The organism is Curtobacterium pusillum (assembly GCF_007673235.1).
Classification (GTDB): Bacteria; Actinomycetota; Actinomycetes; order Actinomycetales; family Microbacteriaceae; genus Curtobacterium; species Curtobacterium pusillum_C.
In genome coordinates, this window is sequence record NZ_VDZH01000001.1 from 122,217 (window position 1) to 237,559 (window position 115,343).

Here is a 115,343-nt window from a genome sequence, read left to right on the forward strand (position 1 = left end):
GCGGCGGGCCGCCCCCCCGGGCCGCCCCCGGTGCGGCCGGGGGGGGCCCGACCCGCCTTGCTCGGGTCGGCCTACGCCGTGACGCGCGCGCGGTGGTACTGCTGCGGCTCGTAGTCCACGGTCACGCCGAGCTCGACGGCGGCGCGGAGCGGGAACGCCGGGTCGCGGAGGAACTCCCGTCCGACCATCACGACGTCCGCCTGCCCGGTGGCGACGATCTGCTCGGCCTGGAACGCCTCCGAGATCATCCCGACCGCGATCGTGCCGATGCCGGCGTCGCGCTTGATCGCCGCGGCGTGCGGGACCTGGTAGCCGGGCCCGACCGGGATCGGGGCGCTGGCCGCGTTGCCGCCTGTCGAGACGTCCGCGAGGTCGGCACCGTGCTCGGCGGCCCAGCGTGCGACCTGCGTGGTCTCCTCGAGCGTCAGCCCGCCCTCGACCCAGTCGGTGGCGGAGAACCTGACGACGACCGGGAAGCCCTCGCCGACCTCGGCGCGGACGGCGTCCAGTACCTCGAGCAGGGCGCGGGCGCGGTTCTCGAGCGAGCCGCCGTACGAGTCGGTCCGGTGGTTGCTCAGCGGCGAGAGGAACTGGTGCAGCAGGTACCCGTGGGCGGCGTGCAGCTCGACGAGGTCGAACCCGGCCTCGACCGAGCGGCGTGCGGCGGCGGCGAAGGCCAGGGCCACGACGCGGATGTCCTCGGTGGCGAGCTCGCGCGGCTCGGCGTACCCGTCGAAGGCGACCGCCGAGGGCGCCACGGTGTTCCAGCCGCCCTGGTCCGCCGGGACGGAGCCGTGCGTCGACTCCCACGGTCGGAACGTCGACGCCTTGCGGCCGGCGTGGGCGAGCTGGACGCCGGCGGCGGCACCCTGCGAGTGGATGAAGTCGACGATCGGACGGAAGGCGTCGCGCTGCTCGTCGTTCCACAGCCCGAGGTCCTGCGGGCTGATCCGACCCTCGGGCACCACGCCGGTGGCCTCGACCACGACCGCGCCGGCACCGCCCTTGGCGAACCCGCCGAGGTGCACGAGGTGCCACGGCGTCGGCACGCCGTCCTGCGCCTCGACCGAGTACTGGCACATCGGGGAGACCCAGATGCGGTTGCGGACGGTCAGGTCGCGGATGGTGATCGGTTCGAACAGGGCGTGCGTCACGCGGACTCCTTCTCGGCGGTCGCGCCGCTGTCGGCGAGTCCCTGGAGGAACGCGCGCAGCCCGGCGGGCGACGTGTAGTGGTGGCCGACCGCCCCGATCGCTTCCGCACCGGCGGCGTTCTCGGCCCTGTTGTCGACGAACACCATCTGCGCCGCGTCGATTCCCAGGCGCGCACACGTGTCGCGGTAGATCGAGGCGTCGGGCTTCAGGACGTGCTCCTCGGCGCTCACCACCACGGTCTCGAACAGCGAGCCCATCGGGGACCGACGGTACGGGTCGCCGAAGTCGAACCCGGCGTTCGACAGCAGGGCGACCCGGGTGCCGGCGTCGTGCAGTTCCTCGACGATGGCGAGGGTCTCCGGCTCGACCTCGAACCAGCCCGTGAAGTCGATCGCCCAGAAGCGGTGGATGTCGGTGGTGCTCCACGTCCGGCCGGTGCGAGCGGCGATCGCCCGCCAGTAGTCGAGGACGGACAGGTCGCCGCGGTCCAGGTCGTGCCGGAGCTCCTGGTAGACGGGGAACAGCTCGTCCGCCGGCACCCCGGTCGCTGCGACGAGGGCGTCCCGCGAGGCGTGCGGTGTCCGGCTGATCACCTCGCCGTAGTCGAAGACCACCACGCGACCAGGCAGGAACAGGCTCATGCGCTCCACCGTAACGTGGCGTTCGTGAACGACTTCGTCCCCTTCGCCCCGACCGACGCCGCCGCCTGGACCACCGCCCCGCACGGCGACTCGACGAAGTACCGACGCGGGGTGCTCGGCGTCGCCACCGGCTCCGACCAGTACCCGGGTGCCGCTGTCATGGGCGTCGACGCCGCGGTGCACACCGGTGTCGGCATGGTCCGGTACGTCGGCCCGTCGCGGGCGTCCGACCACGTGCTCGCACGGCGTCCCGAAGTCGTCGCCGGGATCGGGCGGGTGCAGGCCTGGCTCGTCGGCTCGGGGATCTCGGCGTCGTCGCTCGGCGACCTGGACGACACGACCGCCTCGGGCTTCACGCACGCCTCGGACGACGGTGTCCCGGTCGTCGTGGACGCCGGTGCGATCCCGCTCGTCGAACTCGGACCGCTGGCGGTGCTGACGCCGCACGCGGGGGAGCTCGCCGGCGTCCTGCGCGAGTCGCGGGAGTCGATCGAGAAGGACCCGGCAGCGGCCGCACTCCGAGCCGCGGCGCAGACCGGGAGCGTCGTGCTCCTGAAGGGGTCCGCCACGCACGTGGCGACGCCGGACGGATCGGTGCGGCTGGTGGCCTCGTCGGCGACGCCGTGGCTCGCGGCCGCGGGGGCCGGTGACGTCCTCGGCGGGGTGCTCGGGGCGCTCGTGGCGGCTCGGCAGGGTGCCGCGGAGGCGTCCGGGTCGTCGTTGTCGCTGTCGGACCTGGCGCACCTGGCCGCTTCGGCCGCGGTGGTGCACGGGATCGCGGCGCGGCGGGCGTCCGGCGGCGGGCCGTTCACGATGGCGGCGCTGATCGAGCAGCTGCCGGGCGTGGTGCGGGACCTCGTCGTCGAGGGTGACGCGCGGGGGTAGGCGCGGGTGCGGGCCCGGCGCGGCCGACTCGGGACGACAAGTCCGACGTCGTACGACAGCGCGGAAGTCGTTCGTTGCGGACGCAAGAGTCGTGCGCGCGCGGCTGCGACAAGTCCGACGTCGCACGACAGCGCGCATGTCGCCTCGTAAGACGCGACCGGATGCCGGACTGGAGGCGCGGTGCGGGCTGGCACCGCGCCTCCAGTCCGGTGGACGGGAACGCCCGGCGTCAGCTCCCGGGGGTGGCGTGCACGAGGAACTCGACGGCACCGGCGTCGTCGACCTTCACGAAGCCGAGGCTCGGGGCCTGCACGCCGTAGTCGGAGAACGTGATCGGGATCGAGCCGGAGATGTCGACGCCGTCCCCGTTCAGGCCGACCTCGAGCGTCGCGGTGACCGCCTTCGTCACGCCGTGCAGGGTGAGGTTGCCGGACGCCTCGACCTTCGTCGTGCCGGAGCCGCTCGGCACCGCGTCCGCGACCGGCTCGGTGAGCTCGAACGTCGCGGTGGGGAACGCCGACGTGTCCATCGCCGAGTCGCGGAAGTACGAGTCGCGCTGGTTCGAGTCCGTGGCGAGGTCCGCGACCTGCACGGTGATGGTCGCCTTCGTGATCGAGGTCCCGTCGACGGTCGCGCTGCCGGTGACGCTGTCGGTGCGACCGGTCACGGTGACGTCCGAGCCGTTGAGGACCTCGTGGACGCGGTAGCCGGCCTCGGAGTCCCCGCCGACGGTCCACTCGCCGGACAGGTCCGAGTCGTCGATCGTCGACGGCGCACGACTCGCGGCGACGGACGGCGTTGCCGAGGCCTTCGCGTTCTCGCTGCTCGTGTAGAGGTTCGTGCCGACGATCGCCGCGACGACGCCGATGACGACGACGGCGGCGATGACGGATATCCAGATGACGGCCTTGCGGCGCTTGCGCGGGGTGTCGGTGGTCACGAGCAGAACGGTGACACGTCATGCTCGGGAAGCGCTGTGTCTTCCCAGTGCTTGTCTTCCGAGCGGCTCGCGTGTGTGCTGCCGCTACGCTCGTCCGGTGCAGAGGACGCGGTGGCTCGAGGTGGTCGGCTTCGCCGTGGCGTTCGTGGCCGTGCACGCGGTGCTCTGGTGGCTGACGTCGATCTCGGCGAACCTGCCGCTCGGCGACGTCACCATCACCTACCGGCGGTGGATCGAGACCGGGCACGCGTCCCACTTCTGGGTCGGCATCGACGAGGACTGGGTGTACCCGATCCTCGCGATTGTGCCGATGGCCGCCGCGGCGCTCGGCGGCGTCGCGTCGATCGGCACCGGCTGGCTCGTCCTGATGATCGTGCTGGACGCGGTCGCGTGCGGGTTCCTCTGGCGGTTCCGGGGCCTCGGCGTGCGCGTCGTGTGGTGGTGGCTGGCGTTCCTGCTCGCCCTCGGACCGATCGGGCTCGGGCGCATCGACACCGTCGCCACCGTGCTCGCCCTGATCGGCGTGGCCTTCGTCGCGACGCGGCCTGCGGTCGCCTCGGCGCTGTTCACCGCCGGAGCCTGGACGAAGGTGTGGCCCGCGGCGCTCGTCGGGGTGCTCCTGCTGCTCCGGCGCGGGCACCGACGCGGGGTCCTCGCCGGTGCGCTCGTGCTCACGGCGCTCATCGTCCTCGTCGACGTCCTGTACGGGGGAGCGGCGCACCTGCTGTCGTTCGTCGGGCAGCAGACCGGGCGTGCCCTGCAGATCGAGGCGCCCCTCGCGACGCCGTTCATGTGGGCGGCGGCCTTCGGGGTGCCCGGGGCCGCGGTCTACTACAACCAGGAGATCCTGACGTTCGAGGTCTCCGGCGCCGGGACGCACGCAGCCGCTGCGGTGTCCACGCCCCTGATGGCCGCGGTCGTCGTGGCCGGGGTCGTGCTCGCGCTGTGGGCCGTCCGCCGCGGTGCCCACCGCGCCGAGGCCGCGCCGCTGCTCGCACTGCTGTTCGTCGCAGCGCTCGTCGCCACCAACAAGGTGGGGTCGCCGCAGTACATCGGGTGGTTCGCCGTGCCGATCGTGTGGGGGCTCGTCGCCGGCCGTCCGAGCGCCCGGCGCTTCCTGCCGGTCGCGGTGGCCGCGATCCCGATGGCCCTGCTCACCCAGGTCATCTACCCCGGGTTCTACGACCAGGTGCTCACCGTGCAACCGTGGATCCTCGTCGTGCTGACGCTCCGGAACGCCCTCGAGGTCGGCGTGCTCGTGTGGAGCGTCGTCGCGATCGTCCGGCTGGGACTCGGGGCGGCGCGCCCGGCGGCTGGGCGTGCGGTCGTCACCCCGGGCAGGATGGACGCATGATCGTCGCGTTCTCCGTCGCCCCGTCCGGTGGTCCTGCCGCAACCTCGGACGGCTCCGTCCATGACGCCGTCGCCGCGGCCGTGCGGGTCGTGCGCGAGAGCGGCCTGCCGAACCGCACCTCGTCGATGTTCACCGAGGTCGAGGGGGAGTGGGACGAGGTCATGGACGTCGTCAAGCGCGCCACCGAGGCCGTCGGCGCGTACGGCACCCGGGTGTCGCTCGTGCTGAAGGCCGACATCCGCCCCGGTCACACCGGTGAGATCGACGGCAAGCTCGAGCGGCTCGAGGCGGCGCTCGGCGAATGACCGTCGTGCTTGCGCTGAGGCGACACGCCGGGCGCCTCCCACGGATGTCGGTGGTCGGGTGTGTCCTGTCGGTGTCGGACGCGAGTGGCGTCCACACGACGACGACGAGGAGCGCGTGATGATGCACGACGGCTGGTGCCCCGACTGCGACCTGCGAACGGTCGTCATCGACACGGACGAAGCAGGGAAACACGCTTGGGCGAGCTGCACCGAGTGCGGCGCCGGCTGGGTCCACCGTGACGAGCTCCCCGGGCTCGTCGCCGCCGCTCCTGCGCAGGTCGAGCGTCGCGCCGCCTGACACGGGTCGAATCGATTCGTCCGCCGGACTTCCGTTGGGGGTTTGGAGCGGTCTACACTGCTGAGACCGGACGCTCGCAGCGCCCGGTCGTCCCCGTTCGCCGCTGAACCAGGACCGCCCTCCACCTGGTCGGGTCGCGGCGCAGGCTGCTCCGGCCCCGTCGTCCCGAGACCATCGGATCGGAGGCCCGGTGCGGCGACCACGCGCACCGACGTTCCCAGCCGACTCACGCGAGTCGACGTCCGGAACCCGTCCCGCTCCTCCCGTCCCGAAACAGGCACCATGTCCCAGCTCACGCCTGCGCGCCGCGCACTCGCGCTCATCGCCCTCGCCCTCGGCGGGTTCGCCATCGGTTCGACCGAGTTCGTCGCGATGGGCCTCCTGCCGAACATCGCCCAGGCGCTCCTGCCGCACCAGTACGGCATCGACCCGGACGCCGGGATCGCCCACGCCGGCTGGCTCGTCAGCGCGTACGCCCTCGGCGTCGTCGTGGGTGCGCCCACGATCGCGGCGATGTCGGCGAAGTTCCCGCGCAAGGGCCTGATCCTCGTGCTGCTCGTCGGGTTCGTCCTGGCGACGGTGGCGAGCGCAGTCCTGCCGTCGTTCGGCCTGGTGCTCGTGGCCCGCTTCGTCGCGGGGCTGCCGCACGGCGCGTACTTCGGCATCGCGTCGATCGTGGCTGGCGACATCATGGGCCCGGGCAAGCGCGGCAAGGGCATCGCGATGGTGCTGCTCGGCCTGTCCGTCGCGAACGTCGTGGGCGTGCCGTCGATCACCTGGGTCGGACAGGTCGCCAGCTGGCGGATCGCGTACGGCGTCGTCGCCGTGCTGTTCGCGCTGACCTTCCTCGCGGTGTGGGCCTTCGTACCGCGCAGCGCCCGGGACGAGCACGCGACGATCGGCCGGGAGCTCCGCGCCTTCCGCGTGCCGCAGGTCTGGATGGTCATGGGCCTCGGCGCGGTCGGCTTCGGCGGGTTCTTCGCCGTCTACTCGTACATCTCGCCGCTCGTGCAGAACGTCACCGGGCTGTCGGAGTCGTTCGTGCCGCTCGTCCTCGTGGTCGTCGGCATCGGCATGGTCATCGGCGGGATCCTCGGTGGCCACCTCGCCGACCACAGCGTCAAGCGCACGATCTACGTCGGCATGTTCGCGCTGATCGGGGCCCTCCTCGTCACCGTGCTCACCGCGCAGTGGGTGTGGGGCATCTTCCTCGGAGCGTTCCTGCTCGGGGCGACGTCGTCCGCGATCCCGCCGGCGGTGCAGTCCCGCCTGATGGACGTCGCCGGTGACGCGCGCACCATCGCGGCGGCGCTCAACCACTCAGCGTTCAACATCGGCAACTCGATCGGTGCGGCCCTCGGTGGCGCGGTCATCGCGGCCGGGTTCGGGTTCAAGGCCCCGGGGTGGCTCGGCATCGTGCTGGCGCTGCTCGGAGTCCTGATGACGATGGTCAGCTACGGTGCCGAACGCCGCAGCACCCGCCGTGCGGCCCTGCGTTCGCCGTCGCCGTCCACCGGCCCGATCACCGCGCCGATCCCGCTGGTCTGACGCGCGCGCAGCGCGCGGCGTCGCGTGGGGCGCGACCACCCACCGGCCTGGAGGCACGCGTCCGCCCCGCACCGCGCCTCCAGGCCGTCACGTGGTGCGGCAGACCGCATCCAGTGAGCAGAAATCGTCGGGTCTCTTTTCGGGACCCGACGATTTCTGCTCAGTCGAACGAGCGCACTACAGGCCCAGCGGGCTGCCGTCCTGGACGATGATGCCGTCGGTGATCGCACGCTTCCGGAGCGCCACCTTCGTGCCGACGTCGAAGCCGGCGACGCGGTACTTCTCGCGGATGCGCTTGAGGTAGCTCTTCGCGGTCTCCTCGGAGATGCCGAGCTGGTACGCGACGCTCTTCACGGGCTCGCCGCCGCCGTACAGGGCCATGACGCGACGCTCCTGGGCGCTGAGCTTCGGCACGCCGCCGACGTCACCGCTGTTGATCGCCAGGTCGAGTTCTGCCGACACGTACTGCTCGCCACGCTGGGCGGCACGGATCGCCTCGACGATCATGTCCGCGTCCTCGCTCTTCACGAGGTAGCCGAGGGCGCCGGATGCCAGGGCCTCGCGGACGACGTTCGGCTCGGAGTACGTGCTCATGACGACGGTCTTCACGCCGGCGGTCTTGAGCGTCGAGATCTTCAGCGAGACCGGGATGGAGTCCTTGAGGTCCAGGTCGAGCAGCACCACGTCCACCGGGAACGCCGGGCTGGTGAGCAGCTCGGGCCAGGTCGTGACAGCGGCGACGAGCGTGATGTCGTCGGCGGCGCTGCGGATCCACTCGGTGAGCGCGCCGAGGAGCATCCTGTGGTCGTCGACGAGCGCGAGTCGGATCGGTTCCTCTGGAGTCGCCATGGTGGCGTCCTTTCTCGGGGGCGGTCGTGGCCGATCCTAGGGGGACGGGCCACGTGACACGGGCAGGCTGGTCAGGGTGTCCGGCAGTTCGGGCCCAGCCGGTTCCGTGCGACGACTACATCGACGGATGTCGGTTCACGACGCAGTGCGCGACGACGTGGAGTGCTCCGTCACGGACGGAGTCGGTGTAGGGGCCGATCCGCTGGAGCGCGCTCCAGGCGGTCGGACCGAGTCGGCGGCGGGGGACGCCGCGGGACTCGAAGACGATCGGGACGTCCATGGTCTCGTCGGTGACGGGGTGCCCGTCCGAGCCGACCGGGCCGAGGGTGACCGAGACGACGGGCGACCCGGCCTGGGAGCTGCGGCCCTCGGCGACGCCGACCATCTGCCAGAGCGCCTGCAGCAGACCGTCGCGCTGTGCGGGGGAGAGGTGGCCGGCGAGCGACTGCGGATCGGCGACGCTGACGGACCGGCCGAGGTTGTCCGACTCGGTGATGGCGTGGTACAGCCAGGTCTCGCGACGGCCCTCGATGAGGTGCAGACGGAGCTCGGTCGCGAGCGAGGACGCGACCGAGGCCGAGGCGTCCGACAGTGGCAGGGGGTCGCTGCCGTTGGCGACAGCGTCGAGGAGCTTCTCGGCGGCGAGGTCGAGGCGGGCGAGCTCGTCCGAGGCGAGCATGCCGACGGCGAACTGCGGTGCCTGCACGTTGCTCTGCGTCAGGACGCGGTCGAGTTCCCGCTGCACGAGCTGCCGGAACCGGTGCACGACGAAGATCGCGATCGACGGCGGCACCGTGACCAGTGCGAGCGTGGAGACCAGGGCGGGCATCGTGTCGCTCGTGATCGGGGTCGAGGCGATCGCCATCCCGACGAACGCCAGGCCGAGGACGGCGATGGCGGCAGCGACCTCGCGGGCGGGCCGCAGTGTCGCCACCGGGAGCAGGGCGAACCCGGCCGCGACCGAGGCGGAGGCGGTGTGTGCGAGGTCGTGTTCGGGCCAGATGCCGACGAAGTCGAGTGTGACCACGCAGGCGAGGACGACGCAGATGAGGACGAACGCGAGGCCGGTGAGGCGCTCCCCGTACGTGAGGAGGCTCAGCCCGACCCCCACGGCCGCGACGAGGTACAACGCCCAGGCCGCTGCGGGCAACCACGGGTCGGTGAACTCGGTCCAGCGGATGAGGAAGAAGACGATGCCGGCGACGGCCTCGATCCCGGTGAGCACCGCCGCGCCGAGACCGAGGTACCCGGCGCCGAGCGAGGCACCGGGCTTCGCGGCCTGCCGCAGCGACCGCGCACCGGTGGAGGTGGAGGGGAGGCCGCGCGCCTGCCGACGCTCGCTTCCCCGGTAGCGCTCACGGGCCTCCCGTCGGGTCCGCGGGGCGGGCTGCACGGTCTCGCCGGGGAGGCCGTGGCTGATGGTGTCCTCGGGGATGCGGGTCATCGCGGCGCCTCCAGCACGACGGTCGTGCCGGAGCCCGGCGCGGAGAAGAGCTTCGCGTCGCCGCCGACCTCGCGGAGCCGGTTCACGACGCTCTCCTTGAAACCGAGACGCTCGGCGCTGACGTGGGTGAGGTCGAAGCCGACACCGGAGTCGGTGACCATCGCCCGGACCATCTCGTTGTCGTGCACGATCGTGACGTGCGCCTCGCCGACCCCGGCGTGACGACGGACGTTCTCGAGGCACTCACCCAGGGCGAGCAGGAACGCGTCGAGCACGTGGGACGGCAGCAGCACCTGCCCGGTGCCGTGCCAGCTGACCTCGAGGCCCATGCGGCCGAAGCGCTGCTTGACGGACTCGAGGGTCTGCCCGAGGGGGGACTCCTCTTCGCGGGTGAGCGAGTAGTCGCCGGACTGCTGTGGCTGCGGCGTCGCACCGAGGCGGAGGTGGCGGAGGAGTCGGGCGTCCTCGGCGGCCTGTTCGCGCATCGCCTGCTCGGAGACACCGACCCCGGAGTGCGCCAGGAGCGTCAGGGTCGCGAGCACGGTGTCGTGCAGGAGCCGGGCGCCCTGGCGTCGCTGGGCCTCGGTCTCGCTGGCCTGGCGTTCGGCGCGGTGCGCGGTGCCGATGCTGTAGATGCGGCGTGCCACCCTCGGGATGGCGCGGGAGATCCAGATGGTGACGACCGCGATGAGGACCCAGCCGAGCAGAGCACCGGTGACGGGCGCGGCGAGGATGCTGCCGCTGGCCCAGACGATCCCGACGACGACGGCGGCACCGGCCGCGATGGTGAGGCCGAGTCCGACGGGCTGGCCGCGCTGCGCCATGAGCGGGGCGGAGATGCTGCCGGCCGCGAGGGGCACCACGGCGCTCGCGATGACCGGACGGACCGTGTCGTCGACGCCGAAGAACAGGAGCGCGAGTGCGCCGAGCCCGGACGCGAGGATGAGCGCCGTCCACCACACCGACCCGTTCCACCCGAAGACGAGGAAGCCGCCGACCATGATGGCGATGCAGGCCAGGGCGCCGAGCAGGGGGATGATCGGCACCGCGAGGGCGCTGACGATGCCGATGACCGACACCAGGGCGCAGACGATGCCCACGACACGGGTCGTCGACCGCAGCAAGCGGTCGCGTTCCTGTGCGATGAAGTCCATCGGTGTCCTGGTTGGTGACGTGGTGTGAGGGAAAACCGAGCCTCGGTCAGCCCGGGCACCACGCCATCATTCCACGCGCGACACCCGTTGGGGGGTGTTCGGCGCGCCTGGTCGTGTCGGATGGTGTCGGGATCGTTATTGCACGCGTTATGTGAATGGGTGAGGGTCCTCAGTCCAACAGGCGACGCAGGTGTGCACCGACGGCCTCGTGCTCGATCAGGAACCCGTCGTGCCCGAACTCGCTCTCGATCACCGCGGCACGGTCGCCGTCGAGCGTGTCCGGGACGCCCGCCGCGATCCGGTGCTGGTCCTCGATCGGGAACAGCCGGTCGCTCGAGACACCGACGACGAGCGTCCGCGCCGTGATCTGCGCGAGGGCAGCCGACACCCCGCCGCGGCCGGCCCCGACGTCGTGCGAGTCCATGGCGTGGGAGAGCGTCACGTACGTGGAGGCGTCGAAGCGCCGGGTGAACTTGTTGCCGTGGAAGTCGAGGTAGCTCTCCACCGAGAAGCGCCCGTCGTCGCCGAGCGGGGAGACGTCGCTCTGCCACGACCGGGCGAACCGGCCGTTGAGCTCGTCCGAGGCGCGGTACGTCATCAGGGCCATCCGCCGTGCGAGGGCGAGTCCGCGGTGGGGTCCCTCGCCGGCATCGGCCTCGTAGTAGTCGCCACCGGCGAACGCGGGGTCCATCTGGATCGCCGCGCGCTGGAGCGAGTTCGCCGCGATCTGGTCCGCCGTGGTCTGCGCCGTCGAGGCGAGCACCGCCAACCGCTGCACCCGTGACGGGTGTGCGACGGCGAACTCGAGAGCGTGCATGCCGCCCATCGAGCCGCCGACGACCGCCGCGAACGTGTCGATGCCGAGCCGGTCGGCGAGCTGCGCCTGCACGGCAACCTGGTCGCGCACGGTCACGAACGGGAACCGCGACCCCCACTCGAGACCGTCCGGGGACACCGAGGACGGACCGGTCGTGCCCTGGCAGCCGCCGAGCATGTTCGGTGCGATCACGAACCAGCGGTCGGTGTCGATCGCGCGGCCCGGGCCGACGACGTCGCCCCACCAGCCGGCGGTCCGGTGGCCCGGCCCCGGGAGCCCGGCGACGTGCGAGTCGCCCGTCAGCGCGTGGAAGACCAGGACGGCGTTGTCACGCTCCGGCGACAGGGTGCCCCAGGTCTCGTACGCGACCCGGACCGCGGGGATCCGGCCGCCGCGCACCCACTGCTCGCCGAGGGCCTCGAAGTGCCGCGCACCGGGGTGGTCGCCCGGGCGCCACGCACCCGTCACGGGAGGCTTCCCGAGCGTGCCGAGTTCGGTGCCGGGCACGAGGGTGGACGGCACGGAGTCCTCGGGTGTCGTCTGCCAGTCCATCGGGTCCAGTCTGCCGGGAGGCGCGGCTCGCGGCCGCCGTGTTACGTCACGCCCGGCGCGTCGCGGCTCCACGGCACGTGGTCGGGTCGGGTCGGCGGGCGGGCGGGCGGGTGCGGCGAGCGGGTGCGGCGGTCGACGTGGTGCGACAACGTCGACGTCGTACGACAGCGGTCTTGTCGCAACCGCGCTCGCGCAAGAGTTGCATGCGCGCAGGAACGACGAAACCGCTGTCGTGCGACAGCGGTTTCGTCGTTCGGAGTCGGCAGGCGGCCAACGGCAGGCGGCCGGCGGCCGGCGTGCGCCGACGCCAGCCCGGGACGCTACGCGCGCAGCCCCTCCTGCGAGACCGCACGGGCCGCGGCGAGCCCGGCCTCGAGGTCGGCCTTGAGGTCGTCGATGTTCTCGATGCCGACCGACAGGCGCACCAGACCCGGCGTGACACCGGTCGTGAGCTGCTGCTCGGGCGTGAGCTGCGAGTGCGTGGTCGACGCCGGGTGGATGACCAGGGAGCGCACGTCGCCGATGTTGGCCAGGTGCGAGAAGAGCTGCAGGTTGTCCACGAAGGCCTTGCCCGCCGGCACGCCGCCCTTGAGCTCGAACGACAGCACCGCGCCGACGCCCTTCGGCGCGTACTTGTTCGCCGCGGCGTACCAGGGCGACGTCGGCAGTCCGGCGTAGGCCACCGTGGCGACGTCCGGGTGACGGTCGAGCCACTCGGCGATCTCCTGCGCGTTCGACACGTGCCGCTCGATGCGGAGCGACAGGGTCTCGATGCCCTGCAGCAGGGCGAACGCGGTGTCGGCGGAGTTCGACGCCCCGAGGTCGCGCAGCAGCTGCACGCGCGCCTTCACGACGTAGGCGAGCTCGTTGCCGACCGCCTCGGCGAACACCGCGCCGTGGTACGACGGGTCGGGCGTGTTGAACTCCGGGAACTTGTCCGGGTGCTGCGACCATGCGAACTTGCCGCCGTCGACGATGATCCCGCCGATGACCGTGCCGTGCCCGCCGAGGAACTTCGTCGCCGAGTGCACCACGATGTCGGCACCGTGCTCGAACGGACGGATGAGGTACGGCGTCGCGATCGTGTTGTCGACGATGAGCGGGACCCCGGACTCGTGCGCGACGTCGCTGACGCCGGAGATGTCGAGGACGTTGATCTTCGGGTTGCCGATGGTCTCGGCGAAGAAGAGCTTGGTGTTCGGGCGGACGGCGCGGCGCCACTCCTCGAGGTCGTCCTGGTCCTCGACGAACGTCGTCTCGATCCCGAGCTTCGCCAGCGTGTACTTGAACAGGTTGTACGTGCCGCCGTAGATCGACGACGACGAGACGATGTGGTCGCCCGCACCGGCGATGTTCAACACCGCGTACGTCTCCGCGGCCTGCCCGGACGCGACGAGCAGGGCACCGCTCCCGCCCTCGAGCGCGGCGATGCGCTGCTCGACGACGTCGTTCGTGGGGTTCATGATGCGCGAGTAGATGTTGCCCGGCTTGGCCAGGGCGAACAGGTCGCGGGCCTCGTCCGAGTTCGCGAAGACGTACGACGTCGTCTTGTAGATCGGGGTGGCGCGGGCGCCGGTGGTCGGGTCCGGCTGGGCGCCGGCGTGGACCTGGGTGGTCTCGAACCGCCAGGGGGCGGCGTCGTTCGTGCTCATCTTGGTGCTCCTGTCCGGTGCAGCTGGTCGTCGGGTCGCCTTGCGCTCGGCCTGGAGGCACGGCGCAGCTTTGCGTCGCACGCCACGGTACGCAGGTGGTCGCGCTGGTACCAGCGCACCCGCCTCGGGACGTAACGCACCCGCCGGGCCCGAGCCGCGCCTCCAGTCCGGGAGTGTCCTACGGTCTGGCGGCGGCGGCCACGGGAGATGGTCGCGGCCTGCCGCGATGTCGCGCGCCGCCGACTGAGCGCAGCGAAGACGACGGCTTGCGCGGGGATGTCACCTGAACAACCAGCGCACGTTCGGTTCCAGCAGCCAGCGCATCCCGCGCCGCACGAAGGGCTGCGCGAGGAACAGACTCACCGCGCAGGCGATCCCCACCATGAGCAGCACGTACGGCCACGCCGAGTGCTGCCCGGCCAGGATCCCGGACTCGCGGATCGGGTAGAGCAGGAACGTGTGGAGCAGGTAGACGTACATCGTCGCCGCGCCGAACTGGGTGATCCAGACGTTCCGGCGGGGCACGAGGAGCAGGAAGCACGCCGTCAGCAGCGCCGCGAGCAGCATCAACCCGAAGCGGACGGCACCGGCCCACCAGGCGTCCTCACCGAGACCCGAGTAGGAGTCGTCGTAGAAGAACCAGTGGTGCAGGTCGAACTCCTTGAACTGCGGGATCCAGATGGCGCACGCCACCGCCCACGCCGCGAACACGGCCGCGGCGGCGATGCGGATCCGGACGACCACGCGCCTCGGGGCCTCGTACCAGCGGTCGAACAACCCCCACTGCTTCACCTGCCAGCCGACCAGGAAGAACGGCAGCAGGCTGATCGCCCGCGACAGGGACAGCGTGGAGTCGACGTTGTCGAAGTAGCCCACGCCGATGCTGAACACGACCGCCCAGAACAACGGCCACCGCAGCTGCGCCAGGTACGGCAGGATCAACCGGAAGATGCCGAGGGCCAGCAGGAACCAGAGCGTCCAGGTGGGCTGCGTCGGGTTGAACTTCTTCCCGCCCTCGACGAGTCCCTGCACCACGGTCCAGATCGTCTGCATGATGATGTACGGCACGACGATGTCCGTGATGGTCCGGCGCATCCGCTTCGCCGTCGGGGTGTCCGCGGACGAGAAGTACCCGCTGATGACGCCGAAGGCGGGCATGTGGAACGCGTAGATGAATGTGTACAGCGCCAGGGCGTGCTCGCTCGCCGTCGTCTGCCGCTGGATCGCGTGGCCGATGACCACGAGCGTGACCGCGAGGAACCGCGCCGTGTCCCACATCGGGATACGACGCTTCGCACGACCCGGTTCGAGCTGCGTGGCGGGCGCCGAGGGCGCGGGAGGAGCGGCATCCGTCGTCATCGCCCGTCACGTTACCTGATCGTGACCTTGCCTGATCGGTACGGTTGTCAGGACGTCCCACCCGATCCCTGGAGGAACCACATGGCATCTCGTGCCGAAGCCGCACCTCGTCGCGCGGTCGTCACCGGAGCGAGCTCGGGCATCGGGGCGGCGACCGTCCGGCTGTTCCGCTCGCACGGGTGGGACGTGCTGGCCGTCGCCCGTCGTGCGGCGAAGCTCGAGGCGCTCGCCGCGGAGACCGGCGCCGACGTGCTCGTGGCGGACATCACGGACGCTGCCGACGTGTCGGCCCTCGCCGCCCGCGTCGAGGAGCTCGGGGGAGCGGACGTCCTCGTGAACAACGCCGGCGGTGCGTTCGGGTCGGCGAGCGTCGAGGAGTCGGACGTCGACGACTGGCGGGCCATGTTCGAGGTGAACGTGATCGGGACGAAGCGCGTCGTCGCGGCCCTGCTCCCGCACCTGCGCCGTCGTGCGGCGACCGCCGGCAGCGCGGACATCGTGACGGTGACCAGCACCGCCGGGCACGTGGCGTACGAGAACGGCGGCGGGTACAACGCCGCGAAGTTCGCCGAGCACGCGCTCGTCGGTGCCCTCCGGCTGGAACTGAACGGGGAGCCGATCCGCGTCGTCGAGATCGCGCCGGGCCTGGTGAAGACCGACGAGTTCGCCCTCACGCGCTTCCGCGGCGACGAGGACAAGGCGGCGGCGGTGTACGACAACGTGCCCGAGCCGCTCGTCGCTGAAGACGTCGCGGAGGCGATCGTGCACTCGGTCGAGCTGCCGCCGCACGTCAACCTCGACCTGGTGACGATCCGGCCGGTGGCGCAGTCGGCGCAGCACAAGCTGGCGCGGGGGACCCTGACGCCGCGCGTCTGACGGGTCGGTGCGCGGGTCCGCACGCGCCCGGGCGTGCGTGCGGGTCGCGGGCGTGGGGTCCGTGCCGGTACCGTGGTCGGATGCCGATCAGCAGCGAATCCGGGCCACCCGCCCAGGCTCCCTCGACCGTGACCGTGACGAGCGGGCCCGAGGTGCTCGGCTGGCTGGAGTTCGGGGACGCGGCGCGCCTGCTCGCGAAGGACGTCCTGTCGTCCGGCTTCGAACCCGAGGTCGTCGTCGCCGTGGCCCGCGGTGGCCTCATCATCGCCGGTGCCGTGGCCTACGCGCTCGGCACCAAGGAGTGCGGCTCGATCAACGTCGAGTTCTACACCGACGTCGAGCAGCGCCTCGACGAGCCCGTCATCCTGTCGCCCGCCCTCGACGCCCCGAGCCTCGCCGGCAAGCGCGTCCTGGTCGTCGACGACGTGTCCGACTCCGGCCGCACGCTGCGCCTGGTGGTCGACATCATCCGGAACGCCGGTGCCGACGTCCGCAGCGCCTGCCTGTACTCGAAGCCCGGTACCGTGCTCGAGCCCGACCACGTCTGGCGTCGTGTCGACGGGTGGATCACCTTCCCGTGGAGCGCGCTTGCCCCGGTGACGGCCGAGTCGTGAGCATCCACCTCGTCGGCGGCGGACCCTTCGCCGCCTCGGACGCCGCTGCGCCGTTCCTCGCCGAGGCCACCGCGCGATCCGCGGCGGTCGGCCGGACCGTGCCGCGCATCGGACTGCTGTCGGTCGCCGGGCCGTCGGCCGCCGGCGTCTCACCGTCCACCGCGGACATCGCGGAGGTCCTCGGCGGCGCACGCCAGGCCGAGGTCCTCGTCACCGAGATCGCCCCGGGCGAGGTCTTCAGCACCACCGTGCTGAGCGACGTCGACGCCCTGGTCGTCGGCGGCGGGGTCACCCCGCACTACCTCGACGCCGTCGCCCCGCTCGTCGACCAGATCCGCCTGCTCGTGTCCGACGGCCTGCCGTACCTCGGCTACTCGGCGGGCGCGATGATCGCCTCCGACCGTGCCCTCATCGGCGGCTGGCGCATCGGCGGCGTGGAGATCTGCCCCGAGGACGCGTCCGAGGGCCTCGACGAGGTCGAGCTCCGCGAGGGCCTCGGGCTCGTCGACCTGACCATCGACGTGCACGCGGTCCAGGCCGGCACGCTCGCTCGACTCATCGCGAGCGCCGAGGCCGAGTTCGTCACCGCGGGCATCGCGATCGACGAGGACACCACGCTCGTCGTCGGCGAGGGCGCCCTCGAGGTCCGCGGCACCGGCAGCGTCTGGCGAGTCGTCGCCGGCGAGGAGTCGGTCGCGGTCGCGACGATGGGCGCCTAGCGTCGTGCAGGCCCACCCGCTCGCCGACCTGGTCGACCCCGGTTGGGCCGGCGCGCTCGCCCCGGTCGAGGAGGACGTCCACCGGATGGGCTCCTGGCTCCGGGACGAGGTCGCCGCCGGCCGCCCCTACCTGCCCGCCGGGGACCACGTCCTCCGGGCCTTCGCCGACCCGTTCGACGCGGTGAAGGTGCTCGTCGTCGGGCAGGACCCCTACCCGACGCCCGGGCACCCGATCGGCCTGTCGTTCGCGGTCGACCCGCTTGTGCGACCGGTGCCACGGAGCCTGGCGAACATCTACCGCGAGCTGGAGTCCGACCTCGGCCTGACGCCGCCCGCCCACGGTGACCTCCGGGCGTGGTCCGCGCAGGGCGTGCTGCTCCTCAACCGCGTGCTCACCGTCCGGTCCGGCGAGGCGGGCAGTCACCGCGGCAGGGGCTGGGAAGCCGTCACCGACCAGGCCGTCCGTGCGCTCGCCGCCCGGGGGAAGCCCCTCGTCGCCGTGCTCTGGGGCAACCAGGCGGGCTCGGTCCGGCCGCTCCTCGGCGACACCCCGGTCGTGGCGTCCGCGCACCCCTCGCCGCTCAGTGCGTCGAGGGGGTTCTTCGGCAGCCGGCCGTTCTCGCAGGTGAACGAGCTGCTCGTCGCGCAGGGCGCGTCACCCGTGGACTGGACGCTGCCCGCCGAACCGGTCGTACCGCCTGCGGCATAGGCTCGGACGCGTGCTCGAGGAGGAATACCAGCGACGGCGGGTCCTGCCGCGACACCTGCGTGCCCCGGTGCCGGCGGAAGCGGCGTTCGCCTACACGATCCGTGCCGCGGAACCCACGGACCTTCCCGACATCCGAGAGATCCACACGCACTACGTCCGCAACTCGTCGGTGACCTTCGACCCGTCTGCGTTCACCTTCGCCGCGTGGAAGCGCCGGTACGACGACATCCGCCGCCGGGGTCTGCCGTTCCTGGTGGCCCAGAACCCGTCCGGGCAGGTGCTCGGGTACGCCCTCGTCGACGCCTGGAACCCGCGGGACCGTTCGAACCGCGTCGTCGAGGACTCGATCTACCTCGGTGCCGCGTCCGGCGGGAAGGGCCTCGGGCGCGCGCTCATGGAGGCGCTGCTCGACGAGTGCCGGTCGGCCGGCGTCCGCGAGGTCGTCGCCGTCATCGCCGACCGTCAGGCCGAGGCGTCGATCCGCCTGCACGAGCGACTCGGCTTCGAGGAGGTCGGCCGCATGGGGAAGGTCGGCTACAAGTACGACCGGTGGCTCGGCACGGTGACGATGCGGCTGCGCCTGCGCGGCCCGCGGCTCTTCGCGCGCCGGTAGGGGGCCGTTCCGCGCATAGGAGGCTGCTCCGCTCGTAGGGAGCAGTTCCTTCCTGCCTCTTACGAGCGGTTCGGCATCCCAGGTCGCGCGCGATGGGAAGGAACGCGCGCGGGTACCGGCCTGGAGGCGCGTGGCGGGCCCGCACCGCGCCTCCAGTCCGTCAGTTGGTCGCGTCCAGGGCGCCATTCCGCGCGTAGGCGGCCATTTCGCGCGTAGGGAGCAGTTCCTTCCTGCCTCTTACGCGCGGTTCGGCAACCTAGGTCGCGCGTGATGGGAAGGAACGCGCGCAACGCCCACCGCTTCAGGACGCCGGCGCCTCCGCGATGAACTCGTCCCGCGTCACGCGCACCAGCTCGCCCGCGGCCGCCGACGCAGCGACGCCGTCGCCCGCGACGAGCGCCCGCCCCACCGCCTCGTGCCGGGCCGCCGCGTCCCGCGTCCAGCGCGTGATGGTGTCTCGCGACTCCGACGTCCGGGTCCGCAGCAGTGCCTCGACCGTCCCCGCGAAGTGCGCGAACACGGCGTTGCCGGAGGCGGTGAGCAGCGCGCGGTGGAAGCGCACGTCGGCCTCGAGGTAGGCGCGGCTGTCCTCCCGGCCACACGCGTCGAGCATGTCCGACGCCGCCGCGAGCACCGCGGACGCAGCGGGTGTCCCGGCCGCGAGCGATGCCGCGACGGGTTCGACGCCGAGCCGGAGTTCGAGCAGCTCACGTTGCTGGACGAAGTACGACGGCGAGGCGCCGCGCCACCGGATGACCGTCGGTGCGAGCAGTTCCCACGACCCGATGCCGAGCACCTGCGTGCCGACCCGCTGTCGGGGCTCGACGAGGCCGAGGGACTGCAGGACGCGGAGGGCCTCGCGGACGACGGACCGCGACACGCCGAACTCCTCCGCGACGAGCTCGGGCCGGACGACGGTGCCGGGGGCGAGCACCGCGTCGACGATGCGCTGCCCGAGGGTGTCGAGCACGTGGGCGTGCAGGCCGCGTCCGGTGGGCATCGTTCCTCCATGCAGTACGCGTCACGCAGTCGGCGTGACGCGTTGTCCATCGAATCGGCAGACTGCCCGGGAGGGCGAGTGCCGCGCGGTGGATCGTCGTATAGTCTGATTAATCAGATTATTGACGGTGGACGCGCAGCACGCCAGACCGTTCTCGACACGAAGGCGACGGAGCCGCGCGGCAGCGGCTCCAGGAAGGGGCACCGATGCCTCACGCTCTCCTGGCCGATCCGGCCACGACCGGCGCGGTCACGGCCCACACGGCCACGGCCCACGCGGTCTCCGTCCTCGCAGCAGACGGCGGCGGGACCGAGACCGTCGACCCGTCCGGCCCGGTCGCACAGCTGATCATCGCGGCGGTGATCGGCATCGTCGTGATCATCGCGCTCATCACCTGGCTCAAGGTGCACCCGTTCATCGCGCTGACGATCGGTGCGCTCGGCGTCGGCATCGGCGCGGGACTCGCGCCGGACAAGGCGGTCACGAGCTTCGGCAACGGGTTCGGCGCGACCATGACGAGCGTCGGCATCCTGGTCGGCCTCGGCTCGATGTTCGGCAAGATGCTCGTCGACTCCGGCGCCGCCGACCGCGTGGTCGACACCCTCGTGCGGAAGTCGTCGAAGGCGGCGCTGCCGTGGACGATGGCCCTGATCGGTGCGTTGATCGGCCTGCCGATGTTCTTCGAGGTCGGCCTCGTCCTGCTCATCCCGATCATCGTGCTGGTCGCGAAGCGCAGCTCCGTCCCGATCATGAAGATCGCGGTGCCCGCGCTGGTCGGCCTGTCGACGATGCACGCCTTCGTCCCGCCGCACCCCGGCCCGCTCGTCGCGATCTCCACCGTCGGCGCGAACCTCGGCACGACCCTCGCCTTCGGCATCGTGCTCGCGATCCCCGTCATCGTCCTGGCCGGCCCGGTCTTCGCCCGCTTCGCGGCGCGCTGGGTCGACATCCCCGCCCCCGACATGTTCGGCTCGCGCGGATCGGGTTCCGCCTCCGACGACCCGGCACAGGCCGGACGGGAGGCACGGCGCGGCCCCGCCACGCAGGACACCGCCTCCCTGCCCCACGGCAAGAGCGACTTCACCCGCGTCATCAGCGAACCGCGCAGCCCGTCGTTCACCGTCGCGCTCGTCGGTATCCTGCTGCCGGTCGTCCTCATGCTCGCCCAGGCCATCCGTGAGGCCACAGTTCCGAACGCTTCCGGCTCCTGGGTCAGCCTGCTCGACTTCCTCGGGTCGCCGATGATCGCGATCGGGATCGCCGCCGTCTACGCGATGATCTTCTTCGCCATCGGTGGCGGCATGGACCGATCCGCGGTGTCGAAGTCCCTGGAGAGCGCGCTGCCGCCGGTCGCTGGCGTCCTGCTCATCGTCGGGGCCGGTGGTGGCTTCAAGCAGGTCCTCATCGACACCGGGATCGGTGGGGTGATCGCCGACGCCGTGAAGGACTCGGGGATCTCGGTGCTGCTCGTGGCCTGGGTCGTCTCGGCCCTCGTCCGCGTGGCCACCGGTTCCGCGACGGTCGCGACGGTGACCGCGGCCGGCATCATGGCCCCGATCGCGCACGACCTGTCCTCGCCGATGACCTCGCTGCTCGTGCTCGCGATCGGTGCCGGTTCGGTCTTCCTGTCGCACGTGAACGACGCCGGGTTCTGGCTGGTGAAGGGGTACCTCAACACCACGGTCGGGCAGACGTTCAAGACGTGGACGATGCTCGAGTGCCTCATCTCGGTGTTCGGCCTCGCCGGGGTCATGCTCGCGGGGGTGTTCATCCATTGAGCACCGTCGACGCACGCGTCCTGGTGGTGATGGGCGTCTCCGGGTCGGGGAAGTCCACCGTCGCCGCGATGGTCGCCGAGCAGCTCGGGTGGGACTTCGCCGAGGGTGACGCGATGCACCCGCAGGCGAACGTCGACAAGATGCACGCCGGCACTCCGCTCACCGACGAGGACCGCTGGCCGTGGCTCGACGTCATCGCGACGTGGATCCGCACGCACCTCGACGCCGGGACACCGGGCGTCGTGACCTGCTCGGCCCTGAAGCGCTCCTACCGCGACGTGCTGCGGGCGCCCGGCGTGGTGTTCGTGCACGTCGCCGGGGACGGCTCCCTCATCGAGGACCGGATGTCACAGCGGTCGGGGCACTTCATGCCGACGTCGCTGCTGGCTTCCCAGCTCGCGACGCTCGAGCCGCCGCAGGCCGACGAGGCGCACGTCACGATCGCCGCGGACCGCACTCCCGAGGAGGAGAGCGCCGAGGTCATCGACCGGCTCGGCCTGACCCGCTGACGAGGGCGGCTGCCGCGACGGCGAGCTGGACGTTCGACGTCGCGGCGCTGCCGTCCTCGAGGACCGACGTGTCCTCGAGCCCGGTCCGGATCGCGTGCCCTCGCGCGAGCGCCCGACGGCTGACCTGCCACGACGCCGCACCGATCCCGTGGTGGAGCTGGGGGAGGCGGACGTCGGCGGCGGCGATCAGCGCCTCCATCTCGGCGTCGAGCGCGAGCGCCTCGTCGACGTCCTCGAGCAGCGGCTCGACCACGAGGCGCACGAACCGGTCGTGGCCGCCCTTCCGGACGAACCGCTCGGCGTCGGAGGTGCTCAGCACGCAGGCCTCGATCCCGACGCCGCGGCGGGCGAGCACCTCGCTGACCTCGTCGATGCCGGCTTCGCCCTGGTTCGCGGCGACGAGGTCGGGCAGTTCGGTCCACGAGGAGACCAGCGACAGCCGTTCTCGGGGATCGGGGACGATCGCGGCGAACGTCGTGACGTTCAGCGGGATCCCCGGGCACGCGGCGCGCACCGCCCGGAGCATCCGACCCACGGGCCCGGCCGCGAGCGACTCGGTGCCGTCGTCGTCGAAGGCGTGCAGGTGGAGCAGCGTGGCACCGGCCGCGACGCAGTCGGCGGCGTCCCGCGCGATCTCCTGGGCGGTGCGGGGCATCGCCGGGTGCGTCGTGTCGCCGTTCAGCGCGAGTTGCAGGTCGACCATGCCCACGAGCCTACGGAGTCACCGTTCCGTGACCCACCCGACCTCGACCCGCCACTGCCGGTCGAGGCGGACGGTCTCGAGCATCCGGCGGTCGTGCGTGACGAGCAGGAGCGTGCCCTCGTACGACTCCAGCGCCTGCTCCAGCTGCTCGATCGCCACGAGGTCGAGGTGGTTCGTCGGCTCGTCCAGCACCAGGACGTTCACCCCGCGGGCCTGCAGCAGAGCGAGTCCGGCGCGGGTGCGCTCACCGGGGGAGAGCGCGCTCGCGGGACGTCCGACGTGGTCGGCCTTCAGCCCGAACTTCGCGAGCAGGGTCCGGACGTCGGCGGTCGTGTACTCGGGGACGATCGCCTCGAACGCCGCGGCGAGGGGCTGGTCGCCGGTGAAGGCCGCACGGGCCTGGTCGATCTCGCCGATCGCGACGTTCGAGCCGAGCGAGGCAGTGCCCGTGGTCGGTGCCTGCTTGCCGAGCAGCGCCCGGAGCAGGGTGGACTTGCCGGCGCCGTTCGGACCGGTGATGCCGATCCGGTCGCCGCCGTCGACCTGCAGCGAGACCGGCCCGAGCGTGAAGTCGCCCTGCGTGAAGGTGGCGTCAGCCAGGGTCGCGACGACCGCCGACGACCGGGGCGCGCTGCCGATCGTGAACTCGAGCTGCCACTCCTTGCGGGGCTCCTCGACCTCGTCGAGCCGAGCGATGCGGGACTCCATCTGCCGGACCTTCTGCGCCTGCTTCTCGCTCGACTCGCTCGCGGCCTTGCGGCGGATCTTGTCGTTGTCCGGTGCCTTCTTCATGGCGTTCCGGACGCCCTGACTCGACCACTCCCGCTGCGTCCGCGCGCGCGAGACGAGGTCGGCCTTCGTCGAGGCGTAGTCCTCGTAGGCGTCGCGCTTGTGCTGCTTGGCGATCTCGCGCTCCTCGAGGAAGGAGTCGTACCCGCCGCCGAACAGCCGGTTGGACGACTGCGCGAGGTCGAGCTCCAGCACGGCGGTGACCGAGCGCGCCAGGAACTCGCGGTCGTGGCTGACGAGCACGACCCCGCCGCGGAGCCCCCGGACGAAGCCCTCGAGCCGGTCGAGACCGTCGTGGTCGAGATCGTTCGTCGGCTCGTCGAGCAGGACGATGTCGAACCGGGAGAGCAGGAGGGCAGCGAGGCCGACGCGGGCGGCCTGCCCGCCGGACAGCGCCGTCATCAGGGAGTCCGGGCCGGCCCCGTCTCCGTCCGACCCGACCTCGAGGCCGAGGTCGGCCAGCACCGCGGGGATGCGCTCGTCCAGGTCCGCCGCACCCGCAGCCAACCACCGGTCGAGCGCGGCCGAGTAGGCGTCCGCGACCGCGTCGCCCGCGTCGGGCGCACCGAGTGCCGCCGCTGCTGCGTCCATCGTCGTCGTGGCCTCGGCGCAGCCGGTCCGACGCGCGATGTACCCGGCGACCGTCTCGCCCTCGACGCGCTCGTGCTCCTGCGGGAGTCACCCCACGAAGGCGTCCGTCGGTGCGAGCGACACCGTGCCGGCGAGCGGCTCGTCCACGCCGGCGAGGAGCCGGAGCAGCGTCGACTTGCCGGCCCCGTTGACGCCGACCACGCCGATCACGTCGCCGGGCGCGACGGTGAGGTCGAGGGAGTCGAACAGCGTGCGTGCGGCGTAGCCGCCGGCGAGGCCCTTGGCGACGAGCGTGGCGGTCATGCAGCAATCGTCCCATCCCGGCACGGCGGCTCCGGACACACCGTGGCGGACTGGAGGCGCGGTGCGGGCCCGCCATGCGCCTCCAGGACAGCAGAATGGCCGGATGGAACCCTGCACCTTCTGCCGCATCATCGCCGGGGAGGCTCCCGCGACGTGGGTCGAGCGCGAGGAACACGCCGTCGCGTTCGCGCCGCTCCCCGACTCGGCGCTCGCGCCGGGGCACACGCTCGTCGTGCCGGTGCAGCACACGGACGACCTGCTGACGGCCGGGCCGGTGGGGCTCGCCGCCACGTTCGCGCTGGCGCAGCGGGTCGCCCGCGCGATGCGCGGGGCGCTCGGCGCGACCGGGACGGTGCTGCTGCAGGCGTCGGGGACGGATGCCGGGCAGAGCGTGCGGCACCTGCACGTCCACGTCGTGCCGTGCTGGTCGGACGACGGCACCGTGCACTGGCCGGAACCCCCCTCGGCCCACGTCGTGCAGGGGGATCCGCACGCGGCGCTCGCCGAGATGTTCGAGTGACCCGACGCGGGCCTCAGCCGACGAGGCGGAACCGGAACGCGTCGCCGGGGCGGAGCTGGGCGGCGCGGTCGACCGAGGCCGGCGTGAGCACGGCCACGACCGGGTAGCCGCCCGTCACCGGGTGGTCGGCGAGGAACAGGACGGGGTGCCCGTCCGGCGGCACCTGGAGCGACCCGGTCTCGACGCCCTCGCTCGGCAGCTCCCGGGTGACGGCCCGGACGAGCGGGCGTGCTGCGGTGGTCCGGACCCCGACGCGGTCGCTGTCCTGGGTCACCCGGTGCTCCTGGTCCGTCAGCAGGCCGCGCCACGACGGCAGGAACCAGTCGTCGCGGGGCCCGGCCACGACGTCCAGCACGGCGTCGCCGGACACCGGGGGAGCGACGGCGTCGACGTTCGGCCAGGCATCGGCGGCGTCCCCGATCGGCAGGACGTCGTCGACCCGCAACGGTGCCGGGCCGAGCAGCGCGAGGGAGTCCCACGATCGACTGCCGAGCACGGGCTCGACCGCCAGCCCACCGCGGACGGCGAGGTACGCGCGGAGTCCGCTCGTCGGTACGCCGAGCCGGAGGACGTCGCCCGGTGCGAGGTGCAGGACCTCGTACGCGGCGGCGCCGCGGACGCGGCCGTCGGCGGACGCGACCTCGACCGGGCAGGGTGCGCCGGTGGTGGCGGCGACCACGTGCGCATCGGTGCGGAGCGTGACGGAGCCGAGCAGTGCCTCCAGGACGGCCGCGTCGGGACGGTTGCCGACCATGCGGTTGGCGAGCGCGGCGGAACCTCGGTCGGCGGCGCCGGCCGCACCCAGGCCCGTGTCGCTGAACCCGGGGCGTCCCGTGTCCTGCGTGGACGTGCCGGGGCCGACCTGCAGGACGGTGAGGGTGCTCATGCGCGATCCGCCGCGACGAAGCGGAGGCGGGTGCCCGCCGGGGCGAGTGCGGGCGGGTCGCGGTCGAGCGACCACATCGGGACCGACGTGCGGCCGATGAGCTGCCACCCGCCGGGCGAGGTGCGCGGGTACACGGCGCTGAACTCGCCGGCGAGGGCGACGCTCCCGCTCGGGACGGCGGTGCGGGACGTGTCCCGCCGCGCCAGGTCGAGCGACGGTGCCGTGCCGGTGAGGTAGCTGAAGCCGGGCGCGAAGCCGCAGAACGCGCTCGTCCAGACCTGACCCGTGTGCCACGCGACGAGCTCGTCGGTGGTCATGCCGGTCGTGGCGGCGACGGCGTCGAGGTCCTCGCCGTCGTACGTGACGGGGACGACCACCGGGTCGTCGTCGGCACGGGCGCCCGCGGCGACGGGGACGACGTCGTCGAGGCGTCCTCGCAGGCTCCGGGCGTCGGTGCGCGCAGGGTCGAACCGGACGAGGAGCGTGCGGGCTCCGGAGACCACCTCGGTGACGCCCGGCAACGCCGCACGGGTGAGTCCGCCGTGGAAGGCGACGACGTCGGCGAGCGTGCCGAAGGTGACGAGCAGCGCGCTCGTGCCGGCCGGACGGACGTCGACGATCACGGCGTGAACGGCGTGAACGGCGCGATCGTGACGCCGTGCGTGGTGAGCAGCTCGCGGATCGCCCGTGCCATCGCGACCGCGCCGGGGGAGTCCCCGTGGACGCAGACCGAGTCCGCGTGGACCGGGACGTCCGAACCGTCGACGGCGGTCGCCACGCCCTCGGTCACGATGCGGAGCACCCGTTCGGCGACCTCGTCGGCGTCGTCGAGCACGGCACCCGGCCGGCTGCGCGACACGAGGGATCCGTCGGGTTCGTAGGCGCGGTCGGCGAACGCCTCGCCGACGGCGCGGAGGCCGTGGGTGGTGGCCGCTCGGAGGAGCTCGGAGTCGGGCAGGGCGAGCACGGCCAGCGACGGATCGACGTCGGCGACCGCGCGGACCACCGCCGAAGCCTGCCCCGGGTCCGCGCAGGCCGTGTTGTAGAGGGCGCCGTGCGGCTTCACGTACGTCACGGTGGTGCCGGCAGCGCGCGCGGTGGCGACGAGGGCACCGAGCTGGTGCACGACGTCGGCGTACAGCTCGTCCGGCGTGACCTGCACCGCCCGGCGGCCGAACCCGACGAGGTCGCGGTAGGACACGTGGGCACCGACGGACACCCCGCGTGCGGCGGCGGCACGGACGGTGTCGAGCATGATCACCGGGTCGCCGGCGTGGAACCCGCACGCGATGTTCGCCGACGAGACCACGTCGAGCATCGCCTGGTCGTCGCCCATGCTCGAGGCGCCGAAGCCCTCACCGAGGTCGCTGTTCAGGTCGATCGTCGTCACCCGGCCAACCTAGCGTCCGGCTCCGGCACGCTGCTCCCGTATCCTGCGGCAGTGGAAGCGACACAGCCCTCCGGCACGACGAAGCGCCGCGTGGAACTCCGGATCACCCGACCCGTCCTGACGTGGTTCGCGCGTCCGACGGTCACGATCGACGGCGTCGGACACCCGGCGCAGTGGGGCATCGGGACGTGGGCGGTGCCGGACGACGGCGGGACCGTCATCGGCGTGTACCTGTACAACCGCGTGTGGCGGTTCGGGACGGCGACGCGGACCGTGGGGACGGACGAGACCGAGGACCGGGTCGTGTACCGGGCCGGCTGGCTGCCGTTCGGCCCAGGCCGGCTCAGCCCGCGCTGACGGGCGTCGTCGACGGGCTGGTCAGTCGGCGGCGGGCGTCGTCAGGCCGAGGATGCACCCCTCCACCGCTGCGATCCGCACGGCGTCGGTCGCGTCGAACAGCACGCTCTGGCTCACCGCGCCGACGTGCGCCGCCACGACCGCCCTCGTGTAGAGCGCGTCGTCCACCGTCGGCACGCGCCCGATGCGGCGCAGTGCGGCGATCAGCAACGGCTGCAGGGTGTCGTGGAAGCGGTCCGTGTGCGCGCGGAGCAGGGCGTTCACGTCGGCGTCGTGACGCGCCCGGGTGAGGAGCACGGACCGGATCGCGTACCACTTGTCCTCGGGGGGCAGGCCACGGACGACGCCCTGCACCACGTCGTCGACCGTGCGGTGCTCGCCCTCGAGGGCGTCGCCGAGCTCCCGCTCGAGCACTGCGAACACCGCTTCGGCCTGCTGTTCGTAGACGGCGAAGAACAGCTCGTCGACGGTGCGGAAGTTCGAGTAGAACGCCCCGCGGGTGAACCCGGCACGGCTGACGACCGCCTCGACGCTGATCGAGGTCGAGCCGGTCTCGTCGAACAGCGCCTCGGCCGCGGCGATGAGGGTCGCCCGGGTGCTGCTGCGCCGCCGGACGGCCCGGTCGGGTGTGGGGAGATCGCTCACCGGACCAGGCTAGACGGCGGAGTACCCGGTGGCGGCGGCACGCGCACCGAGGTAGTCGTGCGCGGGCTGTACCGGTGCGAGGGTCAGGTCGGTCACGACGTGCGACGCGCTGACGACCTCGAGCACGGGCAGGTCGGCCATCGGGGCGAGCGCGTGTTCGAACAGCTGGAGCCGTGCGGGACCGGTCCAGGCCTCCTTCACGACGACGTCGGTGATCTCGGTCCGCACCAGGTCGGCGGCCCGGAGCTCGCCGGTGAAGACGTTCGGCACGATCTTCACCATGTAGGTCGGCACGGTGATCTGCGCCCGTGCCTCGTCGAGGTCGAGCGGCTCCCACTTGTACGCCATCGTCGCGGTCGCGACCCGTTCACCGCTGCGGTCGAGCGTGCCGACGAGGGCGCCCTGGTCGACGCGCAGCCGGGGCGTCCCGATGACCTTCGGGTAGGCGCTGAGCTCTCGTCCGGAGACCGTCGCGGCGAAGTTGTCGAGGTACATCGTGTGCAGGTACTCGCCGCGCTCGCCGTCGAGGGTGACCTGGATCGCCTGCCCGGACTCGACGTACGGGCCGTAGCCGTCGACCTCGGCCATGTTCATGACCTCGAACCGGACGAGCGGTGCGTCGATCTGCAGGGGCTCCGGCACGACCGCGCGGAGGGCGTCCGGGTCGGTGCGGTAGACGACGTTGAGGTACTCCCGGTCGGTGAAGCGCGTGGGTCGGAGCGGGTACACGGGCGCGGTCAGCGGGGTCGTGAGGTGGTGGAGGACGTCGGCTTCCTGCATGGTGACCTTCCGGAACAACGATACGATCTGTATCGAGTACAGTCTGTATCGAACCAGTACGCCACGCAAACGAGCGGACGATCACCCCACCGAGGGAAGGACCCCCAATGACCCACCAGCTCCCCGAGAGCGTTCGCGACCGACCGGTCACCGTGGTCGGCGGCGGCACCCTCGGGCGTCGCATCGCCCTCATGTTCGCCAGCGGCGGCGCCGAGGCACGCATCCACGACCTGTCCGCCGACGTCCGCGCTGCAGCCGTCGCGTACGTCGAGGAGACCCTGCCCTCGGTCGTCGCGAGCCGAGAGGGCGCCGAGGCAGGCACGATCCGGGCGTTCGACGACCTCGACGAGGCCGTCGCGGGCGCCTGGCTCGTCATCGAGGCGATCCCGGAGCGCCTCGACCTGAAGACTCCGCTGTTCGGTCGGCTCGACGCGACGGTCGCCCCGGACACGATCCTCGCCACGAACTCGTCGTCCTACGCGAGCCGGCACGTCATCGACGAGGTCACGCACCCCGAGCGCGTGCTCAACATGCACTTCTACATGCCCCCGCAGCAGAACGCGGTCGACCTGATGAGCGACGGACAGACCGACCCGGCAGTGATCGAGTTCCTCCGCGGTGAACTCCCGCACTTCGGCGTGCACCCCTTCGTCGCCCACCGAGAGTCGACCGGTTTCATCTTCAACCGCATCTGGGCCGCCATCAAGCGCGAGTCGCTCGCCGTCGTCGCCGACGGTGTCTCCACGCCCGAGGACGTCGACGCCATGTGGACCGTCAACACCGGAGCGCCCGCCGGGCCGTTCCGCATGATGGACCAGGTCGGTCTCGACGTCGTCCTCGACATCGAGGACCACTACGCCGCCGAGGACCCGCACCTGCCGGAGGGGCCCCGTCGCCTGCTCCACGAGTACGTCGACGCGGGGCACCTCGGTCGGAAGACCGGGCGCGGGTTCTACCGCTACGACGACTGACCGACACGCGATCAGCCGGGGGAGCGGACACTGGGCGCATGACCACGAAGATCACGCTCATCATCGACAACCCGACCGACCCGGCTGCGTTCGAGCAGGCGTACCCGGCACTCGAGCAGGCGGCCGCGGCGCTCCCGGAGCTCCGCCGCCTCGAGGCGGGCAAGGTCTGGCCGAAGGAGGACGGCACGCCCACGCCGGCCCACCGCACCCTCGACCTGTACTTCGACTCCTACGACGACGCGTCGGCCGCGGTCGCGGGCGAGGAAGCCGGTGCGCTCTTCGGGCAGCTCGGTGCCAGGGGTGCGACGTTCACCGGCCTGTTCTCGGACGTCGAGAAGGCGTGACCGCGACCGTCCTCGTCGCCGGCGCGACAGGCGACCTCGGCCGACGGATCGTCCGCGCGCTCGGCAGCCACGACACCCGCGTCCGCGTCCTCACACGCGGCAGCAGTCCCGCGGCCGGACGCCTCGCCGCTGCCGACGACCTCGACGTGGTCACCGCCGACTACGCCGACCACGCCGCACTGACCTCGGCGCTCGCCGGGGTCGACGTCGTGGTCTCGGCGGTGAGCGGCACCCGTGCCGTCATCGTCGATGCCCAGCGTGCACTGCTCCGGGCCGCGGTCGAGGCCGGCGTCGAACGGTTCGTCCCGTCCGACTACGCCGCCGACTACCGGTCGATCACCCCGGGCACCAACCGGAACTTCGAACTCCGCCGGGAGTTCGCCGCCGACCTCGACGCCGCACCGATCCGGGCGACGTCGGTGCTCAACGGTGCGTTCACGGACATGCTCACCGGGCAGGCACCCCTCATCCTGTTCGACCGCCAGCGCGTCCTGTACTGGTCGTCGCCCGATCAGCTCCTCGACTTCACCACGAAGGACGACGTCGCCCGCACCGTCGCGCACGTCGCCCTCGACCCCGCAGCACCACGGGTCGTCGAGGTCGCGGGCGACCGGGTCACCTCACGCACGATCGCCGACACGATGTCGCAGCTGACCGGCACGCCGTTCCGCCTGCAGTGGGCGGGCACCGTCGGCACCCTGTCGGCGATGGCCCGGGTCGGCCGGCGGCTGTCGAAGGCGGGCGACGACGAGCCGTTCCCCGCCTGGCAGGGCATGCAGTACTTCGTCAGCATGTTCAGCGGCGAGGCCGAACTGCGTCACGTCGACAACGGGCGGTACGGTGACGAGCAGTGGACGACCGTGCGCGAGGTCCTCGCCGCACACGTCTCCGCCTGACCAGGAGGAGCACCCCGCCGATGGCCGACACCACCTGCCACATGTCGATCTCGCTCGACGGCTTCGTCGCCGGACCCGACCAGCGCCGCGACCAGCCCCTCGGCCGTCGGGGCGGGGAACTGCACACGTGGCACATGCCCGGCGCCGATGTCGGCGAGGCGGACCGCACGGCGGCCGGCTGGCTGATGCGGCCACGGGGTGCGTACGTGATGGGCCGGAACATGTTCGGCCCGGTCCGGGGCGCGTGGGACGAGGACTGGCAGGGCTGGTGGGGCGCCGAGCCGCCGTACCACGCACCGGTCTTCGTGCTCACCCACCACCCGCACGACCCGATCGCGCTCGAGGGCACGACCTTCCACTTCGTGACGGACGGCTTCGACGCCGCCTACGCCCAGGCCGTCGAGGCAGCGGGCGACGGTGGGGTCGACATCGCCGGTGGGGCGTCGACCGTCCGGCAGGCACTCGCCGCGGGGGTCGTCGACGAGCTCACCCTCGACATCGCCCCGGTGCTGCTCGGGTCCGGGGAGCGGATCTTCGAGGACGGTGCCGAGGCGTTCGGCTTCGAACCCGTCGAGGTGCTGCACTCCCCGCTGACGACGCACGTCCGGTACCGCCGCCGCTGAGCGGTCAGGGGCCGTCCGGCACCTGCACGATGCGGTTCTGGTAGGCCCACACGACGGCCTGCAGGCGGGATCGCACCCCGAGCTTCGGGAGCATCCGCGCGAGGTGCGACTTCACGGTGGACACCTCCACCACGAGCGCCGCGGCGATCTCCTCGTTCGACATCCCCTCGGCGAGGAGCAGCAGGACGTCCCGCTCGCGAGCCGTCAGCACGTCGTCCGCGCGGTCGCCGGACACCGGCTGCAGGCTCCGCCGTGAGACGAACTCGCGCAGGACCCGCCGGGTCAGGGTCTGGTCGATGGTCCCGTTGCCCGCGGCGACCTGCCGGACGGCGCCGACGATGACGTCGGGTTCGGCGTCCTTCAGCAGGAACCCGGACGCTCCGGCCTCGAGCGCGCCGAACACGAGGTCGTCCAGGTCGAACGTCGTCAGCATGAGCACCGGCACCGCGGGGTCGGCCCCGGGAGCGCAGAGTTCGCGGGCGACCTCGATGCCGTTCCGCACCGGCATCCGGATGTCCAGGCACGCGACGTCCGGTCGGGTGCTCCGCGCGAGGGCGAGGGCCTCGCCGCCGTCGGCGGCGACACCGACGACCTCGATGTCGGGCTCTGCGGACAGCAGCGCCGAGACGCCGGCCCGGACCAGCGGCTGGTCGTCCGCCACCAGCACGCGGATCACCCGGCCACCTCCGGATCGTGCGCCGACGCGTCGGCGGTGGGTCGTGCCTCCCGGCCCGTCACCAGCTCGACCACCCACCCACCGGGACCGGTGGGACCGGCCTGGAGGCGCGCCCCGACCAGTTCTGCCCGCTCGCGCATGCCTCGGAGTCCGTTCCCACCCGACGGGCTGCTCCCGACGGACGGTGCGGTGGGCACCCCGTTCTCGACGCGCACGGTGAGGTGCGCGGGGTCGCGGTCGTCGACGGTGACGGTGCACGCCGCACCGGCGGCGTGCAGTGCGACGTTGGCGAGGGCCTCCTGCACGGTCCGGTACGCGACGAGCTGCGTCAGGGGGCCGATCCCGTCGGCGAGCGGGTGCTCGCCGTCGAGGACGACGAGCTCGACGGCGGTCCGGTGCCGCGCCTGCTCGACCAGGTCGACGATCCCGGTGACCGTCTCGACCGCGCGTTCGGCCGGTGCGTCGTCACGGAGGAGCCCGACGAGTCGGCGGAGGTCCTCGAGGACGGCGGTGCTCTGCTCGCGGACCTGCCGGACGCCGTCGTGGGCGCGCTCCGGGTCGGTGTCGATCTGCCGGTCGACGACGGCCGACATGAGGGCGATCCCGGACAGGTGGTGTGCGGCGATGTCGTGGAGCTCCCGTGCCATTGCGGCGCGCTCGCGCGAGACCGCTGCGTCGACACGGGCGTCCTGTTCGCGGGAGACGGCGGCGGCCTCGGCGCTGCGGGCGTCGGCCTCGGCGGTGCGGGCTGCTGCCTCGTCCCGCCGAGCAGCGCGCAACTCGCGTCGGGACCGGACGATGAGCGTGACCACGAGCGGCAGGCCGACCGCGCCCACTGCCTGCAGGACGCCCTGGCCGAGTGATCCGGTGAGGCCACGGGCGACCCCGCCACGGAACGCGCCGCTGGTGTCGCCCCATTCGATCGCGGTCCCTGCCACGACGAGGGCTGCCGTGAGCGCGACGGCCGGCCAGAGCCGGGGGAGTGGAACCCGGAGCACGGCGAGCACGACGGCTACGACGACCGGGAGCGCGGTCAGCCCGAACACGGTGCTCGTCGACACGATCGCCAGGGCGACGGGGAGGGCCGCGACCACGACGAGCGTGACGCGGGGCGACCTTCCGGCGGCGAGGAGCACCGCGGACTGGGCGAGGAGCGCCACAGCGAGGAGTGTCCACGCGAGACCGCCGACCTCGGGGTACCGAAGCGCCACCGAGTCCGGGTCGAGCGCGTCGAGCGGCGGCAGGCCGAGCAGCAGGCCGAGCGCGAGGACCGCGGTGCCGACGGCGACGAGGACGTCCGTCCGTCGTGTGCGCGCGTCAGCGGGTGCCATCGTTCGATCCTACGAGTCGGGGGTACCCCAGGCGCCCGCGGGTCGCGACGAGGAGCACGACGGCAGCTACGGTGGAGACGATCGCGAGGCCGTGCATCATCGTGCCGGCGGTCATCCCCGGGTACATGTCGGCCCACAGCGTCGAGATGGTGTTGTTCACGCCGACGTGCAGGAGCAGCGCGACGGGCAGGCTCTCCCCGGTGCGGTTGAACACCCAGGTCATGACGACGTTGAACGTGATCGTGAACAGGGCGAACACGAGCGGCTCCGTCCAGTGCGCGTCCGGCCAGCCGCCCCAGTCGCTGAGGTACAGCGGCATGTGCCACAGCGCCCACAGCGGCCCGAGCACGGCGGCGGCGCCGAGCGGACCGAAGCGCTCCTGGAGACGCGGGAGGGCGAAGTCGCGCCAGCCCGGCTCCTCGGACAGTCCGGTGGTGAACAGCTGCACGACGAGCCCGGGGACGAGGGCGAGCAGGGCGAGGGCGCTCGGTGCCTGGACCTGGCCGCCGGCGAAGGGGAGCCCGGTGGCCACGATGAGCGCGGGCACGCCGACGAGGGCGAGGGCGTACCAGTACCAGGCCACGCGCCAGCGCCAGAGCCGGCCGACCCAGCGGCGGAGTCCCGGTCGGCCGTCCGCGAGCGCGGTCACGAGGAACGCACCGCCGAGCGGGCCGAGGAGCGCACCGGGCAGGACACCCGTGAACTGCGCCGTGCCGAGGAACTCGGGGAAGTGCAGGTCCCAGACGCCGAGGCCGTGCGGCGACAGGATGTACGGGGTCCACGCGAGCCAGCTGAGGCCGAGTGCGAGGGTGGCGAACGCGACGAGGGGGTGCCGGGCGACGAGTCCGCGCACCCCCGGCCGGTCCGCGGGGACGGTGCCGGTGGTGTGCCGGTCTTCGGTGGTGATCGTCATGACATCGACGCTAGGAACCGGCGGCGCGCTGGACGACCGGCGAACGGACGCACTCGGCGGGGTTCCTCCGAAGGATGCAAGCCGTCGGCCTAGGCTCGGGAACCGTGTTCGAACTCCACCACCTCGCCGCGCAGGAACTCTGGGACTGGATCCGACGGGGCGAGGCCACCGCGCTCGAGGTGACCGAGCACTACCTGGACCGCATCGCCCGACTGGACCCGGGCCTCGGTGCCTTCGTGACCGTCACGGCGGATGCCGCGCGCGACCGGGCCGGCCACCTCGGCGACCGCGTGCCGACGTCGCGACCGCTGTGGGGCCTCCCGTCCGCCGACAAGGACCTGTACGACCGCGCCGGGGTGCCGACGCGCAGCGGGACCGCGTCCCTGCCGGTGCGCCCTGCCGGGGCCGACCACCCGCTCGTCGCCGCGCTCGACGCCGCCGGCACGGTGAGCCTCGGCAAGACGACGAGTCCCGAGTTCGGGATGTCCTCGTCGTCGGAGACCCGGTTCGGCGTCACCCGGAACCCGTACGACACGTCGCGGGCTCCCGGTGGATCGTCGAGCGGGGCCGCCGTCGCGGTCGCCGCCGGACTCCTGCCGGCCGCGGTGGGGTCGGACGGTGGCGGATCGGTGCGGATCCCGGCGGCGGCGAACGGGCTGGTCGGCCTCAAGCCGAGCCGCGGTCGGGTGCCGTCGATGTCCGGCCGCTCCGGTGTCGGCGGTCTGTCGGTCGCGGGGCCGCTCACCCGGAACGTCGCAGACGCCGGGATGCTGCTCGACGCACTCGTGGCCCCGACCGGGCTGCCGTCGCCGCAGCCGTACGCGCTTGTCACGCCCGACGTCGGCGACGGGCCGTTCACCGCGGCGGCCGTCCGCGGCGAGGGCCGCTTCGTCGTCGGGGTACTCGACGGGTCTCCGTGGGACGACACCGTCGACGTGGTGGTCGACCCTGCCGCTCGGGCCGCGGTCGAGACCGCGGTGCGGGTGCTCGGCGAGGTCGGACACGGCGTCGAGGACGTCGCCATGCCGCGCGCGCCGTACGCGGACGCGTTCCGGGTGGCGTGGGAGTCGAGCGCGGCCCGGCTGCCGATGGTGCCCGGGATCGACCTGTCCGCGCTCACCCCGCTGGTGTCGTGGCTGGTGGCCCGCGGGCAGGCGTTGACCGGCACGCAGGTCCTCGACGCGATGACCGCCCTCGACACGTTCTCCGCCGCACTGATCGGCACTTTCGACCGGTTCGACGCCGTCCTCACGCCGACGCTTGCCCTGACCCCGCGGCCCCTCGGGTGGTACGGCGACGACCCCGAGGAGGACTTCCGTCGGCAGTGCGCCTACTCGCCGTGGACCTCGATGGCGAACGTCGCGGGGCTGCCGGCGATCACGCTCCCCGTCGGGGTCACGGAGGACGGGCACCCGGACGGCGCCGGTCTGCCGATGGGTGTGCAGCTGATCGGACGGCCGGGCGGGGAGCGTGTGCTGCTGGCGATCGGCGCGCAGCTCGAGCGGCGGCTGCGTTGGCAGCGGAGGCACCCGCCGATGTGGTGAGGGCGGTGCGTGCGGGGTGCGCGGGGCCGGCGTGGTGCGCTGCGATGCGACATCGTCGACGTCGTACGACATCGGAAGTGTCGCAACCGCGCGGCCGCAATCGTTGCAGACGCGGGGGAGCGACAACGCCGACGTCGTACGACATCGGATCTGTCGTTCCGAGTCCGCCCGCGCCGCCGTCCCGCGCCCGCCCCTCAGCCCTGCTTCTCCATCGCCTCGGTGTACTCCTTCCGCATCGTGTTCCCGGCGGCCGCGGTCCAGGTCGTCACGCCGGCCTTCACCGCCGCGAGGTTCGTGCGCCCCAAGACGTAGTCGTTGCAGACGCTGTTGAACGCCTGGCTGGCCGACTGCGTGGACGACGCCGCGGGGGAGTAGTACCCGTCGACGGGGTTCGTGAGCAGCATGTCCTGCGTCGCGACCTGCCACTTGTGCGACTGCCGCAGCTGCTCGTCGATGCGCACCGCGGTGTTGAGGACCTGCGGCCCGGCTCCCAGACGGTAGAGCGCGCTGGCGTTGATCATCTGCTCGCCGGCGCTGGTGAGCGCGGCGTTCGGTCCGCTGCCGGTGTAGTGCACGTTCTTCTTGCCGTGGGTGAGGGTGAACGCCTCCTTCGACCCGAACGGTGCGGAGAGGTAGTCGATCAACCGGAGCTGGGCCGTGATGCGCTCGGGGGTGGTCTTCTTCAGCGCTGCGAAGGAGAAGCTCGAGGTGCCCTGGTAGTTCGCCCCCTTCCCGCCGTCGGCCCCGAACGGCACGATGCCGCCCGTGACGATCCCCTTCGGCATGGTGACGTCGAGCAGCGCCGAGATGCCGTCGAGGTGCATGAGCACGGAGCCGTTGTTGATGTAGGTCTTCGCCTTGGCGCTCTCGAGGCTCGGGGTGTCCGGGTGGAAGACGCCGGCGTTCCAGAGCTTCTTGATGTAGCTCAGGGTCTCGAGCCACGCCTCGGTCTCGTTCTTGTGGACGAGCTTGCCGCCGTCGGACTTCGTCCACTGGTTCGGGACGCCGAAGGTCGCGCCGATGAAGTCGTAGGACCAGTCGACGCCGGACGAGCCACCGCCGCCGGCGATCGCGTAGCGGCCGGCCTTGGCGTCGGTGACGGCCTTGCACAGCTCGAAGAACTCGTCCTTGTCCTTCGGTGCGGGTTCGGCACCGGTGTACTCCTCGATGAGGTCGGGGCGGCAGATCATCACCGATCCGAACGGCGGCCGGTGTTCGGGGACGCCGTAGATCTTGCCGTTGATGCGGGCGCTCCGCCACGACGGGGTGGGGATGTTCGCGAGGTTCGGGTACTCCTTGACGGCGTCTCCGGACAGGTACTCGGACAGGTCGGAGAACTTCGCGTCGAGGAGCTGTGGGAACCGCGGCGGCATCGCGAACGTGAGGAACTCGACGATGTCCGGGATGTCGTTGCCCGCGGTCATCGTCGCGAACTTCGTGTCGAACGAGTCGCCGGGGACGAAGGTGAGGTCGTACTTCGTGTCCGTGACGTCGCCGATGTAGTCGAGGAACGAGTTGTTCGCGGGCGGCGGCGCGGCGTAGGTGACGACGAAACCGGTGGTGGTGCCGCCGACCTTCAGGTCGCGCGTCACGGAGCGGAAGAGCTCGCTGTCCTCGGGGTACGAGTAGTAGACCGGCTGGACCTTGTCGTTGCCCGGCAGGTCGGGCTTCGGCCCCTTCGTGATCGGGACGTAGGTGGGGAGTGCGGCCACCGTGTCGGAGATGGTCGCGGCGCTCCCGCCGCCGGAGCACCCGGCGAGCGATCCGCCGGCGCCGAGCGCGACGAGGCCGAACGCGGCGCCGGAGAACAGGGTGCGGCGGCTGATGCCGGTTGTGGTTTCGGACATGGCTTCTCCCTTGAAGCGAGGGTCGGGTGGTGATGGACGTCGGACTGGAGGCGCGGTGCGGGGCCGCCCCGCGCCTCCAGTCCGTGGACCGTTGCGTCAGCCCTTGACGGCGCCGGTGAGGACGCCCTTGGTGAGGTGTCGTTGCACCATCGGGTAGGCCGCGAGGATGGGGATGATCGCGATCATCACGACGGCCATCTGGATCGACTCGGCCGGCGGCTGCATGGTGGCGTCGGAACCGGCGCCGGACACCAGGTTCGATCCCTGCAGCACGTAGGTGCGCAGGACGAGCTGCAGCGTCCACTTCGTCGAGTCCGACAGGTAGAGCAGCGCGTTGAAGAACGCGTTCCAGTATCCGACCGCGTAGAACAGTCCGACGACGGCGATCACGGCACGGGACAGCGGCAGCACGATCTGCCACAGCACCCGCAGTTCGCCCGCCCCGTCGATCTTCGCGCTGTCGATGAGCTCCTGGGGGATGCTCATCATGAAGCCCCGGACGACGACCATGTTGAAGACGCTGAACGCGCCGGGCAGGATCAACGCCCAGTAGTTGTCGAGGAGTCCCAGCTGCTTGACCATCAGGTACAGCGGGATCATCCCGGGGGCGAACAGGAACGTGATGAGCACGAACGTGAGCAACGGCCGCTGGAAGAGCGAACCCGTCCTGCTGAGCGCCCACGCCGCGAGCACCGTCGACGCCAGGCTGATCGCGGTGCCCACGACGGTGACGAGCAGGGTGACGACCACGGCGCGGGTGACGACGCCGCCGGACAGGATCTGCACGTAGGCGGTCAGGTCGAACGACCGCGGCCAGACCACGTACCCGCCCGCGGCGGTGATGTCGTCCTGGCTCGAGATGCTCGTCGAGAACACGATCAGGAACGGGAACAGGACGACGGCCAGGATCAGCACGATGCCGACCGCCTTGAGCCCAAGCACGACAGGCTTCGGTTTGCCGGCCCATGCCGGACGGACGATGGTGCTCATGATCGCGAATACACTCCCTGCTCGCCGAGCATGTGGGCGGCCTTGTTCGCCGCCATGATGAGGACGAAGCCGACGAGGCCCTTCACCAGGCCGACGGCGATGCCCGTGGACCAGTTCCCGTCGATGACGCCGTGGTAGTAGACGTACGTGTCGAGGACCTCGGCAGCGTTCGCCCCGACGGCGTTGCGTTGCAGGATGATCTGCTCGAAGCCGACGGACAGGGCCTCGCCGAGACGGAGGATCAGCAGCAGGACGATGATCGGACGGATGCCCGGCAGCGTCACGTGCCAGAACCGACTCCACGCCCCCGAGCCGTCGATCGCCGCCGCCTCGTACAGGTTGTCGTCGATCGCGGCGAGGGCGGCCAGGAAGATGATCGTGCCCCAGCCCGCGTCCTTCCAGATCACCTGGCTCGTGAGCAGCAGCTTGAACGTCGACGGGTCGCTCATCACCGTCATGGTCCCCATGTCCAACTGCCGGAGCACGTGGTTGACCACGCCGCCGGACCCGAGGGACTGCTGGAAGAACCCGACGACGATCACCCACGACAGGAAGTGCGGCAGGTACAGCACCGACTGCACGGTCGCCCGGAGCCACGGCCACACCAGCGAGTGGATGAGGAGCGCGAGGGCGATCGGCACCGGGAAGAACAGCACCAGCTGGATGAACGTGATCTCCAGCGTGTTCACCGTCGCGCGCCAGAAGTCGGCGTCGGCGAACATCACCTGGAAGTTCTGGAAGCCGACCCACGGGCTCTGCGAGATCGGGATGTACGGCTGGTAGTCCATGAACGCGATCACGTTGCCGATCAACGGCACGTACACGAACAGCAGCAGCAGGATCACCGCGGGCGCCACCATGAGGAGCAGCGGGTAGTCGCGTCGCAACCTCGCGAGGAACGGGACCTTCCGCGCCACCGGGGCTGCTCCGGACGGGTCCGTCCTCGCCCTGGCGGCCGGGTCGACCAGCGTCGCGCTCATGTGGCTCCTTTGCTCACGTAGCTCGGGTCGCGCAGCCTCGACGGGCTGCGGTTTCGTCATCCTGTGACGTCCGTATGATGACGGTCAAGCGGGCGTATTCACCCGCACACGAAACGAACATGGGAGCAACGGTGCACCCCACGAAACGCCAGGAGCGGATCCTCGCCGAGCTCCGCGTGCACGGCAGCCTGTCCGCGTCCGACTTCGCCGAGCGCGAGGGCATCTCCGCGATGACGGTTCGACGAGACCTGTCCGAACTCGCCGAACGCGGACTGGTCCGACGCGTGCACGGCGGCGCCGTGTCCGTCGAGACCCTGCCCACCGCCGGCGCGCCCCATCGACCACAGCCCCGGCCGGACGCCACGGTGCGACACGGCACCGACCCCGCAGCCCTGTTCACCCTCGGCCTCGTGGTCCCGGATCCCGGGTACTACTTCCCGAAGATCGTCGCGGGTGTCGCCGAACGGACCGAGGCCCTCGGCGGACGGGTGGTCCTCGGCGTCTCCCGGTACGACCCGGCACGCGAGCGGCAGCAGGTCGAACGGCTCATCGCCGCCGGCGTCGACGGCCTGCTCGTCACGACGACCGTCGCGGACGCGTTCGACACCCTCGAGCTCCTCGACCACGCACCCATGCCGGTCGTCGTCGTCGAACGATCCGTCTCCGAGGCCCCCGTCGGCGCCGACCTCGAATCCGTCCGCAGCGACCACGCATCCGGCGCGGCGCTCGCCATCCGCCACCTGGCGTCCCTCGGGCACCGTCGGATCGGCATGGCCGTGTTCGACACGCCGACCACCCCGCAGCTCCGCACCGGGTACGAACGCACCGTCCGCCAGCTCGGCCTCGACGAGGACGCCCCCGTCGAGGTCATCGACGAGACCGCCGGCGTCGGCGTGGCCACCGCCGCGTTCGTCCGCCGCTGCCTGGACACCGGCACCACCGCGGTGTTCGTCCACTCCGACCACTACGCCGTCGAGTTCGTCGAGACCGTCACCGAGATGGGGCTGTCGATCCCCGACGACCTGTCCGTCGTGGCGTACGACGACGAGGTCGCCGCGCTCGCCGACGTGCCCCTCACCGCCGTGGCCCCGCCGAAGCACGACGTCGGCCGGTTCGCCGCGACCATGTGCTTCGAGCGGATCTCGGCCGCCGCCCAGACCGGGTTCGCCCGGCGGCACATGACGCTCGCCCCGACGCTGAGCGTGCGTGAGTCGACGGCTTCGCCGGCAGTGTTCGATTCGTGATCGTTTGACGACCCCGTCTTGACTCCGCACATCCGCGGGCGCTGGCATGGGGAGCGCTGCACTCCGGAGAGGAGCCGTCCGACGATGACGTCACGCCCCGTCACACCGCCCGCCACGACCATCCCGCCGCCGAACGGGCACACCCCGGTGCCCGTGGCCTTCGTGCTGCCCGACGCGACCTTCACGCGGGTGTTCGACACCGGGGACATCGCTGCCCTGCACTCCTCCGCGGCCGTGCGGCTCGTCGCCGATCGGCCGCTCGACCCCGACGACCCGCGCGACGCCGGGCTGTTCGCCGAGGTCGAGGTGATCATCACGGGCTGGGGCAGTCCCGTCCTCGACGGTGCGCTGCTCGACCGCATGCCGAGGCTCCGTGCGATCGCGCACTCCGCGGGTTCCGTGAAGCCGGTGGTGGACGACGACGTCTGGGACCGGGCGCTGGCCGTCACCTCCTCGGCCGCCGCCAACGCCGTCCCCGTCGCCGAGTTCGCCGTCGCCATGATCGTCCTCGCCGCCAAACGGGCCTTCGCCACCGCGGCGGCGATCGCCGCGGACCCCGACGGCGGCCCCGTCGACATCGAGGGGTCCTGGCCGGTCATCGGTATGCACGGCATCACGGTCGGGGTCGTCGGAGCGTCCCGCGTGGGCCGCGCGGTCATCGAACGCCTCCGCGACTACGACGTCCGCGTGCTCGTCAGCGATCCGTTCCTCGACGACGAGGACGCCCGCGCGCTCGGCGTCACGGCGGTCGACCTCGAGACCCTCGCCGGCCGGAGCGACGTGATCACGCTGCACGCGCCGCTCCTGCCGTCGACCCGCGGCCTGATCGACCGGTCCGTTATCGCCCGGATGCGGCCGGGGACGACGCTCGTCAACACGGCGCGGGGCGGCATCGTCGACCAGGACGCCCTCGCGGACCGGCTCGACCACGGCGACCTCGCTGCCGTCCTCGACGTCACCGAGCCCGAGCACCTGCCCGCCGGGGCCCGGCTCCGATCCACGCCGAACACCTTCATCACCCCGCACATCGCCGGCTCGCTCGGCAACGAGCTCCGGCGCCTCGCCGGCAACGCCGTCCGCGAGACGATCGCCTTCGCCACCACCGGTGCGTTCACCGACCCCATCGTCCCCGACGGCTTCGCCGTCCAAGCCTGAGGAAGCCGTTCCCGTCATGACCGTCACCGTCGACGTCCCGACCACCCTCGCTGCGACGTTCGGACCCGCCGCGAGGCGGGCGCTCCGTCCGCGCACGTGGCGAGCCGCGCCTCCCGTCACCGACCGCGCCGCCTGGGCGGGCACCACCGACGCCGACCGGGAGGCACTGCTCACGATCGGGGCGGAGCGTCGCGACGCGGCGCGGGTCGAGTACCCGACCCTCGCCCGCTGGGCGACCTACAGCCGCGACGGCGACCGCCGTCCGTACGAGCGGTCGCTCCGGAACCTCATGGAGTGCGCGGCCACCGCGACCCTCGCTCTCGGCGTCACCGGCGACCAGACCTGGGTCCCGACGCTCGGCGACGCCGTCTGGCAGCTGTGCGAACTCAGTGCCTGGTGCCTGCCGTCGCACTACGCCCTCCCGGAGGACGGCTCAAGACCGTTCCTGCCCATCCCCGGGCGGGACGTCCTCGACCTCAACGACGCGTCACTCGGCGGGATGCTCGCGGCCATCGACACCGTCGCGGGGGAGCGCCTCGAGCAGGACTTCCCCGGCATCCGCGCCCGCGTCCACCACGAGATCCGACGCCGTGTGCTCGACCCCTGGGAGCAGGAGGAGTACTTCTGGCACGGGGTCGACGCGCCGCCGAACAACTGGGCGCCCTGGATCGTGTCGAACGTCCTGGTGTGCGCCGCCGTGGTGGAACCCGACGTCGACCGGCTCGCCGCCACCGTGGAACGCGCCCTCGTGATCCTGGACCGCTTCCGCAGCGGCTACGACCCCGACGGCAGCTGCGACGAGGGCGCGACCTACTGGTGGTGGGCCGGAGCCACGCTGTTCGAGGGACTCGACCTGCTCAGCACCCTCACCGGCGGCGCCTGCGACGGGTTCACCGTGCCGCCGGTCGCGGCGATGGCGCGCTTCCCGATGAGCATGCAGATCGACGCCCGACGCCAGGTGAACTATTCCGACGGGTCGCCGGTCCTGCCCGAGAACGCCAACTGGCACCTGCTCGCGCGCTTCGGCGAGACCGTCGGCGACGACCAGGTCGTCGAGCACGCCCGCTGGATGGGCCGGCAGCACGCGTTGCGGTTCGACGGCCAGCTCGCGCCGCTGTTCCTCCGGACCCTCGCGGAGCTCCGCGCTCCGGGGTGGCAGGACAGTGGTCCCGCAGCCCCCGGCATGCCGCGCTCGCTGTACCTGCCCGGCACCGAGGTCGCCGTCGCCCGCTCCGAGGCGCTCTTCCTGTCCGCGAAGGGTGGACACAACGACGTCAGCCACAACCACAACGACGTCGGGAGCGTCATCGTCTCCCTCGACGGCGAACCCGTGGTCGTGGACGCCGGCGTCGGCGTGTACCACCGCGAGACCTTCATGCCCGAGCACCGCTACGGCATCTGGACGATGCGGTCGAGCTGGCACAGCGTGCCCTGGCCGAACGGCGTGGAACAGCACGAGGGTGCCGAGTACCGAGCCGCCGACACCACGTTCTCCGACGACGGGGACCGTGCGAGCCTGGCGGCGGACCTCACCCGTGCCTACCCGGAGGCCGCCGGACTCGTGCGCGCCGAGCGCACCGCAGTGCTCCACCGCAGCACTGAGAGCGTGGAACTCCACGACGACTGGGCCTTCGTCGAGCCGGGCACGATGACACTCGTCCTCATGACCCTGCACGACCCCCGGCTCGTCGACGGCGGGCTCGCGGTCGGTCCCGCCCGCATCTCCTACGACGCCGAGCGCTTCGAGGCGGTGGTCGAACGCCGTGACCTCGACGACGAGAAGCTCCGCGCCGCGTGGGGTCCGGCACTCCACCGCATCCGGCTCGTCGAGCGGACCGCCGCCCGGTCCGGATCACACACCGTCCGCATCACCCGGGGGACCGCGTGAGCGCACTCCTGCTCGGCGGCACCGGACGCTGGACCGATCCCTGGCACCCGTTCGCCGACACGAACCGCGCGATCGTCGACACCGCGGCCGATGCGGGAGTCCGGCTGACACCCGTGCCCGATGTCGACGATGCACTCGCCGGGTTCGCCGCCGGGACGCTCCCGGACCTCGTCGTGTGGAACGTGGGGCTGCCGCGGGACGGTCTTCCCGTGCCGCTGGCTCGAGCGGACCCGGGGTTCCGGCGACTCCTGCAGAGTGCGGTGCCGATGCTCGCGCTGCACGTGTCGTCGACGTCCTTCGCTGACGACCCGGACTGGGATCGTGCCCTCGGCGGTGTCTGGGTCCGGGGAACGACGATGCACCCGCCGTCCGGGACGTGCACGGTCCGCGTGGTGGACGCCGGGCACCCGGTCACGGCCGGCCTGGAGGACTTCACCCTCGACGACGAGCGGTACTCCTACCAGCGGGTGTCACCAGCGGTCCGGGTGCTCGTCGACCACGACCACGACGGCCGAGCGCACCCGCTCGTCTGGGTCCACCAGCGCCCGGGTGGCGGCACCACGGTGTACAGCGGCCTCGGCCACGCGGCCGCGTCGTTCGAGTCGGCGCCGCACCGTCGGCTCCTGGGGCAGGCGCTCCGGTTCTTGGCGGGGCCTGCCGCCTGACGCGCCGCGCGCAGCGCGCGCCCGCGGCTGTCGCGCGTGCTGGTTGCGTGTGCTGCGCCGCGCGTGCTGCACCGCACGTCTCCCTCGCGAGCGGGTGAAATGTGCGCCGTTCGGCATGCGATCGGGACGTGTTTCGCCCGCTCGCGCGTCGCTCTGCTCGCCACCCGTGCCCCGGCTCGGCGAGCGGGTGAAATGTGCGCCGTTCGGCATGCGATCGGGACGTGTTCCGCCCGGTCGCGCGGTCGCTCTGCTCGCCACCTGCGCCCCGGCTCGGCGAGCGGGTGAAATGTGCGCCGTTCGGCATGCGATCGCGACATATTTCGCCCGCTCGCGAGAGCGGGCGGCGCGGCGGGGCGGGTTCCGTGCACGGAGGGCGACCGCCTGGAGGCATGGGACCGGTCGCGGGGACCGGCGCCGCGCCTCCAGGCGGTCGGGTCAGGCGACCGTGACGTCGCCGACGACGAGCCAGCCGCTCTGCTTCGTGCCCTGCGCGGCGAGCTGGATCGCGGGGACGTTGCCAGCGGTCGTGTCCACGATCGCGATGCCCCAGCGGTACGACCCCTTCGCCACGCTGGACAGCGACGGCCGGAACACGTACGAGGTCGGCGTGCCCCGGAGCCACTTCGACGGGTCGGACGCCGTGTCGACGACGGTCTTCGCGACCGTCCCGTCCGCCCGGAGCAGCGCGAGGGCCGCCTTGTACTTGCCCTGCCAGACGGGGATGTTGTCGGGCAGGTAGCCCCAGCCGATGTTCGTCCACTCGTGCGTGACGTCGACGGTCGCTCCGGCGGTCACCGTGCCCGGCGCGACGACCCTCGACGGGTAGATGCGGTAGCCGCCCTCGGCGTCGAACCGCTGCGTGAGTGGGTACGTCTCGGCGGCGAACCACGAGAGCGTCTCGCCGTTGCGGAGGTCCATCATGTTCACGTGGGCTTCGACCGAGTCGTCGAACTCGCCCTGCCGGACGTCGGCCACCGTCTCGTAGCCGCGAGGGTCCTGCGTGACGTCGTGCTGGGCGGTGACCCATCCGCCCTCCATGATGATCGGCCGCTTGTACCGCCACTTCGCGGCCATCGACTTCTCCCAGTCGGAGTAGTACGTGGTCATCCCGAAGGCGTCGTGTCGAAGGACGTAGCCCTTCTCGTACGCGCCGTCGAGCATCCGCTCGCTGTCCGGGTCCGGGCTGCCCCAGTCCTTCCCGGCACCGATCATCCGGTGGTAGTTCAACGCGAGGGGGACCTTCGTGAAGTGCTCCTGGTACAGGTCGATGATCCAGTCGAACACCGGCTCGCGATTCGCGGCGTCCCGGTAGATCATCGAGTGGCCCTCGCCCCACTTGCCGAGGCCGTACCCGTCGATGAAGTCGGTGGTGGCGGCGTCGTCGTACTCCGCGGCGAAGGCGGCGACGAACGCGGCGTACTTCGCCTGGAACACCGGGTCGTCCGGGTACGGGGACCATACGGTCTTGCTGCCGGTCTGCGTCTCGTACCCGGCGGCACCGGCTGCCCGCACCCAGTCGGGTGTGAAGTTCGACGCCTTGTCGCGGCTGTCGACCACGACGCGGAAGGCCAGGCGGAGTCCGCGGCGGCGGGCCTCGGCGAGGATGCCCGCGAAGGCCGCGTTCGTGTCCCAGCCGTAGACGCCTTCGGACGGCTCGAGGATCGTCCACGACACCCGCATGTACATCACCGAGGCGTAGTCCGACACGGTGATGGTCGTGCCGTCGGGCAGCGGGACGTCGTCGTACTGCGTCCAGTAGTCCGCGGGTGGGGCCGACGACCCGTAGAGCGCCCAGCCGTTGAGCGGGTTCTTCAGGAGCGTGGTCGTGTCGGGCTGGAACTCCTTGCTGACGGTGGCGGCGAGGTGGGGGTCGCCGTGGCCTCGGCCCGGACCCGGGATCGGGTGGCCGGTGCCGTGCGCGGAGGCCGGTGACGTGCCCAGCAACCCGCTCGCTGCCGACGCGGTGGCGACGAGTCCGAGTCCGAGTGCCGTCCGCCTGGTGATGTCGTTCGACGTGCTCATGCGTTCTCCCCTTCGAGAAGCGATCGATGCACGTCGATGCTCCCGAGGGTCCCGCACAGTGGGCAAGGGTTCCCGCCCAGTCGAACAGGACTCGCACACGGGGTGGCGGGGCGGTGGGGGCGTGCGACAAGTCCGATGTCGTACGACATCGGACTCGTCGTTCCTGCGCGTGTGCAACAGTTGCGGACGCGGGACTGCGACAACGCCGACGTCGCACGACATCGGAGTTGTCGTTCCGAGTCGGAAACGCGGCCCGCGCCCGCCCGGTCGCCGCGCCCGCCCCGACCCGCCGCCGGCCCGCGCCCGCCCGGCCGCCGCGCCCCTACGGCAGCGTCGGCGCCGCCTCCACCAACGCCCGCGTCACCGGGTGCTGCGGCGCGTCGAGCAACGACACCGGCCCGTGCTCCACGATCCGGCCCGCGGACATCACCGCGACGGTGTCGCACAACCGCTGCACGACGCCGATGTCGTGCGACACGAGCACGAGCGTCAGCCCGAGGTCGTCGGCGAGCGACCGGAACAGCTCGATCACGCGGGCACGGACCACCACGTCGAGGGCACTCATCGGCTCGTCCCCGAACAGGATCCGCGGTGAGTGCACGACGGCGCGGGCGATCGCGATGCGCTGCCGCTGCCCGCCGGAGAACTCGTGCGGGTACCGGTCGACGACGTCGGCGGGCAGGTCGACCCGCTCCAGCACCGAACGCACGAGCGCGGCGTGCGAACCGTCGATCCGCAGTGCCCGGAGCGGCTCCGCGACGATCGCCCCGACGCGCATCCGCGGGTCGAGCGAGGCGTACGGGTCCTGGAACACGACCCCGGTCTCGCGACGGAACCAGCGCATCGCTGCCGCGGAGCCGGACGCCACCACCGGACGACCGGAGGCGGTCACGGTGCCGGCGGAAGGTGCCTCCAGGCCGGCGAGCAGCCGCACCAGGGTCGACTTGCCGGAACCGGACTCGCCGACGATCCCGAGGCGTGCGCCGGGGGCGACCGTCAGGTCGACGCCGTCCACGGCGGTGCGGACCGGACCCGGTTCGAACGGGCCCCGGCGGGGGAGTCGGTACGTGCGGTGCAGGCCGACCCCGTCGAGGACCCCGGTCACGACGCACCCCCGGTCCGGCGTGCGGTCGCACGGGCGGCGTCGACGAGGGCGACCGTCGCGGGGTGCTGCGGTGCGGCGAGGAGCTGCGCCACCGAGCCCTCCTCGACGATCCGGCCCGCCTCGAGGACGACCGCCGTGTCGGCGATCCGGGCGAGCACGGCGAGGTCGTGGGTCACGAAGACCATGCCGGCGGTCAGTCCCTCGAACAGTTCCAGGATGCGGGCCTCCGTCGTGACGTCGAGCGCCGTCGTCGGTTCGTCGGCGACGAGGTACGACGGCTCGCCGGCCATCGCCATCGCGATGCAGATCCGCTGCCGCTGCCCGCCGGACAGCTGGTGCGGGTACTGCCGCAGCAGCGACTCGGGGTCGGGCAGCCCGACGGACACCGCGAGCTCCAGTGCTGCTGCCGCCGCTGCGCGTCGGTCGAGCCCACGGTGCAGGCGCAGCGGTTCGGCGATCTGCGCACCGACCCGGCGAAGCGGGTCGAGGGCGGTGCCGGGCTCCTGGAAGACCATGGCGATGCCCGATCCGCGGTGCCGGGCGCGCTCTCGGTCGGGCAGGCCGACGAGTTCCGTGCCGTCGAGCAGGATGCTGCCGGACACGTCCGCGCCGGTCGGCTCCAACCCCATCAGGGCGAGCGAGGTCATGGACTTCCCGGATCCGCTCGCGCCGATCACGCCGACGCGACGGCCTGGAGGCACGGTGAACGTCACGTCGTCGAGGATCGTCCGGCGGTCGATGCGGACCGTCAGGCCACGCACTTCGAGTCCGGAGGCTGCGGTCCGGTCCGTGGACGCGCTGCGGTCCGTGGAGGCGCTGCGGTCCGTGGACGCGCCGCGGTCCGTGGGGGCGGTCATGCGGTCACTCCCGTGGTGGTCGCGGTGGGGTCGTCGGCGGCACCCCGTTGGTCGTTCGCGGTCCGGTCGTTCGCACGGTCGTTCGTCGTCAGGCGGGGATCGGTCGCGTCTCGCACGGCATCGCCGAGCAACGACAGCGCCGCCACCACGAGGGCGATCGCCGCACCCGGCCAGGTCGCGCTCCACGGGTGCACGCCGATGTAGGTCTGCAGGTCGGACAGCATGCTGCCCCAGGACGCCGTGTTCGACCCGGCGCCGTAGCCCAGGTACGACAGACCGGCCTCGGCGAGGACCGCGGTCGCCATCGCGAGCGAGAGCTGCACGGTGAACAGGGGCGCCGCGTTCGGCACCAGGTGCCGGAACAGCACGCCGAACCCGCCGACGCCGGACGCCCGCGCTGCCGTGACGTAGTCGCTGCGGGCGATGCGGCGGATCTCCCCGCGGGCGACCCGGGCGATCGTCACGCCGAAGGAGAGGCCGACGCTGACGATCACGACGCCGAGCGATCCGCCGGCGATCGCGGTGAGGAGCATCGCGGTCAGGAGGGTCGGGAACGCCACCAGGATGTCGAGCAGGACGGCCGTGCCCTCGCGGACCCAGCGTGCGGTGAGCGATCCGATCGCGGTGAGGACGATGCCGACCACGCTCGCGATGACCCCGGAGCCGACCGCCACGAGCACCGTCGTCCGGGTGCCGGCGAGCAGGTAGCTGGCGATGTCCCGGCCGGAGGCGTCGGTACCGAACCAGTGTGCAGGGCTCGGCGGTTCCCACTGGTGGAACGGGTCGGTCCGGAACGGGTCCTGCGGCGTCCAGAACAGCGACACCACGGCGAGCACGACGAGCAGGCCGAGGACGACCACGGCGAACACCCCGGTCGGTCGGGCGAGGAGACGGCGGATCACTCGGACACCTCCCGCTGCCGGGGGTCGAGGGTGCGGTGCACGACGTCGACCGCGAAGCCGACGAGCAGCACGAGTCCGGTGAGCACGAGGAGTTCGGACTGCACCTTCGTGATGTCGCGGCGCCCGACGTCGGTGACGAGCATGCGCCCGACACCGGGGAGCGAGAACAGCTGCTCGACGACGACCGCCCCGACGAGGAGTCCGGCGATCTGCACCCCGAGGACGGCCAGCACGGTGAGCGCCACCGAGGGGAGCCCGTGCCGCAGGAGCGCCTGCGTCCGGGTGAGGCCGATCGCTGCCGCCGTCCGGACGTGGTCGGCGTCGAGCACCCCGAGGGTGGCGGAGCGGGTGAACCGGAGGATCACGGCACCCTCGACGGCGCCGATCGTCAGCGCCGGCAGCACGAGCGACGAGAACGCCCGACCGGGTTCGTCCCATCCGTCGAGCGGGAACCCCTGCGTCGGCAGCCAGTGCAGCGTCACCGCGAACAGCGCCACGAGGAGCATGCCGGCCCAGACGATCGGGACCGCGGCGACGGCCTGTGCCACGAACGCGATGACCGCACCGCCGGCGCGACGGCGGAGCACCGCGGCGAGCACGCCGAGCGGCACCCCGATGACGAGCGCGGCGACGAGGGACATGCCCGCGAGCGGCAGCGTGACGCTCAGCTTCTGCGCGATCTCGGGCGCGACCCGGCCGTCCGTCACGAGCGACCGGCCGAGGTCGCCGCGGAACACCCCGCCGATCCAGTCGAGGTACTGCACCACCACGGGACGGTCGAGACCGAGCTGCCGCCGGAGTTCCTCGACCTGCGCCGGGGACGCCTGCGTGCCGGCGACGATCTGCGCCACGTCGCCGGGCAGCACCCGCAGCGTGGCGAAGATGATGATGCTCGCCACGAGCAGGCCGACGACGAGCAGCAGCAGCCGCCCGACCAGGAACCGGGTCACGAGTCCGATGCTACGGGTGGCCGGCCGAGGGCACGCGTCACTTGACCGCGAGCTTCGACAGGTCGAGCCGCGAGTTCGTGCCGTCGTACGGGAAGCCGGTGACGCCCTTCCGCACCGCGGTGATCGACGTGGCCGTGTAGAGCCACTCGCCGGCCGCGTCCTCGCTGACGAGCTTGGCGGCCTTCTGCAGGTCGGCGACCTTGTCGGACTCGTTCGTCGCGGCGACCGAGTCGGCGTACAGCGACTGGACCTCGGCGTTGTCGTAGCCGAAGTAGTAGTCCGGGTTCGCCCAGTTGCCGAAGTCGCGCGACTCGACGTGGTTCACCATCGAGAGGTCGAAGTCCTTCTTCTCGAACACCTGCGACAGCCACGTGGCGAAGTCGACCCGCTTGACCGTCAGGGTGATGCCGACGTCGGCGAGCTGCGACTTGAGCACGTCGCCGATCGTGGCCGAGTAGACGTTCGCGTACGTCAGCGTCAGCTTGAGGTTCGTCGCCCCGGCCTCGGACAGCAGCTTCTTCGCGTTCGCGGGGTCGTACGCGTCGATGTCGGTCAGGTCCTGGTAGCCCGGGTCCAGCTCGGGGATGGGGCCGCCCTGCTCGACGCCGGTGCCGCCGATCGCCTTGATGATCGCCTTCGAGTCGATCGCCTGCCGGATCGCCTGGCGCACCTTCTTGTCGGTGAACGGTGCCTTCGCGTCGTTGAACGCGAGCGTGTACTTGTCGGTCGTCTTGCCGGTGTGCAGCGTGATGTCCGAGCTGTTCTCCAGCTGGCTCTTGAGCGTGCCGTCGACGGCGGTCTGCACGTCGAGGTCGCCGTTCGCCATGGCGTTCACCGCGGTGGACGGCTGGGTGATGTACCGGAAGACGACCTTCGCGACCTTCGCCTTCGTACCCCAGTAGTCGGCGTTGCGCTGGAAGGTGAGCGAGTCGCCCTGCTTCCAGCTGGACACCTCGTACGGCCCGGTGCCGTTGGCGGAATCGGACAGGTCGTTCTTCGCCGACTTCTCGAGCACGAGTCCGGCGCGCCCGGTGAGGTTCCAGAGCAGGTCGGAGTCGGGCTTCGCGAGCTTGAGCTCCACCACACCGGAGGACGGCGAGGTGATCGACAACACGTTCGCGAGCTGTGCGGAGTCGACGTACGACTCGTTCGACTTGACCTGCTGCAGCGACCAGACGACGTCGGCCGCGGTGACGTCCTTGCCGTCCTGGAACGTCGTCCCGTCGCGGAGCGTGAAGGTGTAGGTCAGCCCGTCGGAAGAGACCTCGTGCTTCGACGCGAGCACGTCGCGGACGTCACCGTCCGCGGTACGGCCGACGAGTCCCTGGTAGACGTTGTCGATGAGGACCTGGTCGAGCGCGGCACCGGCCTGCGTGCGGATGTCGAGGCTGGTGGGCTCGAGTACGAGACCGACGCGCACGGTGGCGTCGGCGCCGCCGTCCTCGTTCGACGATCCGGAGCAGCCGGTGAGCACGAGGGCCGAGGCGACGGCGACCGCGGTGGCGGCCAGGGCTGCACGGCCGAAGCGAGTTCGGCCGGGACGGGCACGGTCGAAACGGGCGGAGAGCGGACTCATGGGTGGTGGGTTCCTTCCGGCGCGGTGGCGACGGTCGTCGCGCGCGCTTGGACGAGGTTAGCGGCGGCCGGTGTCGTCCGGCGACGGTTCTTCGATCCGGTGCAACAAACCGTTACGTTCCGCCCATGCCCGAATTGCCGTGGCCAGTTCGAGGGGCGCCTGGTTCTGCACCGCGTGCCGGGCCTCCACGGTCACGATCGAGGCGTCCGGCAGGCGTTCGGCGAACTGCGCGTGGAGCTTCGGGGAGACGTAGCCGCGGTCGCCGCGGACGAGCAGGATCGGCACGTCGAGGGCTTCGAGGTCGGGCCACGCGTCGGCGAACCGCCCCACGGAGGACGTCCGTCCGGCGGGCAGGTGCGGGAAGTGGTGCCGGCGGACCAGCCGACCGTCCGCGCCGAGCCGCGTGGTGTGCCGGGCCTCGCGGAGGAGCACGGCGCGGTCGTCGCCCACCCGGGCCTCGACTGCCCGGTCGACGACCTGGTCGAGAGAGGCGAACGGCTCCTCGGCCTCGAGCGCGCGGGCGATCCGGTCGACCGCGCGCTGGGCGAAGTCCGGCGACATGTCGACGAGCACGAGGCCGGTGACGCACTCGGGCGCGAGGGCGGCGAGGCGGGCGGCGAGGATCGCGCCGAGCGAGTGCCCGACCACGATGCCCGGCGGGACCTCCAGGGCGTCGAGCGCAGCCAGCACGTCGGGGGCGGTCGCGTCCGCTGCGTAGTCGGCGTCGTCGCGCCAGGCGGATCGGCCGTGCCCCGGCAGGTCGATGGCGACCGCCGGCTCGCCGACGGCGAGCGCGGTCTGGTCGAAGCTGTGCGCGTCGATGCCGAGCCCGTGCAGGTAGGTGATCCGTGCCTCCAGTCCGTCCGCCGTGTCCCACCGGATCGCGGCGATCTCCTGTCCGGCCGTGGTGCGGACCACCTGCCTGGAGGCGCGGAGCGGCTCCGCCACGCCGCTCGCGCTGGCGAGGTCGGTCAGGTCTGCGAATTCGTCGTCGGGATCGGTGGGCACGGGCTCGATCCTCGCACCGTCCGGGGGTCTGGTCGCGTTAGGTAAGGCATGCCATACTCGGGGTGTGGCAGCCCGGTACCGTGTCTTCTCCGTCCGCGTGGCCGCCGTCACGTCGCTCACCCCGAGTTTCGTCCGGGTGACCCTGACGGGCGACGCCCTCGCCGAGTTCTCCTCCGTCGGCCTCGACCAACGGATCAAGATCGTGCTGCCCATCCCCGGCCACGGGTTCACCGACCTGCCCGACGGCGAGGACTGGTACGGCGCCTGGCGTGCCTTGCCCGATGCCGTCCGGAACCCGCTGCGTACCTACACGGTCCGTTCGTTCCGGCCCGACGCCCGCGAGCTCGACATCGACTTCGTCGCGCACGGCGACACCGGGCCGGCGTCGCGCTGGGTCTCCTCCTGTCGCGTCGGCGAGGAACTCCGCATCGTCGGACCCGCCGTGCCCGACTCGCCCGCGGAGCTCCCGACCGGCGCCGCCGAGTTCGACCCCGGCACCGCGAACCGGATCCTGCTCGCCGGCGACGAGACGGCCGCTCCCGCCATCTGCGCCATCCTCGAAGCGCTCGACGTCGCCACCGTCGGGCACGTCTTCATCGAGGTCCCGACCGACGCCGACCGGCTGCCCGTGTCCGCGCCCGCCGGGGTCGAGGTCCGCTGGATCGCCCGGAACGGTGCCACGCACGGCGTCCGGATGACCGACCAGGTGCACGCCTGGGCTTCCACCGTCGCCTCCGGACCGGCCTGCGGGGACACCGTCGAGCTCGCGGACGTCGACGTCGACGAGCAGGTGCTGTGGGACATCCCCGCTGCCGCCGACTCTCGCCCCGTCTACGCCTGGATCGCGGGCGAGGCCGGCTGCGTGAAGGAGCTCCGCCGCCACCTCGTGCGCGGTGTCGGACTCGACCGGAAGCAGGTCGCGTTCATGGGGTACTGGCGGCACGGCAGGGCCGAGAACTGAACGCCGCGGCCGGGCTCCCGACCACTGCGCTCGGTGCCCGTGGGCTGACGCTCGCGTACGACGACCGCGTCGTGGTGTCCGCGCTCGACGTCGACGTCCCGGACGGTGAACTCACGGTCATCGTCGGGCCGAACGCCTGCGGGAAGTCCACGCTGCTGAAGTCCTTCGCGCGGACCCTCAAGCCGACTGCGGGCACGGTGTACCTCGACGGGTCGCCGATCTCCTCCCTCCGCCCGAAGGCCGTGGCGCGCCGGGTCGGCATGCTCCCGCAGACGCCCATCGCGCCCGACGGCATCACCGTCCGCGACCTGGTGTCCCGCGGACGCTTCCCGCACCAGGACCTGCTGCACCCGTCCTCCGGGTCGGACCGGATCGCGGTGCAGGCGGCGCTCGAGCAGACGGAGACCGTTTCGCTCGCTGATCGAAGCGTGGACGAGCTCTCGGGTGGGCAGCGGCAGCGGGTGTGGATCGCGATGGTGCTCGCGCAGGAGACCGACATCGTCCTGCTCGACGAGCCCACCACCTTCCTCGACATCGCGCACCAGTACGACGTGCTCGAGCTCGCGTCGGCCCTGCACGCCGCCGGTCGGACGGTCGTCGCAGTGCTGCACGACCTCAACCAGGCCGCGCGGTACGCCACCCACGTGATCGCGATGCGCGACGGGTCGATCGTGGCGTCCGGGCCGCCGGCCTCGGTCGTGACGGCCGACCTGGTCGAGGACGTGTTCGGCCTGCCGTGCGTGGTCGTCCCCGACCCGGAGACGGGCACGCCCCTCGTGGTCCCGCGGCGCCGCGCCGCCTGACGCGCTGGCGGTCGCGCCGCGCGCGCCGAGGTCGCACGAAGTGCCGCTCCCGTGCGCCGCGCGCGGCACATCGTGCGACCTCGGCAACCCGCGCGCGGCGCGTTGTGCGACCTCGACACCGGACGCGACGCGTCTGCCGTGAACGCACGCCGCCCCGGACGGGAGGCACGGTGCGAGCCGGCACCGCGCCTCCCGTCCGGTGACCGGTCGCCGCGACCGCCGCGACCGCCGCGAGGTCGCGAAATTTGCCGCTCGCGCGCACCGCAAGCGGCACTTCGTGCGACCTCGACGACGTGCGCGCGGCGCGTTGCGCGACCTCGGGTCAGCGGTAGTTGCCGTCCTCGAGGCCGGCCTCGATCTCGAAGCGGTTCCGCAGCGGGTCCCGGCCGGCCAGCGCGTAGACGATCGGCATGAGCATGCCGTACCGACGCCACTGGTCGACGTGCACGCGCTCGTGCCGGAGCACCCGATCGCCGTCGTTGTCCCGCGTCAGGTACACCGAGCCGACGCACGTTCCACCACGTCGGAACACCCAGCGCGGCAGGCCGGAGCACACGACCAGCCCGTCGACGACCCGCACCTTCCCGGTGGAGAGCGGGACGCCGACGGCGAGGCCCACCGCCGTCGCGAACAACCACCCCGCCCGGGACACGGGGGAGTCGAGCAGGGGATTCCGCACCGCTACTCCGGGCGGCCGTAGGTCTCGAGCAGTCGGAGCCAGATCTCGTTCATCGTCGGGTAGGCGGGGACGGCGTGCCACAGGCGGTCGACCTGGACCTCGCCGACGATCGCGATCGTCGCGGCGTGCAGCATCTCGGCGACGTCCTGTCCGACGAAGGTGACCCCGACGACGACCCCGCGGTCCTCGTCGACGACCATCTTGGCGCGTCCGGTGTACCCGTCGGCCTGCAGCGAGGCGCCGGCGACGTTGCCGAGCTCGTACTCGACGGCACGGACGTTCAGGCCCTGCTCGCGGGCCTTCGCCTCGGTGAGGCCGACGCTCGCGACCTCCGGGTCGGTGAAGGTGACCTGGGGGACCGCGGCGTGGTCGGCCGTGGCGACGTGCGCTCCCCACGGCTCGGTGTGCAGCGGCGTGCCCTGGTGGCGGGCGGCGATCGCCTCGCCGGCAGCGCGCGCCTGGTACTTGCCCTGGTGGGTGAGGAGGACGCGGTGGTTCACGTCGCCGACGGCGTACAGCCAGTCGGTGCCCTGCACGAGCATCGTGTCGTCGACCTGCAGCCAGTCGCCGGCGGTCAGCCCGACGGACTCGAGACCGAGGTCCTTCGTCGTCGCGGCACGACCGGTGGCGGCGAGGACCTCGCTCGTCACCAGGGTGCTGCCGTCGTCGAACGTGGTGGTGACGAGGCCGTGCTCGTCGCGGTCGACGCGGGTGGGGTTCACGCCGGTGCGGACGTCGACGCCGAGCTCACGGAGCGAGTCTGCGATGAGTTCCCCGGCGAACGGCTCCATGCCGCCGAGCAGCCCGTGCCGTGCGACGAGGGTGACCTTCGCCCCGAGGGACGCCCACGCGGTCGCGAGCTCCGAGCCGGAGACACCGCCGCCGATGACGAGGAGGCTCTCCGGGACCTGCTGGGCACTCGTCGCCTCACGCGTGCCCCACGGCTTCGCGTCGGCCAGGCCGGGGACGTCGGGGAGGGTGTGCAGCGACCCGGTGACGACGGCGATCGCGGCGGCGGCCGTGTAGCTCGTCCCGTCGACCTCGAGCGTCTTCTCGCCGGTGATGCGGGCGTGTCCGCGGATGAGGTCGATGTCGGCGGAGTCGAGCCAGGAGACCTGCCCGTCGTCCTTCCAGTCCGAGGTGAACGAGTTCCGTCGGGCGAGGACGTGCGCGGCGTCGAGGTCACCGGTGACCGCCTGCTTCGCGCCGTCGAGTCGCTTCGCCGCAGCGAGGGCGTGACCACTGCGCAGGAGGGCCTTCGACGGCATGCACGCCCAGTAGGAGCACTCGCCGCCGACGAGCTCGGCTTCCACGATCGCCACCGTCAGGCCGCGCTTCTTGGCGTAGTCCGCCACGTTCTCGCCGACTGCGCCGGCGCCGATCACGATGAGGTCGTAGTCCGTCATGGGGCCGAGCGTACGCGGATCGGCATGGGTCTCGCCGAGCGCGGTGCGTCGGGCGGACGTGCCACCGTGTCAGCGTGCCGGACGCGCGATCAGGCGGTTCGGGACGCGCTCGTCAGGGCGCCGACCGCGCGCAGGATCACGCCCAGGTCGTCGACGGCACGGTCCGGGTCGACCGGTGCGAACCCGGTGAGGGCGGCACCGGCGAGCCGACGCCCACGGGTCGCTGCCTGGATGCGCTCGACGAGCCCGGCACCGTCGAGGCCGAACGGCACCGGTTCGAGCAGTCCGTCGACCTCGGACGGGTCGAGCACGTCGAGGTCGACGTGCACGAAGACGGCGTCCGCGCCGGTGGCGTCGACGGCGGCGGCGATCGCGTGCGGGGTCGCTGCGTCGACGTCGAGGTGCACGATGCCCGCCCGGTCGAGGGCGTTCGTCTCGGCGTCCTCGATCCCGCGCACACCGGCGACGACGACGTGCGACGCAGGCACCACGGGGAGGGCGGGGAAGAGGTCGTCCGGCCGGTCGACGAGCAGTCGGAGCACGGCGGTCTCGGCCGCGACGGGCTGGGCACGGTTCAGGGCACGGAAGCCGCTCGATCCGGCGATGCGCACGAACGCGGTGTCCGGTCCGAGCCCGACGGTGACACCGAGGATGCTCGCGCCGTCACCGCCGACGACGAGGACGGGTTCGCTGGCGACGCCGGTCTCCTCGGCGACCCGGTCGGCCACGGCGAGCACCGAGGTGTACCGGGCGACCGCGGTCTCGAGCCGGTCACCCGCACCCGCCGGGACGTCGATCACGGTGGTGGACGCTCGGGGGAGGTCGGCACCGATCGCCGTCGCTCCGTCTCCGAGGCGCATCGCACGGGACGACGCCGAACCCTGCCACTGACCGACCACGAGGAACTGCATCGTCTCAGTCTGTCAGGTGGGGTCCGACGTCGCCCGTGGACGGGATCAGAAGCTCGACGAGCCGCCGGACTTCAGCGCGGCGAGACGCGCCTCGACCTCGGCGTCCTTGCCGACGTCCTCGAGGCTCTCGAACTGCGAGTCGAGGCTCGACGACTGGAGCTCCTGCTGGCCGAGGACCTTCGCTTCCTCGCGGCGGACCTTCTCCTCGAAGCGACCGAGGTCGCTCGTCGGGTCGAGCACGTCGATGTTGCCGAGCGCGTCGTTGACCTTGGACTGCGCCTCGGCGGTCTTCGAGCGGGCGACGAGGTTGTCGCGCTTCGAGCGGAGCTCCTCGAGCTTCTGCTCCATGCCCGCGAGACCCGCCTTGAGCTTCTCCACGGCCTCGTTCTGCGAGGCGAGGTTCGGCTCGGCGTCCTTGACCTCCTGCTCGGCGGCGATCTGCTTGCCGATGGCGATCTTGGCGAGGTTGTCGAACTTGTCGGCCTCGGCGGTCTTGCCCTCGACGCGGTACTTGTCCGCGGCGACGGAGGCGTTCGCTGCCTTCTGGCCCCACTCGGTGGCGGCCTTCTTGTCCTCCTCGTGGTCCTGCTCGAGCAGGCGCACGTTGCCGATCGTCTGCGCGATCGCGGTCTTGGCGTCCGCGATGTTGTTCGTGTAGTCGCGCACGAGCTGGTCCAGCATCTTCTGCGGGTCCTCGGCGTTGTCGATGAGCTGGTTGATGTTCGCTCGGACGAGGGTCGAGATGCGTCCGAAGATCGTCTGCTTTGCCATTGCTGTTCCCTTTCGTGGAAGGTCTGGTGTGGTGCTGTCGATCTGGTCTGCGGTGCTGCGGGGGGCTAGAAGCGGCCGCCGCCGGAGAACCCGCCTCCGCCGCCTCCGCCGCCACCCCCGCCGAAGCCGCCGCCGCCGAAGCCGCCTCCGCCGCCCCCGAAGGAGCCGCCCCCGAAGCTGCCGCCGCGGCCGCCGAGCAGACCGCCGAGGACGATGCCGGTGACGAGCCCGCCGAGCTGCGCGCCGTTGCCGCCCCCGCCCCCGAAGCCGCCACCGCCGCCCCAGCCGCCCATGTCGTCGTTCGCAGCGTCCATCGCCGCGGCCGCGTACTGCTCGGCGGCCCGGGCGGCCTGCAGCGCCTGACCGGGGTCGGTGGTGGCGAGGTTCACGGCGTCGTCGAGGGCGCGTTCGGCCTCGGACAGCCGGGTCCGTGCGGTGGGTCCGACGCCGCCGCGGTGCAGCGAGATGAACTCTCGGGCCTGGCTGATCCGGTTGCGCGCGTCGCGGAGGGCGTCGTCGAGGGCCCGGGCCGCCCGCTGCTGCTGTTCCTGGGCACCCCGTGCCGTGGCGATCGCCTGGTCGATCTCGGTGTTCGCCTTCGTCAGTGCGTCCACCGCGGCGATCGGGTCCTTCGGGTCGAGGCCCTGGCGCAGGACGGTCTCGGCGCGGGTGACCGCGGCGGCGAGTTCCGGGCCACCGGCCTGCAGGGTGCGAGCGGCTGCGACGTCGCCCTCGATGTCGATCCGCATGGCCTCGGCCCGCGCGGTCGCCTCGGCGAAGGTGGACTCGGCCGCGACGGCGCTCGACGTGAGCTGCTGCACCTGGGCGAGGGCGTGCTGGGCGTCCCGCACGGCGACGACCGCCTCGCCCTTGTCGCCCGACGCGATGGCAGCGGTGGCGGCCTGCGAGCGTTCGGTGGCGTACGCCAGGACCTGCTGCGCCTGGTCGACGCTGTCGGACACCGTGGCGAGGGTCCGGCCGTCGTAGGCGCCCCGCACCCGCTCCAGTGCTGCCCCGGCCGCGCTGACGGACGCCGGCGCTGCGGCGACGGCCTCGGCGAGGGCCACGGCCGCCTCGTCGACGCCGTTCTCGAGTGAGCGGAGTTTGTCGAACGAGTCCGTCTGTTCCTCGATCGACGCGTGTGCCTGCTCACAGATCGCGATGATCTGGTTCGCCCAATCGGCGCGCTGCTGCGGGGTGTCCGGGATCTCGTCGTCGAGCTGCTGCTGGAACGTGAAGGCCTTGCGGACGTTCTGCTGCGCGGCTGCGACGGCCTCGGCGAAGGGCTTCGCTGCGTCGGCGCCGAACTGCGCCGTCGCGAACCCGACCTCTTGTTCGGCGGTGCGCAGCTCGTCGTCGATCGTGACGAGTGCGCCGCCGGCGGTCCGTTCGAGGTCGGCGAGCGAGGCCTCCTGCGCCTTGGTCGCGGCGGCGGTGCGGCGCTTGTTCCGGGCACGGATGACCAGCACGATGACGACGAGCGCGACGACGACCACCAGGAGCAGGATCCACAGCCAGGTGAGGTTCGGCGGGGCCTGCGAGTCGGTCAGGCCGTTCGCGAACGCGAGGGCGGCTCCGGCCCAGTCACCGTTCTTGAGTGCGGGGACCGCGTCGTCGTTGTACGCGGACTCGGCGTCGCTCGCCGAGATCGAGGTCTCGTTCGTCTGCTGGACGTCGGCGATCCGGTCGTCGACCGCGATGGACAGCACGATGCTGTCGGTGTCGATCTGGTTCCGCTGCATCGTGGCGTCGCCCCACGCGGCGTGTTCCGACGGGTTCGTGAAGGTCGGCACGAACACGACGTACAGCTGTGTCTGCGTCTCGTCGTAGAGCTTCTTGATCGCGCTCTCGATGTCGGACTGCTGCGAGGAGCTCAGCACGTTCGCCTCGTCGAGGACGTACGCACCGCCGAGGTCGACCGGCGCCGTCGCCCGCGCCGTCGTCGCCGGCGCCAGCACGAGGAAGACGGCGAGCAGTGCCGCGGCGAGGCGTCCGATCAGTCGCGATGTCCCCCTGTCCGTGCTCGTCCTGCCCGTGGCCGATCCGCCCTGGACCGCTCGCATCCGTCCTCCGTCCGTCGCCGTGGTCGCCGTCCCGAGACCCCCGGAACTGCGCCCCGGAGCGCTGTTGCCCGGAGTCTATCCACGCCGCGCAACGCTCGGACAGACTCCGGGCGAACCCTCGTGGAACCAGGGATCTGTGGACGGCTTGTCCCCCGGACCGGGGTATGCTCCAGGTGCGTTCGACGACGAACGAGACAGGGGAACTGCAATGGAGCGAACAACGAGTACCGAGGTCGTCCCGCTCGAGGACGGCTACCACCGTGTGTCGACGCCCGCGAGTGGCGTGATCGGCTTCGTCCGCGAGCACAACGGCCGCTACGAGGTCCTTCGTGGCCGCGTCCGACAGGCCACCCGTTCCGAGGGCCTCTACAGCACCATGAACGTCGCGCTCATCGCGCTGACGCACGCCTGATCCGCTCGTAGGCTCACCTGTGTGAGTCTCCCGCGCCTCCCGTCCGTCGTCGTGACGCTGGCAGCGCCGGGCGCGACCGCAGCGGACGACCGGGAGGCCCTGCTCGCCGCCGTCGCGACGGCCGCGGGCGTCGGCGTCTCGGCCGTGCGCGCGGGGCGCGTGTGTGCGCACTGTGGCGCGACCGACCACGGTCGTCCCTGGGCCGCGGTCGACGGCTCCGCCGTCGGCGTGAGCCTGTCGCGCACCACGGACCTCGTCGCGTTGGCCGTGGGACCCACTGCGCTCGGCGTGGACGTCGAGCGCGTCTCCCGGGTCGCCGCCGCCCCGCTCGACGCGTTCACCGACCGTGAAGCAGCCCGGGCGAGCGGCGACGCCGCCGAACTCGCGGTGCTCTGGGCGGTGAAGGAGGCCGTGCTGAAACTCGACGGCCGCGGGCTGCGCTTCGACCCGCGGTCGGTGGAGGTCGACCTGGACCGCATGGTCGCCGTCCTCGACGGTGTCGAGCACCCGGTGACGGTGCTGTTCCCGGCGCCGGACACGGTCCTCGCCGTCGCGGCCGACGGCGTACCGGTCACCGTGGCAGGGTCAGCACCTCGACGCCGTCCCCGGTGATCGCGACGGTGTGCTCCGTGTGCGCGGTGCGTGCCCCGGTGGCGCTCCGGAGCGTCCAGCCGTCCGGGTCGGTGACGAGCACGTCGGTGTCCGCCATCACCCAGGGCTCGAGCGCCAGGAGGAGACCGGGCCGCAGGGTGTAGCCGCGTCCGGGTCGGCCGGTGTTCGAGACGTGCGGGTCCTGGTGCATGGTCGACCCGATGCCGTGGCCGCCGAACTCGACGTTGACCGGGTAGCCGGCGCCCGCGAGCACCGTTCCGATCGCGTGCGAGAGGTCCCCGGTGCGCGTGCCTGGCCCGGCGATCGCGATGGCGGCGGCGAGGGCGCGTTCGGTGGCGTCGATGAGGGCGAGGTCCGCGGGGTCGGGCGTGCCGACCACGAAGCTGATCGCCGCATCGGCCGCGATGCCGTCGAGGGAGACGGCGAGGTCGAGGGTGAGGAGGTCGCCGTCCGCCAGCACGCGGTCGTGGGGGAGGCCGTGCAGCACGGCGTCGTTCACCGCGGTGCAGATGTGGTGGCCGAAGGGGCCGCGGCCGAACGAGGGCGCGTAGTCCACGTAGCAGGAGTCGGCGCCGGCGTCCTCGATCATCGCCTTCGCCCAGCGGTCGATCTCGAGCAGGTTCGTGCCGACGCGGACGCGGTCGCGCAGGGTGTGCAGGATCGTGCCGACGAGGGCACCGCTCGCGTGGGCCTTCTCGACCTCGGTAGGGGTGAGGATCTCGATCATGGGATGATCATACCGGTACAGGAAGACCGGTATTAGTATGGCCGCATGGTCCGTCTCCCGCTCAGCCCCGACGAGGTCGCCCGTGGGCGTCGCCTCGGAGCGCTCCTCCGCCGTGCACGGGGTCCGCGTTCCATGCTCGACACCGCGCTCGCGGCCGGGATCTCGCCCGAGACGCTCCGGAAGATCGAGACCGGACGCATCGCGACGCCGGCGTTCTCCACGATCGCGTCGGTCGCCGGGGTCGTCGGGCTGTCGCTCGACGCCGTGTGGGCCGAGGTCAGCTGTGAGCCTGACCTGGCCGGTACCGCGGCCGCGGGTTAGGCGACTTCGGGGACGCCCGGTTCGTCGATCCACGGCGCCGTGACCGCGCGCACCGCGTCGACGGTGGTGCCAGCGGAATCAGCGAACGCGCTGAGCACGTCGTCCGGCTGCACCGTGTCGTGCCGGTGCCGCTCGGTGATCGTCCGGAGCCCCGTGAAGAACGCGTCGTCACCGATCGACCGGCGGACGGCGTGCAGGGCGAGTGCGCCGCGCTTGTAGACGCGGTCGTCGAACATGTCCTTCGCGCCCGGGTCGCCCACCACGAGGTCCTGCGGCTGCTCGAGGAGCCCGTCGCGGTACCGCTGTGCGAGGTCGTCCGCGGAGGCACCGCCGCGGTGCTCGGACCACAGCCACTCCGCGTAGCAGGCGAACCCCTCGTGCAGCCAGATGTCCCGCCACCGGGCGACGGTCACCGAGTTGCCGAACCACTGGTGGGCCAGCTCGTGGGCGATGAGTCGGTCGGTGCCGTGCTCGCCGTCGACGTGGTTCCGGCCGAAGACCGCGAGGCCGTGCGCCTCGAGCGGGATCTCCAGGTCGTCGTCGGTCACCACGACGCCGTACGCCGGGAACGGGTACGGCCCGAACCGGTCGGCGTACAGGGCGAGCATGTCCGGCACCTTCCCGAAGTCCGTCTTCGCGGCGCCTGCGAGGTCGGCGGGGTGGTGCAGGGTGACGGGAACGTCCGAGCCGCGGAGCTTCGTGGTGCGGTACCGACCGATCTGCACGGTCGCGAGGTAGGTGGCCATCGGGTCGGTCGTGGCGTAGGTCCAGGTGGTGCCGGCACGGGCGCGCTCCTTGCCGAGCAGGTCGCCGTTCGCGAGGACGTCGTAGGCGGCCTCGGCGGTGATCTCGAACCGGTAGGTGGCCTTGTCGTCCGGCCGGTCGTTGCACGGGAACCACGAGGGTGCGCCGGTCGGCTGCGCAGCGACGATGACACCGTCGGTCAGTTCCTCCCAGCCGATCTGGCCCCACGGGCTCCGCAGCGGGTGCGGGGTGCCGCGGTACTTCACGTGGACGGTGAACTCGGTACCGGCGGCGATCGGCTCGGCGGGGGTCACGGTCAGCTTGTGGGTCGCGGTCGAGGTCTTCTTCGCTCGGCGGCCGTCGACGTCCACGCGGTCCACCGTGAGTCCGTGCAGGTCGAGCACGATCCGGTCGAGGGCCGTGTCGGCCTGCGCCATGACGGTGGCGGTGCCGTCGAGCCGGTTCGTGGCGACTCGGTACTCGAGGCGGAGGTCGTAGTGTCGGGCGCTCCACCGCCGATCACCGCTGTGCGGGGTGTACGGGTCGGCGTCTTGGTTCGTCGAGGCGGGCTTCACGGTGCCGGCAAGTCTGCCACGCTGACGCCTGCCGCGGACGGCGCGGCGGGCACCGGCGGCGCAGATGTCCACGGAGCGATCGGGTTGCCCGCCCAGTGCGTCCCACCGGGCACCTGCTCGCCGCGCATCACGAGCGACGCCGGCCCGACCGTGGCACCCGTACCGATGCCCGCCGCGGGCAGGACCACGCTGTGCGGGCCGAGCGTGGCACCGGCATCGAGGCGGACCTCGTCGAGCTGCATCACCCGGTCGTGGAACAGGTGCGTCTGGACGACCGTCCCTCGTGCCACCGAGGCGCCGTCGCCGATCGTGACGAGGTCGGCCTCCGGGAGCCAGTACGTCTCGAGCCAGGTGCCGCGACCGATCGTCGCCCCGAGGCTCCGCAGCCACGCGGCCAGTGCCGGGGTGCCCGTGGCCTGCTCGGCGAACCACGGCCGGGCGACCGTCTCGACGAACGTGTCCTGCACCTCGTTCCGCCACACGAACGACGACCACAGGGGGTGCTCCCGCGCGGCGATCCGGCCGACGAACACCCACTTCGCGATCGTCGACACCACGGCGGCCACGGCCCCGGCGACGATGAGGACGGGCCCGGCGAGCAGCACCGTCCACCCGATGCCCACCGCGGACCACAGCGCGAGCAGGGACCCGACGACGCCGAGCGCCAGCCCCGCCGACACCATCGGGGCGACGAGCCGCAGCAGCTCCCAGCAGCCCCGGGCGACCTTGAGGGACCGCGGCGGCCGGAACGTGCGCTCCTCGTCGAACTCCGCCGTGGCGCGACGGAGCCGCACCGGGGGAGACCCGAGCCACGACGAGCCGCGCTTCGCCTTCTTCGGCACGGCGGACAGCACCGCCACCAAGGCCTCCCGCGGCACCGAACGGCCCGCACCCGTCATGCCGCTGTTGCCGAGGAACGCCCGCCGCCCGACCTTCGACCGACCGATCCGCACCCGGCCGCCGCCGAGCTCGTACGTCGCCACCATGGTGTCGTCGGCCAGGAACGCCCCCGACGCGATCTGCGTCAGCGCCGGGATGAGCAGGACCGTGGAGATCTCGGTGTTCCGCCCCACCCGTGCCCCGAGCAGCCGCAACCACACCGGGGTCACGAGCGACGCGTACAGCGGGAACAGGAGCGTGCGCGCGGCGTCCAGGACCCGCTCGGTGCACCACACCTGCCAGCCGATCCGGGAACGCACCGGGTGCCGGCCCTCGTGCAGGCCGATGCCGAGCAGCCGGACCGTGCCGACGACCAACGCCGCGTACACCGCACCGGCGACGACCGTCGCGAGCGGCACCCACACCAGCGCGCGCAGCACCGCGTCACCGAGGGAAGACGCCGACCCCACGAGGAACCACGCCACCGCCACCCCGGAAGCGACACCCAGCACCGGCAACCCGGCCACGGCCACGGACCCGGCCCCGTACGCCAGCAGCCACCGACGTCGCGACGGCGGCCGTGCCTCCCGGTCGTGTCGAGCCGACCCGACGCGTTCCGCCGGCGAACCCGCCCAGCGCTCCCCGTCCGGGACCCGGCCGGCGACGGCCGAACCCGCCTCGACCTCGGCACCCGCACCGACGTGCGCCCCCGGCAGCAGCGTCGTGCGGCTGTGCACCACCGCGTCCGCGTCCACCCGGACCCGTCCGATCCGGAACACGTCCCCGTCCACCCAGTGGCCCGCCAGGTCGACCTCGGGCTCGATCGACGCACGCTTGCCGATCGTCAGCATCCCGGTCACCGGCGGCAGCGTGTGCAGGTCGACGCCCTTGCCGATCCGCGCCCCGAGGGCCCGCGCGTAGTAGCTGATCCACGGCGCCCCCGACGTCGACGGGCCGTCCACCGCCTCGGCGATCCGCTCCGCCAACCAGACCCGCACGTGCACCGACCCACCACGGGGGTGATCGCCCGGACGGACACCGACGAGGATCAGCCGCGCCAGCACGACCGTCACCGCCATCTTCCCCACCGGGGTCACGAAGAGCAGCAGTGCGACCACCAGCACCGGCCACGGCAGCACCGGGACGAACGGCAGCGTCGTGGCGTGCAGCACCGCAGCCACGAGCGCGGTCCACGTGAGCACCCGGAGCCCGCGCAGCACCTGCACCGGCACGCCGAGCAGCGTCATCACCAGACCCGTCGCCGGGGGCACCGGACGGACGTCGCGAGGGACCGACACCACCGGGCCGGAGTCGTCCAGTGCATCCGCCAGCGCCCCGATCCGCGGGTGGTCGTACACGTCCGCCACCGTCGTCGTCGGGAACCGCTCCCGGATCGCCGACACCAGCTGCGCCGCCGTCAGGGACCCGCCACCGTGCGCGAAGAAGTCGTCGTCGACACTCGCCACCGGGACCCCGAGGATCGCCGACCACCGCTCGGCGATCCACGCCACCGTGTCCGGCAGCATCGCCGCGTCGGAGGACCCCGGCAGCGGCCACGGCAACGCCGCCCGGTCCACCTTCCCCGAGGTCCGCGTCGGCAGCGACTCCACCACCGCCACCAGGGGCACCAGCGCCGCCGGGAGCTCCTCGCGCAGCCGGGCGTTCGCCGCCGCCACGTCCACCGACCCACCCGCCACCGGAGCCACGTACCCCACCAGCACCTGGTTGCCCGCCGGCGTCCGCTGCACCACCGCGGCCCCACCCGCGACGTCGTCGAGCGCCTGCAGTGCCGCGTCGATCTCCCCGAGTTCGATCCGCCGGCCACCGAGCTTCACCTGGTCGTCCGCGCGCCCCTGGAAGACGAGCCCCTCAGGGTCGTACCGCACCAGGTCGCCGCTCCGGTACGCCCGCTCCCACCCGAGCTCCGGGAACGGCGCGTACTTCTCCGCGTCCTTCGCCGGGTCCAGGTACCGCCCGAGCCCGACACCACCGATCACCAGCTCACCGACCCCACCGGGCTCGACCCGCTGCCCCGCGGCGTCCACGACCGCCAGGTCCCACCCGTCCAACGGCAGTCCGATCCGGATCGGCGTGCTCCCGTCCAGCAGGGCCCCGCACGCCACCACCGTCGCCTCCGTCGGCCCGTACGTGTTCCAGACCTCGCGGTCCCGGCTCGCGATGCGCGCCGCGAGCTCCGGCGGGCACGCCTCGCCCCCGAAGATCACCAGCCGCACCTGCTCCAGGGCGTCGTCCGGCCACAGCGCCGCCAGGGTCGGCACGGTCGACACCACCGTGATCCCGTGGGCGATGAGCCACGGCCCCAGGTCCACACCCGTCCGCACGAGCGACCGCGGTGCCGGGACCAGGCACGCACCGTGTCCCCACGCCAACCACATCTCCTCGCACGACGCGTCGAACGCCACGCTCAGCCCGGCCAGCACCCGGTCACCGGGACCGATCGGCGCCGGCTGCAGGAACATCCGCGCTTCGGCGTCCACGAACGCCGCCGCGGAACGGTGCGTCACCGCGACGCCCTTCGGCACACCGGTCGACCCCGACGTGAAGATGATCCAGGCGTCGTCGTCCGTCGTCGGGGCCTCGGCGCTCGCCGCGGGGTCGACGACGGGGGAGGGCTCGGCGTCCGGTGCTCCGTCGCGACGGAGCACGCCGCTCGCGCCGATGACCCCGACCACCCGGGCCTCGCCGAACACGAGCGTCGCCCGTTCCTCCGGGTCGTCGGCGTCCACCGGGACGTACGCGGCACCGGCGGCGAGCACGGCCAGGATCGACACGTAGAGGTCACGGCCACCGGACGGGATCCGCACGCCGACCCGGTCGCCGCGCCGGACACCGCGACGCGCCAGGTCGTCGGCCCGCTCGTGCACGAGCCGCACCAGCGTGGCGTAGTCGATCGTCCCGGCGGGGTCCTCGAGCGCGAGGGCGTCGGGGTGCTCCTCGGCCGTGGCCGTGAGGACGTCGAGCAGCGTCCGCGGTGCCGGTGCGTGCTCGCCGCGGGCGAGTTCGAGCTGCGGGTTCCCGGTGGCGCTGGTCATCGAGTCCTCTTCCCGGTCGCGTGCAGGACGACCGGCCGGTGATCCTAGGGGGTCGACGTGACGCGCTGGGGAACAGCCGGGGTCGGCCCGAGTGCGACACGGGCGGCGTCGAGCGCGGCCGCCACACCGATGGAGTCGTCGAGCGAGTGCACCGGCGACTCGGTCCGTCCCTCTTCGACGTACCGGGCGAGCGCGGCGGCCTGCCAGACGAGCCCCTGCCGACCGCGGAGGCCGCTCGGGTCCTCCCAGTGCTCCGCGTCGGCTCCGTGGTGCAGCGCGAACGATGCCGGGAACACGAAGTGGTCGGTCCACCGGACCGTCGCGCGGCTGCCCGCGATGACCGCCAGGCCCGGTGTCCACGCCGTCATCGACGTGGTCACCACCGACTGCGCGCCACCGTCCGCCGTCGACACGGTGACCGACTGGAGGTCCACCCCGCGATCCGACAGCGCCCCCGTCGTGCTGCTGGTCACCGGGGCGCCGGTGGCGAAGCGTGCGAACCAGTGCCCGTACACACCGGCGTCGAGGAGCGCACCCCCGCCTGCGGCGGGGTCGAACATCCGGTCCGACGGGTCGGGGTCGTGCGGCCAGCCGACGTCGACGGTCGCCAGTCGGACGTCACCGAGGGCACCGTCCGCGAGGAGCCGCGCCACGACGGTGGTGCCGGGCAGGTAGCGCGTCCACATCGCCTCCATCGCGAACACCCCGGCGTCGCGGGCCGCTGCCGCGAGGGTGCGCGTGTCGGCCTCGGACGTGGTCATCGGCTTCTCGACGAGGACGTGCTTGCCGGCGGCGATCGCGAGCAGCGCGTGCTCGAGGTGCTGCGGGTGCGGGGACGCGACGTAGACGACGTCCACCGCCGGGTCGGCCACCAGTGCTTCGTACGAGCCGTGCGCGCCGGCGATCCCGTGCCGTGCGGCGAAGGCGGCGGCGCGCTCGGGGGAGCGGGAGCCGACGGCCACGACCCGCTGGTCCGAGTTGGCGTGCAGCGTGCTCGTGAAGTCGCCCGCGATCACCCCGGACCCGATCACACCCCACCCCAGCACGGACCCGCCGCGGAGCGCAGCAACCTCAGGTTCCGGAAACGCCATCGTCATGGTTCGACGGTACCGGAGGGCACCCGGCCCAACCGGCCCCGGAGGGAAGGTCGGCGAAGCCGACATCGCGCGCAGCCGACTGAGCGAAGCGAAGACGTCTGCTTGCGCGGGAATGTGACAGCCTGCGTGGGAATGTAACTGTGCCCCCAGGAGGATTCGAACCTCCGCCCCTGCCTCCGGAGGGCAGTGCTCTATCCCCTGAGCTATGGGGGCCCTGGGTGGGAACAACCGTAGCAGGTCGGCGCCGGTGTCCGAGACCACGCGTGTCGGACGGGAGGCGCGTGGCGGGCCCGCACCGTGCCTCCAGTCGGGTGGTGGTCGGCTCAGCCGGCCGGCGTCGCCGAGCCGTTCGGCTGCACGACCTCCCGCACCGCGTCGATGACGGGCTGCGCGCCGCCGGGCTCGGTGAAGAGCGTGGACGTCGCGGTGATCCAGTACGGGTCCGCGAAGGCGTCGGCGCGGCCGACGCCGTCGGTCAGCGAGAAGTACCCCTCGACGCGGTAGGTCGGCACGGAACCGCCCCGCTCGTAGAGGGCGTCCTTGAGGTTCGTGAGCGACTTCTCAGGCAGGTCCGCGACGGCCAGGGTGATCGTCGTCGAGGCGTCGTCGGCCGCCGTCCAGTGGCACACGCGGCCGCGCTGCTGGGCGATCCGGGCGGCCGGCGACCCCTTCTCGGGCTCGTAGTCGCTGTCGATGGTGAAGGTCGTCCCGTAGACGTCGAGCGATCCCGACGGCAGGAGCTCCCCGCAGGTCTGGGCGACGCGCTTGCCGACCGGTGCCGCGGTCGCAGTGGGGCTGGCGTCGTCAGAACCGCCGCCCCCGGAGCACGCCACGAGGGCGAGGGACGCGGAGAGGGCGAGCGCGGCGACGCTGATCGCCCGGGCGCGGCTGCGGGAGGTCATCCCGACATGATGGTGCACGGGCTCGGGCATCGGCCCGGAGCCGCCTGCGTGTCCCGGTAGACTCGATCCTCGTGACTCCTGCCGAACTCTCCGCTGCGTACCTGTCGATCCTGACCGGGATCGTCGAGCGACGCGGCGCGTCCGACACCGTGACGATCGGGGAGTCCCATGTGGCCCTCGAGCGTCCGAAGAACCGTGCACACGGCGACTGGGCCTCGAACGCGGCGATGCAGCTCGCGAAGCGCCTCGGCACGAACCCGCGCGAGCTCGCGACGGAGATCGCCGGCGAGCTCACCGAGCTGGACGGCGTGGCCTCGGTCGACGTCGCCGGACCCGGGTTCATCAACATCACGCTCGAGGCCGCGGCCGCCGGTGAGATCGCCCGCACGATCGTCGAGGGCGGCGAGTCCTTCGGTCACGGCGACCTCTACGACGGGGTCCGGATCAACCTGGAGTTCGTGTCGGCGAACCCGACCGGCCCGATCCACATGGGTGGTGTGCGTTGGGCAGCGGTCGGCGACTCGCTGGCGCGGGTGTTCCAGGCGCAGGGCGGCCTCGTCACGCGGGAGTACTACTTCAACGACCACGGCGCGCAGATCGACCGGTTCGCCCGGTCCCTCGTCGCCTCGGCGCTGGGGGAGCCCACGCCGGAGGACGGCTACGGCGGCGCCTACATCTCCGACATCGCGGCGCGGGTCATCGCCACGCTGGACCCGTCGATCGACGTGAAGGACCTCCCGCGCGACGAGGCGCAGGAGGTCTTCCGGCGCGAGGGCGTGGACTTCATGTTCGCGGACATCAAGGCCTCGCTGCACGACTTCGGCGTCGACTTCGACGTGTACTTCCACGAGAACGCGCTGCACGAGTCGAAGGCCGTCGAGCGCGCCATCGAGCGGCTCCGCTCGGCGGGCGTGATGTACGAGGCCGATGGTGCCGAGTGGCTCCGGACGACCGACTTCGGCGACGACCGCGACCGCGTCGTCATCAAGTCCGACGGCGAGCCGGCGTACATCGCGGGCGACCTGGCGTACTACCTCGACAAGCGCGAGCGCGGCTTCGAGCGGAACCTGATCATGCTCGGCGCGGACCACCACGGCTACGTCGGCCGGATGATGGCGATGTGCGCCGCGTTCGGGGACGAGCCGGGCAAGAACCTCGAGATCCTCATCGGGCAGATGGTCAACCTGCTCAAGGACGGCGAGCCGATGCGCATGTCGAAGCGCGCGGGCACGATCGTCACGATGGAGGACCTCGTCGACGCCGTGGGTGTGGACGCCGGCCGGTACTCGCTCGTCCGGTTCGCCAGCGACACCGCGATCGACATCGACCTCGACCTGCTCGTCAAGCGCACCAACGACAACCCGGTCTTCTACGTGCAGTACGCCCACGCCCGCACGCAGTCGGTGGCCCGCAACGCCGCGACCGCCGGGGTGGATCGTTCGGCCTTCGACGCCTCGCTCCTGACGCACGACACCGAGGGCGCCCTCCTCGGCGCGCTGGCGGAGTACCCGCGCGTGGTGCGTCAGGCCGCCGAACTCCGGGAGCCGCACCGCATCGCGCGGTACATCGAGCAGCTCGCCGGCCTGTACCACCGCTGGTACGACGCCTGCCGGGTGACGCCCCTCGGCGACGAGGCCGTGACGGACCTGCACCGCACGCGCCTCTGGCTGAACGACGCCACGGGCCAGGTCGTCCGCAACGGTCTGGGCCTGCTCGGCGTGAGCGCGCCGACCCGCATGTAGCGACCGCTGCGCGCCGCGCTGCCGATCGCGCCCCCGCACGAACATCGCGCCCCGTCACAACGGGGCGCGATGTTCGTGACGGGGCGCGAAGCCGCGCACCCGGGCCACCCGCGCACCCGCACGACCCGCGCACCCGCACGACCCGCACGACCGCAGCCGACGCGCCGGACCGGCGCCGTGCCTCCAGGCCCGCCCACGGGACCACCTGGCAGGGTGGGACGCATGTCCGCCGCCACCGAGACCCCCCGGAAGCGCCGTCGCTGGCCCGTCGTCCTGATCGTCGTCGTGGTCGTCCTCGCGGCGCTCGTCGTGATCGCCGAGTTCGTCCTCCGCGGGGTCGTCGACCGCATCATCGCCCAGCAGGTCGAGCAGTCGCTGCCCTCCGGCGCGACCGGTGAGGTCGAGGCGCACGCGAACGGCATCGTCATCCCGCAGCTCATCGGCGGGAAGCTCGACGACGTCGAGATCTCCTCGCAGAAGCTCACCATCGACGGGATCCCGCTCGCCGCCGACGTCACCGCGCACGACGTGCCCATCGACGGCAAGGGCGACGTGCGCGACGTCGACGGGCACGTGACGCTCGCCGCCGGGTCGGTGAAGGAGCTGTCGAAGTACAGCCCGCTGTTCGACCGGTTGAGCCTGGTCGACGGCGGCGTCGAGCTGTCCGGCAAGACCGCGGTGCTCGGCTACGACATCACCTACGCGGCGAAGGGCGACGTCGTCGCGCAGGACGACGGCACGGGCATCACCATCACGCCGAAGACAGTGCGGATCACGAACTCGGCCCTCGGGCTGAAGGTCGACTCGATCCCTGGTGTCACGAACGTGCCCGTCCAGGTCTGCACCGCGCAGTTCCTGCCGTCGCAGCTGCGCGTCCGGTCGCTCGACATCACCGCGTCGGACGCGTCGGTCCGCGTCACGGCCGATTCGCTGCCGCTCAACGAGGCAGGGCTGCAGACGGTCGGGAAGTGCTCGTAGTCGCCTGGCCGCGTAACGCGGCCTGGAGGCACGGCTCGGCTCGGTAGGATCGGGTCCCGTGAGCGAGAACCCCCTTGCCCCGCAGCGACTGCGGTTCCCGACGGACCCCTCCGCGCTCGAGGCGCGCATCTGGCCCGCGTCCGCGACGCGGACCGACGACGGCGACCTCGTCGTCGGCGGTGTGACGGCGTCCGACCTCGTCGCGCAGTACGGCACCCCGCTCTACGTGGTGGACGAACGCGACGTGCAGTCCCGTGCCGTGCGCGTGCGGAACGCGTTCACCGAGGCGTTCGAGCGCATCGGCACCCGGGCGCACGTCTACTACGCCGGCAAGGCCTTCCTGACGACGCAGGTCGTGGCGTGGATGGCCGAGGCGGACCTCCGCGTCGACGTCTGCACCGGCGGCGAACTCGCGGTGGCGCTGGCCGGCGGCATCGACCCGGCGCTGTTGGGCTTCCACGGCAACGACAAGTCCGACGCCGAGATCACACGCGCGGTCGAGGTCGGCGTGGGCACCATCGTCCTCGACAGCCACGAGGAAGTGCAGCGCGTCGCCCGTGCCGCGGCGGACGCCGGGATCGTGCAGCGCGTCCGCATCCGGATCAACAGCGGTGTGCACGCCTCGACGCACGAGTACCTCGCCACCGCGCGGGAGGACCAGAAGTTCGGCATCCCGCTGACCGAGGCGGTGGCGGCGGCCGAGGCCGTCCGTGCGGAGTCCTCGCTCGCGTTCGTCGGCCTGCACTCGCACATCGGCTCGCAGATCTTCGACGAGTCCGGCTTCCGCGAGGCCGCGCGACGCCTGATGGACGTCCACGCGACGCTCGTGGCGACCGGCCCGGTGCCGGAGCTCAACCTCGGTGGCGGCTGGGGCATCGACTACACCGAGGCCGACTCGGCGTTCGAGCCCGAGGACGTCGCCGAGGCGCTCGCCACCATCGTCGCCGAGGCCTGCAGCGAGCGGGACATCCCGGTGCCGGAGATCGCGGTCGAGCCCGGGCGGTACATCGTCGGGCCGGCCGGCATCACGTTGTACCGGGTCGGGACCATCAAGCCCGTGACGCTCACGGACGAGTCGTCCGACGCATCCGGCGCGCGAGGGGTCTCCGCCACGCGCACCTACGTCTCGGTCGACGGCGGCATGAGCGACAACGCCCGGCCCGCGCTGTACGGCGCCGACTACACGGCTCGGCTCGCCCGCACCTCGGACGCCCCGGCGGTCCTCACCCGCGTCGTCGGCAAGCACTGCGAGAGCGGCGACGTCGTCGTGAACGACGAGTACCTGCCCGGGGACGTGCACCGCGGCGACCTGCTCGCCGTCGCGGCCACCGGTGCCTACTGCTGGAGCCTGGCGAGCAACTACAACCACGTCGGCCGCCCGCCGGTCGTGGCGGTCGCCGACGGCACTACCCGTATCCTCGTGCGTGGCGAGTCGATCGACGACCTCCTCGCCCGCGACACCGGGGTCGCGCCGGGGGCCTGACGTCCCCGACCCGACCCGACTCCCCACGAACAGGACCCGCACCAGATGATCGAATACCGCAACGTCCGCGTCGCGCTGCTCGGAGCCGGCTCGGTCGGCTCCCAGGTCGCCCGGCTGCTCCTCGAACACGGCGACGAGCTGGCCTCGCGTGCCGGCGCCGGCCTCGAACTCGTGGGGATCGCCGTCCGCGACGTCGACGCCCCGCGCGACGTCGACCTGCCGAAGGAGCTCTTCACGACGGACGCGGAGTCGCTGATCCTCGGTGCGGACATCGTCATCGAGCTGATCGGCGGCATCGAGCCCGCGCGCACGCTCGTCCTCCAGGCACTGCAGTCCGGCGCCGACGTCGTGACGGGCAACAAGGCGCTCCTGGCGACCCACGGCCCGGAGCTCTTCGCAGCGGCCGAGCAGGTCGGCGCACAGCTCTACTACGAGGCCGCCGTCGCCGGTGCGATCCCGATCATCCGCCCGTTGCACGACTCGCTCGCCGGTGACCGCATCGTGCGCATCATGGGCATCGTCAACGGCACCACGAACTTCATCCTCGACCTGATGGACCGGGAGGGCGCGACGTTCGAGGACGCCCTCGCCACGGCCACCGAGCTGGGCTACGCCGAGGCCGACCCGACCGCGGACGTCGAGGGCTACGACGCCGCGCAGAAGGCCGCGATCCTGGCGTCGCTCGCGTTCCACACCTCCGTCCCGCTCGCCGCCGTGCACCGCGAGGGCATCACCTCGGTCACGATCGAGCAGGTCCGCGCCGCGCGCAAGGCCGGGTACGTCGTGAAGATCCTCGCGACCGCCGAGCGCCTGACCGACGCGGACGGCACCGAGGGCGTCAGCGCCCGTGTCTACCCGGCGCTCGTGCCCGAGTCGCACCCGCTCGCGAGCGTGCACGGCGCGAAGAACGCCGTGTTCGTCGAGGCCGAGGCCGCCGGTGACCTGATGTTCTACGGCGCCGGTGCCGGTGGTGTCGAGACCGCGTCGGCCGTCCTCGGTGACCTGGTGTCCGCCGCGCGCCGGCACGTCATCGGCGGCCCCGGTGTCGCCGAGTCGACGCAGGCCGACCTGCCCGTCTTCCCGATCGGCACCGTCCGCACCCGCTACCAGATCACGTTGCACGTCACGGACGCCCCCGGCGTGCTGTCGACCGTCGCCGGCGTCCTGGCGAAGCACGGCGTCAGCGTCGAGACCGTCGAGCAGACCGTGGCTTCGGGCTCCGACGCGACGGCGACCCTCGTGATCGGGACGCACCTGGCGCGCGAGTCCGACCTGGCCTCGACCGTGGTGGCACTCCGCAACGAGGACGTCGTCGTCGAGGTCACGAGCGTCCTGCGGGTCGTCGGCGCCTGACGCCGACGTCTGACGACACACCAGCTTTCGAACGAAGAAGAAGGGGAGCCTCATGGCCCACCAGTGGCAGGGAGTCCTGCGCGAGTACGCCGACCGTCTCGACGTCACCGAAGCGACGCCCGTCGTCACGCTCGGTGAGGGTGGGACGCCCCTCATCCCGGCGCGCCGCCTGTCCGAGCGCACGGGCGCCGAGGTCTACGTCAAGTTCGAGGGCATGAACCCGACCGGTTCCTTCAAGGACCGCGGTGTGACGATGGCGATCTCGAAGGCCGTCGAGCACGGTGCGAAGGCCGTCATCTGCGCCTCGACCGGCAACACCAGCGCGTCCGCCGCCGCGTACGCCACGCACGCCGGCATCACGGCCGCGGTCCTCGTGCCCGAGGGCAAGATCGCCATGGGCAAGCTCAGCCAGGCCGTCGCGCACGACGCCCAGCTGCTGCAGGTCCAGGGCAACTTCGACGACTGCCTCGACATCGCCCGCGACCTGGCGGCGAACTACCCGGTGCACCTCGTGAACTCCGTCAACAACGACCGCATCGAGGGACAGAAGACCGCCGCGTTCGAGGTCGTCGACGTGCTCGGTGACGCGCCGGACTTCCACTTCCTGCCCGTCGGCAACGCGGGCAACTACACCGCGTACTCGCGCGGCTACCGCGAGGACGTCGCCGCGGGCCGCTCCACGAAGCTCCCGCGCATGTTCGGCTTCCAGGCCGCCGGCTCTGCCCCGATCGTCCGTGGTGAGGTCGTCCGCAACCCGGACACCATCGCGTCGGCGATCCGCATCGGCAACCCCGCGTCGTGGGAGTTCGCGCTCGAGGCCCGTGACGAGACCGACGGCTACTTCGGCGCCATCACCGACGAGGCCATCCTCGCTGCGCATCGCATCCTCTCCGCCGAGGTCGGCGTGTTCGTCGAGCCGGCCTCCGCGATCGGTGTCGCCGGCCTGCTCGAGCGTGCCGACGCCGGCATCGTGCCGAAGGGTGCGAAGGTCGTCATCACGGTGACCGGCCACGGCCTCAAGGACCCGCAGTGGGCCCTCCGCACGCAGGACGGCGGCGAGGTCGCCCCGACGAGCGTCCCCGTCGACACGAAGTCGGTCGCCGACGTGCTCGGACTGGTCGGCTCCGAGTGAGCCTCGACCGCTCGTCCGGACCGGGGGAGGGCATGACCGCCCAGATCGCTGTACCGGCCGGACGGGCGGTCCGTGTCCGCGTCCCGGCCACCTCGGCGAACCTCGGCCCCGGCTTCGACTCGCTCGGCCTGGCGCTCTCGCTCTACGACGAGGTCGTCGTCCGCGTCCGTCCGGAAGCCGGCGCGACCGTCACGGTCGACGGCGTGGGGGCCGGCGAGGTCGCCACGGACGACGACAACCTGGTCGTCCGTGCGGTCCGCCGTGGGCTGGAGCACGCCGGCGTCCCGCAGCCCGGGCTCGAGCTGCACGCCGTCAACGCCATCCCGCACGGCCGCGGCATGGGCTCGTCGGCCGCCGCGATCGTCGCCGGACTCATGGCCGCCCGCGGGCTGCTCGAGGGCGTCGTCGACCTCGACGCCTCGACCCTGCTGACCCTGGCGACCGAGATGGAGGGGCACCCGGACAACGTGGCGCCCGCCCTCTTCGGCGGCCTCACGATCGCGTGGATGACGGCAGAGGGCCCCGCGTACAAGCGGCTCCTGGTACACCGCGGTGTGTCGCCGGTCGTCTTCGTGCCGACGTCCACGCTCTCGACGAAGCTCGCGCGCTCCCTGCAGCCCGCGAGCGTGCCGCACGAGGACGCGGCGTTCAACGTGTCCCGTTCGGCGCTCCTCGTCGCGGCGCTCATCCAGAGTCCCGAGCTGCTGCTGGCGGCGACCGAGGACCGGCTGCACCAGTCGTACCGTGCGAGCGCGATGCCGGAGACCGACGCCCTGATCAGCCTGCTGCGGCAGCACGGTCTCGCGGCCGTGGTCTCGGGAGCCGGCCCGAGCCTCCTGGTCCTCGGCAGCGACCCGGGTCAGCGCCTCACCGCGGCCGAGCTGGTGACGCGACACGGTGAATCCGACTGGCGGGCGCTCATGCTGGCCGTTGATCTGGGTGGTGCTACAGTGGTGCCGCACTCGGCGCTCCAAGCCGAACCCGCGTAGGCAGCAGGAACGTTCCTCGCCATGCAGGGTCCGGTGCGCGGGGGCAATCTCTTTCTGATCACCGAATCCCGGTCCGTCGTCTGAACGGCGGTCGATGCATACCCGTGCATCCGGGACGGTGGAAACTCTCCGCGGTCTGCGGTTCGAAAGGAAACACCGACCTTGACGAACGTCAACGACTCCACCCAGGTGGAGATCCCCAGCGATCTGCGCGCCCTCCGGCTCCCGGAACTCCAGCGCATCGCCTCCTCGCTCGGCATCACCGGGCTCTCCAAGCTCCGCAAGGGCGACCTCATCGCCTCGATCGAGGACAAGCGTCCCGTGACGGACGAGGCCCCCGCGGCCGAAGCGCCCGCAGCCCCCGCGGCGCAGGCGTCGGCACCGGTCGAGCAGCCGACGCTGCCCGAGCCGACCGAAGCCCCCGCCGCCGAAGCGCCCGTGGCGACCGAGACCCCCGCCGACGCCCCGGCCGAGCAGCAGCCCACCTCGCGTGCCCGTCGCTCCCGTCGTGCCTCGTCCGGCGGCACCGTGAGCGCGGAGCCGACCTCGGCCGCCGAGCACACCAACCACGGCCAGACCGGCACCGAGGACCTCCTCGCCGGCCTCGACCAGGTCCGTGCCGAGAAGGACGCCCAGGAAGCAGCCCAGGCCGGCGGTCAGCGCCGCGGCCGTGGGGCTCGTGGCCAGCAGAACGGCCAGCAGAACCAGCAGGCCGAGCAGCAGAACGCGCCGCAGGCCGAGCAGCCGAACGACCAGCAGGACCAGGCCCCGCAGTCCCAGCCCCAGCAGGAGCAGTCCGGCGACGCGCAGGACGGCGCCGACAACGGCGACCAGAACGACCAGCAGGGCGAGGGCGGTTCGCGTCGCGGCCGCCGCAGCCGTGGTCGCGGTCGTGGCCGTGGGCAGAACGCCGAGAACGGCGAGCAGGGCGGCGACCAGAACGGCCGCGACAACGCTCAGAAGAACGACAACGGCCAGAAGAACGACAACGGCCAGAAGAACGGCCAGAACGGCCAGCAGGGCGAGCAGAAGAACGCCCAGCAGGACGACAAGAACGAGCAGAAGCAGAACGGCCAGCAGAACGGCCAGCAGCAGAAGCAGGGCCAGCAGCAGAAGCAGCAGCAGGCCCAGCAGAACGCCGACGACACCGAGGGCGGCCGCAGCCGTCGCCAGCGTGACCGCAAGCGCGGCCGGGGCGGTCAGAACGACGAGTTCGAGCCGGAGATCACCGAGGACGACGTCCTCATCCCGATCGCGGGCATCCTCGACGTCCTCGACAACTACGCCTTCGTGCGGACCTCGGGCTACCTCCCGGGCCCGAACGACGTCTACGTCTCGCTCGGCCAGGTGAAGAAGTACCACCTGCGCAAGGGTGACGCGGTCGTCGGCGCGATCAAGCAGCCGCGGGACAACGAGCAGCAGAGCCGTCAGAAGTACAACGCCCTCGTGAAGGTCGACTCGGTGAACGGGCAGACCGCTGAGGAGGCCGCCGCGCGCGTCGACTTCCAGGACCTCACCCCGCTGTACCCGAACGAGCGCCTCCGCCTCGAGACCGAGCCGGGCAAGCTCAGCACGCGGATCATCGACCTCGTGTCGCCGATCGGCAAGGGCCAGCGCGGCCTCATCGTGTCCCCGCCGAAGGCCGGCAAGACGGTCGTGCTCCAGGCCATCGCGAACGCGATCGCCAAGAACAACCCCGAGGCGCACCTCATGGTCGTCCTGGTGGACGAGCGGCCCGAAGAGGTCACCGACATGCAGCGCACGGTGAAGGGCGAGGTCATCGCCTCGACCTTCGACCGTCCGGCCGAGGACCACACCACGGTCGCGGAGCTCGCCATCGAGCGTGCGAAGCGTCTCGTCGAGCTCGGCCACGACGTGGTCCTGCTCCTCGACTCGATCACCCGCCTGGGCCGCGCCTACAACCTGGCGACGCCGGCCTCCGGCCGCGTGCTCTCCGGCGGCGTCGACTCGTCGGCCCTGTACCCGCCGAAGCGCTTCTTCGGCGCCGCACGCAACATCGAAGACGGCGGCTCACTGACCATCCTCGCCACGGCGCTCGTCGAGACCGGGTCGAAGATGGACGAGGTGATCTTCGAGGAGTTCAAGGGCACCGGGAACATGGAGCTCCGCCTCAACCGCCACCTCGCCGACAAGCGGATCTTCCCCGCCGTCGACGTCAACGCCTCCGGGACCCGTCGCGAGGAGCAGCTGCTCTCCGCGGACGAGGTCAAGATCACGTGGCGCCTGCGTCGTGCCCTCGCCGGGCTCGACCCGCAGCAGGCCCTCGAGATCGTGCTGCGGAACCTCAAGGAGACGCAGTCGAACGTCGAGTTCCTGGTCCAGGTGCAGAAGTCGGTCCCCACGACCGGCGGGCACCACAACGGTCACCAGGAGTAACGCGTGTTCGAGTCGGTAGCAGGGCTGCTGGCGGAACACGAGGACCTGACGCAGCAGCTGTCGGACCCCGCGCTCCATGCCGATGCGGCCCGGGCGAAGAAGGTGAACCGGCGGTACGCCGAGCTCAACCAGATCAAGTCCGCGTACGAGGCCTGGAAGGCGGCGGGGGACGACCTCGCCGCCGCCCAGGAGCTCGCGCGCGAGGACGAGGCGTTCGCGGACGAGGTCCCGACGCTCGAGGAGCAGCTGTCGGAGCGCCAGGAGCGTCTCCGACGGCTGCTCATCCCGCGCGACCCCGACGACGGGCGCGACGTGATCATGGAGATCAAGGGCGGCGAGGGCGGCGAGGAATCGGCGCTGTTCGCAGCCGACCTCCTGCGGATGTACTCGCACTACGCCGAGTCCAATGGCTGGAAGATCGAGATGCTCGAGCGCACCGAGTCCGACCTCGGTGGCTACAAGGACGTCCAGGTCGCGATCAAGTCGAACGCGACCGACCCGTCCCAGGGCGTCTGGGCGCACCTCAAGTACGAGGGCGGCGTGCACCGCGTGCAGCGTGTGCCGGCGACCGAGTCCCAGGGGCGCATCCACACCTCGACGACGGGCGTGCTCGTCTTCCCCGAGGTCGACGAGCCCGAAGAGGTCCAGATCAACCAGAACGACCTCAAGATCGACGTCTACCGGTCCTCCGGCCCCGGCGGTCAGTCCGTCAACACGACGGACTCCGCGGTCCGCATCACGCACCTGCCCACGGGCATCACGGTCGCGATGCAGAACGAGAAGTCGCAGCTGCAGAACCGTGAGGCCGGCATGCGCGTCCTGCGTGCCCGCATCCTCGCGCGGCAGCAGGAGGAACTCGACGCCATCGCCTCGGACGCGCGCAAGTCGCAGATCCGTGGCATGGACCGTTCGGAGCGCATCCGCACGTACAACTTCCCGGAGAACCGCATCGCGGACCACCGCACCGGGTACAAGGCGTACGACCTGGACCGCGTGATGAACGGTGCGCTCGAGCCCGTCATCCAGTCCGCCATCAGCGCGGACGAAGAGGCACGCCTGGCCGCCATCGGCGACCAGGACGCCTAGACCCGCCTGGAGGCACGGATCACCTCCGACAGTCAGCCCACGTACGCAGCGGATCGCCTCCTGGACGAGGCGACCGCTGCGCTCGTCGCGCACGGGGTCCCGACCCCGCGCGTGGACGCCGAACTCCTTCTCGCCTGGGCGACCGACACGTCGCGCGGCGCCGTCCAAGCCCGCGCGCTCACCGGGGGTGCGATCGCCCGCGAGCACGTCGAGCGCTTCCGGCACGCCGTCGCCCGTCGCACCACCCGCGAGCCGCTGCAGCACATCACGGGCGAGGCGTACTTCCGCGCGCTCACCCTGGCGGTCGGCCCGGGCGTCTTCGTCCCGCGGCCCGAGACCGAGGGTGTCGTCCAGTTCGGCATCGACGCACTCCGGGCGGTCGCCGTCCCGGAGCCGGTCGCGGTCGACCTCGGTTCCGGCAGCGGTGCCATCGCGATCGCCATGGACACCGAGGTGCCGAACGCCGTCGTGTACGCGGTCGAGGCGTCGCCCGAGGCGCTCCCGTGGACCCGACGCAACGTCGAGTCCCACGGCGGCACGGTGCGGCTCGTCGAGGGCGACCTCGCCGACGCGCTGCCCGAACTCGACGGGACCGTGTCGGTCGTCGTGTCGAACCCGCCGTACGTCCCGGACGACGCGGTGCCGATCGACCCCGAGGTCCGCGACCACGACCCGGCGATGGCGCTCTACGGCGGGCCGGACGGCCTCGACGCCGTGCGTGCGCTGGCCGAGACCGCGTGGCGTCTGCTCGTTCCCGGGGGAGTCCTCGTGATCGAGCACGCCGAGCCGCAGGGCGCCGGCGTCCGCGAGGTCCTGGCGCGCCGGGGGTTCCGTTCCCCGGAGACGCACCAGGACCTGACGGGACGCGACCGCACGACCACCGCGACCCGCTAGCCCGAGCCGCTCCGCGCCTCCAGTCCGGTGTGGGGTGTGGTGCTGTGGGCCGTTTCGCGCGTGGTGGGCGCTTTCGCGCTTGGTGGGCGCTTTCGCGCGTGGTTGGCCGTTTGTTCCTGCCTGGTACGCGCGATTCCGCTTCCTACTGCACGCGCGATGGGAAGGATCGCGTGGCGGTCCTGGCCTGGAGGCGCGGATCACCCGAGCCGTGAAGCCCACCCCCGTCAGGTGGGCCGTTCCGCGCGTGGTCAGCGTCTTCGCGCGTACCTGGTCGTTTGTTCCTGCCTGGTACGCGCGATTCCGCTTCCTACTGCACGCGCGATGGGAAGGATCGCGTGGCGGTCCTGGCCTGGAGGCGCGGATCACCCGAGCCGTGAAGCCCACCCCCGTCAGGTGGGCCGTTCCGCGCGTGGTCAGCGCTTTCGCGCATACCTGGTCGTTTCTTCCTACCTGGTACGCGCGATTCCGCTTCCTACCGCACGCGCGATGGGAAGGATCGCGTGGCGGTCCCGGTGCTACGCGACGGGGGCTGCGGCGTGCTGTTCCGCGACGAAGGCGAGGACCGCGTCGCGCAGGTCGGTGTGCTCCTCGACCAGGACGGCGTGGATGCCGACGCCCCGGGCGCCCTCGACGTTGATCGGCATGTCGTCCGCGAAGAACGTGCGCTCGGCAGGCACGCCGTGGTGTTCGAGCGCTCGGAGGAACACCTCGGGCTCGGGCTTCCGCGCCCGGAAGTTGCTCGTGGTGTCGAGGTGCTCGCCGAACAGCGGCGGCAGGGACGGCGCCCAGCGGTCGATCCACCGGCCGGCCAATGGCCCGTTGTTCGTGAGGAGACCGACCCGCCCGTACTCGCTCGCCACGCGGACCGCCTCGATGCGCTCGGGCAGCTCGGTCATCGCGGCACCGCGGATCCGTGCCCAGTCGGCCTCGGGCACGTCGCAGCCCATCGCCTCCTCGAACGCGGCGAGGTACGCGTCGCCGTCGGCGTACCCGCCGGCCTCGGCGCGCTGCTCGTTGCCGCAGTCCCACCACCGGCGGCGGAGCTCCTGGAAGTCGTGCCCGGTGAACTCGGCGAGGGCGGCCATCCGCACCTGCCAGTCGTACCGCACGAGGACCTCGTCCATGTCGAAGAGGAACAGGAGTCGGGGCGCAGGCGTCTCGTTCACGATGCCACCCATTGTGTCGCACTATCATCGTCGAGTCATGGCATCCCGATACGACTGCACCGACTCCGACGGGCTCCTGACCGGGATGCGGCTCGCACGTGCCGCCCTCGGGCGCGGAGAACTCGTCGTCGTCCCCACCGACACCGTCTACGGCGTGGCCGCGGACGCCTTCAGCGCGGCCGCCGTCCAGCGCCTGCTCGACGCGAAGGGCCGCACCCGTCAGTCGCCGCCGCCGGTGCTGATCCCGGGTCCGCCGACCCTGGAGGCACTGGCGAGCGACATCCCGCAGCAGGTGCGCGACCTCGTGGCCGAGTTCTGGCCCGGCGGTCTCACCGTGATCCTGCGCGCCCAGCCGTCGCTCGACTGGGACCTCGGCGAGACGCGCGGCACCGTCGCCCTCCGCATGCCGGACTCCCGGATCGCGCTCGAACTCCTGCAAGAAGTGGGGCCGCTCGCGGTGTCCTCGGCGAACTCCACGGGTGACCCGGCAGCGATGGACGCCGACCAGGCCGAGGCCATGCTCGGTGACAGCGTCGCCGTGTACCTCGACGGCGGCCCGATCGAGGCGCACGACGGGTTCGAGGCCTCCACGGGCTCGACGATCGTCGACGCCACGGGCCTCTCCGACGGCGGGAAGCTCCTGATCGTCCGTCACGGCGTGATCTCGGACGACGAGATCACCAGGGTCGTCGGAGCCGACCTCGTCGGATGAAGTACTACCTGCTCGCCGGTGCCATCGCGGCCGTGGTGAGCTTCTGCGTCAGCTGGCTCGTGTGGAAGCTGGGGCTGAAGTACAAGTGGTACCCGAAGGTCCGTGAGCGAGACGTGCACCGCACGCCGACGCCGCGACTCGGCGGGATCGCGATGTACATCGGCGTCATCGTGTCCCTGCTCGCGGCGTGGTTCCTCTTCCCGTCGATCGCCGGGACGGACTACTTCCGTCTCGTGTTCTCCGAACCGGGACGCGTGCTCGCGGTGCTCGGGGGAGCGACGATCATCGTGGTCCTCGGTGTCGCGGACGACATCTGGGACCTCGACTGGATGACGAAGCTCGCCGGGCAGATCATCGCCGCGGGCATCCTGGCGTGGCAGGGCGTGGCGATCGTGTCCCTGCCGATCGGCAACACGCTCGGTGTCGGCTCGTCCTACATGAGCCTGATCTTCACCGTGCTGGCGGTGGTGCTCGTGATGAACGCCGTGAACTTCATCGACGGCCTCGACGGGTTGGTGGCCGGCGTCGCGATCATCGCCGGCGGCGTGTTCTTCCTGTACACGTTCTTCATCAACCGCGTGGTCGTGCAGACCGAGTTCTTCTTCAACCTGCCGTCACTGCTGACCGCGGTGCTCGTCGGCGCCTGCTTCGGGTTCCTCATCCTGAACTGGCACCCGGCGAAGCTGTTCATGGGGGACGCCGGCGCCCTGCTCGTGGGCTTCCTGATGGCGACGAGCGCGGTGTCCGTCACGGGCAACATCGACCCCGCCGCGGTGCAGACGCGCCAGGCGCTCCTGCCCGCGTTCATCCCGATCCTGCTGCCGTTCGCGATCCTCATCGTGCCGATCCTCGACTTCGGCCTCGCCGTCACGCGACGCTTGAGCGCCGGCAAGTCGCCGTTCTCGGCCGACCGGAAGCACCTGCACCACCGGCTGCTCGACATGGGGCACTCGCACTTCCACGCCGTGCTGATCTTCTACGCGTGGACGGCCACGGTCGCCGTCGGCTGTCTGCTGTTCCTCTTCGTGGACTGGTACTGGGTCGTCGTGTTCGTCGCCGTCGGCTTCACGGTGTGCGCCGTCGCCACCTTCGCCCCGCTCGGCCGAAAGCGCGCCGAGTTCGCCGCCCAGGCCGCCACCCGCTCCACCGCCGTGGTGGACGCCAGCCTCGACCCGCTCGACCGGGCCGCCAACGACCGCTCGATCCCAGGAGACATCACGTGACCGCACCGAACGCGCTCGACCACGTCCGGCCGGTGTTCCGCCGCATCATCACCTGGGGAGCGATCCTCGCAGTGGGACTCGCCGTGGTCGGGGGAGTCGTCGGACTGCTCGTCGCCGGCGTCCCCGGGCTCGTGGGCGGCCTGCTCGGTGCCGTCCTGAGCGTGGTGTTCCTCGGGCTGACCGCGGTGAGCGTGCTCGTGGCCCTTCGGGTGTCGAAGGGCCAGATGATCTCCGGTGCGTTCTTCGGCATCGTGATGGGCACCTGGCTGCTGAAGTTCATCGTCTTCATCGTCGTGCTGGTGCTGCTGCGGGACCGTGACTGGGTGGACTTCCCGGTCCTCGCGATCGCGATCATCGTCGGTGTCGTCGGCTCGCTCGTGATCGACGTAGTCGCCGTCGCGAAGGCGCGCATCCCGATCGGGGTGTCCCTCCCCGGAGACTCCGCGTCTCCTGAGAAGGACGCGCCCCGCAACTGAGAGCCCGGGAAGCCTCTCGCACCTGATAGGCTTCTCGGAGTCCGCGTCCGGAGCAATGCTCGGAGCGGACGAGCCTCCACAACGTCCACCATCGCGTGCCATGCGTGCGCGCGCCGACACAGGAGACAGCGCTGCTATCCCACGCTCTTCCCCTGTCCCTCACCGCTGCGGGTAACACCGTCGCGGCGGGGAGCAGCAAGGCCGCCGAGTTCCATGGTCCGTCGATCAACGAGTTCTTCCCGGATGCGATCTTCTTCGCGGGGACGCCCTTCGAGATCGACCGACTCGTCATCATCCGGTTCGTCGCCGTCGCGGTCCTGCTGCTGATCGGCATCATCGGGACCCGTTCGCTCAAGCTCGTGCCCGGCCGCGGCCAGGCGCTCATCGAGTACGCGTTCGACGTCGTCCGCCGGAACACCTTCGACAACCTGGGTGAGAAGGACGGCAAGCGGTTCCTGCCGATCCTCGCGACGATCTTCTTCTCCGTGCTGTTCCTGAACCTCACGGGTCTGATCCCCGGGTTCAACCTGCAGGGCACGAGCCGCATCGCGTACCCGATGATCCTCGCGGTCGTCGCGTACATCGCGTTCATCTACGCGGGCCTCCGCAAGCACCCCGGGACGTTCCTGCGCAACGCGCTGTTCCCGCCCGGGGTCCCGTGGCCGCTCTACATCATCGTGACGCCGATCGAGCTCGTCTCGACCTTCGTGCTCCGCCCGGTGACGCTGACGCTGCGACTCCTGATGAACATGGTCGTCGGCCACCTGCTGCTCGTCCTGTTCTTCGCTGCGACGCAGTTCTTCTTCTTCGACAGCGAAGGCCTGTTCAAGCTCTTCGGCGTCGGGACGCTCGCGTTCGGCATCGCGTTCAGCTTCTTCGAGATCCTGGTCGCGCTGCTGCAGGCCTACGTCTTCATGCTGCTGACCGCGGTGTACATCCAGCTCGCGCTGGCTGACGAGCACTGACCAACGACCTGTACTGACCCCCAATACGGCACGGCATCCGCCGGGCCGCATCTTGAAAGGAAAACACGTGGACGCAACGACCGTTCTCGCGGAAATCTCCGGCAACATCGCGACGGTGGGCTACGGCCTCGCGGCGATCGGCCCGGCCATCGGCGTGGGCATCGTCGTCGGCAAGACGATCGAGTCCGTCGCTCGCCAGCCGGAGCTCCAGGGCCGTCTGACGACCCTCATGTACATCGGTATCGCCTTCACCGAGGCGCTCGCCTTCATCGGCATCGCCACGTACTTCATCTTCACCAACTAAGGCCTCTCGATGCAGAACGCACTCATCATCGCGGCCGAGGAGACGCACAGTCCCCTCGTCCCGCCGCTGTACGACATCGTCTGGTCGCTGGTCGCGTTCATCGTCATCCTGCTGGTCTTCTGGCGAGTCATCATCCCGCGGATCACGAAGATGCTCGACGAGCGCACCGAGGCCATCGAGGGTGGCATCAAGAAGGCGGAGGCTGCTCAGGAGCAGGCTGCTGCCGCGCTCGACGAGTACAACAAGCAGCTCGCCGAGGCCCGTGCCGAGGCGTCGCGGATCCGTGAGCAGGCCCGTGCCGACGCGAACGCGATCGGCAACGAGCTGCGCGAGCAGGCGCAGGCCGATGCAGCACGCATCGCCGCGAACGCCCAGGCGCAGATCGAGGCCGAGCGTCAGAGCGCTCTCCAGTCCCTCCGGTCCGAGGTGGGCACCCTTGCCCTCGACCTCGCGTCCGGCGTGATCGGCGAGTCCCTGAAGGACGACGCCAAGTCGAACGCGGTCGTCGACCGCTTCCTCGCTGACCTCGAGGCCTCGCAGGCCGAGAAGACCGGGGAGCACTGAGCATGCGCAGCGCCACCAGAGAAGCACTGGCGTCCACGAGGGCGGTGCTCGCCGACCTCGGCGGTGCAGCCGACCTCGCCGTCGGTGCCGAGATCCTCGCCGCAGGGCGTGCGATCGCCGGTGCGCCGCAGCTGCTCGGTCTGCTGTCCGACCCGACGGCCGACCCGGCCGGCAAGAAGGTCGTCATCGACCGCGTCTTCGCCGGCCAGTCGGCCGCGACGCGTGCGGTCCTGACCGCGGTGGCCGGCTCGCGCTGGTCCTCGCACCAGGACCTCCTCGTCGGCATCGAGGACGCGGGCATCCGCGCCGTCGCCGCCACGGCACCGTCGGGGACCTCGATCGAGGCCGAACTGTTCTCCTTCGAGACCGCCGTCCGTTCGGACGCCGACCTCGAACTGGCGCTGGGCACCAAGCTCGGCAGCCCGTCGGAGAAGAGCGGACTGGTCGAGCGACTGCTCGGTGGCAAGGTCTCGGCGCAGACGATCGCGATCCTGTCGCACCTCGTGCAGCAGCCCCGCGGCCGTCGCATCGGTGAACTGGTCCGCGACGCCTCGCGCATCGTGGCCGACCAGGCGGGCAAGCTCGTCGCGACGGTCATCACCGCTGCTCTGCTCTCGGACGGTCAGGCGGCTCGCGTCGCCCGCGGCCTGTCCGAGAAGTACGGCAAGGACATCAGCATCAACCACGTGGTCGACCCCTCGGTCGTCGGCGGGGTCCGGGTGCAGCTCGGCGGCGACGTCATCGACGGCACCGTGTCCACGCGGCTCTCGGAGCTCCGGCTCCAGCTCGCCGGCTAGGCGTACCGTCGAAGCCGCTCCTCCCAAGTCCACAACGGGAACTGCTCAAGTCAGCAGCGTCACCCTCTCGGAGCCGAAGGGCCCCGGAAACCAACAAGGAAAATCCCATGGCAGACATCACCATCAGCCCCGATGAGATCCGTGATGCCCTGAAGGACTTCGTCTCGAACTACGAGCCGACGAAGGCCTCCACGGCCGAGGTCGGGCACGTCATCGACGCCGGCGACGGCATCGCGCACGTCGAGGGCCTCCCCGGCGTCATGGCGAACGAGCTCATCCGCTTCGAGGACGGCACGCTCGGCCTCGCGCAGAACCTCGACGAAGACGAGATCGGCGCCATCGTGCTCGGCGAGTTCGCCGGCGTCGAAGAGGGCCAGGAAGTCACCCGCACGGGCGAGGTACTCTCCGCCCCCGTGGGCGACGGCTTCCTCGGTCGCGTCGTCGACCCGCTCGGCGCACCGATCGACGGTCTCGGCGAGATCCCGGCCGAGGGTCGTCGTGCCCTCGAGCTCCAGGCTCCCGGCGTCATGTCCCGCAAGTCGGTGCACGAGCCGCTCCAGACCGGCATCAAGGCCATCGACGCGATGATCCCCGTCGGCCGCGGTCAGCGTCAGCTGATCATCGGCGACCGCCAGACCGGCAAGACGGCCATCGCGATCGACACGATCATCAACCAGAAGGCCAACTGGGAGTCGGGCGACGAGAACAAGCAGGTCCGCTGCATCTACGTCGCCATCGGCCAGAAGGGCTCCACGATCGCCTCCGTCAAGGGTGCGCTCGAGGACGCCGGCGCGATGGAGTACACGACCATCGTCGCCGCTCCGGCCTCCGACCCGGCCGGCTTCAAGTACCTCGCCCCGTACACCGGTTCGGCCATCGGCCAGCACTGGATGTACCAGGGCAAGCACGTCCTCATCATCTTCGATGACCTGTCGAAGCAGGCCGAGGCCTACCGTGCGGTGTCGCTCCTCCTGCGTCGTCCGCCGGGCCGCGAGGCCTACCCGGGTGACGTCTTCTACCTGCACTCCCGTCTGCTGGAGCGTTGCGCGAAGCTGTCCGACGAACTCGGCGCCGGTTCGATGACGGGTCTCCCGATCATCGAGACCAAGGCGAACGACGTCTCGGCGTACATCCCGACCAACGTCATCTCCATCACCGACGGTCAGATCTTCCTGCAGTCGGACCTGTTCAACGCGAACCAGCGTCCGGCCGTCGACGTGGGCATCTCGGTGTCCCGAGTCGGTGGTGACGCGCAGGTCAAGTCGATCAAGAAGGTCTCCGGCACGCTGAAGCTCGAGCTCGCGCAGTACCGCTCGCTCGAGGCGTTCGCGATGTTCGCGTCCGACCTCGACCAGGCGTCGCGTCGTCAGCTCGAGCGCGGTGCGCGTCTGACCGAGCTCCTCAAGCAGCCGCAGTACTCGCCGTACCCGGTCGAGGAGCAGGTCGTCTCGATCTGGGCCGGCACGAACGGCAAGCTCGACGAGGTCCCCGTGGCCGACGTCCTGCGCTTCGAGTCGGAGCTGCTCGAGCACCTCCGCCGCAACTCGGAGGTCCTGACCACGCTGCGTGAGACGAACCAGCTGAGCGACGAGACCGTCGCCGAGCTCGGTTCGCAGATCGACGCGTTCAAGAAGGGCTTCCAGACGAGCGACGGCAAGACGCTCGGGTCCGAGCAGTTCGAGGCCGCTTCGGCCGAGGACGTCGACCAGGAGCAGATCGTCAAGGGTCGTCGCTAGATGGCAGCGCAGGTCCGGGTCTACCGACAGCGAATCAAGTCCGCGAAGACCACGAAGAAGGTCACGCGCGCCATGGAGTTGATCTCGGCGTCGCGGATCCAGAAGGCGCAGGCCCGCATGGCCGCGTCGGGTCCGTACTCGCGGGCCGTGACACGTGCGGTGTCGGCCGTGGCGACGTTCTCGAACGTCGACCACGTCCTCACCACCGAGCCGGAGTCGTCGACGCGGGCAGCTGTCGTGCTGTTCACGTCGGACCGCGGTCTCAACGGCGCGTTCAGCACCAACGTCCTCAAGCAGGGCGAGGAGCTCGCCTCCCTGCTCCGCAGCGAGGGCAAGGACGTCGTGTTCTACCTGGTCGGGCGCAAGTCCGTCGGGTACTTCGCGTTCCGTGAGCGTGCGTCGGAGCAGCAGTGGGTCGGCAACACCGACCAGCCGGAGTTCTCGACGGCGAAGGAGATCGGCGACGCCGTCGTGGCGAAGTTCCTCCAGGACACGGCGGAGGGCGGCGTGGACGAGATCCACATCGTCTTCAACCGCTTCCTGAGCCTCGCCACGCAGGAGCCGCAGGTCGTCCGGCTGCTCCCGCTCGAGGTCGTCGAGGGTGTCGAGGCACCGTCGAACGACGAGCCGCTGCCGCTGTACGAGTTCGAGCCGGATGCGGACGCGGTGCTCGACGCACTGCTCCCGGTCTACATCGAGAGCCGCATCTTCAACGCCATGCTGCAGTCGGCTGCCTCCGAGCACGCCGCCCGTCAGAAGGCGATGAAGGCGGCGAGCGACAACGCCGACTCGCTGATCCGCGACTTCACGCGTCTCGCGAACAACGCCCGACAGGCCGAGATCACCCAGCAGATCTCCGAGATCGTCGGCGGCGCCGACGCCCTCTCGTCGAAGAAGAAGTAGTCCGCGTCGTTCGCGGACAGTTACCCACCCTCAGGAAGGCACCAGCCATGACCGACACCGCAACCACCGCGGTCGAGACGTCGTCGGCGCCCGGTGTCGGCCGGATCGCCCGTGTCACGGGCCCCGTCGTCGACATCGAGTTCCCGCACGACGCCATCCCCGAGATGTACAACCTCCTGTTCACGACCATCACCATCGGTGACTCGTCGCAGGAGATCGGCCTCGAGGTCGCGCAGCACCTCGGCGACGACCTCGTCCGCGCCATCTCCCTGAAGCCGACCGACGGTCTGGTCCGTGGCCAGGAGGTCCGTGACTCGGGCGCTCCGATCTCGGTCCCCGTCGGCGACGTCACCAAGGGCAAGGTCTTCGACGTGCTGGGCAACGTGCTCAACACCGACGAGAAGCTCGAGATCACCGAGCGCTGGCCGATCCACCGTAAGGCCCCGGCCTTCGACCAGCTCGAGTCGAAGACCTCCATGTTCGAGACCGGCATCAAGTCGATCGACCTCCTCACGCCGTACGTGCAGGGTGGCAAGATCGGCCTCTTCGGTGGTGCGGGCGTCGGCAAGACGGTCCTCATCCAGGAGATGATCCAGCGCGTCGCGCAGGACCACGGTGGTGTGTCGGTGTTCGCCGGTGTCGGCGAGCGCACCCGTGAGGGCAACGACCTCATCGGCGAGATGGAAGAGGCGGGCGTCTTCGACAAGACCGCCCTCGTGTTCGGCCAGATGGACGAGCCGCCGGGAACGCGTCTGCGCGTGGCCCTGTCGGCGCTGACGATGGCGGAGTACTTCCGCGATGTCCAGAAGCAGGACGTGCTCCTCTTCATCGACAACATCTTCCGCTTCACGCAGGCAGGTTCCGAGGTCTCCACGCTGCTCGGTCGCATGCCGTCCGCGGTGGGCTACCAGCCCAACCTCGCCGACGAGATGGGTGTGCTCCAGGAGCGCATCACCTCGACGCGTGGTCACTCGATCACCTCGCTGCAGGCGATCTACGTGCCGGCCGACGACTACACCGACCCGGCTCCGGCGACCACGTTCGCGCACCTCGACGCCACGACCGAGCTCTCCCGTGAGATCGCGTCGCAGGGTCTCTACCCGGCCATCGACCCGCTGACCTCCACGTCGCGGATCATGGACCCCCGGTACCTGGGCGCCGACCACTACGAGACGGCGACGCGCGTCAAGCAGATCCTCCAGAAGAACAAGGAACTGCAGGAGATCATCGCCATCCTCGGTGTCGACGAGCTCTCCGAAGAGGACAAGATCACGGTCGAGCGCGCTCGTCGTATCCAGCAGTTCCTCTCGCAGAACACCTACATGGCCAAGAAGTTCACGGGTGTCGAGGGTTCGACGGTCCCGCTCAAGGACACGATCGAGTCCTTCCGCGCGATCGCCGACGGCGAGTTCGACCACGTGGCCGTGCAGGCCTTCTTCAACGTCGGTGGCATCAACGACGTCGAAGAGAAGTGGGCGCAGATCCAGAAGGAGAACCGCTGACATGGCGGCACTCACCGTGAGCGTCGTCTCGGCCGACCGCGAGGTCTGGTCGGGAGACGCCACCATGGTCGTCGCTCGCACGACGGAGGGCCAGATCGGTATCCTCGCGGGACACGAGCCGCTGCTCGCGACCCTCGCACAGGGTCAGGTCCGCATCACCCGAGCCGACGGCTCGACGGTGGCGGCGGACGCCGAGGACGGCTTCCTGTCGGTCGAGCACGACACGGTCACGATCGTGGCGCGGCAGGCCGCGCTGGCGTCCTGACCGGACTGACCGTCCTCCTCCCGCCTTCGGAGACGAAGCGGGAGGGTGGGGACACGGACCGCACGCTCGACCTGCGTGCGCTGTCGTTCCCGGAACTGGCTGCAGAACGGGCCGCGGTGATCACCGCGGCCCGTTCCGTCAGTTCTGAGGAGTCCTCTGCCCGGACGGCGTTGAAGCTCGGCCCGAAGTCGATCGAGGAGCGGTTCCGCAACCTCGCACTCGACACCTCGGGCACGATGCCGGCGATCGACCGGTACACCGGGGTGCTCTACGACCCGCTCGGAGCGCTCGACGCGGACGCCGCGACCCGTGCGTGGTGGTTCGACCACGTCGTGGTGCAGTCCGCGATGTTCGGCCCCCTCGGCGGCGGCGACCCGATCCCGGCCTATCGGCTCTCGCACGACTCGCGGCTCGGCAGCATCCGTCTGGCCTCGCACTGGCCGGGGGTCTCGGCGCGCGTGCTCGCTGAGCGCACCGAAGGTGGCCTCGTGCTGGATCTCCGGTCCGAGGGGTACCAGCAGCTCGGTCCGGTGTCCCATGCCGTCGCGCCGCGCGTGGTGAGCGTGGACGGCATCGGGCGCCGGAAGGCCCTGAACCACTGGAACAAGACCGCGAAGGGCCGCCTGGTGGCGTTGCTCGGCCGTTCCGGTGCAGCGGTTTCGTCGATGGCGGAGCTCGTCGAGTGGGCGTCGGAGCACGGCGTGGTCTTCGAACAGCATGCAGGAGGGTGGGACCTCGTGGCCGAGAGCCTCGAACCCGCCTCGGTCTGACGCCCGCCGACTCGTTCCTCCACAGATCGGGTGGGGCGGGTCGCCTTCCACAGGCGGCCGCCGCGGGCCTGCATGGAGGCGCGGTGTGCGTTTCGATGTCGACATGATCCCCCTGACGACACGAACCCTCGACGAAGCCGCAGTGCGCTACCCGCGTGAGATCGCAGCAGCGGTCACACTCCCGGCAGCGTGCGCGGCGCTCGTCGCGCCCGGCGCGGGGCCGCTGCCGCGCACCGCCGCGATCGCGGTGGTGACCGCCTGCGGGGCGCTCGCGCCCCGCTTCGCGCTGATCGACTTCCTCGCGGCGCGGGATGAACCCGAGCCGCGTGGCATCGTCGCGTTCGACCCCTTCCACGACGAGACCCCGCCGGCGCTGCGTGGCTGGGGGCCGGAGCCGGACCGGGCCCGGGTGCGGATCGCAGGAGACCGGTGCGCGGAAGCCTGGCAGCGGTGGCGGACCGAGGACCCGTCGGCGGACACCGCGACGGGCGCAGCCGGTGCCCTCGCGATCGCCTCGTGGTGCTCGTGGGCACTCGGGTCGACCGCTCGTGCGCAGACCCGCGCGCAGCACGCGCTCGACACCTGTTCGAGCGACCCGCTCGCGGCGGTCGTCCTGCGCTCGGTCCGAGCCGGGAGCGGGCCGGTGTGGGAGCGCCGATGACGACCGGGGGACAGGATCGTCTACGGTGGTGTGCGACCACGCTTGGAGGGCTCGGTTGCGCGACGACGACATCGACGACACCGTCATCCGGCGACCGCGGGTGCAGCCCTCCGGTGACCGGGTGGGCGACGCCCTCGACGACACGGTCATCCGTGCCGCCCCGACGGTCCCCGGCCGGCTGGACATCGGTGCGGACGACGACACCGTGATCCGCCCGGTCGCCGCGCCGCGCCCGACCGACGACGCGCTCGACGACACGGTCGTGCGCGCGCCGACGCGACCGGACGACGGCGCGACCGCGTCCGTCGGAGCCGAGCCGCGCCTCCAGGCCGACCCAGCCGCACCGCAGACCAGGGTGCCCTCGATCCGGATCGGTGACCGCGTCCTCCGCCTCGACCGCCCCGTGATCGTCGGGCGGCGACCCACGCTGCCGCGGATCCTGCGCGGCGCGACACCGGAACTCGTGACGGTGCCGTCGGCGGCCGGTCAGGTGTCCTCCTCGCACGTGCTCGTGCACGCCGAAGGGGAGGCGACGGTCGTCGACGACCTCCGGTCGACCAACGGGACGGTGGTGCGACCAGCCGGCGCAGCGCCGTTCCGGATGCCGTCCGGTGCCTCGAACGTCGTCCTGACGGGTACGGTTGTCGAAATCGGTGACGGCAACGTCATCGAGGTCCTCTCGCCGTACCACCGGGTCGCACCGACGGCGGGGGACCTCCCGCCACTTCCCACGTGGCCGTCCGATCCACCAGCCGGCACGCCCCGAACCCCCAGAGAGCGATCCTGAAACGTGACCGAACTCGGCCGAGCAGCGACTGCGCACGCCATCGACGTCCCCGGTGCCGACGGTGCCACCCTGACGCTGTCGTGGGGAGCGGCGACCGACGTCGGCCGCCGTCGTGACCACAACGAGGACAGCTACATCGTGGGGGCGCCGTTCTTCGTCGTCGCCGACGGGATGGGCGGACACCTCGCGGGCGACCGTGCCAGCGATGCCGTCGTCCGTCGCCTCGAGCAGGCGACCGAGAGCGACTTCTCGTCGCGGCAGGCCATCCAGCGGGCGCTCCTGCTCGCGACGGCCGACATCGAGCGCGCCGCCGGCGGCAACGCGATCGGCGCGGGGACCACCGTCACGGGGATCGCCCTCGTCGCGTCCCACGGTCAGCCGGCCGCCCTCGTCTTCAACGTCGGCGACTCGCGGACGTACCGGATCGAGGACGGCGTGCTCCGTCGTGTGACGGTCGACCACTCGGTCGTGCAGGAGATGGTGGACGCCGGGCTGCTGCGGGCGGAGGACGCCGAACGCCATCCGGACAGCAACGTCATCACGCGTGCCGTGGGCTTCGGCGAGCCGCCGGAGCCGGACTGGTGGACGCTGCCGCTGCGTGCCGGCGACCGCTACATCGTCTGCTCGGACGGTCTGACCAAGGAACTCGGTGACGGCGGGATCGGTCGCATCGCCGCGCGCGAGCCGAGTGCCCAGGGCCTGGCCGAACGCCTGGTGGGCGACGCGGTGGTCGCCGGCGGCCGGGACAACGTGACGGTCGTCGTCCTGCAGGTCGACGACGCACCGGACGACGGCGACGTGGAAGACACGCTGCCGCGCCACTGAGGGTGCCCCCCCCGAACTGGGGGAGTGCCGACCCGCTGCCCGATGCGGTGTGCGGAATGTCGGTCACCCACGGTTCGTACAATGGCAGGGCCGTGACGAGAGAGCTGGCCGCTCGGCCGGGGAGGAGGGCACGATGGCGAGACGCCTGCCGTCCACGCCACCCGTGATCCCCGGGTTCAGCCCAGTGCACGTCCTCGGGTCGGGCGGGTTCGCCGACGTGTTCCTGTACGAACAGGACATGCCGCGACGCCAGGTCGCCGTGAAGGTGCTCCTCGACGAGGTCGTCGACGACCGCGTCCGCCAGATGTTCCAGGCCGAGGCGAACCTGATGGCCCGCCTCAGCACGCACCCGTCGATCCTCACGGTGTTCCAGGCGAGCGTGGCGTCCGACGGGCGTCCGTACCTGGTCATGGAACTGTGCTCGTCGTCGCTCAGCGAGCGGTACCGCCGCGAGCCGATCCCGGTGTCCGAGGTGCTGTCGATCGGCATCCGCATCGGGTCCGCACTCGAGACGGCGCACCGCGAGGGCGTGCTCCACCGCGACATCAAGCCGTCGAACATCCTGCTGACGGCGTACGGCAACCCCGTCCTGTCCGACTTCGGCATCGCCGCGACGATCGGCGGCACGGACCCCGACGAGCCCGTCGGCATGTCCATCCCGTGGTCGGCGCCCGAGGTGCTCATCGACGAGTCCCGCGGCACCATCCAGTCCGAGGTGTACTCGCTGGCGGCAACGGTGTTCTCGCTGCTCGCCGGCCGCAGCCCCTTCGAGGTGCGCGGTGGCAAGAACGGCGCCGCCGACCTGATGAGCCGCATCGACAAGGGTGGCGTGAAGGCGACGGGGCGTACCGACGTCCCGCCGTCGCTCGAGCGCCTGCTCGCCGCGGCCATGTCGCGCAAGGTCGCCGGTCGACCGTCGACCGTGATGGAACTCGTCCGCGGGTTCCAGCAGGTCGAAGCCGAGCTCGGCATCCCCCAGACCGCGGCCGACGTCGCGGTCGAGGCGTGGGCCGTCGCGACCCCGACGCCGGACGGCGACCGCACGATGATCCGGGAGCTCCAGCCACCGACGCGTGTGGGGGCTCGGCGCCGGACCCGCAAGGCGGTCCAGGGCGGATCGTCGGCTGCTGCGTCGCAGAGCGTCGGCACCGTGCACCGCACCGGGTCCGTCACCCGCGCCCGACGTCGGTCCCGTTCCACCCTGGTGTGGGCGACGTCCCTCGCGGTGGTCGTCGTCGCGGCGCTGGCCATCGCCACCGTGGTGGTCGTCGGACGCCTGGGCAGCGGAGCCATCCCCGTCGTGTCGGACGTCCAGGCCGCATCGACCGCGTCCTCCGTCACGTTCACCTGGGACGACCCGGGACTCCGCAACGGCGACACCTACGTCATCTCGTCGAACGGCGCAGCCAGCCAGCAGACCGGCGCCCGTTTCGTCGTCTCCGGGAAGAAGGGCGACGAGGAGTGCATCGCCGTCGCGGTCAACCGGGACGGCAAGACCGGCGTGGCCAGCGCCCAGAAGTGCGCCACGATCGGGAGCGCCGGGTGATCCGCGCGCTCCTCGCCAAGCACCGTTCGGCCGCGGTGACCGTCGCTGCGTCCATCGTCGTCTGCGCGGTCGTCGCGACCGCCGCCGTCGCCTCCACCGGGTACCACACCCAGCGCGTCGACCTCGGCGACGGCACCGTCTGGGTGCCGTCGGCCGAGTACGGCGCGGTCGGTCGCGCCAACACCGGCGTCCTGCAGCTCAACACCGCCGTCGAGACCGCGAGCGACAGCCTCTCCGTCCTGCAGCGTGGCTCCACCGTGTACAGCGTCGACGCCACGAAGGGGACCGTGGCGAAGGTCGACGTCGCCGACGCCACCGTCGCCGACCCGGTGACCCTGCCCGCCGGTTCGCCGCAGGTGTTCTTCGCGGGCTCCACAGCGGTCATCGGCAACGGCGACACCGGGGAGCTGTGGGCGACGCCGGCGAAGGACCTCGGCGAGTTCGACGCGTCGACGAAGGCAGACCTCACACTCGGCGCCGACGCGGTCTTCGACGCCTCCGACAAGCACGTCGCGGTCTACTCCCCGAAGACCGGCACTGCGTCGCTCGTCGACGTCGGCACGACCCTGACGGTGGCCGAGCGCTGGACCGTCAAGATGGACCGCGCCGACGACTTCCAGGTCGCGTCGTTCGGGGACCACGTCGCGGTGCTCGACCGGACTTCGGGCGAAGTGTCCGTCGACGGTGACACGGTGGACCTCGGCGACCGCGTCGGGACGTCCCCCTCGCTCCAGCGGTCCACGGACGACGGCTCCGAGGTCGTCGTCGCGGGGACAGCGGGGCTCGTCCGCGTCTCCGCGTCGGGCAACGTCGACGCGACCGCCCTCCGGGTGTCCGGTCGGGCGGCCCGGCCGACCGTCGTCGGGTCCTGCACCTACGCCGCGTGGGCCGGTGGGCAGGCGATCGACACCTGCCGTGGCAGCGCGCTCCAGCGGTTGGCCAGCACGGCGGGCACGAGCGACCTCCAGATCCTGCACAACGGCGAGACGGTCGTCGCGAACGACCCGCAGAGCGGTCGCTCCTGGGCGATCGACCGCAGCGGTCAGCTGATCGACAACTGGTCCGACCTCATCAAGAAGGACGACGACCAGCAGCAGGAGCAGGTGTCCGACGACGACCCGGAGGTCGAGAAGGACCAGAAGCCGCCGGTCGCGGTCGACGACGACCTGGGCGCTCGTCCGGGACGCACCACGAGCCTCCCGGTCCTGCTCAACGACTACGACCCGAACGGCGACCCGATCGTCATCAGCGAGGTCGGCACGGTCGACGACGCCGTCGGCGACGTCGCGATCGTCGGCGACGGCCAGCGCTTGCAGATCACGCTGGCGGCACGCGCCAGCGGCACGGTGTCGTTCCCGTACACGATCACGGACGGCAACGGCGGATCGGACACGGCGACCGTGAAGGTCACCGTCCGTCCCGACTCGGCGAACGACCCGCCGCGGCAGGCGCGGGACACGTCGGCGGACGTGGTACAGAACGGCCACGTCGTCACGAACGTGCTCGGCGACTGGGTGGACCCCGACGGGGACCCCGTGTACCTGAAGTCGGCGACGGCGGCCGACGGCGACCGGGTGTCGACCACGCCGGACGGTCTCCTCGACTACCGCAACGCCAGCGGTCGGACGGGCGACCGCGCCGTGCAGCTCGTCGTCAGCGATGGCCGTGACGACGGCCGTGGGTCGGTCACGGTCCACGTCGCGAAGCAGGGGAGCGTGCCCCTGTACGCCGATCCCTTCCCGGTGCAGGGGTACGCCGGCAAGGCCTTCAGCGTCGACCCGCTCGACCACGTGCGCGGCGGCAACGGCACCGTCACGTTGACGAGCGTCTCCTCGGCCTCGGGGCTGACCGTCACACCGAGCTACGACGCCGGCACCTTCCGCGTGCTCGGGACCAGCGCCGGCGACCACCAGCTCGAGTACACCGTCACGGACGGCACGAAGACGACCAGCGGCGTCGTGCGGATCACGATCCTCGCGCCACCGGACGCGTCGACCGCGCCGATCACCACACCGAAGACCGTGTTCGTCAACACCCTGTCCACGAAGGACACGGACGTCACCGCGACGGACATCGACCCCGCTGGCGGCGTGCTCCTGGTGACCGCGCTGACCGGGCCGGAGCGAGGGTCCGGCGTGCAGGCGAGCATCCTCGACCAGCACACCGTCCGCGTCACGCTCACCGCGCCGCTCGACGGACCCGTGTCGTTCGGGTACACCGAGACCAACGGGCTCGCCTCGGCGACCGGGACGATCACCGTCGTCGAGATCCCGAAGCCGGACCGCATCCAGCCGCCGGTCGCCCAGCCCGACACCGCGACCGTGCGGGTCGGCGACGTCGCCAACATCGACGTGCTCGCGAACGACACCCAGCCCGAGGGCGAACCGCTCACACTGCAGCCCGAGCTCGTGCAGAACGTCCCGGGCGACGGCGGGCTGCTCTTCGCCTCGGGCGACCACCTCCGCTACCTCGCGCCGAACACGCCGGGCAGCTACACGGCCGTGTACCGCGTCGCCGGACCGGACGGGCAGTACGCCGACGCCACCGTCTCCATCTCGGTGCGGGAGCAGGACGCAGCGACGAACAACCCGCCCGTCCCGCAGACCGTCACCGCGCGTGTCGTCGCCGGGCAGTCGGTCCGGGTGTCGATCCCCCTGAACGGCATCGACCCCGACGGCGACTCGGTGCAGCTCGTCGGCGTCGCGTCCAACCCGGACAAGGGCTCGGTGAGCGACGTGGCGTCCGACTCCCTGACCTACGAGGCCGGCGACTACTCGGCCGGGACCGACGAGTTCACCTACACGGTCGTCGATGCCCTCGGCGCCCGCGCCACCGGCACCGTGCGCGTCGGGATCGCCCCGCGTGCCGAACAGGCGTCGAACCCCGTCGCCGAGGCCGACCACGTCACCATCCGACCCGGCGGCTCCGTCACCGTCCGCGTCCTGCAGAACGACTCCGACCCCGAGGGCGGTCAGCTGACCGTCACCGCGGCGGAGCCCACGGCGAAGGACGTCACGGCGAAGGTCCTGCAGAAGCAGCAGATCCGAGTCACCCCGCCCAAGACCGCCAAGAACGGTGACTACGCCGTCTTGTACACGGTCGCGAACGAGAACGGCGGAGCCAGCACCGCGTTCCTCACCGTCACGGTCGACCCGGACGCACAACCACTGCGGCCCGAGGTCGACGACACGACGCTCGACCTGCAGGACATCCTGCACCGGCAGAGCGTCACCGTCGACGTGCTCGACAACGTGTTCTTCGCCGAGGGCACCACGGCCGACCTGAAGGTCGGTGTCGTGGACGGCTACGGCGACACCGCGCGCACCACCGACGACCAGCGGATCGTCGTCCGCCTGACCGACGACTCGCAGGTGATCCCGTTCTCGGTCGCTCGGATCGACCACCCGGACATCGTGTCCTACGGTTTCATCCACGTGCCCGGCTTCGACGACGCGCTGCCCCAGGTCAACCGGACGGCCGGCGCGATCACCGTCAAGAGCGAGGCCACCGTCCGGATCCCGCTGTCGAAGTACGTGGTGACGGCGAACGGCCAGACGGCGAAGATCACGGACGACGGCACCGTGAAGGCGACGCACGCCAACGGGCAGGACCTCGTCGTCGATTCGTCGAACCTGCAGTTCACCTCGTCGAAGCTCTACTACGGCAACGCCTCGATCTCGTTCGAGGTCACCGACGGATCGAACGCGAACGGCGGGAAGGGTCGCGTCGCGACGCTCGTGCTGCCGATCAAGGTGACGCCCCGGTCGAACCAGCCGCCCGCGTTCACCGGCTCCGCGGTGGACATGCAGCCGGGGGAGTCGCGCACGATCGACCTCACCAAGCTCACCGACTACCCGTACCCGAAGGACCTGCCGGAGCTCCGCTACTCGGTCGTCAGCAAGCCCTCGGACGGCACGACCGCCACGATCTCCGGGCAGAAGCTGACCGTCAAGGTCGCCGACACCGCGAAGAAGAACACCACGGCCGCCATCGGCATCGGCGTCGCCGACGACGCGAACCAGGGCCGGAGCGGCGTCGTGAACGTCGACGTGGTCGCATCCACCCGACCGCTCGTCCAACCCGGTGCCGACAAGTCGGTCACGAAGCGCGGCGAGACGACGACCATCGACGTGCTCGCCAACGACCAGCCGACGAACCCGTTCCCCGAGCAGCGACTGCGCGTCGTGAACATCCGTGGGCTCTCCGGCGGGCTGCCCGGCGGCGTGACGGTCACCCCGAGCGCGGACAAGTCCCGTCTGCAGGTGAGCGTGTCCGCGAACGCCAAGCCCGTCGACACGCACCTGCAGTACCAGGTCGCCGACGCCACCGACGATCCGGACCGGTACGTGTGGGGCGACGTGACGATCTCGGTGCAGGACGTCCCGGACGCACCCGGTGCCCCGACCCGCACCGGGTCGTACGAGGGCGGTCAGGCCACGCTGACCTGGTCGACCCCGCAGGCGAACAACTCGCCCATCACGGGGTACCGACTGCAGGGCACGAACGGCGTCGCGAAGGACTGCGGCACCGCGACGGTCTGCACCATCACGGGCCTCGACCCGAAGTCGTCGTACCAGTTCTCGGTGGTCGCGAAGAACGCGATCGGTGACTCCGCGGCCTCGCCGAACTCGGCACCGATCAGTGCCGACTTCGTGCCGGCTCCGCCGACCGGGATCACCGTCTCGCCGAGCAAGAGCACCCCGAACCAGCTCGACGTGAACTGGAACCGGGTCGACGCGCCGAACAACGGCACGGCGGTCGACAACTACGTCGTGTCGATCGAGGGTCCTGGGCTATCTACCTCGAAGAACACCGGGACGGCCACGAGCACGTCGTTCACCGGCGCCCAGAGCGCGGCGCAGTACACGGTGACCGTGTCGGCCCGCAACGGTGCGGACCGCAACGGCACGGTGGTTCAGTGGAACTCCGGAGCAGCCACCGGATCTGCGGTCGGGGTTCCTGGCAAGCCAGCGAACGTCTCCGCTGTGTCCGGTGCCCAAGCGGACGAGAACGGCAAGTCGATCGTCTCGATCACCTGGAACGCGGCCGAGAGCGCAGGCGGCCCATCCTCCAGCTACAACGTGTTCCGGTCGTCGAACGTCGACTGCTCGGCGAACCCGGGCGGCTCGATCGGAAGTTCCAGCCCCGCGACTGACCGTGGAGTCGACGGGGGCGGAGCGACGTACGCGGTCACGTTCTCGAACGGCTACTTCTGCAATGTCGCCTACGCGACGGCTGTCACCTACGAGCGGCCGAGCAGCACTCCGAACGCAGCGGTCGGGCTCGTCCCGGCAGGCGGGGACGGTTCGCTGTTCAACCTCAGCGTGAGAGCTCCGGATCAGCGGGTGGACCACTACAGGCTCGAAACCGGCGGCGGGGTGAAGGACCTGGCTCCGGGCGAATCGTGGTCCGGTGTGCCCGGCTCCGGTGCACGGAACGTCGTGAGTTCCTTGACGTTGCGGGCCTGCGGAGGCCCGGGGTCTTCGTTCTGCACCACCGACGCGAGCTCCTTCGTCTTCACGGGCGCAGCCGTCGACACCAGCGGGTCGATCTCGAAGGCGCAGCAGGGATCAGCGATCGAAGTCTCGGGCCCCAGCGGTCAGGACATCGCGGTGCAGAGCTACACCGCAACGTGGTTCGACGCCGACGGCAATGCATCCGTCGTCACGAGTACCTGGTCACCTGGCGGCACCGGACCAACACCGCCGGACTCTCTCCTCTTCTCGGCCAAGTCGGTCAGGGTGTCGGTGCGGGTCACGGTCAACGGCACGGCGCTGAGCGCGACCGGTGATCTGGCGGGCTCGGTGTCCATCGCGGATGCCCCGCCTTCTGGTAACTGAGCACCGACACCACCGCCCCGTACTCTTCCCCTACCGCCATCCCCGAGAACGAGGAACGACACCGCATGAGCATGACCCCGGAGCAGGCCACCTGGTTCGCCGACGTCGCAGGCCGCATCGTGACCAACGTCGAGCAGGTGCTCCTCGGGAAGACGTTCGTGATCCGCCTGGCGGTCACGGCGATGCTCAGCGAGGGCCACCTCCTCCTCGAGGACGTCCCCGGCACGGGCAAGACGAGCCTGGCCCGGGCGATGGCGCAGAGCGTGCAGGGTTCGACGAACCGCATCCAGTTCACGCCGGACCTGCTGCCGGGCGACATCACCGGCATCAGCGTCTACGACCAGAAGACGCAGGAGTTCGACTTCCACCGCGGTCCGGTCTTCTCGAACATCGTGCTGGCCGACGAGATCAACCGCGCGAGCCCGAAGACCCAGTCCGCGCTGCTCGAGGCGATGGAGGAGTCCGCGGTCACGGTCGACGGCGTGAACCACAAGCTCGCCGCCCCGTTCATGGTCATCGCGACGCAGAACCCCGTCGAGCAGGCGGGAACGTACCGCCTGCCGGAAGCGCAGCTCGACCGCTTCCTGATGAAGGCGTCGATCGGCTACCCGGACCACGCCGCGACGGTGAAGATCCTCGAGACGTCCTCCGCGCCGTCGAGTTCGGTGCCCCTCGCGAGCGTCGTGCCGGCCGCGACGATCACCGAGATGGCGACGCTCGCCCGGTCCGTGCACGTGGATCCGGTGATCGCCGACTACGTCGCGCGCCTGGTCGACGCCACGCGTTCGGCGAGCGAGGTCCGCCTCGGCGTCAGCGTGCGTGGTGCGATGGGTCTGATGCGCGCGTCGCGGGTGTTCGCTGCGCTCAACGCGCGGCACTACGTCACGCCCGACGACGTGAAGGCGCTGGCCGTGCCGGTCCTGGCGCACCGTCTGGTCCTCGACGCCGAGGCCGAGTTCGACGGCGTCAGCGCCACGAGCGTCATCGCGCAGCTGCTCGTCGAGACGCCGCCTCCGGCGGACCGGGCCGCGTCGTGACCGACCGCCGGCCCGTCTCCACGCGGTCGCGCCGCCCGTCCTCGACGCGGTCGCGTCGCGGGACGACGGCGTACGAGCGCACGGGGACGGTCGCCGGCCTCACGAACGTCCGCACACGGCTGGTCGGGGACCGTGAGGGCGTGGCAGCGGATGCTGTCGTCGGTCTCGCCAGGGCCTGGTCGACGGCCTGGAGGCTCGTCAAGCGTGGGTGGGCAGAGGTCTCGGCCGTGGTCACCGGCTTGGGATGGACGGTGGCGGCACTCACGCTGGTCGCGTTCGTGCTCGGGTACCGGTTCGGACTGCGCGAGGTCGTCGTGGTCGGCTTCGCGGGTGCGGTCCTGGTGGTCGTCGCCGCGGTCGCGCTGATCGGTCGGTCACGTCTGGTGATCCGGATGCGGTTGCCGCAGCACCGGGTGGCGGTGGGGGACCCGGCTGGTGTCGTGGTCACGGCCGAGAACCCGGTCCGGCTGCCGTCGGTCCCGATCACCGTGGAGGTGCCGGTGGGCGCGGGTCTGGTCGACGTGGCGATCCCGTCGATCGGCTCCCGTGGGACCTTCGAGCAGGAGGTCCCGGTGCCGACGGTCCGGCGCGGTGTGCTCGACGTGGGTCCGGTGACCGGTGTCCGTGCGGACCCCGTCGGCCTGGTGCGCCGCGAGATCGTGTGGACCGCACGGGAGCAGGTCATCGTGCACCCGCGGACCATCGCGATCCCGTCCACGAGCACCGGACTCGTGCGGGACCTGGAGGGCCAGGCCACGACGGACCTCTCGCCCTCGGACATCGCCTTCCACGCGATCCGCGAGTACATGCCCGGCGACGACCCGCGCACGATCCACTGGAAGTCGACGGCGAAGTCGGGCGCGCTGATGGTCCGCCAGTTCGAGGACACCCGGCGGTCGCACCTCGTGGTCGCGTTGGGTCTCTCGCGCGCCGAGTTCGCCGACGACGAGGAGTTCGAGCTCGCGGTCAGCGCAGCGGCGTCCCTCGGCACCCGGGCGATCCGGGACGGCCGGGAGGTCTCCGTCGTCGTCTCCGAGCGCACGCCCGAGTTCGCGAAGCGCGCGGTGTACGCCGTCCGTTCGTTGCCCACCGTCACCCCGACGCGACTGCTGGACGACTTCGCGTCGGTCGGCCTCGCGGACGCCTGCCTGCCGGTCGCCGAGGTGTCGCGCATCGTCGGCAACGACACCGCGGGCATCTCGGTCGCGTTCCTCGTGGTCGGGTCGACCGTCGAGCTGCCCGCACTGCGGCTGGCGGCGACACGGTTCCCCGTCGGGGTCGAGGTCGTCGCAGTGATCTGCGAACCCGAGGCGCAGCCCCGGTTCCTCCGCGTCGCCGGACTCACCGTCATGACGATCGGCTACCTGGACGACCTGCGCCACGCGCTGCACCGATCGGCGGCGGCCGCATGAGCGTCGCAGCGTCCCCCGACACCCGGGCACGGAAGACGGTCCGCCGCGACGCCCGCCGGCTCGCACCGTCACGGCTGGTGGGCGGGACCCTCGCGACCTGGTTGCTGCTCGCCGTGGCGAGCGTCGCCTGGTGGCCGGTCTACCGCGACGACTCGATGATCGTCGCCGCCGTGACCGCGGTGGTCTTCGGCACCCTCGTCGCCCTCGTCGGTACCGTCTTCCGGCTCCCGACCGCGGTCGTCGCCGTGGCGACCGTCGCGGTGTTCGCCCTGACCGGAGTCCCCGCTGCCGTCCCCGGCCAGGCCAACGGGGTCCTGCCGACCGGGCAGGGCCTGGTCGACCTGTTCGCGGGCGTCGCCCTCGGCTGGAAGCGGTTGGTGACCATCAGCCTGCCGGTCGGGTCCTACGAGGCGCTGCTCGTGCCGTTCTTCGTGACGTTGCTCGTCGCGACGGTGACGGCCGTGAGCGTGGCGACCCGTGCCTCCAGGCAGGAACTGGCCAGCATCCCGGCGCTGGTGCTCTTCGCGGCCGGTGTCGTGGTCGGGCCGAGCCGGCTGGACACGTCGATCGTGACCGCAGTCGTGCTCACCGGGATCGCGCTCGTGTGGGCGCTGACCGTGCGGCACGTGCGGCGGGCGGTCGCCGTGGCGACCACCATCGGTGCCCGGGTGCCCCTCGTGCGCTCGGTCCTGCGACCCGCCCTCGTCGGGACCGGGACCATCGTCGCCGCGGCCGTCGTCGCGACCGGGCTCGGGCTCGTCGCACCGCCATCGGCCGGGAGGACCGTCGCCCGGACCGACGTGGTGAAGCCGTTCGACCCGCGGGACTACGTCAGTCCGCTGAGCGGGTTCCGCGCGTACGAGGAGCAGACGGAGGCCGAGACGGCGCAGTTGCGGGTGACCGGGCTGCCGGCGAACGGGTTCGTGCGGATCGCGACCCTCGACACGTACGACGGGGTGGTGTACCGGGTCGGTGGTGCCGACGGTTCGACCGCGTCCGGGACGTTCGAGCGGGTACCGACGTCGGTCGACGTCCGCGGGGTGCAGGGCCGCACCGTCCGCGTCGGCGTGACCGTCGACGGGTACAGCGGCGTGTGGCTCCCCACCGTCGGGGACCTCGAACGGGTGGAGTTCACCGGGTCGGGCGCAGAGAAGGAGCGCGGCGCGTTCTTCTACAACGGTTCCACCGGGACCGGCGCGGTCGTGGGAGGGGTCGGCGACGGGACGCGGTACGACCTGACGGCGGTGGTGCCCGACCAGCCGACCGACGACCAGCTCGCCTCCGCACGACCGGGCACTGCGTCCGTCCCGACACCGCGCTCGGTGCCCGACGCGGTCCGCGACACCGTGGACGCGTCCACGGCCGACGCGGAGACCGACGGCGCGAAGCTCGTCGCGATGGTGCAGGACCTCAAGCGGAACGGGTACGTCAGCCACGGTGTCGGCGACGACCGCGCGAGTCGCTCCGGCCACGGAGCGGACCGGATCCAGGAACTCCTCACGTCGCCGTTGATGATCGGCGACCAGGAGCAGTACGCGGCGGCCGCTGCCCTGATGGCGAACCAGATCGGGTTCCCGGCACGGGTGGTGATGGGGTTCTCTGCCGGCGGTGACGCGGGCGGGAACGCTGCCACGGGGACGACCTCGGGCGGGACGACGACCTTCCGCGGCTCGGACGTCACCGCACGGGTGGAGGTCGACACGGCGCAGTGGGGGTGGGTCATGATCGACCCGAACCCGACCGTGCGCGACATCCCGGACGAGCAGCAGCAGACACCGCAGCCGGTCACCCGGCCGGAGACCGTCGTCCCGCCGCCCCCGGCCGAACAGCAGGACCAGTCGCAGCAGGCGCCGCCGCAGAGTGACCGCAACACGCCGCCCGTCCAGCCGCTCTGGCTGCAGATCCTGCTCGCCGCCCTGCCGTGGGTGCTCGCCACGCTCGGCTTCGTCGCGCTGGTGCTGCTGCCCTTCGGTGTCATCGTGCTCCTCAAGCGGATCCGCCGTCGGCGACGACGCCGGGCTCCGACGCCACGAGCACGGATCGTCGGCGCATGGGACGAGTACCGCGACGCACTCGTGGACCGCGGGCACGACGTCGAGCGTTCCGCGACCCGGCGCGAGGCGGTCGTCGGCGCACCGGGCGACGGCGGTACGGGTCTGGCCGCGCTCGCTGACCGGTCCGTGTTCGGCCCGAACGACGCCGACGTCACCGCGGCCGACCGGATGTGGTCCGCCGCGGACGACGCGATCGCGAGCCTGCGGGCCGGCCGGACGCGCAAGGAGCGCATCCGCGCGGCGGTGTCGCTCAGGTCCCTGCGGATCGCCGACGCCTCGAGATCGGCCGGGGCCTCCGTGGCATCGGTCGTCGGCCGACGCGGTTCGCGCTCCGCTGACGGCCAGGGTCCGGGGGAGCCGCGTGACTACGATGGCCTGCAGGCCGGCGAGCGTCGTGGACGGCCGAGTGAGGACAGAGGCAACCCGTGATCAGATGCGAACACTGCGGATCGATGCTCCCGGACGGAGCGATCTTCTGCGGTGAGTGCGGGCGTGCGGTGACCGCTGCGGCGAGCCGGCGACCTGCCGCTCAGCCGCCGGTCGAACAGGCTCCGCCGCCGCCACTGCAGCAGCCCGACGTGCACGGACGCCGCCAGGACCCGGCCACCGACGCCTGGTTGCCCGAAGCGACCCTCGACCCCGCCACCCGCGCGTGGCTCACCGGCGCGGACCGCGCCGACGAACAGCCGCCGGCCGCCGTGTCCGTCCAACGTCCCGACGACTACGCCCCGCGTACGGCGCCGACGCACGTGCACGGCGCGGGCTCCGGTCTCACGGACTGGTCCGGTCAGCAGCAGCGCGGGGCCGACGTCCCGCCGGCGCCGTCCCAGCCCGAGGCGCCGCGGCCACCGGCGGCCCCGGTGCAGCCGTTCGCGCCGGAACCGGTCGAGCCGCCGCTCGACCCGAACGCCTTCCCGTCCGAGCCGGAGGACCCCGAGGTCACCCGCCTCGCCGAATGGCCCGAGTCGGACACCCCTGTGTGGAGCCGTCCCGAGGAGCAGGCACCGCCCGCCGCCCCCGCCGGGCCGTCCTGGTGGGTCGGGCGGTCGGGAGCCCAGGCTGCCGAGTCCGCCGAGGACACCAGCGTCGAGTCCGTCGAGGCGCCCGCGGTGCCGTCGCCGCCCCAGGCGAACGACACCGCCGTCGTCGAGCCCCTCGTCGACCGTCGTCCACTCCGCCCGACACCCCTCGTGACGCCGGTGAACCAGGCGACCACCTGCCACGTGTGCGGGCACCGACTGGAACCGGACGACATCTTCTGCGCCGAGTGCGGGGCAGTGCGTCCGGCCGTGACGGCTGCCTTCACCGGCCCGATCGTCCCGCTGCCGATGGACCGGCCGGACTGGGCGGCGGACGACTCTGCCGATACCGATACCGATGCCGATGCCGCAGTCGGGGTGGCCGGCGCCGACGCCGCGGGCGAGGCGGCCAGCGCCGCCGACGGTCCGGTCCAGGGGTCCCCGTCGTCGGACGACGTCGTCGAGTCGGCGACCGAGACGGCGACCGACCCGTCCACCGAGGCACCCTCCGACACCGAGGGGGAGCTGCCGGAGACGACCCCGCGTGCCCCCCTCCGACAGCGCGGCGTCCACGCGGCCCCGCTCGCCGACCAGGCACCGGACGACGTCACGGACGACATCCCGCACGCTCCGACGGCACCCGGGTCCGCGACCCACTCGTCATCGGCGCCGTCCGCCCCGGACACCGCCGCGATGGGTGTCCCGGTCGCAGCCCCGCTGCCGCCGGTACCCGGGATGACCGGCCCCGTGCTGCCGCTGCCGACGTCCGACGACGGTCCGACGAGCGCCGACGGCGACCTCGAGGACGACGTCGACGAGACCCGCATCGTCACGAAGACCCCGACCCGCGCGCCGTTCGTCCTGCACTTCAGCACGGGCGAGCGCTTCGGCGTGCACGGCACCGGCCTGGTCGGACGGCTCCCGCGTCCGCAGCCGGGCGAGCGGTTCGACGACCTGCTGACCGTGCACGACCCGGGCAAGTCCGTCTCGAAGACCCACCTCGAACTCGGTCGTGACGGCGACGACCTGTGGGTGTCCGACCGGTTCTCCGGCAACGGCACCGTCGTCCGGCACATCGACGGCTCGATCCGTCGCTGCGAGCCGGGTCGTCGCTACCGGGTGGAGCGTGGCGCGCGCGTGGACATCGGGGAACAGTTCTTCCTGGTGCAGTGACGCAGGGGGCTCTTCCTCAACATGGGAGGCCCTGTGCTGTTCTGTGCACAGCTCACGTCGGATGATCCCGACGCTCGGGTGTTCGTGGTGCGCTGAGGGGATGACAGCCTTCGCCGCTCGTTGCCTCCTGGTGGGGGCGGCGGTCGTCGTGGGAGTCGTCGGCGTCGTGGCACCCGTTGCCGGGCCGTCACGGGTGGCGCTCTTCGTCGCAGCAGCGTGCTGCGCGGTGATCGACGTCCTGCTCGTCCGCGCCACCCGAGCCGCGGCGGCCGGAGCGGAGTGGCCGACCGACGTGCCCGTCGCGACCGACGGCCCAGTGGCGATGGTGTCGGGGCCGTCCGACGACGCCCGGCTGCCCGCGCCGCCGACGATCGTGCTCGGATCGACCGATGACGGGCGATCGATCGGCGTCGAGGGTCCGGGGCACGCCCACATCGCGGTCGTCGGCACCGGCGTGCTCGCGGTGGCGGTGTTCCGTGCGGTCGCCGCGCAAGTCCGCACGGCCACGGTGGCCTCAGGGGCGTCGGCCCGGGTCGCGAGCGCGCCAGACCTCCGGACCGTCGTCGCCGGCCCGGGCGAGCCGTGTCCGCCGATGCCCGCCGGCACCGCGGCTCTCGTCAGCGACGCCGAGGGCCGCCGCACCACGACGGTGGTGCTCGTCGCCGGACTCGGGCAGGTGCCGAGGGTTTGGGACGTCGCGGTCGAGGTCACCCGGTACGGCTGCTCCGTGCGTCGGCACGACGAGCCGATCGGCGTCCCGGTGTCACCGGTGCTTCCGGAACTCGACCCGTGACCTGCGGACCGGAACGGTCAGCGGAGCCCGTCGCCCGCGCGCAGGACGCCCACGGGTACGCCGCCACCGAGGACCTTCTCGCCGGTCGCGGCCATCACGTCCGCCACGCCGGCAGCGTCCACGAAGCCGTTGCGCTCGAGCAGGGTGAGCGCCGCGAGGGTACCCGCGCGCTGCGCACCGTCGAGGGTCTTCACCGCGACGGCCGCACCGCCGGGCAAGCCCATGACCATGACACCCTCGGCGCCGAGCTTCGCGAGCACCCGCAGCCGCTCGATCGTGACGGTGTTCGCCCGGCCGATGCCGTCGATCGCCCACGGGTGGTCGAGCACTGCGTCGGTGAGCGCCGCGGTGTCGGACTCTGCGCGCGCGACGACCCCCGCGAACCCGCGGGCGAGTCCGGCCAGGGTGAGCGGGAACACGGGGGCTCCGCACCCGTCCGTGCCCACCACGTCGACGGTCTCGTGCGTGAACTCCTCGACGGTGGCACGCACGCGCTGCTGCAGCGGGTGGGCGATGTCGAGGTAGGTTTCCTCGTCCCACCCGTTGACGCGGCAGGCCGCGAGCATGCCGGCGTGCTTGCCGGAACAGTTCATCGCCAGACGCCGGGGTTCGGTCATGGTGCGCGCGGTCGACCGGTCGAACGGCAGGTCCGGCGGGCAGCCGAGGTCGGCCTCGACGTGGTCGAACGACTCGAGCATGTGGAGCGCGATCGCCTGGTGCGCGGCGGTACCGGCGTGGCTCGCCGTGGTGAGGACGAGTTCCTCGTCGGAGAAGACCGCACCGGCGCGCCGGATCGCGAGCGCCTGGAACGGCTTCATCGTCGAGCGGGGGTAGATGCTCGCCTGCACGTCGCCGACGGAGTCGATGACGGTGCCGTCGGCGGACACCACCACGCCGGCGCCGACGTGGCGGCTCTCGTCGAACCCGTTGCGGTCGAGGACCGCGAGTTCGACCGACCCGTCGGCGGTGAGAGGATGGCGATCAGTGCGGACGTCGGGGCTCACCGTCATGCCGCAATCGTACCGAGCCGGCGTCCCGCAGTCGTACCGAGCGGCGACCACCGGCCCGTGAACCCGCAGTCGTACCGAGCCGAAGGGGCACACCGTGACCGACCACTCCTACGAGGTCTCCGTCCGCTGGACCGGCGACCGCGGCACCGGCACGAGCGGCTACCGCGAGTACGGCCGCGATCACGACGTCCTGGCCACCGGCAAGCCCGACATCGCGGGCTCTGCCGACCCGACGTTCCGCGGTGACCGCGACCGGTGGAACCCCGAGGAACTCGTCGTCGCCGCCCTCGCGCAGTGCCACATGCTCAGCTACCTGCACGTCGCCGTGACGCAGGGCTTCACCGTCGTCGACTACGAGGACCGCGCGACCGCGAGCCTGAACCTCAACCGGGACGGCTCCGGCGAGCTGACCGAGGCCACTCTGCACCCGGTCGTGACCATCCTCGAGGCGGACCGCGTCGCCGACGCCGAGGCAGCCCACGCCACGGCGTCGGAGCTCTGCTTCATCGCTCGGTCGGTCGCGTTTCCTGTGCACCACGCGCCGCACACCAAGGTGCGTGCGGCAGACTAGGTCCTCGTGAAGCGTCTGCGTCTGCTCCCGATCGCCCTCGTCCCCGCCGTCGTGCTGGGACTCGCCGCGTGCTCCGGATCCGGTTCGTCCGGGTCGTCGGCCACGCCGAGTGCGTCGTCGAGCGCCACCGCTGCGGCGATCACGGCGTGCCCCGATCCCGGTTCGGCATCGAAGGGGATCGACGTCAGCGGCGCGTTCGGGGGCACGACCGCGCCCACCGTGCAGTTCGACAAGGGCCTGTCGGCGAAGAAGCCGCAGGCCAGCACCGTCGTGCAGGGCAAGGGCAAGGCACTCAAGGACGGCGACTACGCGCAGGTGTCGTACAGCGTGTACCAGGCTTCCGACGCCAAGAAGCTCGGCACGGTCGGCTTCGACCAGGGCAACCCGCAGGTGCTGTCGGTCGGCGGCACCGGGTTCGGCGCGCTGCTGGCGTGCGCGAACGTCGGCGACCGCATCGCCGCGGTCGGCCAGTCCTCGGCGCTCGGCTTCAACACCGGCGGCGAGATCGTGGTCGTCGCCGACGTGGTCGCGCAGACCCCGACGAAGTCGAACGGCACCCCGCAGACGCAGGACCCGAAGCTCCCCACCGTCAAGGACAAGGCCGACGGCGAACCGGAGATCACGATCCCGAAGGGCGTCGCGGCGCCGACGAAGACCACGCCGGAGGTCATCAAGCAAGGCACCGGCGCCACGATCGCCGACGGCGACACCGCGCTCGTCCAGTACAAGGGCGTCGTGTACGACACCGGCAAGGAGTTCGACTCCTCGTGGTCGAAGGGTGCCCCGACGACGTTCACGATCTCCGAGGGCTCGCTCATCAAGGGCTTCGTGACGGGCCTGGTCGGCCAGAAGATCGGGTCGCAGGTCCTCATCGTCGTCACCCCCGAGGACGGCTACGGTGCGAACCCGGCCGAGGGCTCGGGCATCCCGAAGAACGCCACGCTCGTCTTCGTCGTCGACATCCTCGCCAAGGGCTGACCCGTGACGACGACCGGCGCCACGGACCGTTCCGCGGCGACCGCGAAGCGCCGCATCGTCATCCTCGGCAGCACCGGCTCGATCGGCACGCAGGCCCTCGACGTCGTCGCTCGCAACCCGGACCGCTTCGAGGTCGTCGGCCTCACCGCCGGCAGCAACCGTGCCCTCGTCGCCGAGCAGGCCGAGCGCTTCGGCGTCCGTGACACCGCGTTCGGCGCCGAGGAGTCGGAACACCTCGTGCGCAGCGTCGAGGCCGACGTCGTCCTCAACGGCATCACCGGCTCGGTCGGCCTCGGTCCGACCCTGGCCGCGCTCGAGTCCGGCGCGACGCTCGCCCTGGCGAACAAGGAGAGCCTGATCGTCGGCGGTCCGCTCGTGCAGGCCGCGGCGGCCCCCGGGCAGATCGTCCCCGTCGACAGCGAGCACTCCGCGATCGCCCAGGCGCTCCGTTCCGGCGCGCCGGACGAGGTCCGCCGGCTGGTCCTCACCGCGAGCGGCGGTCCGTTCCGCGGCCGGTCGCGCGCCGAGCTCCGCGACGTGACTCCCGCGCAGGCGCTCGCGCACCCGACGTGGGACATGGGCCTGGTCGTGACGACGAACTCCGCGACGCTCGTGAACAAGGGGCTCGAGGTCATCGAGGCCCACCTGCTCTTCGGCGTCCCGTACGACCGCATCGACGTCACGGTGCACGCGCAGTCGATCGTGCACTCGATGGTCGAGTTCGTGGACGGTTCGACCATCGCTCAGGCATCGCCGCCGGACATGCGGTTGCCGATCGCGCTCGGCCTCGCGTGGCCGGACCGCGTCCCGCACGTCGGCGTGCCACTCGACTGGACGACGGCCAGCACCTGGACGTTCGAGCCGCTCGACACCGACGCGTTCGGTGCCGTCGCGCTCGCGAAGCGCGTCGGCGAGCTCGGCGGCACGTTCCCCGCGGTGTTCAACGCCGCGAACGAGCAGGCGGTCGCCGCGTTCCACGCGGGTGCGATCGGTTTCCTCGACATCGTCGACACGGTCGAGCGGGTGGTCGGGGAGCACACGCCGGGGGAGTCCTCCCTGCAGGGCGTGCTGGCAGCGGAGCGCTGGGCGCGCACCGCGGCGGACCGCGCGCTGTCCCGCTGACGGACTGGAGGCACGACTCACCTCCCAGGGTGCGCTCGGCTCCGTCATGGCGAGCGTCCCGTACCCTTTCCCGGTGACCGTCGAATCCGTCCTGCTCTTCGTCCTCGGCGTGGTCGTCTTCATCATCGGCCTGTTGGTCTCGATCGGACTCCACGAGCTGGGACACCTGTCCTTCGCGAAGCTGTTCAACGTCAAGGTGACGCAGTACTCGCTGGGCTTCGGCAAGGCGATCTGGTCGTTCCGGCGGGGCGAGACGGAGTACGGCATCCGCCCGATCCTGCTCGGCGGCTACATCTCGATGGTCGGCATGCTGAAGCCGCGGGCCTCGGGGCGGGCGAACGCGATCACGAACACCGGCATGTACGGCGCCTTCGTGCAGGACGCGCGGCAGGCGAGCGCCGAGCAGATCGCGGACTCGGGCGGCGACGACTCCCGGGCGTTCTACCGGCTGATCTGGTGGAAGCGCATCATCGTGATGGTCGCCGGTCCCGCGATGAACCTCGTGATCGGCATCTTCCTGTTCGGGGTGCTGCTCGTCGGGTTCGGCGCGCCCACGACGACGTTCACTTCGAGCGTCGACTGCGTCCTGCCGACGAGCCAGGCCACCACGTGCGCCTCGGGCGATGCGGTGTCCCCGGCGAAGCAGGCCGGCATCCGGTCCGGCGACGTCGTGCTGTCGGTCGACGGCAAGCAGGATCCGACCATCACCGAGGTCTCCGAGGTGTTCCAGGAGTCCGCGGGCAAGGACGTCACCGTGGTCGTGGAGCGCGACGGTGCCGAGAAGACGCTGCACATCACGCCGACGACCGCGACGCGTGACGTCTACACGGCCGACGGCACGGTCGCGAAGAACGACGACGGCAGCACGAAGACGCAGCAGGTGGGCGTGGTCGGGGTGAGCATCGGGCAGTCGCTCGTGCGGCAGTCGCCCGCCACGGTGC

General features: G+C 71.6%; 104 protein-coding genes, 1 tRNA gene and 2 pseudogenes (1 of these 107 only partly in view). 64 read left to right on the forward strand and 43 right to left on the reverse strand.

Features of this window, described 5'->3' with window-relative positions; genetic code table 11:
- Positions 1 to 71: 71 nt before the first annotated feature.
- Positions 72 to 1,154 carry an NADH:flavin oxidoreductase/NADH oxidase gene (locus tag FS532_RS00560; protein WP_144749419.1) on the reverse strand — a complete coding sequence of 361 codons (1,083 nt, stop codon included), beginning with the start codon at positions 1,152 to 1,154 and terminating at the stop codon, positions 72 to 74.
- Positions 1,151 to 1,795 (reverse strand): HAD family hydrolase, encoded by a 645-nt coding sequence (locus FS532_RS00565; RefSeq protein ID WP_144749421.1) that lies wholly within the window; start codon positions 1,793 to 1,795, stop codon positions 1,151 to 1,153. Before FS532_RS00565 ends, FS532_RS00560 begins: the two co-directional genes overlap by 4 nt.
- A gap of 24 nt (positions 1,796 to 1,819) precedes the next feature.
- On the opposite strand from FS532_RS00565, the gene FS532_RS00570 reads away from it, so the two are divergent.
- The gene (locus FS532_RS00570; RefSeq protein WP_144749423.1) at positions 1,820 to 2,680 is read left to right on the forward strand and encodes an ADP-dependent NAD(P)H-hydrate dehydratase; all 861 of its coding nucleotides are present in this window, start codon (positions 1,820 to 1,822) and stop codon (positions 2,678 to 2,680) included.
- Positions 2,681 to 2,909: 229 nt separating this feature from the next.
- Here the strand turns inward: FS532_RS00570 and FS532_RS00575 are convergent, their stop codons facing one another.
- Entirely contained in the window at positions 2,910 to 3,620 is a 711-nt protein-coding gene (locus tag FS532_RS00575) for a YceI family protein (RefSeq protein WP_186321851.1), read from the reverse strand.
- A 97-nt stretch (positions 3,621 to 3,717) separates the two neighbouring features.
- Between FS532_RS00575 and FS532_RS00580 the strand changes: the two genes are divergently transcribed.
- The 4 genes from FS532_RS00580 to FS532_RS00595 all read left to right on the forward strand — a co-directional run bounded on the left by FS532_RS00580 (position 3,718) and on the right by FS532_RS00595 (position 7,125).
- Positions 3,718 to 4,974: a glycosyltransferase 87 family protein gene (locus FS532_RS00580; RefSeq protein WP_186321852.1), complete on the forward strand. Its 1,257-nt coding sequence runs from the start codon at positions 3,718 to 3,720 to the stop codon at positions 4,972 to 4,974.
- Entirely contained in the window at positions 4,971 to 5,279 is a 309-nt protein-coding gene (locus FS532_RS00585) for a thiamine-binding protein (protein ID WP_128780034.1), read from the forward strand. The genes FS532_RS00580 and FS532_RS00585 overlap by 4 nt, the downstream gene beginning before the upstream one ends.
- Before the next feature lie 118 nt (positions 5,280 to 5,397).
- A complete protein-coding gene (locus tag FS532_RS00590) occupies positions 5,398 to 5,577 on the forward strand; it encodes a hypothetical protein (RefSeq protein ID WP_144749427.1) in 180 nt (59 codons plus the stop codon).
- A 282-nt stretch (positions 5,578 to 5,859) separates the two neighbouring features.
- A complete protein-coding gene (locus tag FS532_RS00595; protein WP_144749429.1) occupies positions 5,860 to 7,125 on the forward strand; it encodes an MFS transporter in 1,266 nt (421 codons plus the stop codon).
- A 177-nt stretch (positions 7,126 to 7,302) separates the two neighbouring features.
- Here the strand turns inward: FS532_RS00595 and FS532_RS00600 are convergent, their stop codons facing one another.
- The 6 genes from FS532_RS00600 to FS532_RS00625 all read right to left on the reverse strand — a co-directional run bounded on the left by FS532_RS00600 (position 7,303) and on the right by FS532_RS00625 (position 14,952).
- On the reverse strand, positions 7,303 to 7,974 hold the full coding sequence (locus tag FS532_RS00600; protein ID WP_079236281.1) for a response regulator: 672 nt from the start codon (positions 7,972 to 7,974) through the stop codon (positions 7,303 to 7,305).
- Between the two features lie 115 nt (positions 7,975 to 8,089).
- On the reverse strand, positions 8,090 to 9,418 hold the full coding sequence (locus tag FS532_RS00605; RefSeq protein ID WP_144749431.1) for a cytochrome d ubiquinol oxidase subunit II: 1,329 nt from the start codon (positions 9,416 to 9,418) through the stop codon (positions 8,090 to 8,092).
- Entirely contained in the window at positions 9,415 to 10,572 is a 1,158-nt protein-coding gene (locus FS532_RS00610; RefSeq protein WP_144749433.1) for an ATP-binding protein, read from the reverse strand. The genes FS532_RS00605 and FS532_RS00610 overlap by 4 nt, the downstream gene beginning before the upstream one ends.
- Positions 10,573 to 10,741: 169 nt before the next feature.
- Positions 10,742 to 11,941 carry a homoserine O-acetyltransferase MetX gene (gene metX, locus FS532_RS00615; protein WP_144749435.1) on the reverse strand — a complete coding sequence of 400 codons (1,200 nt, stop codon included), beginning with the start codon at positions 11,939 to 11,941 and terminating at the stop codon, positions 10,742 to 10,744.
- A gap of 320 nt (positions 11,942 to 12,261) precedes the next feature.
- A complete protein-coding gene (locus tag FS532_RS00620) occupies positions 12,262 to 13,593 on the reverse strand; it encodes a bifunctional o-acetylhomoserine/o-acetylserine sulfhydrylase (RefSeq protein ID WP_144749437.1) in 1,332 nt (443 codons plus the stop codon).
- Between the two features lie 279 nt (positions 13,594 to 13,872).
- Complete coding sequence (locus FS532_RS00625) at positions 13,873 to 14,952, reverse strand: acyltransferase family protein (protein WP_144749439.1); 1,080 nt, start codon at positions 14,950 to 14,952, stop codon at positions 13,873 to 13,875.
- A gap of 81 nt (positions 14,953 to 15,033) precedes the next feature.
- On the opposite strand from FS532_RS00625, the gene FS532_RS00630 reads away from it, so the two are divergent.
- The 5 genes from FS532_RS00630 (at position 15,034) to FS532_RS00650 (ending at position 18,483) form a co-directional block, all read left to right on the forward strand.
- On the forward strand, positions 15,034 to 15,828 hold the full coding sequence (locus tag FS532_RS00630; RefSeq protein ID WP_144749441.1) for an SDR family oxidoreductase: 795 nt from the start codon (positions 15,034 to 15,036) through the stop codon (positions 15,826 to 15,828).
- Positions 15,829 to 15,908: 80 nt separating this feature from the next.
- On the forward strand, positions 15,909 to 16,442 hold the full coding sequence (locus FS532_RS00635; protein WP_260852455.1) for a phosphoribosyltransferase: 534 nt from the start codon (positions 15,909 to 15,911) through the stop codon (positions 16,440 to 16,442).
- Positions 16,439 to 17,161: a Type 1 glutamine amidotransferase-like domain-containing protein gene (locus tag FS532_RS00640; RefSeq protein ID WP_186321853.1), complete on the forward strand. Its 723-nt coding sequence runs from the start codon at positions 16,439 to 16,441 to the stop codon at positions 17,159 to 17,161. Before FS532_RS00635 ends, FS532_RS00640 begins: the two co-directional genes overlap by 4 nt.
- Before the next feature lie 4 nt (positions 17,162 to 17,165).
- Positions 17,166 to 17,870: a uracil-DNA glycosylase gene (locus FS532_RS00645; protein ID WP_144749445.1), complete on the forward strand. Its 705-nt coding sequence runs from the start codon at positions 17,166 to 17,168 to the stop codon at positions 17,868 to 17,870.
- Positions 17,871 to 17,880: 10 nt separating this feature from the next.
- A complete protein-coding gene (locus tag FS532_RS00650) occupies positions 17,881 to 18,483 on the forward strand; it encodes a GNAT family N-acetyltransferase (protein ID WP_144749447.1) in 603 nt (200 codons plus the stop codon).
- 301 nt (positions 18,484 to 18,784) lie between these two features.
- Here the strand turns inward: FS532_RS00650 and FS532_RS00655 are convergent, their stop codons facing one another.
- Complete coding sequence (locus FS532_RS00655; protein ID WP_144749449.1) at positions 18,785 to 19,483, reverse strand: FadR/GntR family transcriptional regulator; 699 nt, start codon at positions 19,481 to 19,483, stop codon at positions 18,785 to 18,787.
- 206 nt (positions 19,484 to 19,689) lie between these two features.
- Here FS532_RS00655 and FS532_RS00660 point away from each other — a divergent pair, with 206 nt between their 5' ends.
- Both FS532_RS00660 and FS532_RS00665 read left to right on the forward strand, forming a co-directional pair.
- On the forward strand, positions 19,690 to 21,261 hold the full coding sequence (locus FS532_RS00660) for a GntP family permease (RefSeq protein WP_260852458.1): 1,572 nt from the start codon (positions 19,690 to 19,692) through the stop codon (positions 21,259 to 21,261).
- Entirely contained in the window at positions 21,258 to 21,770 is a 513-nt protein-coding gene (locus FS532_RS00665; RefSeq protein WP_440130690.1) for a gluconokinase, read from the forward strand. Before FS532_RS00660 ends, FS532_RS00665 begins: the two co-directional genes overlap by 4 nt.
- Here FS532_RS00665 and FS532_RS00670 read toward each other — a convergent pair.
- The gene (locus FS532_RS00670; protein ID WP_144749451.1) at positions 21,742 to 22,473 is read right to left on the reverse strand and encodes a 3-keto-5-aminohexanoate cleavage protein; all 732 of its coding nucleotides are present in this window, start codon (positions 22,471 to 22,473) and stop codon (positions 21,742 to 21,744) included. The genes FS532_RS00665 and FS532_RS00670 overlap by 29 nt on opposite strands.
- 18 nt (positions 22,474 to 22,491) lie before the next feature.
- Positions 22,492 to 24,156: pseudogene (locus FS532_RS00675) on the reverse strand (ABC-F family ATP-binding cassette domain-containing protein).
- Positions 24,157 to 24,259: 103 nt separating this feature from the next.
- On the opposite strand from FS532_RS00675, the gene FS532_RS00680 reads away from it, so the two are divergent.
- On the forward strand, positions 24,260 to 24,676 hold the full coding sequence (locus tag FS532_RS00680) for an HIT family protein (protein ID WP_186321854.1): 417 nt from the start codon (positions 24,260 to 24,262) through the stop codon (positions 24,674 to 24,676).
- A 13-nt stretch (positions 24,677 to 24,689) separates the two neighbouring features.
- On the opposite strand, the gene FS532_RS00685 is transcribed toward FS532_RS00680, so the two are convergent.
- The 3 genes from FS532_RS00685 to FS532_RS00695 are packed head-to-tail and all read right to left on the reverse strand — an operon-like array spanning position 24,690 to position 26,952.
- Positions 24,690 to 25,562, reverse strand: coding sequence for a biotin-dependent carboxyltransferase family protein (locus FS532_RS00685; RefSeq protein WP_144749455.1), 873 nt, complete (start codon positions 25,560 to 25,562; stop codon positions 24,690 to 24,692).
- Positions 25,559 to 26,185: a 5-oxoprolinase subunit B family protein gene (locus FS532_RS00690; RefSeq protein WP_144749457.1), complete on the reverse strand. Its 627-nt coding sequence runs from the start codon at positions 26,183 to 26,185 to the stop codon at positions 25,559 to 25,561. The genes FS532_RS00685 and FS532_RS00690 overlap by 4 nt, the downstream gene beginning before the upstream one ends.
- Positions 26,182 to 26,952: a LamB/YcsF family protein gene (locus FS532_RS00695; protein WP_144749459.1), complete on the reverse strand. Its 771-nt coding sequence runs from the start codon at positions 26,950 to 26,952 to the stop codon at positions 26,182 to 26,184. Before FS532_RS00695 ends, FS532_RS00690 begins: the two co-directional genes overlap by 4 nt.
- 51 nt (positions 26,953 to 27,003) lie before the next feature.
- On the opposite strand from FS532_RS00695, the gene FS532_RS00700 reads away from it, so the two are divergent.
- Complete coding sequence (locus tag FS532_RS00700; protein ID WP_144749461.1) at positions 27,004 to 27,309, forward strand: hypothetical protein; 306 nt, start codon at positions 27,004 to 27,006, stop codon at positions 27,307 to 27,309.
- Positions 27,310 to 27,330: 21 nt separating this feature from the next.
- Here the strand turns inward: FS532_RS00700 and FS532_RS00705 are convergent, their stop codons facing one another.
- Together FS532_RS00705 and FS532_RS00710 are read right to left on the reverse strand one after the other, a co-directional pair.
- Positions 27,331 to 27,954, reverse strand: a complete 624-nt coding sequence (locus tag FS532_RS00705) for a TetR/AcrR family transcriptional regulator (protein WP_144749463.1) — start codon at positions 27,952 to 27,954, stop codon at positions 27,331 to 27,333.
- Positions 27,955 to 27,963: 9 nt separating this feature from the next.
- Positions 27,964 to 28,734, reverse strand: a complete 771-nt coding sequence (locus FS532_RS00710; RefSeq protein ID WP_144749465.1) for an acetoacetate decarboxylase — start codon at positions 28,732 to 28,734, stop codon at positions 27,964 to 27,966.
- A gap of 107 nt (positions 28,735 to 28,841) precedes the next feature.
- Between FS532_RS00710 and FS532_RS00715 the strand changes: the two genes are divergently transcribed.
- Genes FS532_RS00715 through FS532_RS00730 form a run of 4 tightly spaced genes read left to right on the forward strand, consistent with a single transcriptional unit; the run spans position 28,842 to position 31,568 of the window.
- Positions 28,842 to 29,705: a 3-hydroxyacyl-CoA dehydrogenase family protein gene (locus FS532_RS00715; RefSeq protein WP_144749467.1), complete on the forward strand. Its 864-nt coding sequence runs from the start codon at positions 28,842 to 28,844 to the stop codon at positions 29,703 to 29,705.
- Between the two features lie 38 nt (positions 29,706 to 29,743).
- Positions 29,744 to 30,049 carry an EthD family reductase gene (locus FS532_RS00720; protein WP_144749468.1) on the forward strand — a complete coding sequence of 102 codons (306 nt, stop codon included), beginning with the start codon at positions 29,744 to 29,746 and terminating at the stop codon, positions 30,047 to 30,049.
- Complete coding sequence (locus FS532_RS00725; RefSeq protein WP_144749470.1) at positions 30,046 to 30,945, forward strand: NmrA family NAD(P)-binding protein; 900 nt, start codon at positions 30,046 to 30,048, stop codon at positions 30,943 to 30,945. The genes FS532_RS00720 and FS532_RS00725 overlap by 4 nt, the downstream gene beginning before the upstream one ends.
- 20 nt (positions 30,946 to 30,965) lie before the next feature.
- On the forward strand, positions 30,966 to 31,568 hold the full coding sequence (locus FS532_RS00730) for a dihydrofolate reductase family protein (protein ID WP_144749472.1): 603 nt from the start codon (positions 30,966 to 30,968) through the stop codon (positions 31,566 to 31,568).
- Positions 31,569 to 31,572: 4 nt separating this feature from the next.
- On the opposite strand, the gene FS532_RS00735 is transcribed toward FS532_RS00730, so the two are convergent.
- The 3 genes from FS532_RS00735 to FS532_RS00745 are packed head-to-tail and all read right to left on the reverse strand — an operon-like array spanning position 31,573 to position 34,488.
- Positions 31,573 to 32,244, reverse strand: coding sequence for a response regulator (locus tag FS532_RS00735; protein ID WP_144749474.1), 672 nt, complete (start codon positions 32,242 to 32,244; stop codon positions 31,573 to 31,575).
- A complete protein-coding gene (locus FS532_RS00740; protein WP_144749476.1) occupies positions 32,241 to 33,575 on the reverse strand; it encodes a sensor histidine kinase in 1,335 nt (444 codons plus the stop codon). The genes FS532_RS00735 and FS532_RS00740 overlap by 4 nt, the downstream gene beginning before the upstream one ends.
- On the reverse strand, positions 33,562 to 34,488 hold the full coding sequence (locus FS532_RS00745; protein WP_144749478.1) for a CPBP family intramembrane glutamic endopeptidase: 927 nt from the start codon (positions 34,486 to 34,488) through the stop codon (positions 33,562 to 33,564). Before FS532_RS00745 ends, FS532_RS00740 begins: the two co-directional genes overlap by 14 nt.
- Before the next feature lie 104 nt (positions 34,489 to 34,592).
- On the opposite strand from FS532_RS00745, the gene FS532_RS00750 reads away from it, so the two are divergent.
- On the forward strand, positions 34,593 to 36,032 hold the full coding sequence (locus FS532_RS00750; RefSeq protein WP_144749480.1) for an amidase: 1,440 nt from the start codon (positions 34,593 to 34,595) through the stop codon (positions 36,030 to 36,032).
- Between the two features lie 194 nt (positions 36,033 to 36,226).
- Here the strand turns inward: FS532_RS00750 and FS532_RS00755 are convergent, their stop codons facing one another.
- The 3 genes from FS532_RS00755 to FS532_RS00765 all read right to left on the reverse strand — a co-directional run bounded on the left by FS532_RS00755 (position 36,227) and on the right by FS532_RS00765 (position 39,849).
- On the reverse strand, positions 36,227 to 37,879 hold the full coding sequence (locus FS532_RS00755; RefSeq protein ID WP_144749482.1) for an extracellular solute-binding protein: 1,653 nt from the start codon (positions 37,877 to 37,879) through the stop codon (positions 36,227 to 36,229).
- 96 nt (positions 37,880 to 37,975) lie between these two features.
- Positions 37,976 to 38,869, reverse strand: a complete 894-nt coding sequence (locus FS532_RS00760) for a carbohydrate ABC transporter permease (protein WP_079236243.1) — start codon at positions 38,867 to 38,869, stop codon at positions 37,976 to 37,978.
- Positions 38,866 to 39,849: an ABC transporter permease gene (locus tag FS532_RS00765; protein ID WP_222121917.1), complete on the reverse strand. Its 984-nt coding sequence runs from the start codon at positions 39,847 to 39,849 to the stop codon at positions 38,866 to 38,868. The genes FS532_RS00760 and FS532_RS00765 overlap by 4 nt, the downstream gene beginning before the upstream one ends.
- Before the next feature lie 119 nt (positions 39,850 to 39,968).
- Here FS532_RS00765 and FS532_RS00770 point away from each other — a divergent pair, with 119 nt between their 5' ends.
- From FS532_RS00770 to FS532_RS00785, 4 genes are all read left to right on the forward strand, one after another.
- Positions 39,969 to 41,093 carry a substrate-binding domain-containing protein gene (locus FS532_RS00770; protein WP_144749486.1) on the forward strand — a complete coding sequence of 375 codons (1,125 nt, stop codon included), beginning with the start codon at positions 39,969 to 39,971 and terminating at the stop codon, positions 41,091 to 41,093.
- A gap of 84 nt (positions 41,094 to 41,177) precedes the next feature.
- Positions 41,178 to 42,248 (forward strand): hydroxyacid dehydrogenase, encoded by a 1,071-nt coding sequence (locus tag FS532_RS00775; protein WP_144749488.1) that lies wholly within the window; start codon positions 41,178 to 41,180, stop codon positions 42,246 to 42,248.
- 16 nt (positions 42,249 to 42,264) lie between these two features.
- Positions 42,265 to 44,136, forward strand: coding sequence for a heparinase II/III domain-containing protein (locus FS532_RS00780; RefSeq protein WP_144749490.1), 1,872 nt, complete (start codon positions 42,265 to 42,267; stop codon positions 44,134 to 44,136).
- Positions 44,133 to 44,801, forward strand: a complete 669-nt coding sequence (locus FS532_RS00785) for a ThuA domain-containing protein (RefSeq protein WP_186321855.1) — start codon at positions 44,133 to 44,135, stop codon at positions 44,799 to 44,801. Before FS532_RS00780 ends, FS532_RS00785 begins: the two co-directional genes overlap by 4 nt.
- Positions 44,802 to 45,236: 435 nt before the next feature.
- Here FS532_RS00785 and FS532_RS00790 read toward each other — a convergent pair whose 3' ends face one another.
- From FS532_RS00790 to FS532_RS00820, 7 genes are all read right to left on the reverse strand, one after another.
- The gene (locus FS532_RS00790; protein ID WP_144749494.1) at positions 45,237 to 46,823 is read right to left on the reverse strand and encodes a DUF4832 domain-containing protein; all 1,587 of its coding nucleotides are present in this window, start codon (positions 46,821 to 46,823) and stop codon (positions 45,237 to 45,239) included.
- A 322-nt stretch (positions 46,824 to 47,145) separates the two neighbouring features.
- Positions 47,146 to 47,928 (reverse strand): ABC transporter ATP-binding protein, encoded by a 783-nt coding sequence (locus FS532_RS00795; protein WP_144749496.1) that lies wholly within the window; start codon positions 47,926 to 47,928, stop codon positions 47,146 to 47,148.
- The gene (locus FS532_RS00800; RefSeq protein WP_260852467.1) at positions 47,925 to 48,785 is read right to left on the reverse strand and encodes an ABC transporter ATP-binding protein; all 861 of its coding nucleotides are present in this window, start codon (positions 48,783 to 48,785) and stop codon (positions 47,925 to 47,927) included. The genes FS532_RS00795 and FS532_RS00800 overlap by 4 nt, the downstream gene beginning before the upstream one ends.
- Positions 48,782 to 49,687 carry an ABC transporter permease gene (locus FS532_RS00805; protein ID WP_260852468.1) on the reverse strand — a complete coding sequence of 302 codons (906 nt, stop codon included), beginning with the start codon at positions 49,685 to 49,687 and terminating at the stop codon, positions 48,782 to 48,784. Before FS532_RS00805 ends, FS532_RS00800 begins: the two co-directional genes overlap by 4 nt.
- Positions 49,684 to 50,637, reverse strand: a complete 954-nt coding sequence (locus FS532_RS00810) for an ABC transporter permease (RefSeq protein ID WP_144749498.1) — start codon at positions 50,635 to 50,637, stop codon at positions 49,684 to 49,686. Before FS532_RS00810 ends, FS532_RS00805 begins: the two co-directional genes overlap by 4 nt.
- A gap of 37 nt (positions 50,638 to 50,674) precedes the next feature.
- Positions 50,675 to 52,213, reverse strand: coding sequence for an ABC transporter substrate-binding protein (locus FS532_RS00815; RefSeq protein ID WP_144749500.1), 1,539 nt, complete (start codon positions 52,211 to 52,213; stop codon positions 50,675 to 50,677).
- Between the two features lie 57 nt (positions 52,214 to 52,270).
- Positions 52,271 to 53,221, reverse strand: coding sequence for an alpha/beta fold hydrolase (locus FS532_RS00820; protein WP_186321856.1), 951 nt, complete (start codon positions 53,219 to 53,221; stop codon positions 52,271 to 52,273).
- A gap of 64 nt (positions 53,222 to 53,285) precedes the next feature.
- Between FS532_RS00820 and FS532_RS00825 the strand changes: the two genes are divergently transcribed.
- Positions 53,286 to 54,182: a siderophore-interacting protein gene (locus FS532_RS00825; RefSeq protein WP_144749504.1), complete on the forward strand. Its 897-nt coding sequence runs from the start codon at positions 53,286 to 53,288 to the stop codon at positions 54,180 to 54,182.
- Positions 54,179 to 54,985 (forward strand): ABC transporter ATP-binding protein, encoded by an 807-nt coding sequence (locus tag FS532_RS00830; protein ID WP_144750733.1) that lies wholly within the window; start codon positions 54,179 to 54,181, stop codon positions 54,983 to 54,985. Before FS532_RS00825 ends, FS532_RS00830 begins: the two co-directional genes overlap by 4 nt.
- A gap of 322 nt (positions 54,986 to 55,307) precedes the next feature.
- Here the strand turns inward: FS532_RS00830 and FS532_RS00835 are convergent, their stop codons facing one another.
- The 5 genes from FS532_RS00835 to FS532_RS19115 all read right to left on the reverse strand — a co-directional run bounded on the left by FS532_RS00835 (position 55,308) and on the right by FS532_RS19115 (position 60,815).
- A complete protein-coding gene (locus FS532_RS00835; RefSeq protein WP_186321857.1) occupies positions 55,308 to 55,664 on the reverse strand; it encodes a Fe-S oxidoreductase in 357 nt (118 codons plus the stop codon).
- Positions 55,665 to 55,666: 2 nt separating this feature from the next.
- Entirely contained in the window at positions 55,667 to 57,070 is a 1,404-nt protein-coding gene (locus FS532_RS00840; RefSeq protein WP_144749506.1) for a dihydrolipoyl dehydrogenase family protein, read from the reverse strand.
- An 89-nt stretch (positions 57,071 to 57,159) separates the two neighbouring features.
- A complete protein-coding gene (locus tag FS532_RS00845) occupies positions 57,160 to 57,981 on the reverse strand; it encodes an arginase family protein (protein ID WP_144749509.1) in 822 nt (273 codons plus the stop codon).
- Between the two features lie 45 nt (positions 57,982 to 58,026).
- Positions 58,027 to 58,752 carry a PspA/IM30 family protein gene (locus tag FS532_RS00850; RefSeq protein ID WP_144749511.1) on the reverse strand — a complete coding sequence of 242 codons (726 nt, stop codon included), beginning with the start codon at positions 58,750 to 58,752 and terminating at the stop codon, positions 58,027 to 58,029.
- 65 nt (positions 58,753 to 58,817) lie between these two features.
- Positions 58,818 to 60,815 carry a TPM domain-containing protein gene (locus FS532_RS19115; RefSeq protein WP_144749513.1) on the reverse strand — a complete coding sequence of 666 codons (1,998 nt, stop codon included), beginning with the start codon at positions 60,813 to 60,815 and terminating at the stop codon, positions 58,818 to 58,820.
- A gap of 208 nt (positions 60,816 to 61,023) precedes the next feature.
- Between FS532_RS19115 and FS532_RS00860 the strand changes: the two genes are divergently transcribed.
- Positions 61,024 to 61,227 carry a hypothetical protein gene (locus FS532_RS00860; protein WP_071291810.1) on the forward strand — a complete coding sequence of 68 codons (204 nt, stop codon included), beginning with the start codon at positions 61,024 to 61,026 and terminating at the stop codon, positions 61,225 to 61,227.
- Between the two features lie 21 nt (positions 61,228 to 61,248).
- Positions 61,249 to 61,839 carry a 4'-phosphopantetheinyl transferase family protein gene (locus FS532_RS00865; RefSeq protein ID WP_144749515.1) on the forward strand — a complete coding sequence of 197 codons (591 nt, stop codon included), beginning with the start codon at positions 61,249 to 61,251 and terminating at the stop codon, positions 61,837 to 61,839.
- Here the strand turns inward: FS532_RS00865 and map are convergent.
- On the reverse strand, positions 61,799 to 62,566 hold the full coding sequence (gene map / locus FS532_RS00870; protein ID WP_144749517.1) for a type I methionyl aminopeptidase: 768 nt from the start codon (positions 62,564 to 62,566) through the stop codon (positions 61,799 to 61,801). The two genes, FS532_RS00865 and map, sit on opposite strands and share 41 nt — an antisense overlap.
- A 45-nt stretch (positions 62,567 to 62,611) precedes the next feature.
- Here map and FS532_RS00875 point away from each other — a divergent pair, with 45 nt between their 5' ends.
- Complete coding sequence (locus FS532_RS00875; RefSeq protein ID WP_144749519.1) at positions 62,612 to 62,887, forward strand: helix-turn-helix domain-containing protein; 276 nt, start codon at positions 62,612 to 62,614, stop codon at positions 62,885 to 62,887.
- On the opposite strand, the gene FS532_RS00880 is transcribed toward FS532_RS00875, so the two are convergent.
- The 5 genes from FS532_RS00880 to FS532_RS00900 all read right to left on the reverse strand — a co-directional run bounded on the left by FS532_RS00880 (position 62,884) and on the right by FS532_RS00900 (position 70,137).
- Positions 62,884 to 64,206, reverse strand: coding sequence for a M1 family metallopeptidase (locus FS532_RS00880; RefSeq protein WP_260852470.1), 1,323 nt, complete (start codon positions 64,204 to 64,206; stop codon positions 62,884 to 62,886). The two genes, FS532_RS00875 and FS532_RS00880, sit on opposite strands and share 4 nt — an antisense overlap.
- Entirely contained in the window at positions 64,203 to 68,138 is a 3,936-nt protein-coding gene (locus tag FS532_RS00885) for a Pls/PosA family non-ribosomal peptide synthetase (protein ID WP_144749521.1), read from the reverse strand. The genes FS532_RS00880 and FS532_RS00885 overlap by 4 nt, the downstream gene beginning before the upstream one ends.
- Before the next feature lie 44 nt (positions 68,139 to 68,182).
- Positions 68,183 to 69,235: a Gfo/Idh/MocA family protein gene (locus FS532_RS00890; RefSeq protein WP_260852471.1), complete on the reverse strand. Its 1,053-nt coding sequence runs from the start codon at positions 69,233 to 69,235 to the stop codon at positions 68,183 to 68,185.
- Between the two features lie 141 nt (positions 69,236 to 69,376).
- Positions 69,377 to 69,448, reverse strand: a tRNA-Arg gene (locus FS532_RS00895).
- Between the two features lie 110 nt (positions 69,449 to 69,558).
- On the reverse strand, positions 69,559 to 70,137 hold the full coding sequence (locus tag FS532_RS00900; protein WP_144749523.1) for a hypothetical protein: 579 nt from the start codon (positions 70,135 to 70,137) through the stop codon (positions 69,559 to 69,561).
- 71 nt (positions 70,138 to 70,208) lie between these two features.
- Here FS532_RS00900 and argS point away from each other — a divergent pair, with 71 nt between their 5' ends.
- The 9 genes from argS (at position 70,209) to prmC (ending at position 82,191) form a co-directional block, all read left to right on the forward strand.
- Positions 70,209 to 71,879: an arginine--tRNA ligase gene (gene argS, locus FS532_RS00905; protein ID WP_144749525.1), complete on the forward strand. Its 1,671-nt coding sequence runs from the start codon at positions 70,209 to 70,211 to the stop codon at positions 71,877 to 71,879.
- A gap of 222 nt (positions 71,880 to 72,101) precedes the next feature.
- The gene (locus FS532_RS00910; protein WP_186321858.1) at positions 72,102 to 72,857 is read left to right on the forward strand and encodes an LmeA family phospholipid-binding protein; all 756 of its coding nucleotides are present in this window, start codon (positions 72,102 to 72,104) and stop codon (positions 72,855 to 72,857) included.
- A gap of 58 nt (positions 72,858 to 72,915) precedes the next feature.
- The gene (gene lysA, locus FS532_RS00915; protein ID WP_144749529.1) at positions 72,916 to 74,340 is read left to right on the forward strand and encodes a diaminopimelate decarboxylase; all 1,425 of its coding nucleotides are present in this window, start codon (positions 72,916 to 72,918) and stop codon (positions 74,338 to 74,340) included.
- Between the two features lie 45 nt (positions 74,341 to 74,385).
- Positions 74,386 to 75,693 carry a homoserine dehydrogenase gene (locus tag FS532_RS00920; protein ID WP_144749531.1) on the forward strand — a complete coding sequence of 436 codons (1,308 nt, stop codon included), beginning with the start codon at positions 74,386 to 74,388 and terminating at the stop codon, positions 75,691 to 75,693.
- Between the two features lie 52 nt (positions 75,694 to 75,745).
- Entirely contained in the window at positions 75,746 to 76,825 is a 1,080-nt protein-coding gene (thrC, locus tag FS532_RS00925) for a threonine synthase (RefSeq protein ID WP_144749533.1), read from the forward strand.
- 32 nt (positions 76,826 to 76,857) lie between these two features.
- On the forward strand, positions 76,858 to 77,814 hold the full coding sequence (gene thrB, locus FS532_RS00930; protein WP_144749535.1) for a homoserine kinase: 957 nt from the start codon (positions 76,858 to 76,860) through the stop codon (positions 77,812 to 77,814).
- A 162-nt stretch (positions 77,815 to 77,976) separates the two neighbouring features.
- Positions 77,977 to 80,211: a transcription termination factor Rho gene (rho, locus tag FS532_RS00935; protein ID WP_144749537.1), complete on the forward strand. Its 2,235-nt coding sequence runs from the start codon at positions 77,977 to 77,979 to the stop codon at positions 80,209 to 80,211.
- A 3-nt stretch (positions 80,212 to 80,214) separates the two neighbouring features.
- Positions 80,215 to 81,297, forward strand: a complete 1,083-nt coding sequence (gene prfA, locus FS532_RS00940; protein ID WP_144749539.1) for a peptide chain release factor 1 — start codon at positions 80,215 to 80,217, stop codon at positions 81,295 to 81,297.
- Positions 81,298 to 81,315: 18 nt separating this feature from the next.
- Entirely contained in the window at positions 81,316 to 82,191 is an 876-nt protein-coding gene (gene prmC, locus FS532_RS00945; protein WP_144749541.1) for a peptide chain release factor N(5)-glutamine methyltransferase, read from the forward strand.
- Positions 82,192 to 82,706: 515 nt separating this feature from the next.
- On the opposite strand, the gene FS532_RS00950 is transcribed toward prmC, so the two are convergent.
- A complete protein-coding gene (locus FS532_RS00950; protein WP_260852476.1) occupies positions 82,707 to 83,357 on the reverse strand; it encodes an HAD-IA family hydrolase in 651 nt (216 codons plus the stop codon).
- 37 nt (positions 83,358 to 83,394) lie between these two features.
- Between FS532_RS00950 and FS532_RS00955 the strand changes: the two genes are divergently transcribed.
- The 23 genes and pseudogenes from FS532_RS00955 (at position 83,395) to FS532_RS01060 (ending at position 110,721) form a co-directional block, all read left to right on the forward strand.
- Positions 83,395 to 84,069, forward strand: coding sequence for an L-threonylcarbamoyladenylate synthase (locus FS532_RS00955; protein WP_144749546.1), 675 nt, complete (start codon positions 83,395 to 83,397; stop codon positions 84,067 to 84,069).
- Positions 84,066 to 85,292, forward strand: a complete 1,227-nt coding sequence (locus FS532_RS00960; RefSeq protein ID WP_144749548.1) for an MraY family glycosyltransferase — start codon at positions 84,066 to 84,068, stop codon at positions 85,290 to 85,292. The genes FS532_RS00955 and FS532_RS00960 overlap by 4 nt, the downstream gene beginning before the upstream one ends.
- Entirely contained in the window at positions 85,289 to 85,768 is a 480-nt protein-coding gene (locus tag FS532_RS00965) for a hypothetical protein (protein WP_260852477.1), read from the forward strand. Before FS532_RS00960 ends, FS532_RS00965 begins: the two co-directional genes overlap by 4 nt.
- Before the next feature lie 104 nt (positions 85,769 to 85,872).
- Positions 85,873 to 86,733, forward strand: a complete 861-nt coding sequence (gene atpB / locus FS532_RS00970) for a F0F1 ATP synthase subunit A (RefSeq protein WP_144749550.1) — start codon at positions 85,873 to 85,875, stop codon at positions 86,731 to 86,733.
- A 67-nt stretch (positions 86,734 to 86,800) separates the two neighbouring features.
- Positions 86,801 to 87,037 (forward strand): ATP synthase F0 subunit C, encoded by a 237-nt coding sequence (atpE, locus tag FS532_RS00975; RefSeq protein WP_070416292.1) that lies wholly within the window; start codon positions 86,801 to 86,803, stop codon positions 87,035 to 87,037.
- Positions 87,038 to 87,046: 9 nt separating this feature from the next.
- Complete coding sequence (locus FS532_RS00980; protein ID WP_144749552.1) at positions 87,047 to 87,601, forward strand: F0F1 ATP synthase subunit B; 555 nt, start codon at positions 87,047 to 87,049, stop codon at positions 87,599 to 87,601.
- Positions 87,602 to 87,603: 2 nt separating this feature from the next.
- Complete coding sequence (locus tag FS532_RS00985) at positions 87,604 to 88,398, forward strand: F0F1 ATP synthase subunit delta (protein WP_144749554.1); 795 nt, start codon at positions 87,604 to 87,606, stop codon at positions 88,396 to 88,398.
- A gap of 107 nt (positions 88,399 to 88,505) precedes the next feature.
- Positions 88,506 to 90,134: a F0F1 ATP synthase subunit alpha gene (gene atpA, locus FS532_RS00990; protein WP_144749556.1), complete on the forward strand. Its 1,629-nt coding sequence runs from the start codon at positions 88,506 to 88,508 to the stop codon at positions 90,132 to 90,134.
- Positions 90,135 to 91,037, forward strand: coding sequence for a F0F1 ATP synthase subunit gamma (locus FS532_RS00995; protein WP_079236203.1), 903 nt, complete (start codon positions 90,135 to 90,137; stop codon positions 91,035 to 91,037). It begins immediately after the preceding gene.
- A gap of 47 nt (positions 91,038 to 91,084) precedes the next feature.
- Positions 91,085 to 92,539, forward strand: a complete 1,455-nt coding sequence (atpD, locus tag FS532_RS01000; protein WP_022905457.1) for a F0F1 ATP synthase subunit beta — start codon at positions 91,085 to 91,087, stop codon at positions 92,537 to 92,539.
- A gap of 1 nt (position 92,540) precedes the next feature.
- On the forward strand, positions 92,541 to 92,804 hold the full coding sequence (locus FS532_RS01005; protein ID WP_022905458.1) for a F0F1 ATP synthase subunit epsilon: 264 nt from the start codon (positions 92,541 to 92,543) through the stop codon (positions 92,802 to 92,804).
- Positions 92,805 to 92,809: 5 nt separating this feature from the next.
- On the forward strand, positions 92,810 to 93,574 hold the full coding sequence (locus tag FS532_RS01010) for a YaaA family protein (protein WP_144749559.1): 765 nt from the start codon (positions 92,810 to 92,812) through the stop codon (positions 93,572 to 93,574).
- 103 nt (positions 93,575 to 93,677) lie between these two features.
- On the forward strand, positions 93,678 to 94,235 hold the full coding sequence (locus FS532_RS01015; RefSeq protein WP_144749561.1) for a hypothetical protein: 558 nt from the start codon (positions 93,678 to 93,680) through the stop codon (positions 94,233 to 94,235).
- Between the two features lie 55 nt (positions 94,236 to 94,290).
- The gene (locus FS532_RS01020) at positions 94,291 to 95,022 is read left to right on the forward strand and encodes a hypothetical protein (protein ID WP_144749563.1); all 732 of its coding nucleotides are present in this window, start codon (positions 94,291 to 94,293) and stop codon (positions 95,020 to 95,022) included.
- A gap of 3 nt (positions 95,023 to 95,025) precedes the next feature.
- Positions 95,026 to 95,847, forward strand: coding sequence for a PP2C family protein-serine/threonine phosphatase (locus tag FS532_RS01025; RefSeq protein WP_260852478.1), 822 nt, complete (start codon positions 95,026 to 95,028; stop codon positions 95,845 to 95,847).
- 133 nt (positions 95,848 to 95,980) lie between these two features.
- Positions 95,981 to 97,393 carry a serine/threonine-protein kinase gene (locus FS532_RS01030; RefSeq protein ID WP_144749565.1) on the forward strand — a complete coding sequence of 471 codons (1,413 nt, stop codon included), beginning with the start codon at positions 95,981 to 95,983 and terminating at the stop codon, positions 97,391 to 97,393.
- Positions 97,390 to 103,233, forward strand: coding sequence for an Ig-like domain-containing protein (locus FS532_RS01035; RefSeq protein WP_144749567.1), 5,844 nt, complete (start codon positions 97,390 to 97,392; stop codon positions 103,231 to 103,233). Before FS532_RS01030 ends, FS532_RS01035 begins: the two co-directional genes overlap by 4 nt.
- 65 nt (positions 103,234 to 103,298) lie before the next feature.
- Positions 103,299 to 104,270, forward strand: a complete 972-nt coding sequence (locus FS532_RS01040; RefSeq protein ID WP_144749569.1) for an AAA family ATPase — start codon at positions 103,299 to 103,301, stop codon at positions 104,268 to 104,270.
- A 140-nt stretch (positions 104,271 to 104,410) separates the two neighbouring features.
- Complete coding sequence (locus FS532_RS01045) at positions 104,411 to 105,682, forward strand: DUF58 domain-containing protein (RefSeq protein ID WP_260852479.1); 1,272 nt, start codon at positions 104,411 to 104,413, stop codon at positions 105,680 to 105,682.
- On the forward strand, positions 105,679 to 108,165 hold the full coding sequence (locus FS532_RS01050) for a transglutaminaseTgpA domain-containing protein (protein ID WP_144749573.1): 2,487 nt from the start codon (positions 105,679 to 105,681) through the stop codon (positions 108,163 to 108,165). Before FS532_RS01045 ends, FS532_RS01050 begins: the two co-directional genes overlap by 4 nt.
- A pseudogene (locus FS532_RS19155) lies at positions 108,162 to 108,230 on the forward strand (zinc-ribbon domain-containing protein); the annotation flags it as partial. The gene FS532_RS01050 and the pseudogene FS532_RS19155, both read left to right, overlap by 4 nt.
- A gap of 84 nt (positions 108,231 to 108,314) precedes the next feature.
- Entirely contained in the window at positions 108,315 to 109,928 is a 1,614-nt protein-coding gene (locus FS532_RS01055) for an FHA domain-containing protein (RefSeq protein ID WP_222121938.1), read from the forward strand.
- Positions 109,929 to 110,028: 100 nt separating this feature from the next.
- Positions 110,029 to 110,721, forward strand: a complete 693-nt coding sequence (locus FS532_RS01060; RefSeq protein WP_144749577.1) for a hypothetical protein — start codon at positions 110,029 to 110,031, stop codon at positions 110,719 to 110,721.
- A gap of 17 nt (positions 110,722 to 110,738) precedes the next feature.
- On the opposite strand, the gene FS532_RS01065 is transcribed toward FS532_RS01060, so the two are convergent.
- The gene (locus tag FS532_RS01065; protein WP_144749579.1) at positions 110,739 to 111,731 is read right to left on the reverse strand and encodes an asparaginase; all 993 of its coding nucleotides are present in this window, start codon (positions 111,729 to 111,731) and stop codon (positions 110,739 to 110,741) included.
- Between the two features lie 94 nt (positions 111,732 to 111,825).
- Between FS532_RS01065 and FS532_RS01070 the strand changes: the two genes are divergently transcribed.
- The 4 genes from FS532_RS01070 to FS532_RS01085 form a co-directional block, all read left to right on the forward strand.
- Positions 111,826 to 112,302, forward strand: coding sequence for an OsmC family protein (locus FS532_RS01070; protein ID WP_144749581.1), 477 nt, complete (start codon positions 111,826 to 111,828; stop codon positions 112,300 to 112,302).
- A 6-nt stretch (positions 112,303 to 112,308) separates the two neighbouring features.
- Positions 112,309 to 113,280, forward strand: coding sequence for an FKBP-type peptidyl-prolyl cis-trans isomerase (locus FS532_RS01075; protein WP_144749583.1), 972 nt, complete (start codon positions 112,309 to 112,311; stop codon positions 113,278 to 113,280).
- 3 nt (positions 113,281 to 113,283) lie between these two features.
- Positions 113,284 to 114,402, forward strand: a complete 1,119-nt coding sequence (gene dxr / locus FS532_RS01080) for a 1-deoxy-D-xylulose-5-phosphate reductoisomerase (RefSeq protein WP_144749585.1) — start codon at positions 113,284 to 113,286, stop codon at positions 114,400 to 114,402.
- A gap of 73 nt (positions 114,403 to 114,475) precedes the next feature.
- Positions 114,476 to 115,343, forward strand: partial view of a M50 family metallopeptidase gene (locus tag FS532_RS01085; RefSeq protein ID WP_186321860.1) — the 5' portion only. It continues 467 nt past the right edge of the window; the window shows 868 of its 1,335 coding nt (coding positions 1-868); its start codon is at positions 114,476 to 114,478; its stop codon lies beyond the right edge, outside the window.

Excerpts from the sequence above, each read along its gene's own strand:
- FS532_RS00765 (WP_222121917.1), bottom strand. The coding sequence starts at position 39,849 with ATGAGCGCGACGCTGGTCGACCCGGCCGCCAGGGCGAGGACGGACCCG.
- FS532_RS00655 (WP_144749449.1), bottom strand. The coding sequence starts at position 19,483 with ATGCCCACCGGACGCGGCCTGCACGCCCACGTGCTCGACACCCTCGGG.
- FS532_RS01015 (WP_144749561.1), top strand. The coding sequence starts at position 93,678 with ATGATCCCCCTGACGACACGAACCCTCGACGAAGCCGCAGTGCGCTAC.
- FS532_RS00635 (WP_260852455.1), top strand. The coding sequence starts at position 15,909 with ATGCCGATCAGCAGCGAATCCGGGCCACCCGCCCAGGCTCCCTCGACC.
- FS532_RS00910 (WP_186321858.1), top strand. The coding sequence starts at position 72,102 with ATGTCCGCCGCCACCGAGACCCCCCGGAAGCGCCGTCGCTGGCCCGTC.
- FS532_RS01050 (WP_144749573.1), top strand. The coding sequence starts at position 105,679 with ATGAGCGTCGCAGCGTCCCCCGACACCCGGGCACGGAAGACGGTCCGC.
- FS532_RS00740 (WP_144749476.1), bottom strand. The coding sequence starts at position 33,575 with ATGGCACCCGCTGACGCGCGCACACGACGGACGGACGTCCTCGTCGCC.
- FS532_RS00585 (WP_128780034.1), top strand. The coding sequence starts at position 4,971 with ATGATCGTCGCGTTCTCCGTCGCCCCGTCCGGTGGTCCTGCCGCAACC.
- atpD (WP_022905457.1), top strand. The coding sequence starts at position 91,085 with ATGACCGACACCGCAACCACCGCGGTCGAGACGTCGTCGGCGCCCGGT.
- FS532_RS00985 (WP_144749554.1), top strand. The coding sequence starts at position 87,604 with ATGCGCAGCGCCACCAGAGAAGCACTGGCGTCCACGAGGGCGGTGCTC.
- map (WP_144749517.1), bottom strand. The coding sequence starts at position 62,566 with ATGATCGAGATCCTCACCCCTACCGAGGTCGAGAAGGCCCACGCGAGC.
- FS532_RS01060 (WP_144749577.1), top strand. The coding sequence starts at position 110,029 with ATGACAGCCTTCGCCGCTCGTTGCCTCCTGGTGGGGGCGGCGGTCGTC.
- FS532_RS00885 (WP_144749521.1), bottom strand. The coding sequence starts at position 68,138 with ATGACCAGCGCCACCGGGAACCCGCAGCTCGAACTCGCCCGCGGCGAG.
- FS532_RS00920 (WP_144749531.1), top strand. The coding sequence starts at position 74,386 with ATGATCGAATACCGCAACGTCCGCGTCGCGCTGCTCGGAGCCGGCTCG.
- FS532_RS00670 (WP_144749451.1), bottom strand. The coding sequence starts at position 22,473 with ATGGTCGACCTGCAACTCGCGCTGAACGGCGACACGACGCACCCGGCG.
- FS532_RS00960 (WP_144749548.1), top strand. The coding sequence starts at position 84,066 with ATGAAGTACTACCTGCTCGCCGGTGCCATCGCGGCCGTGGTGAGCTTC.
- FS532_RS00630 (WP_144749441.1), top strand. The coding sequence starts at position 15,034 with ATGGCATCTCGTGCCGAAGCCGCACCTCGTCGCGCGGTCGTCACCGGA.
- FS532_RS00625 (WP_144749439.1), bottom strand. The coding sequence starts at position 14,952 with ATGACGACGGATGCCGCTCCTCCCGCGCCCTCGGCGCCCGCCACGCAG.
- FS532_RS00760 (WP_079236243.1), bottom strand. The coding sequence starts at position 38,869 with ATGAGCACCATCGTCCGTCCGGCATGGGCCGGCAAACCGAAGCCTGTC.
- FS532_RS00755 (WP_144749482.1), bottom strand. The coding sequence starts at position 37,879 with ATGTCCGAAACCACAACCGGCATCAGCCGCCGCACCCTGTTCTCCGGC.
- FS532_RS00605 (WP_144749431.1), bottom strand. The coding sequence starts at position 9,418 with ATGACCCGCATCCCCGAGGACACCATCAGCCACGGCCTCCCCGGCGAG.
- FS532_RS00980 (WP_144749552.1), top strand. The coding sequence starts at position 87,047 with ATGCAGAACGCACTCATCATCGCGGCCGAGGAGACGCACAGTCCCCTC.
- FS532_RS00955 (WP_144749546.1), top strand. The coding sequence starts at position 83,395 with ATGGCATCCCGATACGACTGCACCGACTCCGACGGGCTCCTGACCGGG.
- FS532_RS19115 (WP_144749513.1), bottom strand. The coding sequence starts at position 60,815 with ATGCGAGCGGTCCAGGGCGGATCGGCCACGGGCAGGACGAGCACGGAC.
- FS532_RS00730 (WP_144749472.1), top strand. The coding sequence starts at position 30,966 with ATGGCCGACACCACCTGCCACATGTCGATCTCGCTCGACGGCTTCGTC.
- FS532_RS00890 (WP_260852471.1), bottom strand. The coding sequence starts at position 69,235 with ATGACGATGGCGTTTCCGGAACCTGAGGTTGCTGCGCTCCGCGGCGGG.
- FS532_RS00745 (WP_144749478.1), bottom strand. The coding sequence starts at position 34,488 with ATGACGATCACCACCGAAGACCGGCACACCACCGGCACCGTCCCCGCG.
- FS532_RS01040 (WP_144749569.1), top strand. The coding sequence starts at position 103,299 with ATGAGCATGACCCCGGAGCAGGCCACCTGGTTCGCCGACGTCGCAGGC.
- FS532_RS00710 (WP_144749465.1), bottom strand. The coding sequence starts at position 28,734 with ATGCAGGAAGCCGACGTCCTCCACCACCTCACGACCCCGCTGACCGCG.
- FS532_RS00595 (WP_144749429.1), top strand. The coding sequence starts at position 5,860 with ATGTCCCAGCTCACGCCTGCGCGCCGCGCACTCGCGCTCATCGCCCTC.
- FS532_RS00720 (WP_144749468.1), top strand. The coding sequence starts at position 29,744 with ATGACCACGAAGATCACGCTCATCATCGACAACCCGACCGACCCGGCT.
- FS532_RS01030 (WP_144749565.1), top strand. The coding sequence starts at position 95,981 with ATGGCGAGACGCCTGCCGTCCACGCCACCCGTGATCCCCGGGTTCAGC.
- FS532_RS01005 (WP_022905458.1), top strand. The coding sequence starts at position 92,541 with ATGGCGGCACTCACCGTGAGCGTCGTCTCGGCCGACCGCGAGGTCTGG.
- FS532_RS00780 (WP_144749490.1), top strand. The coding sequence starts at position 42,265 with ATGACCGTCACCGTCGACGTCCCGACCACCCTCGCTGCGACGTTCGGA.
- FS532_RS00860 (WP_071291810.1), top strand. The coding sequence starts at position 61,024 with ATGGAGCGAACAACGAGTACCGAGGTCGTCCCGCTCGAGGACGGCTAC.
- FS532_RS00850 (WP_144749511.1), bottom strand. The coding sequence starts at position 58,752 with ATGGCAAAGCAGACGATCTTCGGACGCATCTCGACCCTCGTCCGAGCG.
- FS532_RS00900 (WP_144749523.1), bottom strand. The coding sequence starts at position 70,137 with ATGACCTCCCGCAGCCGCGCCCGGGCGATCAGCGTCGCCGCGCTCGCC.
- FS532_RS00840 (WP_144749506.1), bottom strand. The coding sequence starts at position 57,070 with ATGACGGACTACGACCTCATCGTGATCGGCGCCGGCGCAGTCGGCGAG.
- FS532_RS00875 (WP_144749519.1), top strand. The coding sequence starts at position 62,612 with ATGGTCCGTCTCCCGCTCAGCCCCGACGAGGTCGCCCGTGGGCGTCGC.
- thrB (WP_144749535.1), top strand. The coding sequence starts at position 76,858 with ATGACCGCCCAGATCGCTGTACCGGCCGGACGGGCGGTCCGTGTCCGC.
- FS532_RS00660 (WP_260852458.1), top strand. The coding sequence starts at position 19,690 with ATGCCTCACGCTCTCCTGGCCGATCCGGCCACGACCGGCGCGGTCACG.
- FS532_RS00790 (WP_144749494.1), bottom strand. The coding sequence starts at position 46,823 with ATGAGCACGTCGAACGACATCACCAGGCGGACGGCACTCGGACTCGGA.
- FS532_RS00775 (WP_144749488.1), top strand. The coding sequence starts at position 41,178 with ATGACGTCACGCCCCGTCACACCGCCCGCCACGACCATCCCGCCGCCG.
- FS532_RS00610 (WP_144749433.1), bottom strand. The coding sequence starts at position 10,572 with ATGGACTTCATCGCACAGGAACGCGACCGCTTGCTGCGGTCGACGACC.
- FS532_RS00620 (WP_144749437.1), bottom strand. The coding sequence starts at position 13,593 with ATGAGCACGAACGACGCCGCCCCCTGGCGGTTCGAGACCACCCAGGTC.
- FS532_RS00685 (WP_144749455.1), bottom strand. The coding sequence starts at position 25,562 with ATGAGCACCCTCACCGTCCTGCAGGTCGGCCCCGGCACGTCCACGCAG.
- FS532_RS00715 (WP_144749467.1), top strand. The coding sequence starts at position 28,842 with ATGACCCACCAGCTCCCCGAGAGCGTTCGCGACCGACCGGTCACCGTG.
- FS532_RS00800 (WP_260852467.1), bottom strand. The coding sequence starts at position 48,785 with ATGACCGCCCCCACGGACCGCGGCGCGTCCACGGACCGCAGCGCCTCC.
- atpA (WP_144749556.1), top strand. The coding sequence starts at position 88,506 with ATGGCAGACATCACCATCAGCCCCGATGAGATCCGTGATGCCCTGAAG.
- FS532_RS00590 (WP_144749427.1), top strand. The coding sequence starts at position 5,398 with ATGATGCACGACGGCTGGTGCCCCGACTGCGACCTGCGAACGGTCGTC.
- FS532_RS00845 (WP_144749509.1), bottom strand. The coding sequence starts at position 57,981 with ATGCAGTTCCTCGTGGTCGGTCAGTGGCAGGGTTCGGCGTCGTCCCGT.
- FS532_RS01065 (WP_144749579.1), bottom strand. The coding sequence starts at position 111,731 with ATGACGGTGAGCCCCGACGTCCGCACTGATCGCCATCCTCTCACCGCC.
- FS532_RS00995 (WP_079236203.1), top strand. The coding sequence starts at position 90,135 with ATGGCAGCGCAGGTCCGGGTCTACCGACAGCGAATCAAGTCCGCGAAG.
- metX (WP_144749435.1), bottom strand. The coding sequence starts at position 11,941 with ATGGACTGGCAGACGACACCCGAGGACTCCGTGCCGTCCACCCTCGTG.
- thrC (WP_144749533.1), top strand. The coding sequence starts at position 75,746 with ATGGCCCACCAGTGGCAGGGAGTCCTGCGCGAGTACGCCGACCGTCTC.
- FS532_RS00565 (WP_144749421.1), bottom strand. The coding sequence starts at position 1,795 with ATGAGCCTGTTCCTGCCTGGTCGCGTGGTGGTCTTCGACTACGGCGAG.
- FS532_RS00770 (WP_144749486.1), top strand. The coding sequence starts at position 39,969 with ATGGGAGCAACGGTGCACCCCACGAAACGCCAGGAGCGGATCCTCGCC.
- FS532_RS00600 (WP_079236281.1), bottom strand. The coding sequence starts at position 7,974 with ATGGCGACTCCAGAGGAACCGATCCGACTCGCGCTCGTCGACGACCAC.
- FS532_RS00815 (WP_144749500.1), bottom strand. The coding sequence starts at position 52,213 with ATGAGTCCGCTCTCCGCCCGTTTCGACCGTGCCCGTCCCGGCCGAACT.
- FS532_RS00680 (WP_186321854.1), top strand. The coding sequence starts at position 24,260 with ATGGAACCCTGCACCTTCTGCCGCATCATCGCCGGGGAGGCTCCCGCG.